This is a genomic window from Gelidibacter salicanalis (assembly GCF_016469035.1).
Classification (GTDB): Bacteria; Bacteroidota; Bacteroidia; order Flavobacteriales; family Flavobacteriaceae; genus Gelidibacter; species Gelidibacter salicanalis_A.
This window is the reverse complement of record NZ_JAEHJZ010000032.1, coordinates 115,344-212,787: the sequence shown is the minus strand read 5'-3', so window position 1 is coordinate 212,787 and position 97,444 is coordinate 115,344. Positions and strand designations below refer to the sequence as shown.

Annotated in this window: 77 protein-coding genes (1 of these 77 running past the window's edge); 34 read left to right on the top strand and 43 right to left on the bottom strand. The window is 36.8% G+C overall.

What is annotated here, in order from left to right; translation table 11 throughout:
• Positions 1 to 78 precede the first annotated feature (78 nt).
• The 10 genes from JEM65_RS13425 to JEM65_RS13380 all read right to left on the bottom strand — a co-directional run bounded on the left by JEM65_RS13425 (position 79) and on the right by JEM65_RS13380 (position 10,441).
• Positions 79 to 1,287 carry a DUF3883 domain-containing protein gene (locus JEM65_RS13425; RefSeq protein WP_199600382.1) on the bottom strand — a complete coding sequence of 403 codons (1,209 nt, stop codon included), beginning with the start codon at positions 1,285 to 1,287 and terminating at the stop codon, positions 79 to 81.
• A gap of 324 nt (positions 1,288 to 1,611) precedes the next feature.
• The gene (locus JEM65_RS13420) at positions 1,612 to 2,280 is read right to left on the bottom strand and encodes a hypothetical protein (RefSeq protein WP_199600380.1); all 669 of its coding nucleotides are present in this window, start codon (positions 2,278 to 2,280) and stop codon (positions 1,612 to 1,614) included.
• Positions 2,281 to 2,520: 240 nt separating this feature from the next.
• On the bottom strand, positions 2,521 to 2,661 hold the full coding sequence (locus JEM65_RS13415) for a hypothetical protein (protein WP_199600378.1): 141 nt from the start codon (positions 2,659 to 2,661) through the stop codon (positions 2,521 to 2,523).
• A gap of 309 nt (positions 2,662 to 2,970) precedes the next feature.
• Positions 2,971 to 3,732: an HNH endonuclease gene (locus tag JEM65_RS13410; RefSeq protein ID WP_199600376.1), complete on the bottom strand. Its 762-nt coding sequence runs from the start codon at positions 3,730 to 3,732 to the stop codon at positions 2,971 to 2,973.
• 290 nt (positions 3,733 to 4,022) lie between these two features.
• Complete coding sequence (locus JEM65_RS13405; RefSeq protein ID WP_199600374.1) at positions 4,023 to 4,586, bottom strand: SLATT domain-containing protein; 564 nt, start codon at positions 4,584 to 4,586, stop codon at positions 4,023 to 4,025.
• The gene (locus tag JEM65_RS13400) at positions 4,564 to 5,442 is read right to left on the bottom strand and encodes an SMODS domain-containing nucleotidyltransferase (RefSeq protein ID WP_199600371.1); all 879 of its coding nucleotides are present in this window, start codon (positions 5,440 to 5,442) and stop codon (positions 4,564 to 4,566) included. Before JEM65_RS13400 ends, JEM65_RS13405 begins: the two co-directional genes overlap by 23 nt.
• Positions 5,443 to 5,768: 326 nt before the next feature.
• Positions 5,769 to 6,506 carry a hypothetical protein gene (locus JEM65_RS13395; protein WP_199600369.1) on the bottom strand — a complete coding sequence of 246 codons (738 nt, stop codon included), beginning with the start codon at positions 6,504 to 6,506 and terminating at the stop codon, positions 5,769 to 5,771.
• A gap of 424 nt (positions 6,507 to 6,930) precedes the next feature.
• On the bottom strand, positions 6,931 to 7,581 hold the full coding sequence (locus JEM65_RS13390) for a DUF4145 domain-containing protein (protein WP_199600367.1): 651 nt from the start codon (positions 7,579 to 7,581) through the stop codon (positions 6,931 to 6,933).
• 309 nt (positions 7,582 to 7,890) lie between these two features.
• Complete coding sequence (locus tag JEM65_RS13385; RefSeq protein ID WP_199600365.1) at positions 7,891 to 9,786, bottom strand: hypothetical protein; 1,896 nt, start codon at positions 9,784 to 9,786, stop codon at positions 7,891 to 7,893.
• Between the two features lie 127 nt (positions 9,787 to 9,913).
• Positions 9,914 to 10,441 (bottom strand): hypothetical protein, encoded by a 528-nt coding sequence (locus JEM65_RS13380; protein ID WP_199600358.1) that lies wholly within the window; start codon positions 10,439 to 10,441, stop codon positions 9,914 to 9,916.
• A gap of 932 nt (positions 10,442 to 11,373) precedes the next feature.
• Between JEM65_RS13380 and JEM65_RS13375 the strand changes: the two genes are divergently transcribed.
• The 3 genes from JEM65_RS13375 to JEM65_RS13365 are packed head-to-tail and all read left to right on the top strand — an operon-like array spanning position 11,374 to position 18,372.
• Positions 11,374 to 14,367: a SusC/RagA family TonB-linked outer membrane protein gene (locus tag JEM65_RS13375; RefSeq protein WP_199600356.1), complete on the top strand. Its 2,994-nt coding sequence runs from the start codon at positions 11,374 to 11,376 to the stop codon at positions 14,365 to 14,367.
• Between the two features lie 4 nt (positions 14,368 to 14,371).
• Complete coding sequence (locus JEM65_RS13370; RefSeq protein ID WP_233530656.1) at positions 14,372 to 15,757, top strand: RagB/SusD family nutrient uptake outer membrane protein; 1,386 nt, start codon at positions 14,372 to 14,374, stop codon at positions 15,755 to 15,757.
• The gene (locus JEM65_RS13365; protein ID WP_199600353.1) at positions 15,670 to 18,372 is read left to right on the top strand and encodes a S9 family peptidase; all 2,703 of its coding nucleotides are present in this window, start codon (positions 15,670 to 15,672) and stop codon (positions 18,370 to 18,372) included. The genes JEM65_RS13370 and JEM65_RS13365 overlap by 88 nt, the downstream gene beginning before the upstream one ends.
• 58 nt (positions 18,373 to 18,430) lie before the next feature.
• On the opposite strand, the gene JEM65_RS13360 is transcribed toward JEM65_RS13365, so the two are convergent.
• The 4 genes from JEM65_RS13360 to JEM65_RS13345 form a co-directional block, all read right to left on the bottom strand.
• A complete protein-coding gene (locus JEM65_RS13360) occupies positions 18,431 to 18,697 on the bottom strand; it encodes a hypothetical protein (protein WP_199600351.1) in 267 nt (88 codons plus the stop codon).
• Positions 18,698 to 18,779: 82 nt separating this feature from the next.
• A complete protein-coding gene (locus tag JEM65_RS13355) occupies positions 18,780 to 20,255 on the bottom strand; it encodes a MauE/DoxX family redox-associated membrane protein (protein ID WP_199600349.1) in 1,476 nt (491 codons plus the stop codon).
• 112 nt (positions 20,256 to 20,367) lie between these two features.
• A complete protein-coding gene (locus JEM65_RS13350) occupies positions 20,368 to 21,339 on the bottom strand; it encodes a helix-turn-helix domain-containing protein (RefSeq protein WP_199600347.1) in 972 nt (323 codons plus the stop codon).
• Between the two features lie 26 nt (positions 21,340 to 21,365).
• The gene (locus tag JEM65_RS13345; RefSeq protein ID WP_199600345.1) at positions 21,366 to 21,767 is read right to left on the bottom strand and encodes a DUF7793 family protein; all 402 of its coding nucleotides are present in this window, start codon (positions 21,765 to 21,767) and stop codon (positions 21,366 to 21,368) included.
• A 175-nt stretch (positions 21,768 to 21,942) separates the two neighbouring features.
• On the opposite strand from JEM65_RS13345, the gene JEM65_RS13340 reads away from it, so the two are divergent.
• From JEM65_RS13340 to JEM65_RS13310, 7 genes are all read left to right on the top strand, one after another.
• Positions 21,943 to 24,348, top strand: a complete 2,406-nt coding sequence (locus JEM65_RS13340) for an aminotransferase class I/II-fold pyridoxal phosphate-dependent enzyme (protein ID WP_199600343.1) — start codon at positions 21,943 to 21,945, stop codon at positions 24,346 to 24,348.
• Between the two features lie 27 nt (positions 24,349 to 24,375).
• Complete coding sequence (locus tag JEM65_RS13335; protein ID WP_199600338.1) at positions 24,376 to 25,215, top strand: RteC domain-containing protein; 840 nt, start codon at positions 24,376 to 24,378, stop codon at positions 25,213 to 25,215.
• Between the two features lie 272 nt (positions 25,216 to 25,487).
• Positions 25,488 to 25,772 carry a helix-turn-helix domain-containing protein gene (locus JEM65_RS13330; RefSeq protein ID WP_199598351.1) on the top strand — a complete coding sequence of 95 codons (285 nt, stop codon included), beginning with the start codon at positions 25,488 to 25,490 and terminating at the stop codon, positions 25,770 to 25,772.
• 3 nt (positions 25,773 to 25,775) lie between these two features.
• Entirely contained in the window at positions 25,776 to 26,597 is an 822-nt protein-coding gene (locus tag JEM65_RS13325) for a hypothetical protein (RefSeq protein WP_199600336.1), read from the top strand.
• A complete protein-coding gene (locus JEM65_RS13320; protein ID WP_199600334.1) occupies positions 26,581 to 27,243 on the top strand; it encodes an ATPase in 663 nt (220 codons plus the stop codon). The genes JEM65_RS13325 and JEM65_RS13320 overlap by 17 nt, the downstream gene beginning before the upstream one ends.
• Positions 27,244 to 27,297: 54 nt before the next feature.
• Entirely contained in the window at positions 27,298 to 28,026 is a 729-nt protein-coding gene (locus JEM65_RS13315) for a DUF6577 family protein (RefSeq protein WP_199600332.1), read from the top strand.
• Positions 28,027 to 28,049: 23 nt separating this feature from the next.
• On the top strand, positions 28,050 to 29,105 hold the full coding sequence (locus tag JEM65_RS13310) for a nucleotidyl transferase AbiEii/AbiGii toxin family protein (RefSeq protein ID WP_199600329.1): 1,056 nt from the start codon (positions 28,050 to 28,052) through the stop codon (positions 29,103 to 29,105).
• Between the two features lie 104 nt (positions 29,106 to 29,209).
• Here JEM65_RS13310 and JEM65_RS13305 read toward each other — a convergent pair whose 3' ends face one another.
• Entirely contained in the window at positions 29,210 to 29,842 is a 633-nt protein-coding gene (locus JEM65_RS13305; protein WP_199600328.1) for an N-acetylmuramoyl-L-alanine amidase family protein, read from the bottom strand.
• Between the two features lie 189 nt (positions 29,843 to 30,031).
• On the opposite strand from JEM65_RS13305, the gene JEM65_RS13300 reads away from it, so the two are divergent.
• The 9 genes from JEM65_RS13300 to JEM65_RS13260 are packed head-to-tail and all read left to right on the top strand — an operon-like array spanning position 30,032 to position 37,272.
• Positions 30,032 to 30,319 (top strand): hypothetical protein, encoded by a 288-nt coding sequence (locus JEM65_RS13300; protein ID WP_070237397.1) that lies wholly within the window; start codon positions 30,032 to 30,034, stop codon positions 30,317 to 30,319.
• The gene (locus JEM65_RS13295; protein ID WP_199600327.1) at positions 30,319 to 30,603 is read left to right on the top strand and encodes a hypothetical protein; all 285 of its coding nucleotides are present in this window, start codon (positions 30,319 to 30,321) and stop codon (positions 30,601 to 30,603) included. Before JEM65_RS13300 ends, JEM65_RS13295 begins: the two co-directional genes overlap by 1 nt.
• Entirely contained in the window at positions 30,590 to 32,992 is a 2,403-nt protein-coding gene (locus JEM65_RS13290; RefSeq protein ID WP_199600326.1) for a TraG family conjugative transposon ATPase, read from the top strand. Before JEM65_RS13295 ends, JEM65_RS13290 begins: the two co-directional genes overlap by 14 nt.
• Before the next feature lie 46 nt (positions 32,993 to 33,038).
• Complete coding sequence (locus JEM65_RS13285; protein WP_199600398.1) at positions 33,039 to 33,629, top strand: conjugal transfer protein; 591 nt, start codon at positions 33,039 to 33,041, stop codon at positions 33,627 to 33,629.
• Positions 33,630 to 33,631: 2 nt separating this feature from the next.
• Positions 33,632 to 34,474, top strand: a complete 843-nt coding sequence (locus tag JEM65_RS13280; protein ID WP_199600325.1) for a hypothetical protein — start codon at positions 33,632 to 33,634, stop codon at positions 34,472 to 34,474.
• A gap of 10 nt (positions 34,475 to 34,484) precedes the next feature.
• Positions 34,485 to 35,108, top strand: a complete 624-nt coding sequence (locus JEM65_RS13275) for a conjugal transfer protein TraK (RefSeq protein ID WP_199600323.1) — start codon at positions 34,485 to 34,487, stop codon at positions 35,106 to 35,108.
• Complete coding sequence (traM, locus tag JEM65_RS13270; RefSeq protein WP_199600321.1) at positions 35,089 to 36,018, top strand: conjugative transposon protein TraM; 930 nt, start codon at positions 35,089 to 35,091, stop codon at positions 36,016 to 36,018. Before JEM65_RS13275 ends, traM begins: the two co-directional genes overlap by 20 nt.
• A 29-nt stretch (positions 36,019 to 36,047) precedes the next feature.
• Positions 36,048 to 36,902: a DUF4138 domain-containing protein gene (locus tag JEM65_RS13265; RefSeq protein WP_199600317.1), complete on the top strand. Its 855-nt coding sequence runs from the start codon at positions 36,048 to 36,050 to the stop codon at positions 36,900 to 36,902.
• Positions 36,903 to 36,909: 7 nt separating this feature from the next.
• Positions 36,910 to 37,272, top strand: a complete 363-nt coding sequence (locus tag JEM65_RS13260) for a hypothetical protein (protein ID WP_199600315.1) — start codon at positions 36,910 to 36,912, stop codon at positions 37,270 to 37,272.
• A gap of 29 nt (positions 37,273 to 37,301) precedes the next feature.
• On the opposite strand, the gene JEM65_RS13255 is transcribed toward JEM65_RS13260, so the two are convergent.
• Positions 37,302 to 37,481, bottom strand: a complete 180-nt coding sequence (locus JEM65_RS13255) for a hypothetical protein (RefSeq protein WP_199600314.1) — start codon at positions 37,479 to 37,481, stop codon at positions 37,302 to 37,304.
• 214 nt (positions 37,482 to 37,695) lie between these two features.
• Here JEM65_RS13255 and JEM65_RS13250 point away from each other — a divergent pair, with 214 nt between their 5' ends.
• The 10 genes from JEM65_RS13250 to JEM65_RS13205 all read left to right on the top strand — a co-directional run bounded on the left by JEM65_RS13250 (position 37,696) and on the right by JEM65_RS13205 (position 55,276).
• The gene (locus JEM65_RS13250; protein ID WP_199600313.1) at positions 37,696 to 37,875 is read left to right on the top strand and encodes a helix-turn-helix transcriptional regulator; all 180 of its coding nucleotides are present in this window, start codon (positions 37,696 to 37,698) and stop codon (positions 37,873 to 37,875) included.
• On the top strand, positions 37,872 to 38,474 hold the full coding sequence (locus JEM65_RS13245) for a DUF1819 family protein (protein ID WP_199600311.1): 603 nt from the start codon (positions 37,872 to 37,874) through the stop codon (positions 38,472 to 38,474). Before JEM65_RS13250 ends, JEM65_RS13245 begins: the two co-directional genes overlap by 4 nt.
• A gap of 2 nt (positions 38,475 to 38,476) precedes the next feature.
• Positions 38,477 to 39,061, top strand: coding sequence for a DUF1788 domain-containing protein (locus tag JEM65_RS13240; RefSeq protein ID WP_199600309.1), 585 nt, complete (start codon positions 38,477 to 38,479; stop codon positions 39,059 to 39,061).
• Positions 39,058 to 42,540 (top strand): BREX system P-loop protein BrxC, encoded by a 3,483-nt coding sequence (brxC, locus tag JEM65_RS13235; protein WP_199600307.1) that lies wholly within the window; start codon positions 39,058 to 39,060, stop codon positions 42,538 to 42,540. Before JEM65_RS13240 ends, brxC begins: the two co-directional genes overlap by 4 nt.
• Positions 42,541 to 44,157 carry an RNA-binding domain-containing protein gene (locus JEM65_RS13230; protein WP_199600305.1) on the top strand — a complete coding sequence of 539 codons (1,617 nt, stop codon included), beginning with the start codon at positions 42,541 to 42,543 and terminating at the stop codon, positions 44,155 to 44,157. It abuts the gene before it with no gap.
• A gap of 78 nt (positions 44,158 to 44,235) precedes the next feature.
• Entirely contained in the window at positions 44,236 to 44,418 is a 183-nt protein-coding gene (locus tag JEM65_RS13225; protein WP_199600303.1) for a hypothetical protein, read from the top strand.
• 184 nt (positions 44,419 to 44,602) lie between these two features.
• On the top strand, positions 44,603 to 48,112 hold the full coding sequence (pglX, locus tag JEM65_RS13220) for a BREX-1 system adenine-specific DNA-methyltransferase PglX (protein ID WP_199600301.1): 3,510 nt from the start codon (positions 44,603 to 44,605) through the stop codon (positions 48,110 to 48,112).
• 3 nt (positions 48,113 to 48,115) lie between these two features.
• Positions 48,116 to 50,614, top strand: coding sequence for a BREX-1 system phosphatase PglZ type A (gene pglZ / locus JEM65_RS13215; protein WP_199600299.1), 2,499 nt, complete (start codon positions 48,116 to 48,118; stop codon positions 50,612 to 50,614).
• Between the two features lie 5 nt (positions 50,615 to 50,619).
• Positions 50,620 to 52,629 (top strand): BREX system Lon protease-like protein BrxL, encoded by a 2,010-nt coding sequence (gene brxL / locus JEM65_RS13210; protein WP_199600295.1) that lies wholly within the window; start codon positions 50,620 to 50,622, stop codon positions 52,627 to 52,629.
• Between the two features lie 217 nt (positions 52,630 to 52,846).
• A complete protein-coding gene (locus JEM65_RS13205) occupies positions 52,847 to 55,276 on the top strand; it encodes a S8 family serine peptidase (RefSeq protein ID WP_199600285.1) in 2,430 nt (809 codons plus the stop codon).
• On the opposite strand, the gene JEM65_RS13200 is transcribed toward JEM65_RS13205, so the two are convergent.
• From JEM65_RS13200 to JEM65_RS13115, 19 genes are all read right to left on the bottom strand, one after another.
• The gene (locus JEM65_RS13200; protein WP_199600283.1) at positions 55,273 to 56,304 is read right to left on the bottom strand and encodes an AAA family ATPase; all 1,032 of its coding nucleotides are present in this window, start codon (positions 56,302 to 56,304) and stop codon (positions 55,273 to 55,275) included. The genes JEM65_RS13205 and JEM65_RS13200 overlap by 4 nt on opposite strands.
• Before the next feature lie 176 nt (positions 56,305 to 56,480).
• A complete protein-coding gene (locus JEM65_RS13195) occupies positions 56,481 to 58,061 on the bottom strand; it encodes a type IV secretory system conjugative DNA transfer family protein (protein ID WP_199600281.1) in 1,581 nt (526 codons plus the stop codon).
• Between the two features lie 9 nt (positions 58,062 to 58,070).
• A complete protein-coding gene (gene mobB, locus JEM65_RS13190; RefSeq protein ID WP_199600279.1) occupies positions 58,071 to 59,102 on the bottom strand; it encodes a MobB family relaxase in 1,032 nt (343 codons plus the stop codon).
• 11 nt (positions 59,103 to 59,113) lie between these two features.
• Positions 59,114 to 59,494 (bottom strand): BfmA/BtgA family mobilization protein, encoded by a 381-nt coding sequence (locus tag JEM65_RS13185; protein ID WP_199600277.1) that lies wholly within the window; start codon positions 59,492 to 59,494, stop codon positions 59,114 to 59,116.
• A 450-nt stretch (positions 59,495 to 59,944) separates the two neighbouring features.
• The gene (locus JEM65_RS13180) at positions 59,945 to 60,142 is read right to left on the bottom strand and encodes a hypothetical protein (RefSeq protein WP_199600269.1); all 198 of its coding nucleotides are present in this window, start codon (positions 60,140 to 60,142) and stop codon (positions 59,945 to 59,947) included.
• A gap of 11 nt (positions 60,143 to 60,153) precedes the next feature.
• Entirely contained in the window at positions 60,154 to 60,534 is a 381-nt protein-coding gene (locus tag JEM65_RS13175; RefSeq protein WP_199600267.1) for a DUF6876 family protein, read from the bottom strand.
• 74 nt (positions 60,535 to 60,608) lie between these two features.
• Positions 60,609 to 60,953, bottom strand: coding sequence for a single-stranded DNA-binding protein (locus JEM65_RS13170; protein WP_199600265.1), 345 nt, complete (start codon positions 60,951 to 60,953; stop codon positions 60,609 to 60,611).
• Complete coding sequence (locus JEM65_RS13165; protein WP_233530654.1) at positions 60,950 to 61,147, bottom strand: hypothetical protein; 198 nt, start codon at positions 61,145 to 61,147, stop codon at positions 60,950 to 60,952. The genes JEM65_RS13170 and JEM65_RS13165 overlap by 4 nt, the downstream gene beginning before the upstream one ends.
• A gap of 1,272 nt (positions 61,148 to 62,419) precedes the next feature.
• The gene (locus tag JEM65_RS13160; protein WP_233530653.1) at positions 62,420 to 63,406 is read right to left on the bottom strand and encodes a formylglycine-generating enzyme family protein; all 987 of its coding nucleotides are present in this window, start codon (positions 63,404 to 63,406) and stop codon (positions 62,420 to 62,422) included.
• 500 nt (positions 63,407 to 63,906) lie between these two features.
• Positions 63,907 to 65,475, bottom strand: coding sequence for a sulfatase family protein (locus JEM65_RS13155; protein WP_439953511.1), 1,569 nt, complete (start codon positions 65,473 to 65,475; stop codon positions 63,907 to 63,909).
• 151 nt (positions 65,476 to 65,626) lie between these two features.
• Positions 65,627 to 67,291 carry a SwmB domain-containing protein gene (locus JEM65_RS13150; protein ID WP_199600259.1) on the bottom strand — a complete coding sequence of 555 codons (1,665 nt, stop codon included), beginning with the start codon at positions 67,289 to 67,291 and terminating at the stop codon, positions 65,627 to 65,629.
• Positions 67,292 to 67,306: 15 nt separating this feature from the next.
• Positions 67,307 to 69,085, bottom strand: a complete 1,779-nt coding sequence (locus JEM65_RS13145; protein WP_199600257.1) for a RagB/SusD family nutrient uptake outer membrane protein — start codon at positions 69,083 to 69,085, stop codon at positions 67,307 to 67,309.
• A gap of 19 nt (positions 69,086 to 69,104) precedes the next feature.
• A complete protein-coding gene (locus JEM65_RS13140; protein ID WP_199600253.1) occupies positions 69,105 to 72,176 on the bottom strand; it encodes a SusC/RagA family TonB-linked outer membrane protein in 3,072 nt (1,023 codons plus the stop codon).
• A 27-nt stretch (positions 72,177 to 72,203) separates the two neighbouring features.
• Positions 72,204 to 74,108 (bottom strand): alpha-1,3-galactosidase-related protein, encoded by a 1,905-nt coding sequence (locus tag JEM65_RS13135; RefSeq protein WP_199600251.1) that lies wholly within the window; start codon positions 74,106 to 74,108, stop codon positions 72,204 to 72,206.
• A gap of 272 nt (positions 74,109 to 74,380) precedes the next feature.
• Positions 74,381 to 75,130, bottom strand: a complete 750-nt coding sequence (locus JEM65_RS22425; RefSeq protein WP_233530652.1) for a RagB/SusD family nutrient uptake outer membrane protein — start codon at positions 75,128 to 75,130, stop codon at positions 74,381 to 74,383.
• A 66-nt stretch (positions 75,131 to 75,196) separates the two neighbouring features.
• A complete protein-coding gene (locus tag JEM65_RS22420; protein WP_233530651.1) occupies positions 75,197 to 75,637 on the bottom strand; it encodes a RagB/SusD family nutrient uptake outer membrane protein in 441 nt (146 codons plus the stop codon).
• 143 nt (positions 75,638 to 75,780) lie between these two features.
• Positions 75,781 to 75,942, bottom strand: a complete 162-nt coding sequence (locus JEM65_RS13125) for a hypothetical protein (protein WP_199600249.1) — start codon at positions 75,940 to 75,942, stop codon at positions 75,781 to 75,783.
• Positions 75,943 to 76,056: 114 nt separating this feature from the next.
• On the bottom strand, positions 76,057 to 76,221 hold the full coding sequence (locus JEM65_RS23145; RefSeq protein ID WP_368856067.1) for a sulfatase-like hydrolase/transferase: 165 nt from the start codon (positions 76,219 to 76,221) through the stop codon (positions 76,057 to 76,059).
• Positions 76,222 to 76,512: 291 nt separating this feature from the next.
• The gene (locus JEM65_RS13115) at positions 76,513 to 76,779 is read right to left on the bottom strand and encodes a sulfatase-like hydrolase/transferase (protein WP_199600247.1); all 267 of its coding nucleotides are present in this window, start codon (positions 76,777 to 76,779) and stop codon (positions 76,513 to 76,515) included.
• 597 nt (positions 76,780 to 77,376) lie between these two features.
• Between JEM65_RS13115 and JEM65_RS13110 the strand changes: the two genes are divergently transcribed.
• The 5 genes from JEM65_RS13110 (at position 77,377) to JEM65_RS23130 (ending at position 83,674) form a co-directional block, all read left to right on the top strand.
• Positions 77,377 to 80,502 carry a SusC/RagA family TonB-linked outer membrane protein gene (locus JEM65_RS13110; RefSeq protein WP_199600245.1) on the top strand — a complete coding sequence of 1,042 codons (3,126 nt, stop codon included), beginning with the start codon at positions 77,377 to 77,379 and terminating at the stop codon, positions 80,500 to 80,502.
• Between the two features lie 19 nt (positions 80,503 to 80,521).
• A complete protein-coding gene (locus JEM65_RS13105; protein WP_199600243.1) occupies positions 80,522 to 82,057 on the top strand; it encodes a RagB/SusD family nutrient uptake outer membrane protein in 1,536 nt (511 codons plus the stop codon).
• Between the two features lie 721 nt (positions 82,058 to 82,778).
• Entirely contained in the window at positions 82,779 to 83,012 is a 234-nt protein-coding gene (locus JEM65_RS23140; RefSeq protein WP_199600241.1) for a transposase, read from the top strand.
• Positions 82,933 to 83,220 (top strand): transposase, encoded by a 288-nt coding sequence (locus JEM65_RS23135; protein ID WP_368856065.1) that lies wholly within the window; start codon positions 82,933 to 82,935, stop codon positions 83,218 to 83,220. Before JEM65_RS23140 ends, JEM65_RS23135 begins: the two co-directional genes overlap by 80 nt.
• A 49-nt stretch (positions 83,221 to 83,269) precedes the next feature.
• Positions 83,270 to 83,674, top strand: coding sequence for a transposase (locus JEM65_RS23130; protein ID WP_199600239.1), 405 nt, complete (start codon positions 83,270 to 83,272; stop codon positions 83,672 to 83,674).
• Between the two features lie 2,121 nt (positions 83,675 to 85,795).
• On the opposite strand, the gene JEM65_RS23125 is transcribed toward JEM65_RS23130, so the two are convergent.
• The 8 genes from JEM65_RS23125 to JEM65_RS13050 all read right to left on the bottom strand — a co-directional run.
• A complete protein-coding gene (locus JEM65_RS23125) occupies positions 85,796 to 85,873 on the bottom strand; it encodes a hypothetical protein (RefSeq protein WP_368856064.1) in 78 nt (25 codons plus the stop codon).
• Between the two features lie 1,538 nt (positions 85,874 to 87,411).
• Positions 87,412 to 87,588, bottom strand: coding sequence for a hypothetical protein (locus JEM65_RS13080; protein ID WP_199600237.1), 177 nt, complete (start codon positions 87,586 to 87,588; stop codon positions 87,412 to 87,414).
• A gap of 6 nt (positions 87,589 to 87,594) precedes the next feature.
• Positions 87,595 to 89,127 (bottom strand): sulfatase family protein, encoded by a 1,533-nt coding sequence (locus JEM65_RS13075; RefSeq protein WP_199600235.1) that lies wholly within the window; start codon positions 89,125 to 89,127, stop codon positions 87,595 to 87,597.
• Between the two features lie 15 nt (positions 89,128 to 89,142).
• Entirely contained in the window at positions 89,143 to 90,561 is a 1,419-nt protein-coding gene (locus tag JEM65_RS13070) for an arylsulfatase (protein ID WP_199600233.1), read from the bottom strand.
• Positions 90,562 to 90,571: 10 nt separating this feature from the next.
• Positions 90,572 to 91,960 (bottom strand): sulfatase, encoded by a 1,389-nt coding sequence (locus JEM65_RS13065; protein ID WP_199600231.1) that lies wholly within the window; start codon positions 91,958 to 91,960, stop codon positions 90,572 to 90,574.
• A gap of 295 nt (positions 91,961 to 92,255) precedes the next feature.
• Entirely contained in the window at positions 92,256 to 94,748 is a 2,493-nt protein-coding gene (gene galB / locus JEM65_RS13060) for a beta-galactosidase GalB (protein ID WP_199600229.1), read from the bottom strand.
• Positions 94,749 to 94,802: 54 nt separating this feature from the next.
• On the bottom strand, positions 94,803 to 96,608 hold the full coding sequence (locus tag JEM65_RS13055; protein ID WP_199600227.1) for an alpha-1,3-galactosidase-related protein: 1,806 nt from the start codon (positions 96,606 to 96,608) through the stop codon (positions 94,803 to 94,805).
• Positions 96,609 to 96,639: 31 nt separating this feature from the next.
• Positions 96,640 to 97,444, bottom strand: partial view of an outer membrane protein assembly factor BamB family protein gene (locus JEM65_RS13050; RefSeq protein ID WP_199600225.1) — the 3' end only. Its footprint extends 2,045 nt past the window's final position; only the last 805 of its 2,850 coding nucleotides appear in the window; the start codon falls outside the window, past its right edge — the gene reads right to left on this strand; the stop codon is at positions 96,640 to 96,642.

Genomic DNA, 97,444 nt, shown 5'->3' with positions numbered 1-97,444 from the left:
CCGGATGCGTCAACACAGTATGCAGCTCTGGCCAACTTACTCATGACCGAAGGGAGTAATCGGCGAGCTGAATTCTTCTTAGTTATTACAAGCTGGCTTTTTCATCGTTACCTTGTAGTTTATTGGTGTTTGACAGAGGTTAGTTAATTCTCCATTTAGAATTAATAACTTTCCGGTGTTATTGTCATCGTCAAATTCATAAAGTCTATAAACGTAATAGTTTTCCTTTTCTACTAAACTTCTTTCCAATTCGTTTCGTGTAATGTAAAATGTTGAATTTAAACCACCTTTTGTTGTTTTAACTTCGATGAACATTTTATCTCCATTCTCATTAAATGACATTACATCAAAACCTGCTCCATCTCCAAAATTCTTTGCCGTATGTTCGACTTTATTTGCCAATTTTGGTTTACCTAATTTTCTTAATTTCTCTCTTTCATAATTCACTACCCAAATCTCGCCTAAATCTCCAATTCTTTTGTTTGCAATATTATTTTGGATATGATTAATTGTTCGTGGTGTAAAATCAATTCCAGTTTCAGCAAGTTGAACAGAAGTAGTTAGTCCTTGACTTAATTCAAATATGTTTTCAGGTTCAGTTTCTTTTAGCAGAGGTTCAACATCTAAATGTCGAACAACTGCATAAACAAAATCTTGGGTAAGAATTTTTAAGTTTTTGTCATAATAACAATCATCATCAATCCTCTCTTTGTGAAGTTTTATGAGCTCTTGGTCATTTTCAAGTTCGTATTTTAAAAGTTCACATAGATTTTGGAATTGAATGATATTCTCGTAACGACCTTTTATTGGTTTATAATGATAATTTACTATGTCAGAAAACTTGTCGAACATACCGAATTTATAGAAGAAATATCTTTCTGGATATTTCAATGTCAAGTAAACAACAACTGTTCTTTGTCCTTGATAGTTGTTTTTACCAGAAAAATTTGATTCGTTTAATGTTTTAAATTCCGCTCTGAAAGTTTTAACTCGTTCTGTTAAGTCCAAATTTTCGTCATACAAACCTTTAAATAGTAAACGGATTTTTTCAGGCGATTGCTTGGCATTTTCACAAACCATTCGAAAAGGAAATGTGTTGTGACTATCTAAAAGATTTGCTGTTTTACTCAATGAAGTTTCGAGCATTGAAGCAAAATCCGAAGCGTCAATATTCCAATGAGTTTGGAATTGTTTAACTGCTTTCCATTTGTAAAGTTCGTGTTTGTTTATTCGGTCAAATGAATTTTTGTATTCCTGAATAAATGATTTTACTGTTTGTTGGTTCAATTCTCTATGTTGGTTTTAGCTGGTGTGAAACTCGTTATATGTGGACCTAATATAAACATTTACACCTTATATTACCCGGATAAATGGAACTTCTGTTCCACTTATTCATTTTTCCCTGTAGTAAAACAACTGCATATAAAGGATAAGTAATTTCAAAAAGATCCTTTCGCGCTACATTGCATATTGACCACATCAATCACAGCGTAACCTCCAACAATCCTTCCCTCAACCCAACGTTTTACCCATAGACGGCAAACCTACCGGATGGGTCAACAAAATATGCAGCTCTGGCCTATCGGCGAGCCTAATTCTTTGTTATTGGCATTAGTTTTTTCCTGTTTTATTCCACCAAAATATTAAATAAATAAAAGGTGAGTGAATTAAGAAATTAAGTATGTAATTCAAATATGGTTTATTCCATAACAAAGGAATCTTATAAGCAATAGAAGTGATTAAATATATAATTCCGATTATTATAATTATTGCGGCAATAGCACCTAAAACATTTTTTAATTCTCTGTGTACAGAGCCAGTAAAAGGCATAATTATTAAGCCAATAATTAAAATAATAAAGAAATAATTAGATGACAAAACCATCCAAAATAATGAACGAATGGGTTTATTTGTAATAGTATTATCGTTTTTAATAATTGGTCTTTTGATTTCAGTTGTGTCCGATTTCTTGAAAATATTGATTTGGTTTAAATCCAAAATGCGTAATCGGTCAGAATAGTGCGTTCTTTTGTAAATCCGATTTTCTAATTCAGTCAGTTCAGATAGTTTTATAGAATCAGTTTTATATATTTCCTTTAGATTATTAATTGATTCTAATTTTTCAATTTTGTTATCTAGATGAATATCATAAGTGAAATTTAAATAGTAATCGCAAGTCGTTAAAACAAAAATAGAAATTATAAATAGAGAAGTCCTTAAACCAAAATGAATAGATTTATTTTCAAAAAATTTAAGTATTCTTTCTATTAGTTTATCCATTTCTCAAATTAATGCCAACATGGTTATATATAACACAGAGTAACGTATATATCACTTATGCACCCCATGCCATTTCTGTGTGTCGTTCTCAAAATGTACCCGATTCCTGTAAAGCATACAAGGTCCATTTCTTAAAGTTCATATCTCAAATGTATAAATTTGAAATCTAAAATAGCACTCCCAATTAATTGGGGGCCAAATAATGATGTAATATTGAAGTTCTTAAATCTGTTATCATTCTTATATAATTATGTCCAACATGTCTATATCCAACATAGAGTGCCATATATACCCCCTATCCACCCCATGCCATTTCTGTTTGTCGTTCTCAAATATACCCGATTCCTGTAAAGCATCCAAGGTCCATTTCTTATAGTTCATATCTCAAATGTATAAATTTGAAATCTAAAATAGCACTCCCAACTAATTGGGGGCTACATTAGCCCCAACTTTAAAACTAAACGGCAAAAACCAGGCATCCTAAATTCAAACCACAAGCAAAGCACTTAACAAGTTATAGAACAAGAGGTTCTATACTACTTGGCCTCCCAAAACAGCACAACCTCCAACCATCCTTCCCTCAACCCAACGTTTTACCCATAGACGCCAAACCAACCCGATGCGTCAACACAATAGTCAGCTCTGGCCTATCGGCGAGCCAAATTCTTAGTTATTCTACGCAGTTTTTATTCAGCTGTTCATTATTCTCAAGCTTAAATCTACATCAGTTAGTTTGTCAATTTCTTTTGCATTTTTGAAAAATCTCTTTTTTTCTTCTAATGACTTTTTTATATAACTGTTAAAATCCGACTGCGTGTATACTGTTATCGGAAAGCCAAATACGTGTCCAAGAAATTCAATTTCTACAAATTGCTCATTAGAATATAAATATTTCATTCTATCGAAATATAAAATTGGTGTTTCTGCTTCACTTCGAAACATTAACATTATTCCTATCACTCGGTTAAAATACAGGACAGTTGCAGTTCCCTTTCCATATCTTGCAAAATTTCTGATATTATCATATTTTGGCTCGAATCCTTTTCCAGTTTGCCTGTTTAATTCTTCCAAATACATTTTGTAAAGTCCGCGTTTGAAATAATAACATAATTCTCTTTGGAATGTTGAATTTAGTCGGAAAGATGGTTTTATGACAAGTCTTGGCTTTCCATTTCGCTCTTTAATATCAAAAAATCTTGATTTAAATTTTCCGACTTGACGTTTCTGTTTAGTGTCCATCAATAGCCTTCTTCGTGTTATGTTGAAAGTTTCCTTTAAAGCCTCTTCAATAGAATAATTCACTTCTTGTTTATTTCCAAAAAATGAATTGCAATCATCACAAACATTCTTATTGTAATTCTGTCCTCCCAAAGATTTGGGTATCGTGTGAGCTTTTTTGTTAAAAGTAACTTGTGGTTGTTCATTAAGACACCAAAGACATTTCAATTTCATTCAGTCATTAAATTCGGGTTAGTTTGGTCAAATTGCGTAGAACATGTGTATATATAACATATGACATTAGGAGTGACGTATATATCACCTATGTACACCATGTTATTTTGGTTTCTCTTTCTCAAATGTACCTGATTCATACAAAGAATCCAAGGTCCATTTCTTATCCATCATTATACCCATAAACGGCAAACCAACCGGATTCGTCAACACAAAATTCAGCTCTGGCCTACCCCGCTAAGGCGGGACAGGTGCGGCGAGCCGAATTCTTAGTTATTGCCAGTAGTACTTTATTCACGTCTTAATTCTTTAGGTAAAAGATTATTTATTTCTTCGGTTGAAAATGTCAACTCCTCTTTAATATTTAAACTTTCTGTTGCTTTTTTGTAAGCCTTACTTAAAGTTCTTGGCGCTCCTTTATAAATATTAAATAGTTCAGATTGTAGTTCATCACGTTTATTACCGATTTCTACGATATTCAAAACTCCAGAATTTAAGTCTGTAAGTAATGAAAGATATTTTTCTCTAACATTCCAAATATCCGATGCGGATTCAGAATGTTTTTGTGCAATTTCTCCTAAATCATATTTTTGGAAATATGCATTTAACGTGAATAAAATTGCAGATAGAATAGCAGATATTATGCCTACAGTGTAATTTTCTCCAAATACAGTTACTAAAATTCCAGTTGTTGTCAGGGCAGATAACGTTATTTGAAAAATCTTCATATTATGATTTCGTGCACGAAGTATATCGGCACACTTTTCCTGTGTCTTGTGCGTCCATACTGTTCGACCATACAATTCCCTTAATTGGGATTCCATAGTTAATTTAGCTTGGGTATCTGATTCCATATATTTCTCTCCATTTTTGTTTTGTTGACCAATGTTTCCCATCAGTTTCAAGCTTTATCGCATCGATAGACTTATTATAAGCAATTGTTGCTTTATATCTAAAATTATCGGGATTATAGATAGATTGCATACTACCAACTGCATACCAAATAGTTTGAGTGGAAGTTTGATTTTTTAAAAATGCAAAAAAATCCCGACACATCCAGTCGTAATAAAGATAGGATTTATCGCGATGTTCCCAACTCAATAAAAAACGATATGCTAATGTGTCTATGAGTAAACCTTTAATTGGCACGTCACAATGAAATTTCCAAGCACGTGTCATTTTACAAAGTCTTTTTAAATTGTTATTTGTTAAATTATCTCCTGAATTAATAGCGTTAATTTCGGGAATCGGGTTTGTTTTTTTCCAACTACCTCCGGAATTTGAATCGCCATAGGTATATGTATTATCCGTATGCTTAAATGCTGGCAAAACTTCAAATTTGTTAGAATCCCAAAATGTAACTTGAACGATTTGTCCGTCGCCTTTTAGATACGTTGACGGATAAGTTTTAGCAATTGAATTTTTGACATCTTGAAGAAGCGCAGATTGTCCATTGCTAATATATTTATCATATTTTGCGTGGACTGACCAAGGCATTTCAAACAGCATATCGACATCGCTGACTCTGTCGTTTGCCGTATGACGACCATAGGAACCTAAATATCTTCCACCAGTTGTTGAATCCAAATTCCAAAAATCGTTATTAAGCCGTTTAACTATAGCATTAAATCTTATTGAAATGGTCGTACGTTTGGTTGTTGAGATAGTTAAATCGTCACAAAAGGTTTTAAAATTTTCTGATACGCCCATTAATTTCTCGATTTTTGTTGTATTACTGGCAACACATGTATACACGCAACCAGTTGCGTCTATATGTATTATATGTTCCTATCAAACATATTACTTTTAAGAATAGGATACAATTTAAACAAAGCACTTTTTATTTTATGATGCGTACAAAATGAGAAAAGATACTTTCCCATAAGTAACCACTACGTATGTACACACTTGGCCAAATCAATCACTGAGCAACTTCCAAATATCCTTCCCTCAACTCAACGTTTTACCCATAGACGGCAAATCAACCGGATGCATCAACACACAATTAAGCTCTGGCCAATTGGCGAGCCTAACTCTTAGTTATTGGCAACAGTTATTTTTAATGCTTTTCCTTCATATTCAATTATTAAATCAGCCAAAAGGTTGCTTAATAAATCTTGAAACTCTAAAAAGTCAGACATAATTTTATTAATGAATTTAATATAAATTGCACATTGAATTTCAATCGTATTCTCTCTTGTGTTAGATTCTTTTATTAGTTTCATAAATTTTTCTTGCTCGTCTTTCGAAAGTATTTCATAAAACTCCTTTCCAAATTCAATGTCATAATCTTTGAAACTCAAACCTTCGTGTATAAACATATTCCTTATTTCATACATTTTCTTAAATGCAATAAAATAAAATTCCGTAACGGATTTTTTTCCTTTGTTATTTAGAACTTTTTCTTTTGTCAAAATCTTAATAAATATTTTTGAAGTTTCTCTAATTCTGAAAAATTCTCCAAAAAAGACTTGAAAGAGAAATTCGCTTCTTGAAACAGGATTTCCTTTTAGAGATTTTTTGTTATTCTCTAAATCAGATAGGTCAGACAGAATGATATTAATTCCACTTATAATCTTATTTAAATCTCCAATCCATAACAGGAAATTTGCTCTGATTTTCCCAGGAAAACTGTTGTTGAATATATCACAAATTTCTTCTTCAGAGAATTTAGTGTTTAAATCAATGGATTTTTGATTTACCTCTTTCGCAAATTTCAAAAAGCCTTCAGCTAATTGGTTTGGTGGTTGTAAATTTCTAATTGATTTGTCCAAAAGTACGCTTGGTTTTAATTGTTGCCAACATTTATATATACAACACAGAGTGCCATATACCCCCTATGCACCCCATGCCATTCCTGTTTGTTATTCTCAAATGTATACATTTGAAATCTAAAATAGCACTCCCAACTAATTGGGGGCCAAATAAGCCCCAACTTTAAAACTAAACGATAAAAACCAAGCATCCTAAATTCAAACCACAAGCAAAGCACTTAACAAGTTATAGAACAAGACGGTTCTATACTACTTGGCCGCCCAAAACAGCACAACCTCCAACCATCCTTCCCTTAGCCCAACGTTTTACCCACAAATGGCAAACCAACCGGATGCGTCAACACAGTATGCAGCTCTGGCCAACTTACTCATGACCGAAGGGAGTAATCGGCGAGCCGAATTCTTAGTTATTGGTAACAGTAATTTATTCCGGCATCGATGTTTCTAATTCCGCTGTTAAAATTTCCGATTCAATCCAATTTATAGTTAATCGAATTAGCTTTTTTAAGTCGGCTAAATCTTTATCGTCCCATTTTTTTATATAATGTGTATGGTCATTGCCCAGCCAAACTGCTCTTTTGGCTGTAGTTTTTATTTTAGGGTCGTCTACTAATTCGGCTATACATTTACCAAGAAACATTTTCTTAATAAGTTCCGATTTATCTGGTTTCATTTTAATTAAAAAATCTTTTATTAAAAACTCAAGTGCTTTTCGATATCCAACACCTGAAATTTCTAATAATTGCATCTGTTCAGCAGTAAAGGATTCATTATATATTTTTAAAAACATTGGTGATATTGTCGATATTTCCTCGGAGAAAAACGTTTTTTTAGGTTTACCAATTATAACTTTAGTAAAAAAATAAGTTTTCCCATCTAATTTATATTCTCCAATATAACTTTTTTCACAATTTGGATTTGGACAATATAAATTGGCATATAATAAACGGGAATTATTGGCAATTCTATGATTCGTATAATTCGGAGTTGTCTTCTGATGACATTCAGGACATTCCAAAGGGTAATCTGCTAAATAGTAATATGTGTTATTTTGTATAAAATCCTTGTATGCCATAATTTTCTCTTATTGTTGCCAACTCATATATAGACGCAACCAGTTGCGTCTATATTTATTATATGTTCCTATCAAACATATTACTTTTAAGGATGGGATACAATTTAATCAAAGCACTTTTTATTTTATGATGCGAGTAAAATGAGTAACCACTACGTATGTACACACCTCACCAAATCAATCACAGCACAACCTCCAACCATCCCTCCCTCAACTCATCGTTTTACCCATAGATGGCAAATCAACCGGATTCGTCAACACAAAATTCAGCTCTGGCCTATCGGCGAGCCGAATTCTTAGTTATTAGCATTAGTTTTTTTTCTCAAATAAATTTATATTTCCCTTTTCAAAATCCAACAAGAATTTTTCTTTTTCGATGAAAATCTCAAAAATTATATCACTTAACTTTGAATCCTCTTTGTCGCTATTTATAAATTTCCTTAAAATTCCACCACAATAAGATTTTGTCTTCCAAACAAAATATGGTAAAAGAGTGTTGTCAAAATGAGCATTATGCACAATTAGATTTCTAAATCGATAAATCATCAAAACGTCATTTTTAACTTGTCCAATGTGATTTAATATTTCCGATTTTGTAAACGATGAATCAGAATAGAATTTTATTACGGCATCTATTTTATCTAAAATGAATAAATTCTTTTCATAGACTCTTAATTCAGGCAGAATTTTTATAAAATTTTCTAAATAAATACTTGTTCCTACTTCTGGATTTAGTTGTCCAAGCTCTACAAGATTTTCTGGTATATCTGTTTTTTCAAAACGATTTCTTTCTTTATGACTGAAATAATGATACAGTTCCCAGCCATATTCATATACGAATTTGAATATCTGTTCAGAAGCTATAATCTCTTGGATTAAGTCAAATTTACTTTTATGAATATCTGAAAAAATATCTTTTTTAATGTCCTCTTTTGAATTGAATAAATTTTCTATTGCAATCCAATAATTTAGCATTTTATCAGCTTCTTTACTTGATTGTTCTCCTTTTCTATACCAATGAAGAGCGTTTTTGATTTTTGAAACTGTCTCTGAATTTTTCTTTGAATTCCATAAAAACGAAAATTCTTTAAGACTATCAATATGGTTTTCTAGTTCGTTAAAATTTAAGGCATCGTGATAGTTCATAAATATATCATCCTTTCCTCTGCCAGAAGTTGAGAATATCAATCTATTATCTTTGTTTACAATAATATAATTTGATTCATTTAATGCCACATCTGTTTTAAATCTAATATAACAAGCGAGGATATCTAATGCATTTTCAATTTTTGATTTTGCAAATTTTAATGATGATTTAGGTAGTAAATAATCAATTTCTACAGCTGCTTGTAGGTATTTATCTTTTTCAAGATGCTTTTGTAAATCTTCTGAATCGTAGGTTCTATCCTCTTCAGTAAATCTTTTTTGATTTATGTTATAAAAATTTACACCAAAGATTGTTTTGTCAATTTCTCCTTTTATTCCTTTAATAAAGAAGATGTATTTTACCTTCTCAGTTTTTTTACTGTAATAATATGATAGTTTCTTTATTCTGTCTTTAAAAGAGAGATTATCCATTATGTTTTTTACAACTTCCTCAGCTTTTTTAAAGTCGATTTTTTCATTTTCATCTTTATATTCTGAATAATCTATATTATGTGGGAAATCTGTTATTAATGAATCTCCGTGATAATGATACACATCAAAAATATTCTTAAGGAATTTTTTCACATCCTCTAATGCATATGATTTTCTGATGAGCTCAACAATTAAGCTTTGAGAATAATAGTTTATTTTATTAACAAATTTGATATCTAATTCTGTGTCTTCTAGTAGTATTTTTTCTGTTAGAACTAATGTTTTTTGGAAATAAATTCCTTTTTTGAAAGATTCATTAATTTTTTTGCATAAAGCAAGAGTGTAATTAGTCTTGTCAGAATTAAAGTCTTTTCTTAATAGTGTAAACTCGGATTTAAAATGATTTTGGATTACTTCATCATTTTTTAAAAAGTCAGATAAGTTAGAATAAAAGTATTTTCTGTTTTCTTTGTTTCTAAATTGGTTTTCTTCAATTTCAACTATAATATCTTCAATTAAAATATGTGGTGAATATAAGGTGAGTCCATAAGACCTTTTCAAGAAATTATTAATTAAATCTTCCCAAAGTTCAATCCAAAATTTTATTTTAATTTCACTATTCTTCAAATGATTTCTCTAATGTTCGTTTAAATTAATGCTAACGGTTTTGGGAGTTTCACCCTAAGCCTCTCACAGAACCCTGCGCTAGTATTCTCAGTCATATAGTTTCACCTCCAACTTAAATAAAAAAAAATCACTTAGAGTAATGAAAGTTTCTTGACCCAATTTTGTTTTTATTAAGTAGACCATCCTCTACAAAGTCTAATAATGCTTGACTAACTGCAGAACTTTCCAGTTTAATAGAATAATCTTTTGTAATACGATTGCGAACTTCTCCTGTTTTTTTAGGTATATCAAAAAACGAAGTCTCTTCTATTAACCTTCTTATCGCTTCCACGATTGTAAAACGTTTTTCGTTGAATTTTTCATATTCAGAAAAGTTATAAGTTTTGGCATTATACCAAAAATTTTTGATCAGTGTAGTTTTATCAATTCTATTTGAAGAGAGATTAAGTAAAACATTTAAAGGCATTCCCGTATAAAAAGAAATATTCAATATAGTATTACTATTAAAGCCTTTACCAGATTCAATATTAATGATAGTATTAACAGTAAGTTTAGTCAATGCAGCAAATTGCGCTGGTTCTAAATCGAGAATAGCTAAAATCTTTTGAATTCTAGCTCCTATTTCTTTCTTTTGCTCTCGGATATATTCTTCCATAAAACAAATTGAATGATTATAATAATCTATTTCAATTGAAAATATTTGATTATTAATAGATTATTATATATATTTGTTTCATATAGAGTTTGATACATGTAGATTAAACTTTAAATTTGCGATTCTTCAAATAAAACATTGAAGCATTCGCTTTGAATCTCGTACTAGAAAACTGGTAATTTTAATGCAACGAGACGATAAGCAAGATGCTCACGGCCCGGGACGTGGGCTCTCTTATTGTTGCAGGGTATACCAGTACCTCTAGTTCAATAAGTTGAGTTCTGCGTCCTTTTTTATTCACAAAGGTTTTACTCACTTCATTCTTAGCACTGCTTTTCTATTTTTAAAGGTTTCGCACTAAAATAGTTAGAATTAGTCTTTGGGATAGCTGCCGCTATGCACAAAACATATGCGGCACATTCCTGATTTAACTTTAAATAATGGAGCCTATGCATATATAAACATCACAAAAAACCTCCCAACCACTGTTGGCACAATCGTTCAGGACGTCCAATAAAAAGAGGCCGAGGTTAAAACCAATGAGCAATAGCCTTTAAATTAAGGATTAATACAATTTTAAAAATAATAACTGATACCATACAACACCAATGGAGCTTGCTATTAATACCTCGCTGTGCCAACTGCAATCCTCCATCCCTAAGAAATGGCAGCACTATAAAAAAATAGTGCAACATAGCGAGCAATTGGATTTAGTCTTTTGGGAATGGGCTGCCGGTTGATGGAGATCTGGTTAAGGCCGGCGGCCCCGCTTCCCTTATCACTTAATATAGATGCCTATGAGATAAAATTTACAAAAAAATAAATTGGTCAACCTATAAACTGACCAAAAAAAAGACCCGCTCCCAGTTTTCGACGACGTTGGAGCAGGCCAAAAGTTAAAATAAATGTATCATCTTAACCATTACAAAACTATGACAAAAAATCATACCTTGTGTAGGCGGCGGCGTATTTATGCCGGCTGTCTCTTCTTCCTAAGCCTTTCTCTGACCCTTTCTGCCCAAGACCTGTTGGTCTCCGGCCAGGTTACCGATGGGCAATTGCCCATCTCTGGCGCCAATGTTCTTATTAAAAACTCCAATACGGGTGTGGTATCTGATTTTGATGGGCGCTACACCATTACTGCCAGACCAACGGACAGCCTTCAAATTTCCTATTTGGGCTATACCACCCTTACCATCCCCATCCAAAACCGCAGCACCATTAACATCACCCTACAAGAAGATGCCACCGCCCTGGGCGAGGTACAGATCAATGCCGGCTACTACACCACTACTGACCGTGAGAAAACGGGAAGTATTGCACGTGTTACCGCTAAGGATATGGAGACACAGCCCATAACCAATCCACTGGCTGCCCTACAGGGACGTATGGCAGGGGTCAACATCACCCAAAACTCTGGCATTCCCGGGGGCGGCTTCAATATCCAGATAAGGGGCATCAACAGTTTGCGCAGCAATGGCAATGCGCCGCTGTATATTGTCAATGGGGTTCCCTACAGCTCACAGTCCCTGGGCAGTTCACTTACCTCCAGCGGACTGTTGGCCAGTGCGACCAGCCCACTCAACAGCATCAACCCGTCCGATATAGAAAGCATTGAGGTCCTAAAAGATGCCGATGCCACCGCCATCTATGGCTCCCGAGGTGCCAACGGGGTGGTACTTATTACCACCAAGAGCGGCACCTCAGAAAAGACGGCCTTTAGCCTACAGGCCTTTACTAGTCTGGGAAAGGTAAGCTCAAAAATGGAAATGATGGATACAGGACAGTATCTTGCAATGCGCCGTGAGGCCTATGCCAATGATGGCATCACGTCCTACCCTGTCAATGCCTATGACATCAACGGTGTTTGGAGCCAAACCAAAAATACGGACTGGGCAAAAGAACTTATTGGCGGTACGGCGTACATTAAAAATTTACGGGCGGGGATGTCCGGGGGAAACCAGCAGACCAGGTTTCTGTTGAGCGGCACCTACAGAACGGAGTCGACCGTCTTTCCCGGTGATGACACCTACGCCCAGGCAGCCGTCCAAAGTTCGGTCTCCCACCGCTCCATAAATGACAGATTCAAGGTGGACCTTACCCTCAACTACGCCAGCAACAAGAGCAATATCCAGGCCAATGACCTGACCACACAGGCCTATCGCCTGGCGCCCAATGCGCCTGCCCTCTATAATGAAGATGGTAGCCTAAACTGGGAAAATGGAACCTTTGAAAACCCTTTGGCCAATGGCCTGGGCAAATACACCAACCGGTCCAAGAACCTCATTGCCAATGCGGTTCTCAGCTATAGCTTGGCGCCCAATCTGGAGTTCAGGACAAGTCTGGGCTACAACGATATGGACTTGAAGGAAGCCCGTACCTGGCCGTCCACCGTCTACAATCCCGTTTATGGAGTAACCAGCAGCAGTTCCATCCTAACCTTGAACGGTGGCACAAGAAACTCATGGATCGTGGAGCCACAGCTCCATTGGAAACATACATGGCAGGACCATGAACTGGAGGTACTGCTTGGCACTACCTTCCAATCGGAAAGCACCGAGATGCGTACCCAAAGGGGCACAGGTTTTTCCAGCAACGGCCTGATCAACAGTATCGGCGCCGCGGCCACCGTTCAAATACTGGCAGAACAGCTCTCAGAGTACAGGTACCAAGCGGTGTTCGGGAGGGTCAACTACAAGTTCAAAGATAGGTACATTGCCAACCTCACGGGAAGGCGGGACGGTTCCAGCAGGTTCGGCCCAAAGAACAGGTTTGCCAATTTTGGGGCCATAGGGGCGGCATGGATCTTTTCAAGGGAGAAATTTCTCGAGAAATCCTCCTTTTTGAGCTTTGGAAAACTTCGTGGCAGCTACGGCACCACGGGCAGTGACCAGATCGGGGACTACCAGTTTTTGGACACCTATTCCGTAAGCAACAACCTCTACAATGGGGTGGCCGGCCTACAGCCCACCAGGCTCTTCAGTCCAAACTTTGGATGGGAAACCAATACCAAGGTAGAGCTCGCTGCCGAACTGGGTTTTTTGAAGGACAGGATCACCTTAAGTTCGGCATGGTACCAAAACCGCTCTTCCAACCAACTGGTGGGCATCCCCCTTCCCGCAACTACGGGCTTTAACAATATACAGGCCAATCTGGATGCCGTGATCCTCAACAGGGGCCTTGAAATGGAACTGCGCACGCTCAACATTGACAAGAAGGCCCTTTCATGGAGCACCACGGCCAACCTGACCATCCCCAATAACAGACTGCTGCGCTTTGATGGTCTGGAAGGCTCCACCTATGCCAACACCTATGTCATCGGGGAGCCGGTGGATATCATTAAGGGCTATCACTTTACCGGCATTGACGCTGACTCGGGCATCTATCAGTTTGAGGACTACAATGGTGACGGCCTGATCACCTCGGCAGACCGGCAATTTATCAGTGACGTGTCCCCACAATGGTTCGGTGGCCTCAACAACCGTATCGCCTATAAAAACTGGGAGCTCGAGGTTTTGTTCCAGTTTGTCAGGCAGGATGGCCGCAACTATATTTACTCATCCAATCTGCCGGGGACCATGACCAACATGCCCATTGAGGTATTGGACCATTGGCCCGCCAACGGAGAGAACGCCGAGATCCAGCGCTACACTACGGGACTGAACTCTAAGGCCTTTAGTGCCTATTTCAGGTACAGGACCAGTAATGCCGCCATTTCCGATGCCTCTTATATAAGGCTGAAGAGCCTAAGTCTGACCTATAAGATTCCAAAGAACCTGCTCGGTCCGGTTTCGGGAAGTATCTATCTACAGGGCCAAAACCTATGGACCCTCACCAACTATAAGGGAGCCGATCCAGAGAACCAATCCCTTACATTTTTACCCCCGTTACGACAGTTGACCATGGGTACAATCTTTAATTTTTAATCTTATGAAGACAAAAAGCACTATAATTTTTATGGTTACGGTCATCCTTGGACTATCGCTGCTTGGATGCACTAAGTTCATTGAGGTAGACCTCCCAGTGTCACAGCTCACGGGCCCAGCGGTATATCAGGACCAGACCACTGCCACGGCAGCACTCTCCGATATCTATGCACGGTTAAGGAACAACGGGGTGTTAACGGGAAACCCGGACGGGACCAGTATGGTCCTCGGTCTTTATACCGATGAGCTCGCGTACTACGGCACGGGCACCTCGCCCCTGGAAAGTTTTTTCACCCATGGCCTGTTACCCTCAAACACCTATGCGTCCTCCCTGTGGAGCAACAGCTACGGGCAGGTCTATGCAGCAAATGCCCTGCTCGAGGGACTTGAAAATTCCCCTGAAATCCCCAAAAGCGCTACCCACCAATTACAGGGTGAGGCCCTTTTCATTCGGGCGGTCCTGCACTTTTATCTTGTCAACCTTTATGGCGACATCCCCTTTATCACCACGACAGATTACCAGGGCAACGCCCAGGTGCAAAGGCTACCGGCAAGTGAGGTCATGGCGCATATCATCGGTGATCTTGAGGCCGCCGATCAAAAATTGACCTATGGATACCCTGCCCAAAACAGGGTGCGGGCAAACAAGGGTGCGGTCCGTGCACTCTTGGCAAGGGCACACCTGTATCTGGAACAATGGTCACTGGCGGACATGTATGCCTCAGACATTATTGGACAAACGGCACTATATGCCGTTGAGGATGATCTGGATGCGGCCTTTCTAAAAGGCAGCATCTCCACCATCTGGCAACTGCACCCTGGAGTTTCAGGGGCCAACACCTTGCAGGGAAAGATCTTCAGTTTTTCAAGTGGCCCACCAGCGATTGCGGCACTCACACAGGATCTTGTCTCAAGCTTTGGAGAAAACGATCTGCGCGGCCAACATTGGGTCAAAAGTGTGACGCAAGGTGTACAGGTCTGGTACCATCCCTACAAATACAAACTGACGGAGAATACGGGCGTATCCCAGGAATACTCCATTGTCCTGCGCCTGGAGGAACAGATCCTGATAAGGGCGGAGGCCCGTGCCAATCTTGGCGACAGCGATGGCGCAAAACAGGACCTGAATACCATCAGGAACAGGGCGGGCCTTGAGAACACCACAGCGACCACCACGATGCAATTGCTCGCGGCCATACAGCAAGAAAGAAAGTTGGAGCTTTTTACAGAATTTGGCCACCGCTGGTTTGACCTTAAAAGAAACGGGATGGCAGAGGCGGTACTATCCCCCATCAAACCGGCATGGGAACCAAAAAACCTGTTGTTTCCCCTTCCAGAATCGGAACTCCTGCTCAACCCAAACTTGGAACCCCAAAATACGGGCTATTGAAATTTATGATTATGGTACTAAAAAAAGCATTTCTCTTTCTCTGGCTCCTCAGCGCTTCCATGGCACATTGCCAAAAACAGGATAAATTGGACCTCACCATGAAAGACTACGACCAATGGAACACCCTTGTTGCGGGAGATCTATCCCCCCAAGGGACATGGCTGTCCTATAGATTGGCCTATAATGGCGGTGTGGACACCCTGTTTGTCAAGGGTACCAAAACCGAAAAGGTCTATCCCTTTCCCCAAGGGCGCAAGGTCCTCTTTGGCAGTGATGAAAAGTGGGCACTGGTCTTTGCGGAGGGTGCCTTGATACTCCTGGACCTACCACAGGGAAAACAAAAGGTATGGGATAAGGTCATCTCGGGGCAGTTTATGGGCAACTCCAAATTTGTGCTTTTCGAGAAGTTGATGGAGGAAGGCAAAGAACTCATGATCATGGAACTGGCATCGGGCAGGACGACCAACATAGACATGATAAAGGAATACACAGTCAGTCCCAATGGCAACAAAGTGGCCTATATCCTTAACGATAATGCAGTGGCCATTTTAAATCCAGCCCGTGGCCTTGGGGCCAAAGTGCTGTTTCGGGAAAACCCATTGCCCCGTAAGCATCTGGTCTGGAACCCGGACAGTGATGCGCTGGCCTTTCTGGAAGAGTTCATTGAAAATGGGGACAAGGCACCCAATCACAGGATCCATTTCATAGAGGATCTTGCACATGCCAAAGAATATTTTATACTTGATCCGTCCAGTCCCTCCAGCCCGGTCTATGGCAAGACCATCCTGTACAACCCTTCCTTTACCCCGTTGGCCATTGCCCCGGACAATGGGAACCTCATCTTTTACCTCAAGGGTGACACAGAATCGGACAATAATGAAGATGAGGTACAGGTGTGGCGCAGCGGCGACAGGTTGGAATACCCAAGGAACCTTTTGGAGGGAGACCCAAAGGGCAGACCAAAGCTAGCGTGCTGGTTTCCCAAAACAGACCGTCTCCTTGAAATCATGGACAACGAGCGCTATGGTGCCTACCTGACCGAGGACAAAAAAAAGGCCATCGTATTTGATCCACACCGCTATGAGCCACAGCCAGAATCCTATGGCCCAACCGATCTTTGGCTCATGGATCTGGCAACGGGAAAGCGTGAGTTCATTGTGGGACACCAGTCCTACAAGACTGGGTTCCTAGGGGCATCCCCAAACAATCGGTATATCAACTATTACAAAAACAGACAGTGGTGGAGTTTTGATTTCACGACGGGTCACCATGTCCTGCTCTCCCACAACATCAATGATCTGGAACAGAAGAGCTATCCCGGCGGCCAACAACCTTCCCATGGGGTGGCGGGATGGACTGCGGACAGTAAGTTTCTCATCATCCATTCCGAATATGATGTATGGCTGCTATCCCCGAACGGCAAAGAACAGATACGGCTCACAGATGGCAAGTCCCAAAACATACGCTACAGGGTGGTCACGGACCTGAATAGGAAAAAAACGCACTTCAGTCTCTATGACCCCATTGGCCGCACCTTTGACCTTAGGGACGGTCTTGTCCTTGAAAGTTTTGACCTGAACGACAAATCGATGGGTTATTTCAGATGGACCACAAAAGGGAAGCCCACTAAAATGATCACAAAAAAGGCAAAACTGGCACACCTCAAAAAGGCGGCAGACAGCGAGAACTTCATCTATACCCTACAACGGGCAGACCACTCTCCACAGCTCCTCTACATGGACGCCAATTTTAAAAGTAAAAGTATGGTAAGGACCAATGTGCAGCAGGAAAACTATGGCTGGGGCAAAACGGAGCTCATCGCCTACACCAACAGCGCTGGGGATCAGCTCCACGGCGTGCTCCATTACCCAGCGGGGTACATAGAAGGACGGCAATACCCCATGGTGGTCAATATCTATGAAACGCAATCCCAATACTTCCATAACTATTTTAATCCTACGGTCTACAACACCAATGGCTTTTGCCCGACCATCTATACCACAGACGACTATTTGGTACTCTACCCCGATATTGCCCATCAAGATGGAGAGCCCGGTCCTTCGGCAGTGGATTGTGTGGAGGCAGCCGTTAAAAAAGTTGTGGACATGGGAGTGGCGGACAGAGAGCATATTGGGCTCATCGGCTATTCCTTTGGCGGTTACCAGACGGCCTTTATCGTATCCCAGTCCAATACATTTGCCGCTGCCGTTTCCGGCTGTGGCTATGTCGATCTGGTCGGGAATTCCCTGTCCCTTGATAAGGGAACACGGTCAAACATGTGGCGCTACCAGACGCACCAAAAACGTATGGGAGCATCACTTTACGAGGATTTTCAAGGCTTTGTCGACAATTCGCCCATCACATTTGCCGAACATATTGAGACCCCTTTAATGAGCGTTACGGGAACAAGGGATACACAGGTAGATCCACAGGAAAGCATGAAACTTCACCTGGCATTGAGAAGCCTTAAAAAAGAACACACCTTGGTCTTATATCCAGGTGAGGGACATGTTATCACCACACCAAAGTTTCAGAAGGATCTGACCCTAAAAACAAAGGCCTGGTTCGATTATTACCTAAAAAAAATCCCGATTCCAAAAGAAATGGGACTGTAAGAAATGGACAATGCCGGAAACACAAGATTCCCGGCATTGAACTTTTGATCACCCTTCCTTAATCCATTTTCTGGTAAAGGACATCCGGACAGGAAGTCCCATTAAAGTCATAAAGGGTGTTGGCGCCGTCCGTACAAAGGAACGGTACCTCAATTGTGGAACATTCCGTAGATGTAGGGATACACAAGTCCCCTACCTTTTGGAACCCCTGCCTATCGGCAAGGGACGCGTCATCCTTCGCACCGTTGCCGGTCGCAAAGGCGCCTATGGCTGCAACCAGTGCAAAGGCCATTGGCATCATCAATTTTCTAATTTGTGTTTTCATAATATTAAAAATTTAAAAATTACGCCTACTCTATTGACAGGTTTTCGGCTTTTCCTGAACTACGTAGTATGTTTATAGGAGCTTATCTGTCCATCTCCAAATCCAGTTTATAGGCCCTGATATGGTTTCCTATCAAGCCCACCAACCGGTTGCCCTGAACATAAAATTCAGATAGGCTTTCACCGGACACATTGGGGACATAAAAACTGAACACATAGGAACCGTTTGTAAGGTCATAGATATCGATCACCGAATTGCGCTTCCAAGACGATTCGGGCTCATAGAGCCCCATGACCTTTGACTGCACAAAAAGATGGTTGCCATAGGTGGCCGTATTCCTGTTCACCACCATGGGAGGGGCAGCTATTTTGCGCACCTTCCCCGAGCCAGTATTGCTTACTTCCAACACCGCCCTACTGATGGTATCTATGGTCTTGCCCCTATAGTCCAGTTTTAGGCCACGATCCGCCACAATAAATTGGTTCCTGTAGAAATAGGTATAGATGATCCAATCGAGCTGCCGGTTGTACAGGAGCATGCCGTCCGTGTCAAAGACACCGTCCACCTGCTTGACCAGTAGTTCCCTGGACAGTGCCAGGTCAGGCGTATCACCTGTCTTCATCAGGCCCAGTACATTTTCATTGGTTCCGCTCTCGCGGGCCACCATTACAAATTCGTTGTGGACCGTAGGGACAATTTTTGAAAAATAGCCCTGTACCCTTTCCTGCGCCTTTACCTTCCAGTCCGTGATCCCGCCCTTTAAGATGATCGGGATGTTGCCGTCCATAAAATAGAAATACGGGGCCACGACCCTGACCTTGGGCGACCTGAACAGCATGTCCCCATCCAACAGGGCAATGGTGGTTTCCCGTTGGATATCCAGTGCATGGTCCAGCACCTTGATGTGCAAGGGACCCGTAGTATTGGTAAGGTAGATATGGGTGCTGTCAATCCCCGCAACCTTATAGGAATTCAGGCCAAGGTCACGCGAATTTTCCAAGGTGGCCCTGTGCTGCGGAAAGCGTCTTATAAAATTGTTCCGTTCATGGGCCATGGTCTCAGAAGCCCTGAATAGAAGCGCCATCGTCAGTGAGCAGACCAAAATTATACAGAGCATCCATACGGTTGTTCTTTTATACCGTTTGGTGGACATATAAAGCGCTATCATTGCAAGCACCACAAAAAGAATGTTGAACAGCAAATGCTCGCTCCAGCTCATACGCTCCAGAACGCCTCCGCAGGAGCAGGGCACGAAAGGGCTATAGTTCAGTATGATAAAGATATAAAGACTGAACAGGACCATCAAGGCCATGGCAAGATAGAGGCCCAACCGTCTTGTGGCTGCAATGGAGAGCAAAAATACCGTAAGGGTTTCCAAAAGCAGAACACTATAGGAAACAAACCCAGTGAAGGCACTCAATAAAGGAGATTGTCCGATCTGCATCTGAAAATTTTGAAAATCCAAAAATTTACTGACTGCCGCATACACGAACAACAGGACGAACAGCAAACTGACCACCGGCGGTATATTTTTCAGGAAAGATCTTGGCACTTTCATATCATTTGATTTGATATGGTAAAGGTCGTTACTTCTATTTGATCTTAAAGGAGCATTATTTGCCTAATCGGGATTAATTTACTTGTAGTCAATACTATATGTCTTTGAAAAATCAATTTTTACGGAGCTCACTTGGAGAAAACCCATATTTGTTTTTGAAGGATCTCGAAAAGTGCGACATCGTTTTAAAACCTGACATCTGGGCTATAGTGTTAAATGAACGATCACTGTACTGGATCATCATCTGAGCTTTCCGAAGTCGTTCCTGCATCAGGAAATGGTGTACTGTAGTACCATATAATTCTTTAAAGCCATACTTGAGCTTAAATTCATTGGTCCCTAGTTGCAGGGCAAACTTCTTGAGTGGAGGAAAATAATGTTCTGGATTATTCATGATCAAGTCATGCGCCTTCCTAATCTTTCGGATATCTTCAAAGCTCAATCTCATTTTCGGTTTTCGTAAAACCAATGGATACACTTCGGAATACGTCTCTCTTTTATGTTTCGCCTGTTTGACCTTTGTAATTAAATCTGAGTGAAGCTTGCTCTGATAATTGGAATGATGTATAACGGTAATGAGGGTTTTGATGTCTTTTGTTGTGCTTTCTGAAAATTTTGTGAGATAGACAATCTTAGGAATTACAAGATCCGCCTTTGTCCTAAAAGACAAACCGATAGATGTATCAAAGATAGTTTTATATTCAGATTGCTTCCATATTTTTTTCCATTTGGTAACCGACTCCGCCACCAAGAACGATTCAAATAGTTTACCAACCACATCTTCCATAAGCATGGATAAAATAGTGCATGCCTCTGAATTTGCCATCTGCACCGTCCCCCTCTGATCCAATATAAAGCTCATTTGAACAATGTCGAGTATAGCCGTATCCCTATTAGCATAGCCCTGATGCAAGATGGTATCCTGCATTTCCTCAGCCAACATATTCAATGTCACGACCAGTGCTTCAATATTATCGTTTTTTTTGGATCGTTCAATACGATAAAAGAAATTCCCCGAAGCCATTTCCAACAGCATTTTATTGATGACATGCATTCTTTGTTCTATGTCCTCCAACGTGCGCATCTTTTAAAATTTAGTCCCAAAATAAATCACCTATATGCATTTAAATACACCAGAGCGTCATGGATATTATCGAATGCCTCGGTGGGAATGGTAGGTTTGCTTGTACGTAAGTAAAATTGGGACAACATTTCAGAAACCGGTGATTCCACAATAAAGGCTACCGCTTTAATGAAGGCAGAACCTTCTATTGACAGATAAATACGCGCTGCCTTATTTATTTCCTTTATATCGCGTATATCGCAAAGGACCGGCATAAATTGTCCCTCCTGCAAATCTAGCCGATCCTTGACAATATAGACGGCTTCAGGCAGATCTACAGCAATATTTTTGTATTTGACGTGCAGAATGCCCTCAATTATTTGATAAGTAGCATACTCATTTTCGTAGGTCATCATGGTATGGAGAATTAAAAAACTGGTTATTCCCATAAATTTACAAAATTATCAAGTGATTTATTTGACCTATTCGTTCGATGAATTGACAAATAGGGATTAATCGTTGCTTATAACGGATTAAAACTTGCCTAATCGGGATTATTGTGAGGTTGAATTCTACAAATCACGCAAAAGTTATTAAATTCTGTTCCACAAAAATCCCCAGATCATGGCTAAAATTAAACACAACAATTTTTTGGACACCGTAAATGATGTATTTACAGATGCCATAGATGAAGGCGTCCTCCACTTATACGCGGAGGGAGAAAGCTTTTCAGGTAGAACCATTGGCGTTAACAATAGAGACCTATTCCATTTTGGGACTACAGGATATTTAGGACTGGAACAGGATTCTAGATTGAAAGAGGCCGCAATAAGTGCTATCCAACGGTACGGCACCCAATTTCCACTGTCTAAATCCTACATCTCCAATCCGCTATATAGACAATTGGAAGAAAAAGTGACCGAGATGTACCAAAATCCCGTAGTCATTACAAAGAACAGCACCTTAGGCCATATGGGTGTCATCCCAAGCGCTGTTGACGATCGTGATGCCATCATATTGGACCATCAAGTGCATTGGAGCGTCCAAAGTGCGGCAAAAATATTAAAGACACGAAGTGTTCCCGTTGCTATGGTCAGGCACAATGATCTGAACATGCTGGAAGACAAAATAAAGTATTATGCCAATAGCAAACAAAGGATCTGGTATATGGCGGATGGCATCTATTCCATGTATGGCGATTTTGCACCTATCAAGGATCTTACCTATCTCGCCCAAAAATACCCACAGCTCTTTCTCTATTTTGATGATGTGCACGGCATGAGCTGGATCGGAAAAAATGGGACGGGCTATGTGATGAGCGAAATCAATGAGCTTACTGAAAATATGTTGCTGTTCGGAACCCTGAGCAAAACCTTTGGAGCTAGCGGATCGGTACTGGTCTGTTCCAACAAAAAAATGTACCACAAGATAAAAACCTTTGGTGGACCGTTAACCTTTTCGGCCCAATTGGAACCTGCTTCCGTGGCAGCTGCCACAGCCTCCGCCGAGATTCATTTAAGCCCTGAAATCTATAGCCTCCAAAACGATCTAAAACAGAGAATTCAATATTTTAACGCGTTGGTGCAACAGACCGATTTACCACTCATAGATAAAAATAATTCGCCGGTTTTCTTTATCGGTACGGGGATGCCAAAAACTGGCTACAACTTTGTCAATCGCTTAATGAAGGAAGGTTTTTACGTGAATTTAGGTCTATTTCCCGCTGTGCCCGTAAAAAATACAGGGGTAAGAATAACCATATCCAGACATAACCAGCATCAGGAAATTAAAGCACTGGTTGACGCCATGGTCTACCATCTGCCAAAAGCGATCGAAGAGACGGATACCAATTTGGGTCGTGTCTATCAGGCATTCAATTTAGAGACTAAGATAAAACCTGAAAGCAGATCCGAGGCTAATCTGACGGTACAATTGGAAGACTCCATTACAAAAATTGACAAAGAGACCTGGAACAGGTTAGTAGGTACATCTGGCATCCAAGATTGGGACGGCCTTTTATTTCTCGAAAACACATTTTCCGACAATCCGCTAAGAGAAAACAACTGGAACTTTTGGTATTTGATCATTACTGACGCGCAAAAAACGCCTGTATTGGCGGCTGCAATATCTTCATCGTTATGGAAGGATGATATGCTCGCCAATATGACCGCCTCAGAGATTATAGAGGCCGAAAGAAAATTAGATCCGTACTATATGACCTCTAATGTACTCAGTTTGGGCTGTCTATTTACAGAGGGAAACCATCTTTATGTGAATGACACACATCCCTTAAGGACTGAAGCCCTCAATAGGTTTATGCTAACCTTAGAACATCTGGAACAGAGTTCGAATTCCAAAATGGTTGTCCTCCGAGATTTTAAAGAGAACGATAAATTGCACAGCTATTTCCAAGGGCAGGGCTTTGTCCGGGTCCAAATGCCAAATTCCTGTAAAATCGATTTAGGGCATAACGCTTCTATTGAGCAGTATACGGCGACACTTTCCTCAAGAAGTAAAAAACACCTCAGAAAGGATATTTTGGCCTATGAGCCTTATTTGGACATCTCGTTCCTAAAAAAACTGGATACGAACCAACTAAAACAGGTAAAAAAATTGTACGATAACGTACGCAAGAATAATTTGGGCTTGAATACATTTTCCTATCCTGTTGAGCTATTTGAAAATATGTCCGAAAATCCGAACTGGGAATTCATAATCATTAGAGAACCTGAAAATCGGACGAAAATTATCGGGGTGATGTTCTGCTATAAAAATAATGGCAGCCAAACCTACGTGCCTTCCTTGGTAGGAATTGACTATGACAGTCTTGAGACCTACCAGACCTATCGCCAATTGCTGTATCAAACCCTAAAAAGAGCGATGCAGTTGAAATTTCAATACATTGATTTGGGCATGACGGCCTCTTTTGAAAAAAGAAAACTTGGAGCAGTTGTGGAAGAAAAATATGCATACATCCAAACTTCTGACAATTATACCCTCGAACTCATGGGATTATTGGAATCCCGATAGTAATAAAAGATATTGCTATACATAGACATGAGGTACCAAAAATTTATATCAGAATTTGAATCGAATCTTGAATCTTTGGAATTTGAGACTGATGATATTTTATATAAAGCAGAGCATCGTATCGCAAAAACAGAAATATGCATCAAGCGCCTTAGAAATGAGGTCATTGAAAAAGGGTTTGACTCAAAAAATGAAGAGATCAGCTTTTTTAAGCATATTAAACCACAAATTTTCAGCAGGCTCATATACTACGTAAGACTCTTCAATATAGAGAGCAAACGTCCACGGAGCAGCTCTAAATTTCAAATAAGGTATCTCAACAACCATATCGATAAATTGCAGGTATTCTTTAATGATAATTTAGAGTTCTACCATTACTATCGCAGAGGTGCTACGACCCTGGATGAAGAATATTTTATCCGAGGTAAGTCGGATTTACGGTTACCTACAGAATCTTACCATTTTTTTATAGACGAACAGTTTTCTACCTGTCAGGACACCACCGTGGCCACCATAATTGCCTACGACATGTTGATTGTATACCTGCAACAGGAAATAGAAAAGCTACAGACCAGCACAGACACTTATAATAAATCAATGAAGCAATCATCTTCTAAACTTTTCTGGACGGGAAGCAAAACGGAACTCACTGAACTGATCTACGCGCTTCACAGCAGCGGGGCCATCAACAGCGGCACCGCCGACATCAAGGAATTGGCGTCCCTATTTGAACAAATGTTCAACATTGGACTGGGAAACTACTACCACACTTTTATCGAGATCAGGGCCAGAAAATCCAATAAGACCAAATTCATGGACAAGCTCAAGGATTCCCTCGAAATGCGGTTTGAAGATTCTGATGAATAATCCATAGATGATCCCAACTTGGGAATTCTTGACCCCTTCCATTTTCCATTTACTTTGAGATCATTTGGAGTCAAAAACCTTGTCTTTCCTTACCTTCCAATACCAAAACGACTCAAATTTTATTTTGAAAAAAACTTCCCACCTTGGGACTGACTATTGATGATTTATCAACAATATCCAACAATTTTGTAGAACGAAAGTCAAATCAAGTCAGGGGCTATCAAAATGATTGACAGCAATGCGATAGTCCCTTTCTACAAAACCATGTTATTATGCCAACAAGTATTATTACCACCGACGATCTTCGGGAATTCAAAATGGAATTGCTCGATGACATTAAAAACCTTTTAACCAAACAGTCTAAAGGGAAATTGAAAAGATACCTCAAATCATCTGAGGTCATGGACTTGCTTCAGGTCAGTCCGGGCACATTACAAAATCTTCGTATCAATGGCACCTTACCTTACACCAAAGTTGGAGGAATCATTTATTATGATGCCGAAGAAATCCAAGAAATTTTGACTGCAAATCGTGTGCAGCACAACCTAAATTACTAAGCCATGAATTACATTAAACTACTCAATGCGGCCTATGAAAAATTTCTTTTGGATGACCGTCTAAATCCTCCACACATCAGTCTCTATATGGCACTGTTCCAAGAATGGAACAGTAGCCGGTTTGCAATTCAATTCTATGTGAATCGAACGGATTTGATGACGGCCTCCAAAATCCGTTCAAAATCAAGCTACCACAGGTGTGTGACCGACCTAAACTCATGGAATTATCTTTCATATTTTCCTTCCAAAAGTCCTTATAAGGGAAGCAAAATAAAGATGTCCATTCTTTGCACAGATGATGGGGCTAATATGGGATGTGACAGTCCCATATTAGAACATGTGGCGGAACTCTACAGTCCCAAAAATAAACCGACTCTGGAACTCTACAGTCCCATATCAGGGGAGTACAGTCCCATATTGGAACAGGTAGCGGAACTGTACAATCCCAAAAATGAACCTGATCTGGGACACTACAGTCCCACCACAGGACTTAAAATGGGATCTACTATAAACAATACCAAACAAGTAAACACTATAAAACAACCAAAGGGCTGGCAGGCCGTTATTAATTTTTTTTTAGAAAAAAGTTTTACTGCTGATGAAGGAAAAAAATTCTTCGAGCACTATGAAAATCGGAATTGGAAAACCAGCGATGGGAAAACCATTAGAGATTGGCGTGCCTTGGCTGCAAATTGGATGGACAGAGCGGAGCTATATTCCGAAGTAAACAAACCAAACAAAAATCAACTGTCCCATCCCGATAGGTACCGGGACAAGGACAACTTGCGGACCACTAAAACCAAAGATTATGGACAACCCCTCTAAAATCATAGAAGATGACGTGGAATATTCACTCGGCGATTTTGATGGTACAAGTGTTCTTTACGACTTTGACAAAATTCTAATTTATTTAAATGCAAAAGGAAAGCTCCTCTTTGGTAATCACTTCAGAATTTATGATGAGGACAAAGAAATCATTCGTAAACTCTGCCATTATTTCATCAAGGACAAAGAAAATTGTGAAAAGAACGGCATTGATATCGACAAAGGTATTTTACTTTCTGGACCTGTAGGATGCGGAAAAACGACCTTGATGAAATTACTGCGCCATATCGTACCAATGCAAAGACCTTATGAGATGATTCCGTGTAGAAACGTTGCTTTCAGTTTTAACCACCTAGGTTTTAAAACCATTGAAGACTATGGCAATACCAGATTTTATTGCTTTGATGATTTAGGTATTGAACCCGCCGGAAGATTCTATGGCAAAGACTTGAACGTAATGGGCGAAGTATTGCTTTCCCGATATGAACTTTATCTTCAGACCAAACATAAAATCAAGACACACGCTACCACAAATCTCAATGCTGAAGAACTGGAAGAACGCTATGGAAACCGTGTTCGTAGCCGAATGCGTGAGCTATTTAATTTGATTGCTTTTGATAAAGGTGCTGGGGACAAAAGAAAATAATTAAACTTTGGCAAATTTATTGTATTTTGCCAAAGTTTAATAAATGTAATTACTTTGGATTATACAATAGAAAAAAAAATACCATCCTATTTTCAAGGGAATCAAACTATTTCTAAAAAAGATTTAGTTGATGGCATTCGCAAAGATTTTCCAAATCTGAAAGAAAGCTCGATTAACGTCTATTTGTCGAAACTAAAAAAAGAAGGGGTATTAAAAAATCCAACTAGAGGTATTTATGCGTTGCAGGGAAATAATGAATTTTGTCCGGTTATCAATAGTAAATTAAAGCGACTGTTCAATAAAATCAAAAAGGACTATCCCTTCATAGATTTTTGTATTTGGAACACTATTTGGCTGAACGATTTAATGCGACACCAGCCATTTAAATATTACACCATTGTTGAATTGGAAAAAGATGTAGCCCAATCCGTATTTTACAAATTAAAGGACAAAGGAAAACAAGTTTTTTTAGAACCCGATATAGAAACCTTTGAGCTTTACATTCACAATAGTGATGATGTAATTATTATAAAACATTTGGTTTCGGAAGCACCTGTAATCGAAACTGAAAATATCATAATACCATCATTAGAGAAACTTTTAGTGGATATGATTATCGATACCAACTTGTATGGTGCACAACAAGGGGAATTAGATTTTATATACGAATCGGCTTTTAGCAAGTTTGAAATCAATCAAGGCAAAATGAAACGTTATGCCCAAAGACGAAATAAGGAAAAAGAAGTAGAACATAGAATGAATTTAACTTTGGCAAAAAATTAATATTTTGCCAAAACTTAATATATATGATTAAAGAAAGTACATATCATCCTGAATGGATTTTTGAGGTCAAGCAAAAACTTGGCAGAAAGTATGATCCAAAACTTATAGAGAAGGTTATTTATGCCTTGATACTATTGGAACAATTAAAGATAAACGGTCTAGAATTTATTTTCAAAGGTGGAACCGCTTTGTTGTTAGCAACAAAAAAGCCAAAGCGATTTTCCATTGACATTGATATCATAACCGAACAAACTCAAAGCGATATAGAACCCATATTAGATATTATGTGTAGTAAAACTGTATTCACACATTGGGAAGATGACAACAATAGAGTACATACACCTGATGCCCCTGTGGGACATTTTAAAACATATTATAAAAGCAACGTGGACGGAAATATTGAGCCTATTTTATTAGATGTTCTATACACCCCAAATCCATATCCTGAACTCACAGAAATCCCAATAGCTCACGATTGGATTCAGACAGAGGGCGAAATTACACAAGTAATGATGCCAACTTTTGACGCTATTTTAGGCGATAAACTAACCGCCTTTGCCCCAAAAACAACAGGAATTCTATATAGCAAAGGAAGACCTGTAGAGATTATCAAACAGTTATTCGATGTCGCTTTTTTAATGGAAAACATTTCTGATTTGACGGTGGTACGAACCAGCTATGCAAAAGTGGTTAAAGAAGAGCTTTCCTTTAGAAAATTAGATATAACCGCAGAGCAAGTACTAAACGATACGCAAGAAGCTTGTTTTGTGCTTTCAACTCGCGACACTAAATCTGAAGATTTTAAACATCTTCAAACAGGTATCAGTAATTTTACAAACTTTACCATTGAGAAATTTAATATTGAAGAAGCCATCATAGCATCTTCAAAAGTGGCATACTTGTCTGAACTAATCAAGTCCCAAATCAATAATAAGATTGAAAGGTTTGACAACCCATTAGAGGTAACAGACTGGTTGATTGAAAACCCTAAATACAATAAGCTCAACAAGCTTAAAAAGAATAATCCAGAAGCTTTCTTTTACTGGTATAAATCAATAATGCTTGATGACAGTAAATAATTCAACCACGAAAAGATTTATATAACAAAATCACTTCTGAAATAAAATGTTCTACAATAGCCTTTATACTTTTAGTTAGTTCTAAAAAAATATCTTTCATATTTTCAATAATTTTGAATAGTTAATAAAATCGATAATGCAGACAATCGAATGTTAGAAAGGTTTGAAAAATAATTGTTTTCATCTGTATTACTCAAAAACCCCAATTCCACAAGTACAGAAGCACAATAATTGGCTGTTTCCCGTAACACCTGAAAATTCGCAAACTTCACACCCCTACTTTCAAATCCCAATTCCTTATTAAATGCAGCTTGCAATTGAAAAGCTAACCAAGTGGCATCCTTTATATATTGTGAAGTGGCGTTTGCCACATACACTTCAATTCCTCTCGCATTTGAATTATCCGAATGATTACAATGCAACGAAATAAATACATCTGCTTCCAAAGCTTTGGACAATTTGCTTCTATCGGTTAACGAAATAAGCGTATCGCTATATCTCGTCAAATAGATATCAAGTGGCATTTCTGACTTTTCGTTTAGCTTCAAAATTTCAAGAGCGATATTTAGTACAATATCTTTTTCTTGGATGCCATTTATTCCAATTGCACCAGAATCTTTTCCACCGTGTCCAACATCAATAATTATTCTTTTTTTAGTGGCAATTTCCTGTCCAAAAATGATACACATTTTTAGAAGCAAAAAGACAAAACTGACGCTTTTGAGCACTTTTTTCATTTTCAAATTTTGGGTTATTAACAATTCAACTTCCAAAAATCATAAAATTTGATGCCAATTAATAGCAACGGAAATCAAACAATATTAAATAATATTTTATTCACAAATATTTGATTATCAGTTATTTGTAAACAAATATATGTAAATTTCCAATAACGAAAACAATACAAATTTTTAAACTTTTCAGTTATGAAAAAATCAAATTATTTCGCAGTATTTCTTTCACTTATCTCTACCTCTCTCTTTGCACAAATTGGTGGCATTGAGGATTCTGTAAATGATGTAGGTGATACTATAAGAACAATCTTTCCAATTTTACTCGGTGTTATTTTTTTAGTTGGTTTCCTTTTTAATGCAGGACACTTCTTTGGCGAGAACGCAGATTTAAAAAAAGGTATTACTAGAGTTTTGGTATTCGTTTTAATAGCGGGTGCTGTTGTTGGAATATTTACCTATCTAATTGGAATCGTAGTATAATGAAGCGGTTCGAGGTCTATAGAAATATTAGGAAAAAGGCAGTCATTTTTGGGCTGCCCATTTCCCTGTTCGCCCTAATGATGATGTCTATCCTTGGTTCTTTAATGATTATCATATTTTCATTCAGTTTCGGGATTATTATAGGTGTCTTTGTTTTTAATGCTGCGCTTTACATTGCATTAACCCGAATCACAAACAATCCACAACTATTTCAGATGGCCAAGGCCTTCCCGAAAATCATCAGTAACAAACAAAATTCAGGCTTCAATTATGGACAAGATTAACCTTTCATCATATCAACCCATTGCAGATATACAGGACAATATCGTGTTTGCCAACAATGGCAATGTAATTTTGTGCTATGAAGGAAATCTGCCAGAAATCTACTCGCTTTCCGAAAAGGACTTTGAGGATATGCACGGTGCTTGGTTCCAGGCCTTGAAATCATTGCCTGTTGGAACTGTGGTCCATAAGCAGGATATTTATCTTAAAAAATCCTATTCTTCGGAACAACTTCCGAATACAACTTTTTTGGAAAAAGCTACACACCAACACTTCAAAGGTCGTGGCTATATTGAACACAAGTGCTATCTGTTCGTTATTCTGACCAAGAACAAAGCACTCAACAACCCCAAATATGTCAATCCTTTTCGAAAAATATCAAAGGGAATTGTACAGGAACTGGATGACAACATCAAGAGCTTCGCCAACTCGGTTAGCGACTCCGTTTCCTTTATAAACAATAGTAGAAAAATGACGTTCCTTCCCCTAAACCCGGAACAGATTTTACAGCTTACAAGTGGCTACTTTAATGGCTTTAATATAGATTTTGACACCGATATTTTACTGGATAAGAAAAGCGTCACAATTGGTAAAAACCATTTTGATGCCCTGGCCATTAATAGCGAACTGTGCTTTGGCGAAAGTGTACAGAGTAGCAAGACCAATGAGAGATTCACTTCTGACGACTTCGTATTTCATCAAGGGTTTATTGATGGTTTAGGGCTTACGCTTAATGAAAATCATATCGTTAATCAGATTATTTATTTAGATGATAAACAAAAATGGCGTAAGCTGCTCGATAAGAAGATCGAGGAACTGAACAAAAGTTCAAATTTTGGCTCACAGAACAAGGTCGTACTTGGAAAAATCCAACACATCTTGGACCAAATCAATGCCGATGATAGCTCACGTATTATTCGTGGCCATCTCAATATTATCTATTGGGCAAAGGAAGCTAAAGAACTGGATAGAATAACTTCAAAGATTAAAACGGAGTTCAAGGAGTTGGATATAATCCCCTACTATCCAAGAGGCGAGGAACGGAAAAATTATATATTGAACAGCTACTGCTGCTTCTCTTCCAATTTCTCGAATAACGATTTATATGTTACCGATTTAAAACACGCACTTTGTTTATTCATCAACAACACCAATTATAAATCGGATGCAACAGGAATCATTTTCAATGACCGTGAATATAATATTCCTGTTCTAAAAGATGTTTGGGACGAGGGAAAAAATCGTATCAAAGCACGAAACTTTGCCATCTTTGCTCCGACAGGCGAGGGCAAATCCTTTCTGGCGAATAATATCCTGCGTCAATATTTTGAAAGTGGCGTTCGATTGGTCATCATTGACCTAGGTGGTTCCTACACCAAATTCGCAAAACTGTATCCTGAACAGTATACCGTACTGCGTTATGAGAGTGGAAAGAACCTCGGTATCAATCCATTTTATATCAGCAATATATCTGACTTAGCTCCTGAACGTCTTGAAGATTTATCAGTATTTCTTTTTGAATTATTTGCTTCAGACCTTAAAGTGACCAAGGCACAATCGGTTTCCGTCAAAAAGATCCTGCGTCATTATTATGACAGCACTTCAAAAAACCATTCCTTGGAAGGTTTCTACAATTTTATGGAAAGGAATCAGGAAGATCTTCTGGACACCCTTAAAATCCATCCCGACTATTTTAATGTCACGAGCTTCTTGCACGTCATGTCTGAATACGTTAGCGATGGCCTCTACAGTTTTCTGTTTGAAGTCAGCGAAGACCAGACCTATAAAATCGAGGATAAGCGCTTGATCGTTTTTGAACTGGATGAAGTCAAGGACAACAAGGAAATCCTGTCCGTAATGTTGAAACTGATCAAATCGGCTATCCAAAGAACGATATGGAAAAACCGAGCTGAAAAGGGCATCATCCTATTCGATGAGTTTGCAAAGCAACTCAAATTTGAAAACGTGTTGGAAAGCGTAGAATTTTATTATCAAGCCATTCGTAAACAAAATGGAGCGATTGGGATTATTCTGCAATCCATCAATCAGCTTCCAAACAATGCCACATCCGCAAGCATTCTGGAAAACACCCAGGTCATTTATAGTCTGAACAATGAAAAAGGCTACGCCGAACTGGTTAAACGGCTCAACCTCTCCAGCCACGATCTCAACCAATTAAAATCCATCAAGAACAATCTTTCCGGTCCACGGAAGTATACCGAGATGTTTATCAAGATTGGAAAGGAAAGCAACATTTTTAGGCTTGAAGTTCCCAAGGAAGTGTATGCTGCCTATCTAACCGATGGACAGGAAAACGAGGCCATAATGGCCATTTATAAAAAGACCAATAATATGGAATTGGCAATTAAAGAATTCACATCTAAAATATAATATTATGAAACCAAAGGTTCACGAATACCAAAACAAATATTCAGCAATGCGTAAAACAAAAATTAAAACAATCCTATTCTCACTATTCTTTACGGTTGCATTTTTATTGCCTGCACGCGCTGCCTGCCAGGGAATGCCCACTTATGACAACACCAATTTTATCAGCTTGGTAAAACAATTGATAGAATCCGGGAAGCAGACTGCAAACATTATCAAGACCGTAGAGTTCTTAAAAACACAAAAGGAAAACATTGAAAAGGTCAATGATGTGGTCAAGCAATTAAACGCAGTACGTGAAATTGGAAGTAATAACCAACGCCTTCTCAAGGTGATGCAAAATGATTTGAGGGACATTTTAGACAGTCCTTTTATAAAACCTGATGAAGTATCAAGGGTGTCACAATCATTCACTGCGATCGTTGAAAACTCGTTGGATACACTGGATTTTATAGATGAGATTTTGTCGAGCGACTATTTAAAAATGAGCGATGCGGAACGTACAGCAATTCTAAAAGAAAAAGAACTGGAATCTAGGGAAATGGTTTCCAATATTAAAACCAAAACAAAACGCTACAGGGATATCATTTCATTTCGGAAAATGCAGGACAAAATCAATAACCGTGAAACAGAATATTAGAGATGACCGCAACTTTCATTTTAGGAATAGGATTGGAATACATCGATACGGTTTTCCAAACGATACAGAACAGTAGTTTCTCCCAATACACCATTGCGGGAATGAAGACCCTTGCTGTACTATTTTTTCTGGTCAATATCCTAAAAAAATACAATGAAGGTATTGCGGATAAGGACGGCTATACTTGGGGATTGACTCCAGGAGAACTCGCAAAGAATTTTGCAATAGTTCTATTGGTCATATTCTCAACTCAAGTATTAGGGTTCTTTGATGGTATCCTGGTCGCAATTGAAGGCCAATATCGTGCCACCGCCCCTGCTTTACTTCCCTTGCAATTGCAGGACCTTCCAATAGAAGAAGACATACATCTTTTTGATGTCGCAAAAAATGCGATGAGTTTACTTTATGAAGCATTGATAACGCCGCTATATGGTTTCAAGATATTGGCTTTTATAATCAGTCTCTTTCTTTGGATTTTGGACTTATTTATTTACCCACTATTTTTAGCCGAGCGCTATTTTCTATTGGGAATTATGCAAGCATTTTTCCCATTGGTCATAAGCTTGGCCGTGTTTGAAAAATTCCGCTCTTTGGCATATAATTTTTTCAAATTATATGCTGCGGTTTACATGCTGGTACCAGCCTTCTTTTTGGTCAACATATTTATCAACGCCATCTATACCGAAATCAATACCAATTTTTGGCCTAACCTGTTTGGAACTGATGCAGGACAAGGCTTTTTTGCTCCTGTGGTACAATTGGGATCTGTTTTTTTTATAGTATTTCTGAAATTCAAGTTATACAGCCGTGCCACGTCCTTTACGCTCAGATTGTTTAATAGCTAAAACAAGTCAAATGAAAACTCCTTATAAAAATATATATGGCATCCTAAAGTTAAACCGGCTCATAGTTTTAACAGCTATCGTGTGTGCTTTGTTATCCAGCACATTTTCACTTTGGATGGCTTTTACCACCAATAAAAATGCGCTCAATAGTGCCTTTGCCATAAATACCGATGGCAGTATTATTCCACTAAAGCTCGTCTCTCAAAAGGAAAATTTCACTGTAGAAGCATTGGCACATTTAGAACAGTTCCACAATTATTTCTATAACATTGATGCCAGCAACTATGAACGGAACTTAAAAAAAGCACTTTGGTTAGGGAATAGTTCTGTGGACAACCTCTATCGTCAGAAAAAAGCGGATGGCGTCTATAATCGATTGTTACAATACTCATTGGTTCAAAAAGTCCTCAATATTGATTCCAATTTGAAGGAAGAGAATGGAACATATAGTTTCACGACCACCACCATTTTTGAAATCAACAGAGGCGTCATAACCGACACCTATGAATTGGTCTCCACCGGAAACCTGATCATGGTGGACCGAAACTTCCCCAACAATCCACACGGATTATTGATTACCGATTACTTCGAAAACACTCTAAAAAAAATTCAAAATGAAAATAGAAAAAAATAAAATAGTCTTTGCAACAGTATTGGCCGTGATTTTCCTTTTCCTCATTTCCTATTCACTCATGATCATGGGAAATGATAAAAGTGACAATGAGAACCTCAAGCAAACCTTGATCCCGGATTTAAAGGAAAATCAAAAACAGTATGATTCAAAATTGGATGCCATCAATGATTTGAAGGAAGTGCGGGAAACCAACGCACCCAGCATCTATGATGAAAAACTGATTGATACTTTGGGCATTTACGATCCCGATTTGCCACAACGAGAAAAAGAACGCATTGTGGATAGTATTTACAGCTCCGGTAAAATCAAATACTCCGAGAAACGCTATCAAAACTTCGGAAAAGAGAAAGTGACTCGAAATGATAAGGAAAAAATTGATTCCTCCGAAATCAGGACAGAACAAAAAATTCAGGCCAAAGAACTTGGTTTGGAACATCAATTGTTTTTTGCCGCTTCGCCAAAGCCAAATGACAGTGCCACACTCGGCCATACCGATGAGAGTATTTATGTAGTTGTAGATGGCGATCAAATTGTAAAGGCAAATGCCCGATTGCGATTGCGGCTCACGAAAGCAGCAATAATCAACAATAGACTGGTGCCAAAGAACACGCTTGTCTTCGGATTTATCAGCTTTCAGCCCAATCGCGCTTTAATTAACATTCAGAATATCGATCATCATGCCACAAATCTCAAAGCTTTTGACCTACAAGATGGCAGTGAAGGGATTTATATCGAAAATAATTTCCGCTCTGAAGCCACCAATGAAGTTCTGGATGATATCATTGGCGATATCAACATCCCATCGGTTCCGCAAGTCGGTGGAATTACCAAGATACTTAAACGGAACAATCGAAGCGTAAAAGTCACTGTATTGAACAATTACAAATTAATTATAAAACCAAGGCCATAGGCCTAATTGAAATTTAAAATCTGATTCTTATGAAAAATTCTATTATTATTTCAGTTCTTCTTATTTGCACGTTTTTACCACAACTTTGCTCAGCCCAAGATTCAATAAGAACACCCCAAGTTTTGGACACTATTTATGCGAACGACACCAAAAACGTTGCGCTATTTTTCCCTGAACCTATTCGACAGGGAATAACTGGGGCAGAGAATTTTGTCTTTACCTACAATCGTGAAAAAGAACAGTATTTTGGATTGCTCCAGGCAAAACAAGGGAAAGAAAGCAATCTTCTGATAGTCAATAAAGATGGCTCCGTTTTTTCGTATATTATAAGGTATAAAGCAAAACTTTCAAAGCTCAATTATTTCATTCCAATCTCCAGTAGTATTGGGAATGAAAAGCCAAAAGTAAAGGATTCGATCCCTGTTGAAACCACTGAGAAAAGTGTTGATTACGGTACGTATTATTATGAAAAGTTCTGTAGGTATCTTCTGGACAGAAAACAGCGCATCGGTCGGATTAAGAATCAAACTGAAGATATTGTCTTAAGTGTAGAGACTATTGTTTTTGATAAAGAAGAACTCTACTTTGTTATCCAGATTGAAAATACTTCCAGTTTGGATTACGATTTAAATTTTTTAAATCTATCGATTGAAACACGGCAAAAGGGAAAGAGGAAATCCTTACAACGGTTGAATCAAGAACCTGTTTTCAAATATAATCAGCCAACGAAAATCAGAGAAAACGAAACCGTACGATTCGTTTATGTGATGTCTAAGTTTTCAGTATCGAATGACCGCAGGGCAATTTTGGAACTGAACGAAAAACATGGCGAAAGAAACATAGAACTGAAAATATCACATCGATATATTAATAATCCAAACTGATACTGTTATGAAAAGAATATTCATTTTTTCAGTCATACTTTTATTTATTTCGTGTTCTCAGAATAAGAACCTTTCACCTGCTGAAACCGCAAAAATAGTTCTAAAAAGCTTCTACGAAAAGGATAACAATACTATGAAAAAGTACACTACTGCCGATGGCTATAGCGGGCTTTTGATGATTCAAGATATGGTGCCTGAAAACAACAAAAAAGTCAACGTGGAAATCTTAGATGAAAGCGTCAATGGTGATACAGCTTGGATTAAGTACAATACCTCCTATGACGAGAAGCCTGGTGTTTTTAAATTGATTAAAGAGAATAGCCAATGGAAGGTTTCTAGTAAAGGACCTAGAGAAAGAGGACCTTTTTAAAATAAAAAAACAGTTTAACATCAAACCCTCTACTGAGATCCTCCAAAAAATAAAAGTGTTTTTAATACCGCATCTGCTTTTTTTGAGGAAATACGCATCAACTTTAACTGTTTGGTAAACCATCTTTTGTATTTACTTGCCTCATAATGCACGATTTCTTGTGCGAGTTCTCTGTCTACAGTACTCATTTTATTATTCCAATTACCCATCCATTATTTTTTAAAACTTAATATTTACGGATCCCATTAGGCTGTGATAGGCAATGATATTACAGAATCCATTTGGGTCATTTAATAAATCTATTTCTGATATTATTTGTTTTTAAAATATTACACCAGCATAATTTGATGAATTTTTATTTTTGTTAAAGCAAATTTTCTATATTTACAATGAAGACAAACTTTAATTTTTATTAAACTGAATATGCTTAAAGAACTTCTCGAATCAAAAGGTGTAAAACAAAAATGGCTAGCCAATAAAATTGGTGTAAGCCAAGTTTCCGTTAGTAATTGGGTAAAAGGCAAGAGTGAGCCTAGCCTAAAAAACTATCAGAAAATTAGTGAATTACTTGAAATACCTCTAAAAGAGCTAACGCAACAATGATTGCAGAAAAGAAATATAATTTTTCATTTACTGCGGCTTCCCTACGCACAAGAGAATTTGTGCTTGTAGCCAAGCATCTATTTGAAAATTCCGTTGAAGATGTTGAAAGCGCCCTAGGTAACGGCAAAAAAGCTACTGGTAGGCGCTATTTTAAAGAGATGTATAAATGGATTGACACATTGACTAAGGGTCAGATAAAAGCGTTATTGGAAGGTAGCTATAAGGTTCAGAATGAAATAACATTTATTGCCGCTTGTAAACATTTCCATTTCATTCGTGATTTTATCATTGAGGTAGTTCGTGAAAAATACCTAGTATATGATTACGAAATCACAGATGGTGATTACATCTCTTTCTTTCGTCGCAAAGCAGAATACCATCCAGAAATGAATAAACTAACAGAAGTTACACAAAAGAAAGTAAAGCAAGTTACCTTCAAAATATTAGAACAAGCAGGACTGATAAACAATGTAAGATCAAAAATGATACAACCACAAATTATAGAATCTGAAACAAGAAAAGCTATACTCGCAGACAACGCGGAATTATTCAAAATTTTCTTATTGAGTGATTTTGATATTGAAAATTTAAAAGCTTAAGTATGGGGAATCTTACACATAAATTTGAACATTTGTTTAATGTCATTTCTTCATCAAATTTTCTGAACAAAGAATCATTAGGTGGAGAAATTCCCTTTTTTATTTCCTCTTACAAAGCTGACGATGAAATTGCTTGTAGAGAAGAAATACGTTTATTGAAAAAGAAGTTAGAAAATAAAGGAGTGCCAATTTTAGAGTTAAACCTATACCATCTTGCTTGCGAGATTTTAGAATCTAAAGGTGGAATGGAACGAATGTTCAAAGTTGAAAAAGCAAAATCTAAAGACAAGTTTTTAAGCGCATTACAATCTTCTCTTAATATGCATCAAGTACTGATGCCACTAATAAAACAAAAAATAGAATCTAATAGTGCAAAGGTGTATTTCTTAACAGGAATAGGTCTCGTATTTCCGTTTATACGTTCTCATAATGTACTTAACAATCTTCAAAATATCGCAAAAGAAGCACCCACAGTTGCTTTCTTTCCTGGAGATTATAACGGCCATACATTAAACCTTTTTGGTTTATTAAAAGATGACAATTACTACCGTGCATTTAATATGGATAAAATAGAAGCTAAACTATGATAAAACAATATTTTGAAAAACCTATAGACCGTCCTATTGAAACAGTTATTAAGGCAGATGACCGTGATAACATTTCTACAGAAGTCACTGAATATGTTATTACTAATGAAATAGGAAAGAAAATTAGAGACTTCTTTCAAGCCTATAATGATTATGCCGGTGCAAATGGTGTTTGGATCTCTGGTTTCTTCGGAAGTGGTAAATCTCACTTATTAAAAATCTTGTCTTACGTATTAGAAAACAAAGAACACGATGGCTGGAAATCTGGAGAGTTGTTTGCGGAAAAAGTAGACAACGACGAGATGCTCAAAGGTGATATTTTAAACGCCACACGTATTCCATCCGAGTCTATATTATTCAATATTGATCAACAAGCACAGATTACCAGTAAAGAAGATCCTAATGCGATTCTATCTGTATTCTACAAAGTGTTCTATGATCATTTAGGATATTACGGCTTTCAACCTCACGTAGCAGAGTTCGAAATGTGGCTGGATGGAAAAGGAAAATATGAAGCTTTTAAAACTGAATATAAGAAGGTAAATGATACATCTTGGGAAGTAGATCGTTTAGAATATTTCGTTTTGGAGGTAAAAGATATTTTAGCAACTGTATTTAATGAGAGCCCTGAAAAATATGAGAATATTCTTGACGAATTAGAAGATAAAAACAAACAGTCCATTGAAGATTTTTGCAACCGCGTAAAAACTTATATTGATTCAAAACCTAAAGGTTTTAGGTTAAATTTCTTTGTAGACGAAGTAGGTCAATACATAAGTGACAATACCAAGTTAATGCTGAACCTGCAAACCATTGCAGAAACATTAGCAACCAAGACAAAAGGTAATTCTTGGCTTTTAGTTACCTCTCAAGAGGATATGGAAACTGTTGTAGGCGATATGAACAAGAGCCAACAAAATGACTTTTCCCGTATTCAGGCACGATTCAAAATAAAAATACCGCTTACTTCTGCCAACGTAGATGAAGTAATTGAAAAGCGCTTGCTTGATAAAAATGATAAGGCACAAGAAGAATTAGCCAATGCGCACAAAAAAAATGGACCTCACTTAGAATCCTTATTGTCATTTTCCGAAGCTGGCGTTCAGTTTAGAGGCTATAAAGACAATAATGATTACGCAAATAAATTTCCATTTGTCCCATATCAGTTCGATTTATTCCAGCAGTGTAGAATTGCGTTATCAAATCATAACGCCTTTCAAGGAAAACACGCATCGGTAGGAGAACGTTCTATGCTGGGTGTATTTCAACAGGTGATTAAAGCCATTCAAGAACGTGATAAAAATGCGCTCGTAAGTTTCGATCTAATGTTCGAGGGCATTCGTAATGAACTACGTGGAGAAATACAGCAATCTATCATTCTTGCCGAAAAACAATTGGACGACCGCTTTGCTGTAAAGGTTCTTAAAGCATTGTTTCTGGTAAAGTATTTTGGAAATTTTAAAACAACAAAACGTAATATTTCGGTATTGCTCATAGACGATATTAACGTTAACCTTAAAGAACACGAAGCCAAGATTGATACTGCATTGACTATTCTAGAAAATCAAAGTTATGTGCAACGCAACGGCGATATTTTTGAGTTTTTAACTGATGATGAAAAGGATGTAGAAGAAGAAATAAAAAACACGGATATTGATGAGCAAGCAATTACTCAGTTGCTCAAAGAGATTCTTTTTGATGAAATAATAAGAGATAACAAAATAAAATATCTTGAGAACAAACAGGATTATGATTTTACAAGTAAAATAGACGGTAGTTTCTTCGGTCGTGAGAAGGAACTGGAAGTAGAGATTATTACTGATAATTATCAAGATTATGATAATGAAGCTTTCATACAATCCCAAACTATGGGAAGCACAGGTATGAAGCTAGTCCTTGCCTCCAACGCGACTTTTATGCACGACGTAAGAATGTTTATCAAAACAGCAAAATATGAAATGCAAAATAGAGGTTCTGGAACAAGACCTCAAGTAGCTCGTATCCTTCAAGAAAAGTCAATGCAAAATGTAATCCGCAAGAAGAATTTGATTCTTATGGCCAACAAAGCATTAGCAGAGTCACAAGTATTCCTAAATGGAAGTAAATTGGAGATGACAAATTCCAATGACGGAAAAACCCGCGTTATCAATGCGTTTCAAAAACTGGTTGCCATAGTGTACCCTAATTTGCGTATGCTGAAATCTGTTTCCTTTTCTGAAGATACTATTAAGAATACCATTCGCACATCGCCAGATGCGCTGTTTACAAATGATGATACCACTATTTCTGAGGCGGAAGGTGAGATTTTAAGTGAGATTTTAAAGCGAAAAAATCGGAGCGATCGTACAACGCTCAATGATATTAAAAATGTATTTATTAAAAAACCTTATGGCTGGTATCCAAATGCTATTTGGACTGTTACGGCAAAGCTCTATAAAAGAGGAAAAATTGAGGCAAAACAGGATTCTAATCTTTTAGAGAACGAACCATTTTTAAACGCACTTTTAAATAGTTCCCATCATGGTAACACCATTCTAGATCCGCAAGCTACTTTTGATGCAACCGCTGTTAAGAAATTGAAAGATGCATACAAAGATGCCTTCGATGAAAGTTGCTCCTTGCGTGAGGCAAAAGATGTTGCTTCAGCATTTAAGGAAAGACTTATACAAATGCGTATCGATGTAGATCAACTACTGGCTCGCAAACAGTCGTATCCATTTCTTAAAAGTCTGGAGCCGTTTTCAGGAAAATTAGACCGCTGGTCAAAGAAAGAGTACAGCTATTTCATCACAAAGCTCTCTGAGTTTGAAGATGAATTATTAGACACTAAAGAAGACCTACTCTCCCCTATTCAACGTTTTATGAATGGAGAGCAACGCAATATTTATGACGATGTTAAAGCGCTATTAGAAGGCAATACCGCAAACTTCGACTACATTCAAAGTGATGAGTTGGACACACTCAAAACGCTAATAGAAAGTGATACTCCTTACAAAGGAAGCGGTGTACAGCTGGCAAAAGCGGCAAAAGATGAATTGTCTAAAAAAGTATTGGAGCTTATTAAGGAAGAAAAGACTGGTTTTATAGCTGCAGCAGAAGAATATATAGATGATATAAATAATCGATCTGCTTTTAAAACATTGGATACAGATCAGCGATTGAATGTCGTCAAAGTTTTAAGCGATAAGAAAAACGCCATATTAAATGAGCGCTTTATAGCAAACATCAGGCAATCTAAACAGCAATTATCTCAAATCCATACAGATGCCTTAAACCTTATGGCCAATATGGCTGCACCAAAAAAAGAAGAAGGTAAAGCTGCAGAACCCATAGCAAAATATATAAGACGCTCGCAAATTCACGTCGATTATAAAAAGAATGAATTAGTGTCTGAAGATGATGTAAACGAATATGTAGAAGCACTTCGAGAAGCATTTTTAAAGCGTATAAACGAAAATATTAAAATCAACTTAAAGTAGATGACCAAAAAGGAACTCATAGCAAAATTAAATGATCTGGAATGGGAAGATTTTGAGGTTAAGGAAGCGAAGGCTGCCGTACCCAAGTCTTGTTGGGAAACTGTGAGTGCTTTTTCAAATACTTCGGGAGGCTGGCTAGTTTTTGGGATTAAAGAAATTGGTAATAACTATGAAATTCAAGGCGTTACAAATGCCGAAAAAATAGAACAGGACTTTTTAAATACCCTTCGAGGTGAGAAGTTTAATGTTTTTGTAGATACAAAACAGCAGCGTTATGTTATTGATGGCAAAACAGTTCTAGCATTTTACATTCCCGTTTCGGCCCAAAAACCTGTGTATTACAATACACAAGCTAATACGTTTATTCGCAGATCGAGCAGCGATCAAAAAGCACGTAAAAATGAAATAGATGCCTTTTATAGAGACCAAAGCTTTGGCACAAAAACATCTGAACTGGCACCCAATACGTCTAAAGATGATATTCACGCTACATCACTCAAGCAATATCGAGATTATATGGCGCGCTTTAATCCAGATGTGAGCTACAACCGTTTTGATGAAGATGTTTTCCTTTCAAAACTGCGTATTCTGGATAATGGGCAACTCACCTACTCGGGGCTTTTGTTTCTAGGAAAACGAGATACTATAGAAAAGCATTTTCCAGATTTTAGAATTGATTTATTAGAAATAGAAGGTAAATCCATTTCCGAAGCAAGTTCAAACTATAGTTTTCGCTTAGGTGAATTTGAAAACCTTTGGGATTATTATTTTGAATGTTTTAAACGCTTAAAGCCAGAGGTTGATGTTGAATTTCAGTTAACAGATCAAGGTTTTGGCCAAGAACTCTCCCCCGGTTTAAAAGCCATACGTGAAGCACTTGTAAATATGCTAATGCACGCCGATTACTTTGCCCCTGCGCACTCACGCATACGCATATTTACAAACCATATTGAGTTTTATAACCCTGGCGGATTGCCTAAACCAATTGAAGAGTTAAAAGCAAAAGATTTATCCCTGCCACGAAATCCACTCATCACAAAATTATTCAGAATGGTACGTCTTGCAGAAAATGCAGGCTATGGTTTTGACCGCATAGAAGCAAACTGGAAGACTTATAATAATACAGCGCCTGAATATGACATTAGTTTTGATGCGACCATCCTTAAATTATACACACACGCGGAAGAAGAAAGCACTAAAACTTCAGAGACCCTTGGAAGAGACTTCAGAGAGACTTTAGAGAGACTTCAAATCGAACTTAATAAAGAACCTACTGACATAGCGTATGTTATGGAGTTTCTGAGGGATAATTATGACAGTTTTATTCAATATACTTCGGAACATTTCGGAAACACTTCGGAAACACTTCGGGAACACTTCGGAAACACTTCGGGAACACTTCGGGAACACTTCGGAGACAACACAGTGGTTTTATTATTACTTATCATTTTTGATAAAAATACAACCGCAAAAGAAGCAGCAAAAACGATAGGTGTTAGTGATAGAACTGTGGAAACCTACTTAACAAAACTCAAAGAAGCTAACGTGATAGAACGGGTTGGAAGCCCAACATTCGGAGGCTATTGGACTTTAAAAACAGATAAGAGTAAGGAATGACCTATTATGAACCATTAAAAAAACTTCGGAGTAACTTCGGAGAGATTTCGGAGAGACTTCGGAGACAATGTTGTGGTTTTGCTACTTCTCATCATTTTTAATAAAGATATTACCGCTAAAGAAGCAGCTAAAATCATAGGGGTGAGCGACAGATCAGTAGAAAATTATTTCACAAAACTAAGAACTGAAAATATTATAGAACGTATAGGTGCAGATTTCGGCGGCTATTGGACTTTAAAAACAGATAATAATATGGAGTGACCTATTATGAACCATTAAATGAACCATTAAAAAAACTTCGGAGAAGCTTCGGAGAAAAGCAAGAAAACTTCGGAGTAACTTAGGAAACAGTAAACTGAAATAAAAAAATTGAGTCAATCCCACAACCGACAACTGATAACTGATAACCGATACCCCACAACCTGTAATAACCAGTAATAAAACAATGAACACCAACCAACTAAAACGCTTTGCGCAAGACGCCCGCGTAAAACTCATAGACCAGATTGGTGCAAAACTTGAAAAGGTTTTGACCACGGATAGTGTAGAATTACGCGAAAAAGCGGGCCATTTAAAAAAGTTACAAGAAGCCATTAATAAAACGTCCAAACCTGAAGTGATAGACACCGTTGCCTACACTTGGTTTAACCGCTTTGTAGCCTTACGTTTTATGGATGTGAATGGCTATGAACCTATAGGAGTCTCTGTGGTAAGTCCTATGGAAGGTGGAACACTACCCGCAATATTACAAGAAGCCAAACAAGGTAATATTCCTGAAGAATTACCAGTACAACACCAACGTATTTATGATTTGCTCGATGGTAAAATACCAAGTACCGATGCTCAAAATGAAGCCTACGCAGCGCTATTGGTTGGGGCGTGCAATCATTTAAGCAAAACCCTTCCTTTTCTGTTTGAAAAGATTGATGATTATGCAGAGTTGTTGTTGCCGGACGATCTTATTTCTAGTTTTTCTATCATAGAAGATATTAGGATTGGGATGAAGCCAGAAGATTGCGCAGAAGTGGAAATCATAGGTTGGCTTTATCAATTTTACATTTCAGAAAAAAAGGATCAGGTATTTGCCAGTAAAAGCAAAGTAAAAAAAGAGGACATACCCGCAGCAACGCAGTTATTTACACCGCGATGGATTGTAGAATATATGGTTCAAAACACCGTGGGTAAATTGTGGATGCAAAATAACCCACAATCTAAACTGCGCGACTATATGCCCTATTTTATAGAATCGCCTAGTGTTACGGCAGACGATTACCTCAAAATTGATAGCGTAGAAGATATTACACTCCTGGACCAAGCTTGTGGTAGTGGCCACATACTCGTTTATGGCTTTGAATTACTTTCTATAATTTATGAAGAAGAAGGTTATAACAAAAGTGATATCCCAACACACATTATAGAAAAAAACCTCTTTGGTTTTGAAATAGATACGCGTGCCGCACAACTTGCTGGGTTAGCATTAATGTTGAAGGCAAGACACTATTATCGTCGTGTGTTTAAAAAGGACATTACACCTAATATTTCTTGTTATCAAGATTTACAGATTACTGAAGAAGACATAAAAGCAACTTTTAGTGCAGTAGATGAAGAATTGAGTGATGCATTATTGCACGACCTTAAAACAATGCAACAAGCAACCAATTTAGGGTCGCTTATTATACCACAAGCAACTGCAAATGATTTAGAAAAAACAAGAGCTTCTTTAGCTAAAAAAGCTAATAATAGCGACCTTTTTCACGGGCATAACCTAAGGGGCATTTTACAGGCCATTGTACAATTAAGTGCGCTTTCACGAAAATATCATTGTGTGGTAGATAATCCACCATATATGGGTGGTGGCAATATGAATAAAGCACTCGCAGATTTTGTAAAAGTAAATTACCCAAGAAGCAAAGCAGATCTAATGGCTTGTTTTATGGAAGCTGGAATCGCTGCCTTAAAGCCAAAAGGGTTTTTAGGAATGATTAATCAACATAGTTGGATGTTTTTAAGTAGCTATGAGAAATTGCGAGAGTACCTGATTGAAACCATTCATTTTGATTCAATGCTGCATTTAGGATCAAGAACATTTCCTGAAATTGGCGGAGAGGTGGTTCAGAATACATCATTTGTATTTAACAAAATTAAATCGTCGCAAACGGGAATTTTTATTCGGTTGACCGAAATAAAAAATTCAGAACAGAAGCGAACTCGGCTTATGAAGGAATTGATTAAACCTTCAAATATCTATTTTAAATCAAATCAAATAAATTTCAATAAAATTACTCAAAGTCCTATTGGTTATTGGTTAAAAAAAGATTTTATCGATTACTTAAGTCAACTTAAGACTATTAATACAGAATCAGATATAGTGGCAGGAATTTGTACTGGTCGTAATGCAGAGTATATTTATGAATGGACAGAGGTCGCAAATTCTAAGATTTGGAACGGATATGACGGTTTTCCAAATGAATTCAAATTTAAAATGCATAATAAAGGAGGGGAAGCAAGAAAATGGTTTGGAAACCACAGTAACATTATAAATTATAATGAAACTAGTTTATGCGAAATGAATAAGCTGAAAGGTTTTCGTCACGACGGACAAAGATTTTATTACAAGCCTTCATTGTCGTGGTCTAAAATTACTTCTTCAACTAATACTTTTAGATACTATCCCAAAGGTTTTGTTTTTGATTCCGCAGGCTTATCAATTTATTCAAAAGAAAATATCATAGACTACGAACTTCTCGGATTTCTAAATACGAAAGTTGCTGCTAAATTATTAAATTTATTTAATCCGACATTAAACGCTTCTCCAGGGGTAATTAGAAAACTGCCTTTAAATAAATCAGTGAACTCAGGTGTAGTTGAAAAAGTGAAAAACTCCATTAATATTTCAAAATTGGAATTAAATACAAAAGAGGTTTCTCCTGACTTCCAACAAAACGGACTCATCCGCATAAAAGGTCAAGACTTACAAGAAGCCTACGATAGCTATTGCCAATACTGGCAAAATAAATTCTTTGCGCTGCATAAAAATGAAGAAGAACTCAATCGCCACTTTATAGAAATCTATGGCTTACAAGATGAGTTAACACCAGAAGTTCCACTAAAAGATATTACAATCCTTAAAGAAGAGACCACAATTAAGAAAGGTGCTTTAGTCTTCCGCGAAAGTGAAATTATGGCGCAGTTTATAAGTTATGCTGTAGGTTGTATGTTTGGACGTTACAGCTTGGATAAACCAGGTTTAGTTCTTGCCAATCAAGGAGAAACACTCGAGGATTACCTCAACAATGTCACACTGAGCGCAGTCGAAGTGTCTTTCTTACCAGATGATGATAATGTTATCCCAATACTAGACAATGAGTGGTTTGAAGATGATATCGTAGGTCGTTTTTATGCCTTTTTGAAAGCTACCTTTGGCATTCCCCATTTTGATAAAAACCTAGCTTTTGTAGAAGACTGCGTGGGCGATATACGCAAGTACTTTTTAAAGACTTTTTATACAGATCATATCAAGCGTTATAAAAAACGGCCTATCTACTGGATGTTCTCATCGCCTTCTGGTGCATTTAACGCGTTAATCTATATGCACCGCTACACACCAAACACGCTTAACACCGTACTTAACGGGTATCTCAAAGAATATCTAGAGAAATTAAAAGCTCAAGACAAACAATTGGATCACGTTAAAAATGTGGGTACAGATAGAGAAAAAGTCAGCGCAGAAAAAGAACAAGCCCGTATCAACAAAGTAGTCATTGAGCTACAAGAATACGACCGTGAGTTATTTAAACTAGCTACAGAGCGTATCGCCATAGATTTAGACGATGGCGTGCTTGTTAACTATAATAAGTTTGGAACTATCATCAAACCAGTTTCAGGCTTAAATGATAAAAAGGCAAAGGATAAAGTGAGGAAATTTGATTGGATAGATGCCAGCACGATACAGTAAGTTATGAGCATAAAAATACAAGAAGCGTTAGAAAAAAAATTCCAAGATCACGATGTGATTTTTTGGTATGATGAACGCAATGAATTAAAAGAAAACTTTGACGCACTAGCGTTAAATAGTGTTGAGAAGTGCCATATACAGGGTAATGAATTTGAAATAAAATATAAGATTACATCTAATAGGTCTAAAATTAAATTTCTAGTCTATAGCAATACTCCTAAACCTAAACCCAATGAGAATTGGTTACTGGATTTAGAATTGGCGCATCATATTTTCCATACCGATCAAGAAGCTATTATTCTTCAAGATTTAGGTTTAGAGTTCAGTTTTAAGGAATTAGTAGCAGAACACATTTTATTTTTTAAATCAAAAGAGCGAATTGATAAATTAAAAGAATTACTAGGGAAAGGAGATTCCCATAGAGACATTCGTTACAAAATGGTTGCAGTAACGCTGGATACAGACTACGTTAATCTCAATACATTTATTCACTCCCACGGGACAGCTTTTGCCAATGGCAATGAAAAGTTGCAACGGGATTTAGAGCGTTATGAGCTATCCGGTTTTTACTGGACCCAAATTCTAAATAAGTATAAATACACAAGTAAAACGCCATCTATCTATGATTTTCTTCTAGAGGCTTTTTCAGATAACTTTAATATAACCGTTGCACCTAAGCTTTCTAAGGAGACAAGACTTCTACTTTCCCTATGGAAAGATACAATCACATACCGAGATGGTTTTGATAAAATCTCTTCGCAAATAGCAAATGATCTTCAAATAGAAAGTGTTCTCAATACGTTGCCATTAGAAAAAGTGGTAAATGATGAATTATTTAAACTCACAGATAAGAAAATAATTCACGATCTCGTTCAGCGCTTAATTACAAATGAAATTTCAAATGAGACCTTACAGAACATTGTAAAACAAAGAGAACATACGTTTTGGTATAACCCGCATTTTGTGGCATTCTACGAAAGTGTATCTTTTGCTTCACAACTGCAATATCAGATTCAAAAACTTAAAGTTGATTTTACCTCTATTGAAAATGGTTTAGAGCAATACACGACGTCGCTTTATGAAATTGATTATCTATATAGAAAGTTTATTCTAAACTATAGAAGATCCAATCAAGACAACATATTAGGTGGATTGGCTCAAAAAGCAGAAAAATTATATACCAATGATTGGTTACTTCATTATACTGATAAATGGCAATCTGTAATTAATAATATAGACACTTGGCCTGTAAATGAACCCTTTAGTCAAAGACAGTTTTTTAAGAAACATATTAAACCGTTTGTAGATAAAAAACAGCGTGTCTTTGTTATTATATCTGATGCATTACGCTATGAGTGCGGCGTGGAACTAAATAAACGATTAGCACAAGAAAACAGATATGACAGCGAACTTGAAGGCTCTATAGCCTCACTACCTTCTTATACGCAGTTAGGTATGGCATCCTTACTTCCCCACAAAGAATTGTCAGTAAAAAAAGGCTCAGATTTAATTCTCGTGGATGAAATGAGTTCTATGGGTATTTCTGCGCGATCAAAAATTTTGGCTAAAAATTCCGGGGCTCGTGCAACTGCAATATTAGCAGAGGATTTTATGAAATTTAGCGCAAATACCACAGGTAGAGACTTTGTAAAACAATATGATGTTATATATATCTATCATAATGATATAGATGATACTGGTGATGACACTACAACACAAGACAAAGTATTTGAAGCCGTTGAAAGAGAGTTTGATTATCTGATTGATCTATTAAAGAAGATTTCTAATATGAATGGTAATAATATGATTATTACTTCAGATCACGGTTTCTTATATCAATATCAAACTCTAGAGGAAAGCGATTTTACTGAAGCTGAAATAGAAGGCGAAGTAGATAAATTGAATAGAAGGTTCATTCTTGGAACTGACATAAAAGGCAATGAAGCAGTAAAGTCCTTTACCCACAACCAACTTGGTTTAACCAGCAACGGAAATGGACTCATTCCAAAATCTATTAATAGATTACGCGTAAGTGGATCTGGTTCTAAATTTGTTCACGGAGGTGCCTCTTTACAAGAAATTGTATTACCGGTATTAAAAGTCAATAAAAAGCGCCAGGACACCACAGCTCAGGTGGAAATCGATATTATTAAATCTACCGATAAGATTACTACTAACCTACTCGCTGTTTCCTTTATTCAAACGGAGCAAGTAGATGACACTATGTTGGAAAGGAAAATTAAAGCATCCATTCAAGCAGAAGATGGCACTTTGTTAAGTGATCAGTTTATTTACACCTTCGATATTCAAGAAGAAAACCAACGACAGCGAGAAGTTAAAAACAGATTCCAATTAACTGCTCAAGCCAGTGGTAAATATAAAAATCAACGTGTAAAACTGGTATTGGAAGAACCAATGGATCGCGCAAACAAATGGAGAGTTTACAAAGAGTATTATTACACCCTTAATATCTCTTTCACTAACGATTTTGATGAATTTTGAAACCTATGAACGCACTCAATGTAAAAATAAACGAGCACTTTGCAGGTAAGGTAGTTCGAAAGGATTTAACGAAATTAGTAAAAGGTAACGCCATAGTTCCTACGTATGTTCTCGAATACTTATTGGGACAATACTGCGCTACAGATGATGAAGCGACTATTGAGCACGGCGTAGAAACGGTCAAGAATATCATCGCTAAACATTTTGTGCATAGAGATGAGTCTCAAATAATCAAATCGACTATCCGAGAAAAAGGATCTCATCGAATTATAGATAAAGTGGCTGTTCAACTTAATGACAGACAGGATAGATATGAAGCATCATTTGCGAATTTAGGTTTAAATCGTGTTCCTATTTCTGATGCACTTATCAAAGAACACCAGAAATTACTGTCTAGCGGGGTTTGGTGTATTTTAACTTTGGGATATTTTCCTTCAGAAGAAAGAGATCACACGCCTTGGATGGTAGAGAGTTTAAAACCCATTCAAGTTTCCAATGTAGATATTGAAGAATATAAAGGCGCTCGGAAACATTTTGACAAGGAAGAATGGATGGATGTTTTATTGCAATCTATTGGTCTTAATCCGGAAGAATTTACATTTCGTTCAAAACTGCTGCAATTAACCAGACTTGTTCCATTTGTAGAGAATAATTATAACCTCATTGAACTCGGTCCAAAGGGAACAGGTAAATCCCATATTTATTCTGAAATGTCGCCACACGGAATTTTAATATCTGGTGGAGAGGTTTCAAAGGCTAAATTATTTGTGAATAATAGTACAGGAGACATAGGGCTGGTTGGATATTGGGACGTTGTTGCCTATGATGAATTTGCCGGAAAAACAAAACGAGTAGATCGTGGCTTAGTGGATATAATGAAAAATTATATGGCTAATAAATCCTTTTCCAGAGGGACTCAAGTATATGGTGCATCAGCTTCAATGGTGTTTGTTGGAAACACAGACCATTCAGTAAAATATATGATGAAACATAGCGATCTTTTTGAGGCCTTACCTAAAGATTATTATGATACCGCTTTCCTTGACCGTATGCACGGATATCTTCCAGGATGGGAAGTTCAGAAATTACGAAATGAAATGTTTACGTCGCAATACGGTTTTATCGTAGATTACCTTGCTGAAGTATTAAAGAACCTAAGGAAAGAAGATAGAACACACGATTATACTAAATACTTTGAATTATCGAGTACCATTACTACCCGAGATAAAACATCAATTGCCAAAACTTTCGCTGGTCTACTAAAAATAATCTACCCTGATAATGATTTCACTGAAGCTGATGCGAAAGAAATTTTAGATTTCGCTATTGAAAATAGAAAGCGGGTTAAGGATCAACTTCGCAAAATGGACGAAACCTTTGAAGAAGTCGATTTTAGTTACGTTAGTAAATCAACAGGAGAACATTTTTCTATCTTGACACTAGAAGAGATTGAAAATGAAATAAAACCTTCGATACCCCAAAGTGACGTGGCTGAGAACAGTCAACCAAAGAAATCTGAAAACGTTATTTTATCACTAGAACCTGGGCAAAAAATAATTAGAGATAATCAGTCTGGTATTTCATACGATAATTTGTTTGGAGCTTACCTATTAAATGCCACTGATTTTCATATTACAGACCCATACATTAGGCTACCCTATCAGTTGCGCAACTTTATGGAACTAGCAAAACTGATTAGCGAAAAGAAAGATCCAGACACAGAAGTTAAACTTCACTTAGTAACAAGTAATAATGAAGAGTTTATAGAAAATGCGAAAGATGCTTTTGAGCAAATGCGTTATTCTTTGGAATCAATGGGCATCCTATTTTCCTATGAGTTTGACGATTTTATTCACGACAGATCTATTGAAATGAATAACGGATGGAAAGTGATTTTAGGGAGAGGACTAGATATTTGGCAAAAAACTGGTGGTTGGTATGATATCAATGAATACATCCAAGAACGACGGGTATGTAAGGCTTGTGAGGTTACGTTTGTGAAGGTCGGTTCTTAGGCTTCTTTGAATATAAAGAAACTGCGTATTGGCTAATATGAAGAAGGAAACTTTATAAGTCTTAAAAAGCTATTAAAAAACAATGTACAAAGGAATAATTACGATGTATAAAATATACTAAGAGCCTAAGATAGACCACTGTTTTATAGGTTGTATGATCTGAGTGATGAAGAATTTAGAATTGTGAAGAATAATCAAAAAATTATATTAACGAATTATGCCAAATAAGAATCACTTAAGAATCATTGCAGATAGACAGCTAGAGGAATCTGGACAGGTAAAGTTCAATTACGGTTTCGGAAACAACGACGATGAAGCAAATCCAGAGCCAAATTATATATTTATGGCAAGAGCTTTTCGGGATGATTTACAATCGTATCTAAGTGACCTAGAAGTGAAAGCAAGAGCAAAAGATGAGACTATTAATGTCCCTTATGACGTAGACTATGTAGAGGTAGACTTTATGGGTCAATTTCATTTGGAAAAATACTATAGCATTTGGTACAATACATTTGGTCTTGAAGGAGTAAGCTTCACAAACTTCAATAGAACGGCACTATTTTCTATTGCAGATCACGACAAATTTCAGGTATTTATAACAAGTGTAGAAGGATTAATTAATAGAGGTTTAGAGAATAATGCAGAGGCAGCTTACAATAAAAACATACTTTTTGTAAAAAACTTTAAGTTACTCACATTGAGCGACGTACTGCGAGTAGATGCTGAGACTCTCGGGAACGTAGTTGTGATAAAAACAATCGAACTTCCTGCAAATGCAGAAATTGAGAATAGCATCATTGAAGCATTAAGGTTGTACTTAAATGAACATCTAATCGAATATGTTATTGATAGAGAGACAAACAGATTAGAGCTTTTCGACGTTACATTAAATGAGCTTATTGTGATTGCTCAAAATTTTGATGTTATAGAGAGCATAACCTCCTCCCTTTCTGGAGTGGTACGGCCTGGAATATATAATATACCGAGCAGAGCTTATGGTTTTGAAATTGTAAATGCAGATGAAGAGCTTCCTTTAATTGGAATCTTAGATACCGGAATAAGTATGCAAACACCTCTATCCAGTATTACCTTACAAGATGACACTTTTACGCTAGATGGCAATCCATTAATTGATAACTGTGGAAACGATGGACACGGCACAATGGTAGGCGCCCTTGCTGCACTAGGAAGACACAACCATAGCACTAATTTTGAAGGCGAGATTTATGCAGATGCAAAATTACTTTCTATAAAATTAATAGGAAGTGGTGATGGCTACCTTTCTGAAAAAAAAGTAATTGAACTACTATATAAAGCAAAAAATGAATATCCACATTTAAGTATTTTCGTGTTAACAATTTGCTATAAAACCCACAAGAAAACGAACGAAGCATTTTCTAACTACACCTTCGAACTAGATAAGTTTGCACACGAAACTGATAGTTTAATTTTTATAAGCATAGGAAATAATGATCTAGCAATGAACGAAAATAATGATTATGACCTAAACTACTTTAATAATGAGCACACCAACTTAAATACGCCGGCAGACTCAATGAATAATATGACAGTGGGTGCAGCTGCAGATGGTCTATATAATGGTGCTTTTAATGGTATCGCATCAGGTAAAGAATTCCCTGCAATTTATACTCGTACAGACCATATTAATCTGGCTGCAATATATTCTGTTAAGAAGCGTAATAAAAATCTTTTCAAGCCAGACGTTATTGAAAGTGGCGGTGATTATGGATTTTACAACCCTAACACAATAGATCGTATGGATAACGCTGCGATGTCCGTATTATCGTCTAATCCAGCTTTAGGTTACACCAAAGAAATAGGAACAAGTTTAGCTGCTCCACTAACTGCTAACCTTGCTGCAAAACTTAAAATTCTTTACCCAGATTTAAAGTCGCAAACATTAAAAGCATTGATAATTAATGGGGCATCTTTGAAAAACACAGTCTATCCAGATGCCAACAAACCTTTACTAAACAGAACCTCAGGCTATGGGGTCATTGATGTCGATAATACCATTTTTTCAGATGAGAATAATGTTACAATGATTCTTGAAGACAGTATCCAAAGCGGTGAACAGAAAATTTACCCTGTTAACTTTCCAGATTATTTAATTTCATCGAATCTTGGTAAAACAAATGGTATCCTTAAAGTAACAGCTACATTATGTTTCAGCTTTTTGCCATTACAGCATAATCAGTTAACCTATTGCCCAATACATATGGCCTTTAGTGTTTTTAAAAATCATTCATCTGATGACATTAACAGAGTACAACGAGAATTAAATTCAAAATTACGCACAACACTAAGTTGGTCACAATCCGCTAGAGATAAATCAACGCCTGCTCCTTACAGTAATGTTCAGAAAATTGAATTCAATGTTGACGTTTCTCAATTACGTAGTGAAGGCAAAACCTTTAAACTGGCGGTACAAGCTTTATTATCGAATCAGATTATGGCATCTCAGATTGAGAATTATCCTACAGAATTTAATTTCTCGCTTGTTCTTAAAATTGAAGAAAAATTAAGAGCTAATACTGGTAGACTTTACGACGAGTTAAGAGCAATTAATAATGTTGAAGTAATAAATATAGCCGAAGCCGAAGCTGATTTGGAGGGGGAAATTTAAGCGTTTATGTCAAGTGATTTCTTTTCTGCAATAACAAGAGATTTCCAAATATGGCTATCAATTTTAGTAATTGACTTTATATCTCTATCACTATGCTTAAACAGACTTCTCTTTAATGCAGTGAGCAGAGTTTTCTGAATACTGTAATAAGACAAACCTTCACACAGCTTCATAATATTAGTCGCCTCCCTCTTATTACTGAATAAAAACCCACTCTTACTTAATGTCAGTTCAACAAGGTTTTTGATTTGTTCCGTATTAGGTAAAGAAAATCCTATTATACTATCAAATCTTCTCGTCAATGCTGAATCTAACATTTCCTTTTGATTCGTGGCAGCAATAACAATACTGCTTTGAGGCAAATAATCAAATAACTGAAGAATAGTATTAACCACACGCTTCATTTCGCCGTGGTCTTGACTATAATCACGTACTTTTCCTAGACTATCAAATTCATCAATAAAGATTATGCAATCTTCAAGAGCTGCTTTCTTAAATATTTTGGAAAGGTTTTTACTTGTTTCGCCTAATTTAGATGAGACGATTGCTCCCAAATTAACAACTACCATCATTTTATCGAGTTCGCCAGCAATCACGTAAGAGGCAAGCGTTTTACCACAACCAGATGGTCCGTGCAAGAGTAATTTATTGGAAACGGGAAGATTGAATCTTTGAAGTAATTCAATTTTATCGTGCTCTTCAATAAAATGTTTTAGTTCCCCCATTACTACCTCATCTGCAACAATGTTCTCTAAAGAATAGTCTGAAGTAATTTTTTCAAGAATTAAATCTTGAATATCACGATCATCAAGACGCTGATAATAAGAATCAGAACCAACTTTGGTCAAATTATTAGTGCTTTGTTGTCGCATAGACTCTTTAAGGATAGATTGCAATTGAATTGCGAAATTAACCTTTTTAGTCTTTTTAGAATGTTCAACAAGTTCGTTAATTACAGTCAATAAGCGTTCCTGGTCATTTTCTAAACCATACTTTGCTATTTCTTTTATATAATCAAATTGGCTCAAATCTCTATCTCGAATTTTATACAAATATAGCAAACTATGCCGAGACTTTAGTATTACATCACTCTTTAAACATTCATCATCTTATTGTATTCCAGCTAAATAAAAGTGTATTTAGTATTTAACACAGTCATATTCAATAAAATGCAATAGCAATAAATTAATTATGATATTATCCACTACCCAAAGATCGATTTAGACTCTTCATAAATCCGTTCAAAATTAGCTGCTAGATCCTCTTGTGAAAACTGATTAGATTCTTTTGGAAGCTCTCTTTGAATTGGTTGTAATTTAAACTGCACCTTCTTATCCTTTCCATCAGCATAGGTAACAAACTCTCCCTGTCTCAATCGAAAGAAAACATCAGCTCTTATTTTCGGGATTTCCTTTTCTCCTGTAGTTATTCTAGTATCAAAATCAAGATTGTGACCTCGGCTAATACTTTTTGTCGGATCTTTAACAATCTCAAAAAACCGCTCATAATACTTTGCGGTGTCAGGATCATTTACCTTACCGAAAAATTGATAGGAAAGGTTGCTCAAAATAGCCTTGCTCGCCTTATCGCCATACATCATATCGTTTTGAATCTTGTCCTGCATCACGTAAATGGTGGCAATGTCATAACTACGCAACGTTGCGGGAATACGGTGCATATTCAATAAACGAATGGTCGGTGCTTCTTCCATTAAGAGAAAAGAAGGCTCGCTATTACGAACACTCATTTGTTTGGTTATGGTGTGAATAATGGTAGCGATCACTGGGGAATAGGAGGTTTCGAATTTGGGGTTGTTCACGATCGAAATCACAGTTGGATTTTCTGGACTATTGATATTGAGTGGCACTTCATCCGCAGACAATGCCATAAAAATACGTTGCGTACTGATGCGCTTCAGCGCGTTTGCCAAAGTGCTCTTTACACCAGCGGTCTGCCTTTCGGAATCCTTGCCACTGATAAAAGCATCTGCCATGGCCCTTGAGGTTGTATTGGTTTCCAAAAACCGGATTAGGCTGTCCGTGTCTAGATATTGGTAAACAGCAATCAGATGGGGCAATGTACAGTATTCTGGATATGTAGTTTTCAGTTTCCAAATCAACCCACCTATCAATCCTTCCGCTGCATCATTAAAAAATTTGGTCGTTCCAGTAGTTCCAGACTCCCGTTGCTCCAAAAGATTCTCAATCAGCACCCTTGAAACCTCGTTTACGCTTTCCTCGTTCTCTAAATAGCGTGGCGCAATAGGATTTACCCTGTGGATGATTTTATCGAAGGAAATAACCTTAAATGCGATATCCCCATTCTTGAAAAGTGGATAAGCCATTTCAGTTAGTTCAAAATTTTTATAGTCGTGAATGATGCCGCAAAAACCTTCCTTCCGAAAGTGTTTCAGGAATCCATAAACCACGCTTTCAGTCTTTCCGCTTCCAGCAGAACCAATGACGGATGCACCGCGTTTTATATTGTCCAATTTGAAGTTTCCTTTGGTGGTGGCAAAGTTTACCTGATATTTGGCATTTCCATTTTTAGGCTTGTCCGTTTTGTGCAGAAAAACATACATTCCCAAATTATTTAATGTGAGAGGGCAAACCAAATAGAGTGCGATTAAAACCAATCGGAATTCTTCGTTCAAATAAAACACAAGAGCACCGAGCAAAAGAAAATTAAAAATGAATGCATATCTACTTATCCGATACATCCCATAGAAAACACCGCTGGCCAAACCAATAATAAAAAGTACTGTTACGAGATTGTCCATTTGCATAATTTTAAATTAGATTCCGATAGAACTCGATTTGATGGCCACTTCAGCACCACGTCGCAGCCTATTAAAAATTTTCATTGCCAGTTGTGCTTGTGTGACAGGAATAGTCGGCATCATCGGGATGCCACTTTTGCCCATTATTTTGAACGCCAATGCTTTTTCGTTGGTGGGCAGTTTCATTAGTGAAGCAAAATAGATTTTCGGATTCTTAATGAAATCCTTTCTTGCCTTATAAGTTTCAGCGAAGTTCCTTTGATAATCAAATGTCTTGTCAAAAGTCTTTTCTGCTTTTGTAAAAAATCCATCTCTATCAAATCCTCGTTTTACCGTTTTACCATTTAATTCAACATCGGAAGCTTTGTATTTACTTCCAGGCGACAAACTGAATTTATTAGACGCATCTTTCCGGCTCACAATAATATGGATATGACTTTGGTTCCCTGCTTTTGGCATTTCCTGTACGATTCGTTTTCCGTTCTGTTGATGCGGCGCTTCTCTTTCTAGTTTCCCAATTTCTTTTTCCAATTTTTTCACATTTCCTACTGCTCGCCCATCTTTCACATTTCGGACTTCTGTTTTTAGTTGAAGTATTTTTGTGGCATACGGTTGGTTTTCTTTTATCTGAAAGTCCGTTCCCTTGAATGTTCGTTGATGTTCAATTTTTGCATAATATTTTATGTCGTCTATGGTTATTGGTCGCCCATTGATTTCACGATTAAATGAAGCCACATAATCCTTCATAATCTCACGGGTGTATTTTTGCAAATCCTCACTATGGTTCTGCAACCGTTTCAGTTCGTATTTTGAAGGACTTACGGTAATAGAATAAAACCGTGGTTCGTGCTTTTCAAGTTTTGCCGTATTACTATCTATTTCCCTGACCACTTCCTCTGCTGAAATCTCGTCGCCATTTTGGTTAAAAAAATGTTCCATATCCTGTTGCTCCAATCCTTGGTTTTCCTTCTCCAGATAACCAACAAAATCCGCTGAACTCTTGGAATAATTGCCTCCCATTTTTTGGGGTGTAATTGTGATGTACATAGCTCGAAAATTTAAAGTTCGTTGTTTGGATTTTCCTTTTCTTTAAAGCGCACTTTCTTCTGTTTATCGATAAATTTCTTTTCTAAAATCAACGGTTTCTTTGTTGGTGTTTCGGTCTGAAAAAGAGATTCCATCATTGCAACTGTGGGCTTGGTTTGGGTCTTTTCAACATCCCTCATTATAGCAATTACTGCATTGATTCTTTTGAGTAAGTTGGCTTCTATGGTTCGCCCTGTCGGACCAAAATTTTCCTTTGGAGAGATCTCATTGTAAAAGAAAAAATCGAGCATAGTTGCCATGGCATCGGTATGCGATTTGAAATGAGTTTTTGAAAATTCCTGAAAACATTTGGCAGTTTTCCTTTTGAACCTGATGGTGATGAATGAATCCATTTATTTCGCTTTTTTGTGCATTTGACGCAAATCCATCCCAGTTTACAGGTGGTTTCGGGGCATTTGACGCAAATTGATGAAATCTAAAAAATCAATTAATTTTCAAGTAATTGAAAATCAATGATTTATAAACGAAAAGGAATATGTAACGTGGCTCTGCCCGTTACCCTCTTGCTATTCCTTTTCGTCCCGCCCAGCGGGACAAAATTTCATACAATCTGGCTAATCCCGAGCTATCGGGAGCCAATTGCCTCTTCCGGAATTATTCAAATTCCGATATGTAATTTAAGATGGATACAGTTATCAGCGAAAGTCAAAATGGGATAACCATATAAAATTATAGATGCTGAATTTCAGCAAAATAAAAATACTTTTTTTGTTGAGTTACAATTTACTAAACACAAAAACACCCCATAAAATTCAGAGGTGCGTGTTCATTAATTTTAAAAATCAGATACTGAATTTGAAGGTATAGGAATACAAATTCCGCAATGCTTCTTCCTCAATCATCGTTTCAAAACAGGTATAATTTTCCCTTACGTATTTGCGAATACTATCACCAAATTTTCGTTCCACATCTTTTTTGGAAAGTTCTAAAAGTCGGTTTTGAGCTTCCTTGCTTAAGTCATTAAAATTGAGATGTACCATGGTCCAAAATTTTAGTATTCGCTTGGTAACATCAGCGTATCATTTACAAAAAACAAACGCAGTTCATCCAGTGGAAAATCGGTGGCACGATACCCTTGTGTTTCTAAAATATGATCATTGCCATCGGTGTAGGTAATTTCAGCTTCATAACCCATAATATCCTGTTTTTCCTTGGACAATCTTTTAAAATCTATGCTTATAAATTCACTACGAGGAATCAGGCTTTTTACTATTACCGAAGTATCCGTAATCAGCCAAAAGCAATCCGCTACATTGGCTAGATATTTCAGTCCGTCTGTAAAACGTGTTCTTATTAATGGGATTTGATAGAACGTTTCCGTTCCGTGAAAATGTTGCAATCCTTCTTTGATTTCATTAACTTGTGCTTTCATGATTTTCTATTTTTTGTGAATAATGATTAAGAGGGCGCATCTTTCGTGTAGTACGCCCTCTTAAATTTTAAGTATTATTGCTCGTTTTTAGTTCCTAGCAAAAGAATTTCCCTAGCTTCGACTTCCGTTACATAGCGCTGACTGCCATCATCGGTGGTATAGGTTCTGGTTCTCAGTTTCCCGGTAACCCCTATTTCTTTGCCCTTATCCACATATTGTTCGATAATTTCGGCGGTCTTTCCCCAAGCTACCACGGTGTGCCAATCTGTAGTCTGCGTCTTCTCGCCTTTGGCATCCTTGTAATACTCGTTCGTCGCCAATGAAAAACGGGCTACTTTCTTACCGCTTTCAAGGTTCGTGATCTGTGGCTCCTGGCCAACGTTTCCGATTAACTGTACGTGATTTTTTAAAGTGCTCATAATAAAAGATTTAAAAGATTAATTAGAATTGCCATCTGAACCCCGCCAAAATGAATTGTCGGGCTGGCATTCAGACAGTTTGTGTTTATATTTTTTTGAAGTGATTTACTTATTATATCTTGAGTGTTTTCCTTTTTTGTTTTTTTTGGTGCCGCTTCCTTTTTGATGTTTTTGTAAGATTTTATAAGATTCATTTTAGATTTACTTCCCATAGCGCCCTCGCTGTTACCTTTTTTTGTTGCTGATACATTTTCAATATTTGGAATTGATAAGGACTTATAAAAAGTGAAGCGCAGCGAGAACGGTTTATGCAGTCCGGTCAAGTTCCAAATGTTGGTATTTTGCTGTCAAAAAAAGGTTGGGCAGCGAGGGTGCGGATGTAGGTCTAAAGGCTTATGTGAAGTATACAAACATGGGAAGCGGAACCAAATCATTAAATGGAATTCCGATTTGGCGGACGCTGTTCCCAATTATAGATAGGGAATGCCTGTGCTGAGCCACGTCGAAGTGAAGTGTTCCTTCCCAGCGTAGCGGGAAGGGTTAACGGAATGGAAAGCTGGAATTGGGGACTGTGTCCAAGACTTTTTTAGGGAAGCGCTTTTCCCGGAATGAAGCTTTTCGCGGAATGTAGGGGAATGTGCTTTCCGTGTTATGATAACGAATTGCTCTCGTTTAGCCGAGGTGAAGCCGACGTAACTTCAAATTTGGAGGTTGCAATGGAGTTTGACTGTTTCCCGACCTTTTTCGGGAATGAGCGGGCAAGTGGAATGGAAATCGGAGACTTTGGAGTTGGGTCCAAGACTTTTTGATGAAGCGCTTTGCCCGTAAAGGAGCTTTCGCGGAATGGAGTGGCAATGGGCTGAGTGGGTTATAAATAATAACTTTTTATTAAGATTAGGAGTTTACAAATTAATTACAAGGAGGAGTTCGTTTAGGTAGGCTATGAATATGTTTCCTATTTGAATTGAAAGTATCCTTTACAAATTGTGAAATCTCCAGCAGTAACAATTTTATACTAAATGAAACGCTTTCCATATCGCTAATTATTTACCATCCAAAATTTGAATTAGGGAATATCAATATAATAAAATTTTAACTATGAAGGCAATAAGCACGAGCTAATCTTTATACTCAATAAAACTAAATTACCAAAGAAGAGAATCATATGTTTATTGATCTTTAATAATTTCACTAGGATAACAATGTCTACTCTATTTATTGGATATCCCAATAAATGTCAGCTTACTTGCTCCAAAAGTGTAATTTAGGATTTCTTTGACTATACTTAACCAAAATATTTTAAAGTGAGACTGAACAATCAGATACAAATAAGAACTAAAATTTTGTTCTAACTTTTAATTCAATTATAATGGTTATGCTCTTCATACTTCTTAAAGCGACCATTGTACAGATTAAATCATCTGCTCTGATTAAAACCCTATGTTTAATAATAAAATTTAAAATGTCTAGTTTTCAATCATATCTACCGTTGCAACAGTTCTAAAACCAGTATGGTCAGAACCAGAATCAGGGCTCATGCCCATTTTACCCGAAATTCTAAAACTTGCACAATATGATGCATGACATAAAAATGAACCACCTTTTATAATATGCTCCTGTTGATATGGATTGTTCGGGCTTTTGCCTTGGTCTGCTCCTATAGGGTTTACATGTTCTTTTGTAACATCTAACTCCTTATAATAGTCCACATTGAATAAGTCACTTGTTATTTCCCAAACATTGCCTAACATATCATAAATCCCTATTGAGTTTGGTGGATATGACTTCACCGGTGCAATAAGCTCAAAACCATCCTTGGATTCATTTTTCACAGGAAAAACCCCTTGCCAAGTATTCGCTTTTTCATCTAAAACTTCCGGGTTATTGCCCCAAGTATAAATTGCATCGACTGCAGTACCTTGCGCTGCAGATTCCCATTCCGCCTCTGTAGGTAATCTTCGGTTCGCCCATTTACAATATGCCAAAGCATCTTCAAAAGCAATGTGTACCACTGGGTAATTATCTTTTTCTTTAATAGAACTCTCGGGTCCTTCTGGATGTTTCCAATTAGCTCCAATTTGCCAACGCCACCATTGCGCGTAATTATTCATATTTGCTACTTTGTTAACAGCTTTATTAAAAATCAAACTGCCTGGCTGCAAAATAGAATCGTGAGGTTTTGGGGTACCTTCAGGAACATCTTTCTTCATCTCTTCCCAATTTACAGGTCGTTCTGCAATTGTTATATAATCTGTTGCATCCACAAACGTTTTAAATTGTTTGTTGGTAACCTCTATAATATCGATAAAAAAACCATCAACGGTCACTTGATGTGCTGGCTTTTCGCGATCCATAGCGTATTTATCCTCCTTTTTAGCTCCTTGAATAAAGGTCTTTCCAATTACCCAGACCATACCCTCAGGAGTCTTGACCACATTTGGTTGATCTATCAAAAAAGCTTTATTTATTGAACTACTCTCTGCGCTAACAATAGATTTTTCATTAGTATTATTTTTGCAATTCGTAAAATTGGATACAACAAACAGCAGTATCATAAGATGGAAAAATGTGTTTGTTGAGATTAAAATAATATTCTTTTTGTAGATAGTAGTTCTTTTCTTCATTCTTCGTAATTAGAATTGTGTATATCCTTAATGATTAATAACCCTTCAATAATAGAGATAATAAGCCTTTCGAAGATTCACTCTCCAAGAAATCTTCTATTAAGCTCGAACTCTTTCAGGTATAATTGCAGGGATCTCCTCTTGATTTCATAATGATTGACTGCAAAATTCTGATTGGCCTCTTCGCTATTAAATTTCGGAGCTAAGCTAAAAATATTCATTACTTTATCTTTAACTAAAGAAAATAATAATTATTAATTGGTTAGTGTTTACGGATATAGAATTATAAGTGTTATAAATTTAAGATTCTTACATAACTCTTCATGATATTATCTTAATTGTAACTGTTCAATATTACTATAATTCTTGCCTCTTAGAGTCTCAAAAACTTGAATCAATTCATTTAATTTCTCAGGGTTATCTTTTGCGACGTTAGTTTTCTGCCCCATATCGCTTTTAAGGTTATAAAGCTGGAAATCAGGTGAATTACCTAATTGAATTCCTACTTTTTCTTCAAATGCTTTTCCTTTATAGGGAGGGATCAATAACCAATCACCACTTCTCAGTGCAGTTCTACTAGTGGCTTCAATAATTAAATTATCTCTACCTTTATTAGTTTTCCCTTTAAAAGTCTCCATTAATTCTTGACTATCCGTACTAGATTCTTCTGTTCCTATCAATTTTGCTAATGATGCCATCAAGTCCATATGACACACAATAGCATCAGAAATTCCTGGTTTAATAGTATTCTTCCAGTATGTTATAAATGGTACTCTTGTGCCAGCTTCAAACAAGCTGTATTTACCACCGCGTAAACCTCCTTGGGGATCGTGATTACCTAACTTCTCAACAGCATCATCATAATAACCATCATTAAGGACCGGTCCATTATCGCTTGAAAAAACAATTAATGTATTTTCTAAAATACCCTCTTCTTTTAGTGTTTTCATAAATTCACCAATACACCAATCCGCCTCAAGAATTACATCGCCTCTTGGTCCTAAGCCCGATTTACCGACAAATCTAGGATGTGGCGTTCTTGGAACATGCGGTTGTTGCATAGCATAATATAAAAAAAATGGTTTGTCTTTGTGAGTCTTCACATAATCTTGTGCTCTTTCAAGAAAATTATCTGCCATATCTACATCACTCCATTTAGCAGATTCTCCTCCTTTCATAAACCCAATACGAGGCACACCGTTAACAATAGAATTATTGTGACCATGATGCCATTTCATAGTCAACATTTCAGGGTTGGAAATTGCAGTGGGCTCTCCCTCAAAATTATTTTGATAATCTACTTGGATAGGGTCGTTTTTATCTAAATTAACAACCTGACCATTTTCTATGTATACTGTTGGTACACGGTCTTGGGTCGCAGCCATAATATAGGCTTCATCAAAACCAACTTCATTGGGACCTGGTGTGATAATGTCGTTCCAGTTAACATTACCAGTACCTAATCCTAAATGCCATTTACCTACTATAGCGGTCTGATAGCCTTCACGTCTAAGCATTTTAGGCAATGTTTGTTGTTCTGTACTTATTAAAAGTGGCGCTGTACCGGGCAATATTTTTGCATCTTTATTTCTCCAAGGATACATTCCGGTAAGTAAGGCGTACCTACTTGGAGTACAAGTAGCAGAAGTAGCATAGCCATTTGTAAATTTAACACCTCCTGAAGCTAGTGCATCTATATTAGGGGTTTGTAATTCTGTGGCACCATAACAACTAAGATCACCGTAACCTAAATCATCTAAATAGATAATGACGATATTAGGTTTTTTAATGGGTTCAATTGTTGTCAAAGGCTCTGTATGCTGCTTGTTTTTATCCGATTTACAGCCACTCAATACTACCAATGAAACCAATATGATGGTTTTAATAATATATTTCATAAGAATCATTTTATTTATTAACAATTAACTTTTAACGAAAAACACAGAACTAGTGTTAAGTGTTTTATGCTTTTATGATGATCCTGTTCTAATCCTGTCAATTTCATTATACAGCTTAAACCAGTTCCTCATTTTTATTGTATTTATTAATCTATTTGCGTAACTCTATAATTAACAAGTCGAAATTATCCAACCATAATTTTTGAACTTTTTCGTCATCTTGACCAGTTTTTCCAATTTCAATATCTAATCTTCCCGAATCAATATCACCCAGTGTAATTTCTGGCAATTTGAGTTGCACCCATTTTTCCTTAGGTGCAGAAGATATATCAAAGGATAATCGTGGACCATCGGTGAAGTTGTAGTCTATTGTATTCAATGTAGTGGCAGCATCAATGTAAATCCAAACAGAAGGCACGTATGTGCCTGAATTTACAGGACTTAAAGTGCTAAATTGTGAACCTTGAAGTCTTGCCAAATTAGGGATTCCTGAAGTTGGTGTTTCAAATTTCATAGAGCTATTTCCCTCATAAGGCATGGATGTATCTCTATAGTAGTATAATGGGCCAGCTTCGCTATTTCCATTATGTTGTGCAAAGTATCCTTCTGTATTGGCCTTTTTAAATTGGTTACCCGAACCTTCCCATTCTACTTCATATCCCGTAAATCCTGCTATGTTCATAGATCCTTCAAAAAACATTTGCACTGTTTCTGGCCCAAAACTTTGTAAAACCCTTGAGTCAATGGATTTAATATTCCCTTCGGTGTAAGTCACAGTGATTACATCACTATTAAAGATAGGTGCAGAGAGCGTTAAATCGATTTGCGTCGCATTGCTACCATTGATGGCAACCGTTTGCACAGGAATATTTTGGTTAAATTCAGTAACCGCATTCATTACATTTACTACAAAATTTCCTTCCTCTCCAGCTACAGATGCCAATTCTCCCGTCACATCAAATGAAATTATTTCTGATGCACTTTCTGTTAAGCTTCCGTTTATAATAAATGGCTGTGTTGATGGTATCACTTCTATTTTCAATGGAATTACTTTTATGGCTTCACCATCCGGTTTATCGGCATTTGCCCTTCTCGAATTAATGCTTCCAGCCAAAAAATTACCCAATCCATTGTAAAATACGTTTGCAGTTGCTGCATTGCTTGTTTGAATATTACCTCCGTTAAAAGTCCAAGTTCTTGTATCTGGCATTCCTACCGTTGTCAGGTCTATATATGTGAGCTGTTCTCCGGCTTCGATAGTTACCGTTGGCCACGAAGCAGAATTAGCAGCATTTGGAAAGTCTGTTTCGCTCACACTCAAAATTTCTTCAATGCCACGCATCACCTTGAATGAAGGCTTGACATCATCGAACACATTGACTGTAAATCTTTCTTCAACTACCCATTTTCCATTTAACTCTACAGAGTTCTCTACTTGATTTCTATACACATTTCTTAAAACGACTTCTTTTACGCCAGATTCAACAAATAATAAATTCAATAATTTTTGATCGGATGCCCCAGGTCCATTACCGACAATAAAACTTGCGTAAATGGAATCGTTTTCAGTAAAATCATTGCTTAATATTCTAGTACCTGATGGAATACTCCAAGAATGTTCAATCGCGTTTCGTGAGACATCTCTAAAACCTATATAATCATTTAATGCTAAAACATAATCAGTTTCCTCAAACCCACTTGTTGTGATCCATTCGTGACTTGAAAAATCTCCAAATGGTGCCTCATACTCATCACTATCACAACTAAATGTTAATATCAATACTAAAGTTAAAACAGTATATATTATTTTTTTCATCGTTTCCATATTTATTTAGTTTGAACTTGATACAGATGTATTGTTTAAAGTTTCGCTAGTAGGAAGCACTAAATAACCATCAGTATAAAATTGTGCTGCACCAGTATATTCCTGAACTATTTGAGGATCGCCAGAAGGGTCAGGACTTATACCTTCTCTAACAAAACTGTTATTTCTTGATTCCAAAGCATCATTTTCATCATTATAATATTCGTAATCTGTCAAATAATAAGAACGGGTTGCCAAATCACTGAACCTCGAACTTCCCACTCCCCATCTTCTTAAATCAATTGTTCGTATAGAAACACCTTCAACAGATAATTCTAATGGACGTTCAACAAACATCAAATGATCCATAAGCGATTGTACCGAATAAGCTGTACCATCAATTAAATCAGAATTTGCATCCAATAATTGTAATGCCCATCGTTGACGTATTGGATTGATTAAATCTATGGCACCTTGAACGTTGCCATCTCCCATTAACAAACATTCGGCATACATTAAATACACATCTGCCAATCGGTTAATTATGACGTTTTTTCCAGATTTCCAACTTATATCACCAGTATTATTTTCATTTGCAACTATTGTATGGTTCGTGTATTTTTTGAAGTAACCGTATTTTCTTTGATTACTCCCAAAATCTACTGCATTTGGTGCTGAAGGCGCTAGGTAATATTCTGTATCTTCATCGTTAACCATGGCTATCATTGCTGATGATCGAAGAGAAACTTTTCTTGGTCTTATTGTATTAGTACCTCTATCGAAAACACTATTTCTAGCATCAGATAGATTTAATGGCTCTGTTGCATAGGCATATATTAACCATGATGCAGCAGTGAATTGTTGGTTCGCATTAGAACCTCCAGATTCTCTTGGAGCAGAATATCTAGCGTTTCTTGTAAAGAAACTTTCTTCGTCAAAATTATCATCCTCTAATTGTTGAGCAACCGTATAATTAATCTCAAATATGGATTCTGAATTAAAATCACCTGCATCAGTAAACATGATGCTGGCATCCTGAACCAAACTATATCCATAAGCTCCATTATTTATAACATCAGCAAAATAAGTCTTTGCTGTTTGATAATCAGCTGGGTTATCCGACGCCGAATATAGGTAACTAGTCCCTAATATAGTTGCAGCAGTTCCTGCTGTCGCTCTGGTTTTTTCTGCAAAGGAAGCTGGCAAATTCTCATATGCATAAACTAAATCGGCCCTGAAAAATGCCATAACTTCGTCTGAAGTACTTAACGGTTTAGAAAATTCTTCTGAAGTTGAAGGTGCAGCATCTCTAATGACTATTCGACCTTGATTATATAATGAATGTAAATAAAAGTGCGCTAACCCTCTAAAAAATCGAGCCTGCCCCATTTGTTCTGTCCATCTTTGGTCACTTTGTAAACTAGAATCCATTCCATTTAATCCTTCAATAAGTTGGTTTGCTCTCCAAATAACTTGATATAGAGCATTCCACCTATCATTGATAAACTCGTTATCCTCTAAAATAACGTGCTGATAAAAGTTTAGTGCTCTGTTATCAATGTTCCCGTCCCTTATGCCGGGATACGCCATATCCGACCGCCACGCTTCCTCTCTAGCGCTAACTATCCAGCTATTTAGCATTGAACCGTAGACACCAGTTAATATAGCATTTGATTCATCTAAATTTTGAAAAAATGTATCTGCCGAAATCTCGTTAGGATTTACCTCCTCCAAGTAATCATCACAAGAGTATATGGTTGCTATACATGATATGCTTAAGAGTAATCTTATTATAAATATTTTCATATGACTTTGTTTTTTAATGTTAAAATGCAATTCTCAATCCTAAACTATAGGTAGTCGAAATCGGGTATCGGGAAGCATCAATGCCTCTTCGTGCTACACTATTCCCTCCGATTTCAGGATCATAACCCTCATACTTTGTAAATGTCAAAGGGTTTTGTGATGATAAATACAATCTGAACTTGCTGATTCCTATTCTTTCCAAAACATCTTCAGGTAATGAATATCCAATAGTAATTTGTTTGAGCCTTAAATAATCACCATTTTCTAACCAAATGTCTGTTGTTCCTGCATAATTAGGGTGTTCTTTAGAGTCGCCTCTAAAAGATGGGATATTAGACGTTGGATTTTCGGGAGACCATTGATTTACTAAATCTTGATGGCGCTGAAAACTATAAGTTGCTGCTTTATTACCATTGAAAATTTCAGCTCCTACAGTACCAAACCAGTTCATTGAGAGGTCAAAACCATTCCAATCCCAACTAAAATTAAAACCATATTCAAAATCTGCCAAACCACTGCCTTGATACGTTCTGTCCTCACTGGTAATATTACCATCACCGTTCGTGTCAATGTATTTTAAATCTCCCAGTGCGGCATTTGCGCGTGCAGGGAACAATTTATAAGCGTCCAATTCTTCTTGGGTTTTAATCGTGCCATCAGTTTCAAATAAGAAGAAAGCTCCTGCTTCATAACCTTCTGCAATTACACTTATCGCTGAAGTATTATCTCCATTGATGGAATTAGAATTACTATTATAAATGATTCCGCTACTGATAACCTTAGTAATCTCATTGTCATTGCTAGTGAACGTTCCTCCCATTCTAAATGTACTTTCACCGATTGCAGCTCTATAATTTGCAGCAATTTCTAATCCTTGGTTGGTCATATTACCAACGTTAAGTGTTAATTCAGGATCATAAAATGCACCTGCAGATCCTGGAAGGGTTACAGGAAATAACATATCCATTTTTTCCGTTCTGTAGTAATCTACCGTTAAGCTGATTTTGTTTTTTAAGATACCAAAATCAACGCCAATATTATCAGACACAGACGTTTCCCATTTTACATCTCTATTAGCGTAAGACCTAATTGCAGACCCGAAATCTACAGAACCATCATTCGTACTGAATACATAATCTGCAAATGGTGCAATTGTACTTGCAAATTCGTAATCATCAAAACTATCATTACCTACTTCACCATGACTAACTCTTATTTTAAATGTGTTTACAACACTTTTCAATGGTTTCCAAAACGATTCACTTGACACATTCCACGCACCTGAAACTGAAGGGAAGAGCCCCCATCTAACATCGCTGCCAAATCTTGAAGATCCATCATAACGTAACAAGGCCTGTAAAATATATTTTTCTTTAAAATTATATTGTAACCTTCCTAATGTACCAACACGTTTGGTTGTAAAGTCAAACCCACTACCTACATTTTTATTAATAGTACCACCATTGAGCACGCTAATTGCATTGTTAGAAATTCCTTCAATAGAGGCAAAAAACGCTTTATTATTATCCTCCTCCAATGTTCCAACGCCTTGCAAGGTTACACTATGATCTCCAAACTGCTTTTTATAAGTCAGTCCTGCATCCCAACTAAATTTTGTTGTTCTTGATGCTGATGTTGTTACGCCACTTCGCGTAGGATCAGATTCTGTTTCTCCATCATCAATATTGAATAAGTCAAACCTCGGACGGAAAATATTTCTAAAATCATTTGTAATAGAGCTCCCTAAATTGGTCACAAAATCTAAATTTCCAGAAAGCTTCCTTCTAATACCTAAATTAATATTAGTTCGATCTCTATTACTATCATCTTTTCTTTTAAGTGCCTGACCTAAAGCAATTGCTGGAGTAGTGGTGCCACCAGAACTATTCACAATGGCGACATCTGCATCAGGATCAATTTCAGGAAAATAAGGTCTATATCGACTCGCAGTAACTATCAGCCCTTCGCTTGCCCTTCTTCTATTTTCGTTTGTGATTGCAACACTACCATCAATTTGCCAATTATCCGTTTTATATGTTGAAGTTATACGACCATTATAACGTTTGAAATTAGAATTAATCAATGACCCGTCTTGATCGAATAATTGACCACTTGCGTTATAAGAGAAATTTTCAGTTCCACCTGAAACATTCAATTGATAAGTATCCACTTTAGCATTGTTAACAAGAACATACTCATCAAACTTATTGTCATTATTAAGCCATTCTGGATTATTAACAATTATTGGAGTAAACCCTCCAAAATTATCAAAGGTTGTAATTTCATGAAATAGTTGATCTTCAGTATTCATCAATGGTGTACCGTCCCTTAACATCTGAATTCCATTGGTAACTTCAAAATCAACCTTCATAGCTCCTGCCGAACCCTTTTTGGTTGTTATCAAAATGACTCCTGCGGCACCACGAGAACCATATACCGCTGTTGAAGCTGCATCTTTAAGTACATCAATTGTTTCAATTTCGTTTGGACTCAATCCTGGGTCGCCTATTTGCGGTATGCCATTAACAACAAATAATGGTGTGTTAGAACCTGTTAATGAGGTAATACCTCTAATTTGAATATTTGCAGCTTCACCTGGTTCTCCAGAACTTGATGACACACTTACTCCTGCTATTTGCCCTTGTAATCTTGAGGCAATATCCGATGTCACAAATTGATCTATATCTTCAGCATCTATTCTATTGACCGCTCCCGTGACCTCAACTTTCTTAACTGTACCGTAGCCTACAACTACAACTGCCTCAAGTTCAGAAACATCATCGGTCATTGTTACGTTATGAACAGATTTACTAACTGTTAACTCAACATTCTTCTTTCCTAAATAAATAAAAACAAGTACATCTCCAATTTTTGCATTGATGCTATAATTTCCATCAAAATCAGTAGCTGCTCCTATGTCTGTTCCTTTTATAATTACTGAAGCTCCAGGAACTGGTAACCCATCTTCGGCACCTGTTACCACTCCAGTAACATTTGTTACCTGAGCAAACCCACTTGAAGAAATTAACATGACCAAAAGAATTAAGGAGTTCAAAAAACCCTTTCTTATAATTAATAATCTATTTTTCATATGTCTAATTTTTGGTTGTTTTTGTAGTTATTGAAAAGATAAAGATGGTTGTGATGCATCGGTTTCAAGAATTTGTTTTGCCATACCTTGATATGTATTTTCTAACAGTTCAATATTTTTAGATGCTTCAATTCTGATTGCTGGATTTTCATTATGCAATTGATTGAAAGTTTTAGAGTTCGTTATGATATTTCCTTTAAATAATAGCCCATCAATATTTGTGATTTCGAGAATGAGATTATCAAATTGATTGAAAGTATTATCTAATATCTTTATATTTTTAAAAGCGATATTTTTATTATCATCGTCTGTATCAAAACGAATGACGCCTCTGTTTTTCCCTCCATGTTGACAGTCTTGAAATGTATTGCCCTTAATAACAACATTTGCCGCATTGCCGGACTCATACCAATAGCCACTTTCTACAGGAAATAGAATTGCTTCCATCTCTGTACTGAAAAAGTTATTTTCTATAACTGTACTTGCAGGATTAGAGATCAACAAACCACGTGCTCTATTATTTATAATCTTACAATTTTGAACTAAAAAATCTGGATAACCATCAAGGTTTTCAACTAAATCTCCAAGTTGAATATCTGATGGTAATTTTTTGTTTAAGGTTATGATTTGATATCTATTATTGATGTATTCAATACTTTTTATGGTTGATTTTTCATAAGGAAAAAACGCGTTTTCTAACCTCACAAATCCTAGGGTTTCGTCAGGCTGGCCAATTACAAACCCTTTTTGTTGGTGGTGCATCATTCGAACACCTATTTTATTACTTCCTAAAATATCTACTATCTTTTGGTAGGTTCCGTGTACATTGGAAGCATCATCCAATTGATTACTGAAGGTGCAATTTTTCAAAACCACTTTACCACTGCAGCCAACAAAGTGCGTTGCATCTGCAGTTGTTGATACCATACGTCCCTTTGAGGGGGTAATATTAAAATTATCTAGAATTAAATCTGAAGAGTTTTCGGCTATAATACCCATGCCACCTGCATGATGAATATTTACATTAGTACCATTAAACCCTTTAGTGTGCGAAACTCTGAATGCTGGAGACACTCTATTGAATCCTTGCTCGCCTTTCATGATAAGCACTAATCCTACAGGCGGCATATTCTTTTTATGATTATAAACTCGCACTAAACCAGGTTTTAATTCTTCAACACGAAGCTTATCTTCAACGCCTATATTCTTATATTCTGGTGCACGTCCATCATGCTCATACTTGTATTTTATTTCGTTAACATTATTTTGAATGTTAATCTTCCCTTTTGTAGAAATTCCTGTATATGATTCTGTGTTATAAGCAATAGCATTTCTCTCTGGATCAAATAAAATAGACTGACCTAAACTGTGCTCATAATATGACTTTATAAAATATATTTGCTCGTTACGAATTTCATATGGATACTCATCCGATATTTGCATATCAAACGTTTTTTTAACGCTATCATTAGCAACAATCACCCCTTCACTGTGAAACGATTCCGCCCAATCTATAGACACATTTTTTACAGTAATATTCTCGCTTTCCTCTATCAAAAAAGGAATCATAACACCATGGAAAATAAAAGTAGAACCCTGTCCGTCGATAACTAAATTTCTAAAATGTTCTATAGGAAAAGGTGTATTTGTCATTAAATCGCCATGGTTAGATAAATACACAAATTTTTCAAAGCCTTTATCTGGATAAAAGTGATAGGTACCTTTTTCAAACTTAATTTCTGAAATGGGATTATCACTGGCCATTAAAATACGTTTTACTACCTCTGGCGTGGCATCTTCCGCAATACTTAAATCAAATAAAACGAGTTCCCCTGAAATAGGTGTTGAGAAACAACTTGCTACAAAAGCAATTATGCCAATTGCAAAAATTGAAAATAATTTAAATGTCCAGTGATATTTATTGATTTTCATATATACTGTTAATTCGTTCTAACACAAATCTTGCTTTTCGGTTTTTAGAAATTGTATATATGAGTAAATTAAATGTCTCTTATAGTAAAAAACCTTGGTTTTCATATCTTTCATGAAACCAAGGTCTTGTATTTAACAACAAACTCAAATTTCTATTTTAAGTATGTTGTACTTCCTAACACGTTTATGTATGTATCTCTTTTCTAGTTCTCCTTAAATTCCATTTTCTAATAATTTTAACATTTATAAAACCTGAAAAATTTATACTTTAATTAATAATTTGGGTTTTGAAGCAAAACCCCTTCAGACAAAGTTATTTGTTCAACTGGTATAGGAACTACCTCATGCTTTCCTTCGACAAACCCATATTGCGTTAATAAAGCTGCGGCCCTACCTGTTCTTACCAAATCATGGAACCTATGTCCTTCACCGGCCAACTCTACACGCCTTTCATGATAGATGGCATCTAACAGAGGTCCTCCGCTTAATGTTGGAGGCAAATCTGGTACTACGCTAGGCAATTCATTGCCTCTTGCTCTTGTTCTAACTTTATTTACATACTCAATAGCTTTTCCAGGATCTGAGTTATAAATAGCTTCGGCATACATCAAATAAGCATCCGCAAGCCTTATAATTCTCACATTATTTGCACTATTATTATTTCCTCCAATTGTAGGCTTATCATATCTGGTGTATGGTGCCCAAGAATACTTTCTTACATACCAATCTGTACCATAAGGAGCATCTTTAAAAAACAAGGTCGCATTTAATCTAGGATCATTTAACTCATATTCGTTTCTTAACCCATCTCTTGCCTGAATAAATCCACCGCCCCCATTGCTATTAGGGTTTACACGTGTTGGAATTCCTGTACCCAATATACTTGCATCGGTAGCAAAGTTAATTTCAAAAAGTGAACCTGAATTCCACTCGCCTTCTGGCTGAAAAATGGTGCTGTAATCTGGAGTTAATTCAAAACCTAAAGCAAACAATTGATCTCCATAAGTTTCTACCTGACCCATTTTATTTTGAAACAAAGAGACACGCATCATCATTCCCAATGCGGCACCTTTATCAGCACGACCTATTTAACTAGCATCTTTATCCAATCTTGAAGGCAAATCTGCAATTGCTACCTTTAAGTCTTCTTCTATAAATTTGTAAGTGGCTTCTTTGGTAGCTCTTGGCACATTATACTCATTTATTTTTAAAGGTCTGTCAATAATTGGTACGCCTCCAAAAGAATTTACCAAATCAGAGTAATAATATGCACGTAAAAAACGAGCTTCAGCCAATATCTCCTTTTTTCTTACTTCATCATCAAATGTGATGTTTGGTACATTTTCTAAAACCAAGTTGGCAAACAAAATACCTTTATAGCTTATACTCCAAAGTGGGCCAAGAATATTATTTGAAGTAGAAATAGCCCATTTTTCTCTTTCCAATAAAGGCGCATTATTTTTTGCATTTCTTCCACCTTTAATAAGATCATCAGTTCCTATTTCTCCAAAAATTATATCTGTTCCCATGGTACCCCAAAAATCACTTCCATATGTCGATCCATTATCATTAAAAATAGGAGATACTGGATCTGCAATTTCATGCTCTTTACCAATATCTTTACTGAAATGATAAATCTGAATAGTATTATGTGCTCCATATCTAAGGCCTTTTAAATTTCCATAGAGAAGAGATTGAGAAACCCTTTTTCGCCCCCAAAAAACGACTCTATATTAATTTGGTCGTGTTCTGGTTGTTCTTTCCCCGTAAGTGCTGGATGTAATGAAATAACTTTGAATTGCTTCGGCGTTTTCATAGCAATAATATCGGACATTGTGGGCATTAAATCTTGTGCTCCACCAATATAATCTGAAACTTATCCAGACGTTATTTATCCTTTCCAATAAGCAAAAAATGGTCGCGAATTCCGCTTTCATAGACATCTAATTTATAACCGTTTAAACACCCTTGCTTTTAAAGAATTCATGATGGTATCCATCCCTTCACTATTAGGGTCATTGTCGCTCGTAAAAAAGATAATGGCGTTATCAAGATCACCTGTAGCCTCCAATTTATTGAGTAATATATCTACATAACTGTCTAGAAATGTAATTGGGGAAGCAAGGATTCAATCTGGCTCAATCCAACCACTTTGAGAATAAATTGTCCTATTTCCTATTACTTTTTCCGCTTCGTGTGGTGCTCTATGAGAAATAAACAGGAAAAATGGTTTTTCTCTTTCTCTAATGTTTAAATACTTTAACGCTAAATCCGTTCTAAGCTTATCGTGACTTTGCTATTTGGTCCAATCGTAATTAATAGAATCCTTCATTCCGTTAATATATCCCATAGGGCCATCAAAAATTTTCCGCCATTACGATCCCAATTCTCTTGTACTGAATTATTAAATCCTCTTACCTGTGCCCATCAATAAATGATTAGTCTCACCAAGGTGCCATTTTCCAATAAATGCGATTTCGTATCCTGCATCAGTCATCATTTCTCCAAGGGTCACTTCGTCTTTTCTTAATAAAACTCTGTCCCAACTGCCATCTGTCATCAATCCGTTATTACCAGGAATTGTATCGATAGACGAACTTTTACCTGCAATAAAAACCGCACGAGATGGTGAACACACAGAATTTCCTGCATAAAAGATTGTAAACTTCATACTTTGCCCAATTAGCTATCTAAAAATGGCGTTATAATAGTTTTCTGACCGTAGGAACCTAATTCGCCATAACCTAAATTGTCTGCTAATAAAAACAGGATGTTGGGTCGTTCTTCTTCACTTGCCTCAGTTATTTAAGCTTTTGCTTGGGGCTTATTTTACAAGTAACAAACATTATAGCTACTAGGATAATAAAGAAATGTGTATGTTTCATTTTTATATATTGAAATAACTACAAGGAATTTCAAAAATGGATGTTGGCACATCATTTGACAGATGTTCTGCTTCTATAATTAATCCTTTTGTTTTTATGCATTTTCCAACTTAAATGCATTTATAGCGTAATATTCAAATTCATAACAGCATGGCCGAGTTTCTTATATTTACTCATAGTGCAAGTTTAAGGCACAGTCATCAGAACATTCCCACCTGCAAAGAGATGGATTTTATAGTGAATTAAATTTATCAAGAGATACATTAATCTTACCAAGAGATACATATGGAATTCAAGATTTAAAGTATTTTTATCACCTACATATATAACAATGTAAACTTTGAGATTATTTTATTTTACTAATTAATTTAACCAAGATAATTATGAAAAAAATTAAATTTAATTTTTTTAAAAAGTGGGTAATTCCACTTTTTGTACTGATGTTATGTTCAGGTTTGACGTCTTATGGTCAAAATATTGTTTCGGGTATAGTTACCGATGGTGCAGGTTTTCCCTTGGCAGGAACAAATGTTATTGAAAAAGGAACTACCAATGGTACACAATCGGATTTTAATGGTTACTATTCTATTAGTGTAACTAATACTTCCATCTTGTCATTTAGTTATCTTGGTTTCGTTACAAAAGAGGTTCTTGTGGGCGACAAATTAACCATTGATATCAGTTTATCTGAAGATTCCAGCCAATTGGACGAAGTGGTCATAGTGGGATATGGACAACAAAAAGTAGCCAACCTTACAGGTGCAGTTTCAATGGTTTCAAGTGAAACAATTGAAAATCGTCCTGTTCAGAACACTGCTCAGGCTTTACAAGGGCAAATTCCAGGCCTAACCATTTCTCAAACAAACGGAAGCCCTGGGGATGAAGGATTAAATATAAGCATTCGAGGTATTAACTCTTTTGGAAGTAACAATTCCCCATTGGTTTTGATTGATGGTGTTGAAGGAAATCTCGAAGATCTTGATCCCACTTGGATCGAGTCGGTAAGTGTATTAAAAGATGCATCATCCGCCGCTATTTATGGTCTAAAAGCTGCCAACGGGGTCATTCTTGTTCAAACCAAGACAGGCGGTAAAGAAGCAATGACCATCTCGTATGATGGCAGTTATGCTTTTAATTCACCTAGCATGTTACCTAATATGATCACTAATTCGGCCGACTTTATGGATCTTTATAACCGGTCTTTAATAACTTCAAAAGGGTCAGCAACAGGAGGGTATCCGCAAAATGTTATTGATGCTTACCGCAACGCGAAAAATGATCCATTATACCCAAATACTGATTGGACAGATCTTCTTACTCAAACCGGAACGGTGATAAAAAATACCATTGGGATTAATGGAACTTCAGGGAAAACGACCTACAACCTGTCTTTAAATAGCTGGAATCAGGAGGGTTTGATGGTAAAATCAAATTATAATAAGAAAAATGTCTTCTTAAATTTTAGGACAGCTATCCGTGAAAACATATCGGTAGGAGGAGCAATTATAGGTTTGGCTTCTGATCGAAAAGGGCCAGAACCCGATTCAAATACTGCCTTTACAAAAGCATGGGAAACTCGTCCCAATTGGGGGCCTTATACCTTGGATGGTACCGGACATTATGCCGCAAAAGCTTTTTCAGGCTCAGATTTAGATCCAGATGGATTAATCTTTGATGAAGGATTTACTCGTGTAAACCCAATGATTCAGACCTATGGTCAAAATGGCTACAGTGATAAAAAACATAACTTTAATGGAAACCTTTTCGCAAATGCTAAAATTTTAAATAACCTTGTCCTTGATGTAAAAGGAGCCTATAAGTATGATTATACACGTTCAACCAATCAAAAATTGCAACATGACGAATATAATTACCGGACTGGGGAATATTTACGAACAACGCGTGAGCCTTCAGAAATTAGCGTAGGGAATCTATTTTCAAAATTAACGACCTTCTATTCAACACTAACTTATAATAAAATGATAGAAAATCACGATTTCAAAGTTATGACCGGATATAGTCAGGAAGCCAGAAGACATGAATGGACAAATTCGACTCGCTTTGGTGTTCCTAGCCAATCTATTACCGAATTAGATGGAGTTGGAACTGCTAACCAGTTAGCATCTGGCTCTTCCACCGAAAGTAGCGTAAGAAGTGCTTTTTCTCGCATAAACTACTCTTATGATGATAAATATTTACTAGAATTTAACTTCCGTACAGATGAAAGCAGTCGTTTTGAAGAAAGTAATCGCAGAGGCTATTTTCCATCTTTATCAGTAGGATGGCGCTTGGAACGTGAACCATTTATTCAGAAAATTGATTTCATCAGCCAACTTAAACTTAGGGCTTCTTGGGGAAAGCTGGGTAACGATGGCAGTAATGATTATCCGTATCAATCACGCTACGAATTCGGCGATCCAAATGTTAATGATTACGTGAATACACATTCTACCGGTTCTCATAGCTACCCTTTTGGCACGGGCATAAGTACAGGTGTGGCATTAGAGAAATTTACAAATTCCGATATTAGTTGGGAAACCACCACGATATCCGATATTGGTTTAGATTTTACCTCAAAAAATCGTTTGATCTTCGTGAATGTGGATTACTATCATAAGGTAACTTCTAATATCCTGCGCCAACTACAGGTGTCTGTGGAAGCAGGAGCTGCTGGACCACAAGTAAATCAAGGAGAAATGAAAAATACCGGTTGGGATATCGTAATTGGGCATAACAATAATATTGGAGATTTTAGCTTTAAAGTAAGTTCTAATTTCTCTTGGTATAAGAACAAATTGGTAAAATATGGAGCTACGGAAATTGGGGGACAAACCGTCAATGAGGAAGGATATCCATTTAGAGATTATTACATGTATGAAAGCGATGGGTATTTTAACACGGCTGAAGATATCGCCAATGCTCCAACACAACCTTTACCTCCTTATCTTGGAGGTATTCGCTTAAAAGATCAAAATGGTGATAACATAATTGATCAAAACGACCGTATCCATATTGGTGGGCAACATCCCTCCTTACTTTATGGTGCTAATATCTCAGCAAAATATAAAAATATTGAGATAAGCACATTTTGGCAAGGAGTTACGGGCATGAAAACATATCGTAACTGGGCTGGAGTTGAGCCTTTCCTCCAGGACGGAAATGCACCATCTGTATGGATCACTGATTCCTGGACGCCTGAAAACCAAAATACGAAGTTACCGGCTGTTTATAATGAACCATTAAGTAGCTATGGGGCTACCCAATATATAAATTCATTCTGGCTGATGAATAGTTCTTATTTAAGAATGAAAAATATAATGATTAGCTATTCGGTTCCTAATCAATTCATTGAATATTTGAAATTAAAGAGTGCTCAGCTCTATTTTTCCGGGGACAATTTGTTCACTTTAACCAAAGACAATATTTTCAACCTTGACCCTGAAATTACAGCCTCATCTACGTATCCGATTTCAAAATCGTACACCTTTGGAATTAAACTGACTTTCTAATTATATTAAAACATAAATTATGAGAATTATATTTTTAAATAAAATCATGTTGGTAGTAATTATTCTTACTTTAATGAGCTGCAGTGATAATTTTTTAGACAAACAACCGGGTGATGCCCTCTCAAGTGGTACATTCTGGAAAACTGAGGCAGATGCACAAATGGCTTTAACAGGTATTTACGGTCAATTACAAACTAATTTTCTATCAGAAATTACTTTTGATAAAAATGGTGGCCCCAAATTATTCCAAGCATGGGATGAAATGACAGATAATGCCTATGGAGCTCGCGACAATGGATTTCGTGATTTGGCAATTGGAAGTCCTAATCCCGATGGCCAATCTAAAAATGCAATAAAAGGGCTTTATGCGGTCTGTTATGTAGGTATTAATAGTTGTAATGAGTTTTTGGAAAATATTGATAAGGTTGTGGTCAGTGATAATGTAAAAAACGTTTGGATAGGCGAGGTGCTTTTCATACGATCTTATTTCTATTATTATTTGGCAGCAACCTATGGCGATGTGCCGATACGACTTGTAGCCAGTACGGTCGAAAATCAGTATACTGCGAAAAGCAGCCAAGCCGAAGTATTTGCCCAAATCCTGACAGATTTGAACACAGCAATCCAATATCTTCCATCCGCCACATACGATGGACATGTAAAGAAAGAGGCGGCTTTGGCATTGAAAGCTAAAATACTGCTTTATACTAAAAAATATAAAGAAGCGGCCATGGCTGCAAAAGAAGTTATGGATGGAGGTCAATATCAACTATCAGCAAAATATGAAAACTTGTTTTTAGAAGCGGGTCAAGATGCGAATCCCGAAATTATTTTTTCTATCAAAATGACCAATGTTCCAGGAGAATCACCAGGTCATTCTGTTCAAACAGTAATAGGCTTTTGGGGCAATCTTCATCCAACGCGAAATTTGGTTGATTCCTATGAATGTTCAGATGGTCTTTCGATAGAAGAATCCCCGTTGTATGATAATACCAAACCGACATTGAATAGGGATCCTAGACTATTAGCAACAGTTTTTGAAGGGAATTGGAATCCATTGGTTGAAATTAAATCAAAGAGTGGGTTTGTGTTTTCCAAAGGAATCACAGCCAATGTAATGAATACATTAGTTCAACCTATAAACGACGGAACCGATTTTATCCATATCCGTTATGCCGACGTTCTATTAATGTATGCTGAAGCCAAAATTGAAGATAATGATATTGATCAAACAGTTTTAGATGCAATTAATAAAGTGCGTGCCAGAGCTTATGGTGTTGACTATACTGATGTTGCAAACTATCCAGCAGTTATATCTAAGGATCCGGTAACCTTGCGAGCAAAAATACGGAATGAGCGTCGTGTTGAATTTCCACTGGAAAATTCGCGATATTTTGATCTAAAACGTTGGGGAATTGCAGAACAAGTTTTGAATGGATTTAACGGTGACCCAGTGTCAAAAAGGGTCTTCCTGCCAAAACATTACAAATGGCCGTTGCCTCAAGACGCTTTAGATAAAAATCCACTATTAGAACAAAATCCAGATTATAAATAATTGTGAGTTTGATTTGTTTGTCATGTCTAAGACAACCGATACATATTATTTAAGATTTAAAAATATTTATTAAAGCTTAGCAATGACGTCATTGCTAAGCTTTTTATTGTGCCGTGTATGGTAATTAACTATTTGATGAAAGTTCACTATGTTAGCATGCCTGAATAAGATTGACTTGTTTCTGGTTTATCTTATATTTCGATTTATGCTGATCGGTTAAGCTAACAAAATAAGTTTCGAATTCTTTTGGTTTCATTTTATTTAATGAAACATGGGTCTTTCATTATTATATAGTTAGATCCGTTTGGATAGCATTTTAGAGAGTGTAAACTGAATTTTGTATGATTAAAAATTTTGTTTAATTTTAATCAGATATTATAACAACATCAAGAACAACAAGAGTTGGAAACAAAGGCACTAGAACAATTCATTTCGGTCAGAGCCTTTTTGGCAAGGATGGTGCAATCACTCCGATGCTTAAAAATTTTATAGAGAAAGCCCTTGAATTAGAGATGAAAGGCCATCTGGACGAGCAAGAACGGTCCAGGGGAACAAGCGCAATAGCTATAGCAAAAAAACCATCAAGAGCGGTTTTGGTACCTTTGATATATATACTCTCCAAAATCGCCGGAGTAGTTTTGAACCCGGGCTGGTCAAAAAGCGCCAGAGTATCCTTGCCGACAACCTATAGGATAAGATCATAGGTCTTTACGGACTAGGTATGAGCTATCGTAATATCTCCTTGCACATAAAAGAGATGTACGACACCGAGATCTCCCACATGGTCCTGAACCAGATCACCGATCGCATCATCCCGAATATGAAGGCATCGCAGAACTGTCCCTTAGAAACCCTTTACTGCATTGTATGGTTGGATGCCATGCATTACAAGACAAAGGTCGATGGAAAGGTCTTGCATAAGGCACTCTACAATATTTTGGGTAGAAACACATAGTACAGAAAAAATTCTCGGAACCTATCTGCCTGAGAGCGAAGGAGACGATTTTTGGCTACAGGTGCTCACCGATCTCAACAACAGGGAATTGAAGAACATCCTGATTGCATATAATGACAATCTCAAGGGCTTTACTTGTGCGAAACTATGTATCTTTCAACGGCCTAGGTCCAGTTGTGCATCGTCCATCAGATACGCAACTCGCTAAAGAATGTGGCATAAAAAAATTGAAAAGAATATATCGGGGACCTTAAAAAATGAACCGGGCCCCCTGCAAGGAATTGGCCGAGGGCGCCCTATTAAAACTTGAGTTCAAATGGGGATACAAATATCCCGTGGTGATCCAAAGAGGGCAAAACAACTGGGAGCACATCTCACAGTATTTTAAGTACACCGAGCCTACACGAAAGATTATCTATACGACAAATGCAGTGGAGGGTTACCATCGCCAGGTACGAAAAGTCACCAAGACAAAGGGTGCCTTTACCAATTATATGACGCTGTTAAAGTTCGTGTATCTATTAACGATGAACATCCAGAAGAAATGGACAAGTCCTCTCCATAATTGGAATTTGAAGATCAAACAGCTTTATATTAGATTTGAGGACAAGATTCGATCTGGATATAAATATGAACCAGTCTGTTCGTTTCGCTGCTGCTAGGCCACATTCCAAAATCGATCAAATACAAGATTTGAACAATTTTGAAACGAAGAAAAAATGAACCTGACAGAGTTTAATTTTCACAGTCGTATTTTATTAGCCGTTGTAAAGGCTATATCTATATCCTCAAAGTTAAGATATTCATTCTTTATATCCTATTTAAGGATTCAGCATGTGCATTTTCCCATGCTTTACCATACTTGGATTCACCTCCGTACGCTTATAGTGCGACTTCATTATGTCACTTCCATACTTTGAACCTTTGTCAGAGTGGAATACAAGTTTTTTGAGCCCTCCATCGTTCACCCCTTCGATTGATATCAGAAAAGAGAGTGCTACAGTATCTCCGATCCTCATGGTTATTTAGAGCGACCATCCTTTTATACTCCTCGTATAGACATCTAACACTGACATAATGAGTAATGCTTCCTGTATCCAATGGGGATATAAATAATATCGCTAACAAACAGTCTATTCTTGCTCGTTATTACACTTTTATTGATCAAGTTGTTGTAAAACTGCTCTCCAGCATAGGACGTTCTTTGATAGTTGTATTTGCGCGGTATCCTAAACCGTTGTTCAACAGAACCCTTTTTCGTACGGTCACAGCCAAGTCCATAGGGTTTGATCTCATCAAATATCTTACGATAGCCCATCTTATTGTGATTCACTTTAATCTCCCTGCCCAATTCAATGATCGTACATTCCTTTTCCAATAGCTACTTGGCTCGCGATAAATGACCATAAAAACCTTGTTTTGTTATTCCTGCCATTGCATAGATATCGTTCATCTTATGACCATGTGACGACATGTTCATCTGGAAAATTTCTATTACAGCCGATTAGACTTATTTTCGATAACCGCTCCGAGCTCATCGGAAGCCACCTCAACTACCTTTTCCAAGTAACCAATACGAAGCTGTTTTTTTGGATCTAAGATCTCTTCAAAAGCTCAATCCTGCCCTGGAGATCTGCATTTTTCTTAGATAAACTTTTGTGTTCCACTATCACACGTGTCTATATTTTATACATTTCTAAATAATTGTGAAGCCACTTAAAAATGGCATTTGGACTCAATCCATAAATTTTGCTTACCTCCATTACCCGGATCTCTCCGCGTTCAATCTGCTTGACCAGATTGACCAGATCAAGCTTAAAGGATAAATCGAAAGTACATTTTAAAATCTCTTTTTTAATGTTTGATTGAACGATGAAAAAAGGCAACCTATATAAGGCTTAAACAATGTTGACGTACCTGTAAATAAATATCATAAACTTAAAATTGATGCAAAACTCTCAATAAATTAAATCACTTTATTTTTTCGATAGATTTCTGTTTAAATTTTATAAAAAACTATTGTTTTTACCTTATTTTCTTGTCGTTAGTTTGCCATTTCTGGCTCTTTTATACTGTTTTACACAATTGGAGGCAGTTTTCCCTGGACTTCTATACAAATTATACACATGGCTTCCATCAGATTTGGAATATGCATTTTTTCCATTCCTCCGTATGTTGCTAACCCTCCGTTAAACCATTGTTTTATTGCGGCCAAATGTTCGCCCTACTTTGAAACTCGTTTTACCGGATTAATGCATTGAACTTTCTCTCCCAGTAGGTCAATGGTTTGTTTTTTGTGCTTTTTTCAAAATATGATATTTCAAGTCTCTTGTTTTCTATATCTCTACATTGTTCTTTAATTGATAGCCCAAGTAGGCTTTTAATGGAATATTTTTGGGCAAAACCATATTCACAGTTTTTAGTAATTTTTCTAAAAGTGCTATCTCAGCTTTACTAGGTGGTCAAAACTCCTAAAACAAGCCCCTCCTGTTCTGTAACGTGATGTTTTTTAAAACCAAAATGATATTTTCCTCTCTTTTTTAGCCAAGTACCATCTTTATCTACACTTCCGGCAAACTACTTTTTTACTACTATTGCCTCTTCTTCTGGGCGATCTTCAGTTACTTTATATGTGCTTTTACCTCTTGGCCGTAATGGCGTATCGACAACATAGACATCCACGATGACCCCTTTTTTTACAATAATATTGTGAGCTTCTAGTTGAGGATTGATACTACTGAAAAGCTTCTCAAAGTTTTGGTTTTCGTTAGTGCGTTTCTAAACTACTTAAGGTTATGGTCTGGTGAAATTTCATCTATGTGCATGCCACAGAAATAACTGAACGAGATACTTTCGTTCATTCGGTGTTCAACTTCATAATCAGTCAATCCGCACCTGCTTTGCAAAGGTACATTTTGAATTATAGTGCCCTCTATAAGAAGGTTTACACTGCGCTTTTTCCTTTGGTATGATCAGCATTTAATAGTCTCTCAATTTCGCCCTAATCGATTAGTTCATTTATATGGCCGAAAAATGTTGTTTTTATCTTTCTTTTAAACAAATCACAAATTGAGTCTGGCAAGGTTGGTTGTGTCTGTAATTCCATACATTAAAATAACACTTAATTAACTAAATAACAAGTACTTATGAGGTTCTTTTTATCCTTATAACATAGTTTTTGCTTTGCAACAATCTTAACTTCATCCATCCAACTATAAGAATACTCATGCTCACAAGGGTACTCAGCATGTACAATCCTATGTAATTCTTCCATAAATGGAATAAACATTTTGGTTTCATTAAACGAGACCTCCCACGCCAAAATACTTGGTCTGTTGCGGTCTCGTTTTATTAACTCTGTTTTCGAACGGTAGATTTGATTTCTGAAAGAATCTGTATCATTAAAATATTGCCCACCTAAAATAGCATCATTATCACTAGCCTAATTCGTCCTAAGCATTCTTAAATGCTGGTGATTGCGGAGAATGTGATAGCCTGATATAATTAAAACCGCCCACTTTAATCTTTTAAGCATCGCGATATAGCGCATTATCTGATAGCGCATAACCAATAAAGGGATATTCCTGATGTCAGTTTACTCCGCGTAAAAAAGCTTTATTTCCATTTATATATAACTGATTGTCCTGAAAAGTAAATTCGCGAATACCAAACCGTGTTATTGTCTTGTAAATAACTTTTCCATCAATAAATAATTTGGTCTATAAATAATATAAATTCGGGTTAGCCGGAGACAATAGATTCGCATTTATCAAAGAAAAATGTCCACTAGTTTCTAATTCACTTTCCGCCTTTAACTTTATTTGGTCACTTTTATGTTTTATAGGCATTTCGTTCTTATAAAAAACATTCTGAACTAGTCCTACCTTTCTTGAATCTTTATCATTAACAATATGGGGTTTGATGTTTACTACAGATTCTTCTTCGGAGACTTTGGTGTATGTAATAAAAATTCCTCCGACCGCTATTTATTGGCCAAAATGGGAGGTGATATATATATTTTTTCTTTTACCGTTATCTACACATTTCTATAAAGTCCACCAAACATATTTAAGTCCAATATTTTTAATGGTTTTGGCCCAGTAATCGGATTGTCTGTATTATTAGGTCTTACCGCAAAAATAATTTCGCCCTCTTTTTTAAGGTGTTTTGTAACATCTATTTTGACAGGAAGAAACCTGCCATTATGTACCGAGACCTATTCGCGATTTATCCAATCGATGTAATGGATCACGGTCGCTTCCTGCTCAATGGTAGCGTTCTTGTTATCGTTAAAGTCTGGGACTTCAAATGATTTAGGATTCCAATAAACACCCTACCATTGATTATTGATATGTGGCAAACTTTAACATTCCCAATCTGAATCATTAAAATGCATGGATTAAAAACCTTCTTTAGCAGCATCTTTATCGTCTAAGAGTTTAAACTTCCAATCTGAATTAATACTTATCCTTGTTTGATCGGTTGGACTATCTATCGCGTTAGACAATACCAAACTCACCATCAACAATAGTGCTGTTGCATATTTTGTAAACTGCCTAAAAAAACCATTTATCACTTTATGCTATTTTTGATTGTCTTTTTTCTTTTTATATAAATCGGTAATCCTCTTATATCCTATTTCTTCACCCGCTAGCATTCTTGCATAATCTTCTGGACGTTCTTTTTTCAGCCATTCCATTATCTCCGGCCCCTTTGTAATAATAGGCTCATATATAGTGCTTACCGGCGACATTTGCATATCAAAACGTTTGGTTTGCTCTCGGAGTTTTTCTAGAACCTCTATATATTCTGGTTGACTCGCCAAATTATTTAATTGATGTGGGTCTTCTTTTAAATGATACAATTCCTCAATTGGTTTTGTAGGTTCAAAAAAGGGTTTTTGATTTTCGTTTAGCTTACCTTCTTTATTTAGTGCTCTCATAATATGAACGGCTGGACGGTAGAATTCTAAATAAGCTTGACCTGCATCATAAGGTACTTCAGGCATATCATTTCTTATGTAAGCCCAATCTTCTGATATCACCGCACGGGATTTCTCTTCTATTTCATCCCATAAATCTCTTGCTCCATAGACATATTCTCGTTTAAAATCTTTTGAAAATATGGGTTTTCCTGTCATGTAGTCTGGCACATCAACACCAGCAAAATCTATGATAGATGCCGTAATATCCGTAGCGCTTACCACATCTTTTCTAATTTCGCCACCTTTAAACTGACTCGGGTAATATACAATCAATGGAATGCGCAATCCAGGATCTTGCAAATAGCCTTTACCACGGATGTTACAACGTCCATTATCGCCAATAAAAATAACAATGGTATTATCTGCCATGTTTTTGTCTTCCAATTCTTTAAAGATCATGCCCACCTCATTGTCCATATACTCAATCTGATCCAGATATTTTGCCCAGTCCAATCGAACTGCGGGATGATCTGCCATATACGGAGGCATTTTTACAGTTTCTGGGTTTACAGGGTGTTCTGACTGGTTCCTAACCTCATCCCACCAATCGCCTCTATGGGTAACGAGCAATTGTATCTGTGCAAAAAATGGTTCGTCTGCTTTTTCAAACGTATCGTACTTATCAAATAATCCAAATTTTGATTTTCCATCCCATTCGCCAATAGGTTCGTTTTTAAAATTTACATCAATTTTTCGACCTTTATTCATTACAGCATGGTTTCCTAAAATGGTGGTGTATCCTGCATCTCGTAATAAAGCTGTGAAAGGTTTAAATTGTGAATCTAACGGAATATTCCTATTACTTCTATGGTGATGTGTATTGGTCTTCACTTGGTGTGTCCCCACCATCATTGCAGAACGGCTAGGCGAGCAAATAGAATTAGTCACAAAAGCATTGTCAAACCGAACCCCCTCTTGCGCCATTTTATTCAAATGGGGTGTTTTCACATCTGGCATACCATAGCACTCTAAATCGGTGCTTATATCTTCTGCCATAAGCCAAATGATATTGGGTCTCGAGGCTTTAGATTCAGTTTTTACTTCAGTAATAATAGAATTCGTATTGGTTTTACAAGCAACAATGGTAGCGCATAAAGCCCCAAAAAAAACAATTATTTTTAATGTTTTCATAAAATTACAATTTATTTATTTTTTAAAAATACCCCCTGAAAAAGGAAAGTGTTCGTTTTTCACACTCTCTCTTTTTAAAATGACATCTGCTTTTTTAACTAGCTCTGGATTGGATTTAGAAACATCATGCTGTTCATACAAATCATTGGATAAATCATACAGCTCCGTATGATAATTATTTCCGTATCGCACCGCTTTCCAGTTACCGAAACGTGTAGCTTGCCTAAACCCACTTACCGAACGTCCTTCTTGAATTTCCCAGTACAAAAATTCGTGCTTATCTTGAGGTTTTCCCAATAATTCTGGCAAGAATGAAATCCCATCTGTTTTATTGGGTACTTCTGCGTCTGCTACTTCTGCAAGTGTTGGCATCACATCATAAAATGCGCTTGGATGGTCACTTGAGGTGCCTGGACTTATTTTACCTTTCCAATAAGCTATCATCGGTACCCTCACACCGCCTTCATAAAGATCCCTTTTGTACCCTTTTAAACCGCCGGAACTATTAAAAAACTTATAATCATGATGATTTTCTCCCGTTGGTCCATTATCGCTTGAAAATATAATGAGCGTATTTTCCAATTCCCCATTTTCCTCTAACTTCTGAAACAATCTTCTAACTTCCTGATCCCACATTGTAATACGTGCAGCATGTCGTCTTTCTATTTCAGGCCATTTTTGGATTTGATCATAATACAAGTTGGTTTCGCTTAAAAACAGTTCATGTGCATGAGGCACTCTATACGACATATATAAAAAATAAGGCTTGTCGTGTGCTTTATTATCTAAATATTCCAATGCAAAATTGGTTCTAAATTCATCCAGACATTTATACTTATTGTAATCGTAAAAAATAGAATCTTCATTATTGTTTACCCAATGTACCCGCTCGTCTATTTCATTACCCTTAGCATCTTCACCCCATTGCTCTTGTACAGCATAATCAAAGCCCCTGCCTTTGGCCCAGGTAGAAACATCTTCTGGAACACCCAAATGCCATTTCCCAATCATGGCTGTTTGATAACCAACAGCTTGTAGCATTTCGCCAATAGTTTTCTCAGACTTTCTCAATGGTACTCTACCCCATTTTTTATTTACAACTCCCTTATTGCCACGAATACTTAAATGGCCTGTATGTAAACCAGTCATTAAAGAAGCCCTTGAGGGCGAACATACAGAAGTGCCAGAATAAAAATCCGTAAAACGCATGCCTTCTCTAGCTAAGGAATCTAAAAATGGTGTTTTTATAACCTCTTGCCCATAAGAACCCAATTCACCATAGCCCATGTCATCAGTGAGTAAAAAAATAATATTGGGCTTATTTCCCGAATAATTTTGTTTGACCTCAACAATTTCACTTTCTTTTTCTATAGTCTTACAAGAATTTAAAGCCAGCAATACCGCAAGGACAAGTATAAGTTTTATGGATTCCATTTTTATCGATTTAGTATATAGGAACGGCTTCTTTTTCCCAGTTCAACAAGTCGCTCTTTAGTGTTTTTTCAATTTTTAATCCTGTACCGATAAGATCATTTTGCTCACTTATATCTTTCGTAACATTAAATAGTTGGAATTTCCCACTATGGTATTTAACAAGCTTCCAGTCACCAGAGATGACTGCTGCATATTGATCTTCATAACTTCTAAAGAAATATAAATTACGAGGCTCCAAATCTTTCCCTTTCAAGATTGGCATTAAGCTTACACCCTGAATTTGGTTGCCTTCATATGTTTTCCCTGAAGCTATTTCAATTAAAGTTGGGTATAAATCGATGGATTGTACTGGAATACTCGTTTCTGTATTTGGCTTGGTAATGCCAGGATATTTAACCATAAAAGGCACCCTCGCTCCGCCTTCACCCAAAGCATTTCCTCCTTTTTTTCCACCGTTCAAGGGTGCATTAGTATAGGCACCTCCCTGATCGGACAACAAAATAATTACCGTGTTTTCTGAAATCCCTTTTTCTTCCAAAGCTTTTCTAACCCGACCTACAGATTCGTCCATGGCCTCCACCATAGCGGCGTGGTGAACATATTTGCCTTCCAATCCTGCATCTTGATATTTTTTTAATAGATCTTTTCTTCCAATTGAAGGTCCATGTACTGAGTAGTACCAAAACGATAACATAAAAGGAGCTTTTTTATCATAATCTTTGATAAAATCGACTGCTCCGTCTGTTAAAACATCTGTAAGATAATCGCCTTCTTTATAATTTTTCATAAAATTATTTGGGTCCCCTCCTTTGAAAAAAGGATAATAATAATTGCTTGGATTACCATGATCTGTTGTGCCAAATTCAGCGTCAAACCCCTGATTGATAGGGTATTTACCCTCATGTCCTAAATGCCATTTACCAATAAACATATTATAGTAACCAAACTCCTTTAGCCGCTCTGCATAGGTTATCTCCTCCAAAGGCAAGTAGTTTATGGAAGGCATCTGAACGGGGTCTTTAGGCCAAAGACCAAATTTTGCGTCTGGATTTTCAGGATCGATATCTATATGCCTAACCATTTGGACTCTAACCGCTTCCTTACCTGTTAAAAGTGACAATCTACTAGGGCTGCAAGTGGGTGTTGGAATATAGGCTCTTTGAAAATCCAAACTTTCCTTTTTAAGCTGATTGATATTTGGCGTACTGAAGATATCATTTCGATATCCCACATCTGCCCATCCATAATCATCAACAAATAACAATACGATATTAGGTTTGTCATCCTCTTTTTGGATATTTACACTGTTTATACTATCTACAATTTTTTTGTTTTTACACGAAAAAAAAATTATACAGATAAAACACACAAATAATAAACTACTAATCTTTACGTTCATTTTTTTGATTATTATGATAAAAAAATTAAATTATTTTATTTTAATTATACGCTCCGTTCCTATCAAACCTTGTCGTTAAATAAGCGTAGTACAAGTATAAATATGCTTAACTGAATTTTTATTTGAACTATAAATTTACAATTAAACAAAAATGTCAAAATCAAAATTTAATTATTGATTATCTTTTGTAAAACTAAATTGTCATGGGATTTGAGATGAACAAAATAAATATCTTTTGATAGATGAGAAACATCCATATTAATCTTATTTATTGTATTTTGAAATGTCATTAAAACTATTCAGAAATACTTTTAATGCTGATTCTAGATGCTTTTAAACCCTCCGACTCCGCCTTTAAAACAATTTCTCCAGGTTCTCCGTTTTTGGTTCTTATAATCACCAAAGCCAAACCATTAAATACCTTTCTTTGATTAGCCTGAAACGATTCATGATTGGTAGGGTCGCCATTACCTATACCTATTATTACTCCTGGTCCTTCTATGCTATAACTCACATTATTATGCGTTCTTGGCACCGTCAAACCATTATTATCTGAAATTTTCACAGTAACAAAAGACAGGTCTTGTCCATCGGCAATTACTATATTTCTATCTGCTTCCATTTCTAGCTTGTTTGCTTTCTTAGTAGTTTTCACTTCATCTATAGCCCAAACCTTCCCGTCTTTATAAGCCACTACTTTAAGCGTTCCTGGCTTATACACCACGTCATCCCAACGTAATCGGTACTGGTATGGTGCTTTTTTTCTTTTTCCTAATGACTTTCCGTTTAAAAAAAGTTCTGCTTCATCTCCAGAAGTATACACAAAAACAGGTGTAACCTCACCTACACGTTCAGGCCAGTTCCAATGTGGTAGAATATGTGCCATAGGTAAATCTGGGCGCCATTTAGATTGATACAAATAATAACGGTCTTTTGGAAAACCACATAAATCTACAATGCCAAAATAGGAGCTTCTTGGAGGAATATTTCCACCTAGTTTTTCAAGTTCCACTTTCATTTTTTCTTTTTCCTCCGGATTTGTAAAATTGAGAAGATTGGTCTTATCCTTGTTGTAAGGTGTAGGTTCTCCAATATAATCAAACCCTGTCCAGACAAATTCTCCCATTACAAATGGATTTCTGTCTTGAGCTTCAAATTCAATATCAACACGATATGCCCAATTAGGCGCTGAAAAATCATAACTACTTACCTGAAAATAACCGCCAGAACCTTCATTTTTATTTTCTGAAACTGGGAAAAAATATTCTCCTCTAGAGCTTACTGTGGAAGCGGTCTCACTTCCGTACAATGGTATATTTGGATTTGCTTGATGGAATTCTTCATACAAATGTGGTTTATAATTTATCCCATGGACGTCTGCTGTTTCTTGAAATCCATTAATCAAACCCTCTGGTCTACTATTTCCAAAAGTGGTTGGTCGGGTCGCATCTTCAGATTTAATAATATCAGCAAGCATCATGGCTATAGGAGCATCTTGACCTTCTCTTAATTCTATCATTTCATTACCTGTACTCCACATAATTACAGAGGGATGGTTACGGTCTCGCTTAACCATAGCTCTCAAATCGCGCTCATGCCAAGCCCCAAAAAGTGAAGCATAATCGTTATCTAATTTCTTTTTATTCCAAACATCAAAAGCTTCTACTTGAACCAAAATCCCCATTTTATCACATAAATCTAAAAACTCTGGCGCAGGCGGGTTGTGCGCAGTTCGAATGGCATTGGTTCCAAATGCTTTCAATATTTCAATTTGGCGCTCCATGGCTCTGATATTGATGGCTGTTCCTAACGGTCCTAAATCATGATGTTGGCAGACACCGTTTATCTGAACACGCGCACCATTTAACAAAAACCCATTATTTGCAGTAAACTCTATGGTTCTTATCCCAAACGATGTAACGTAATTATCGATAGGCTTTCCATCTTGAATTAAAGTGGTTCTCACCTCATAAAGATTTGGGGTTTCTAAATCCCAGAGCTTAGGATTTGCTATCTCAATAGTAACCTCTGCAATGAATTTTGTTTTCTGTTCCGCTACTTTTAAGGGATTATCACCTTTAGTGAATATTTCATGCAAGACTTCAAGATTTTTAGATGCATTTTCAATATCAGTTTTTATATGAACGGTTGCCTTTTCCTTCGAAACCTCAGGAGTTGTTACAAAGACACCCCAGTGTGCAATATGGACTGGGTTTGTTTTAACCAAACGCACGTGTCGATATATCCCGCCCCCTGGATACCACCTAGAGGATTCTTCTTTATTATCTAATCGAACTGCAACCGTGTTTTCTTCTCCTACTTTTATATGATTTGTAATATCAAACCTAAAGGATGAGTACCCATAAGGCCATTCACCTGCAAAACCTCCATTTACCCAAACTGTGGTTCCAGACATGGCTCCATCAAACTCTATAAAAACACGCTTACCTGCATCGGATTTTGGGGATGTGAAATTTTTGCGATACCAACCAATACCTGCCCATGGTAATTTGCCAGTTTGATTTGGTAAATCGGCACGAAAAGGACCTTCAATACCCCAATCATGCGGCACACTTAATACCCGCCAATCGCTATCATCATAATGTGCTTCGTCTAAATTTTCTGGTTCCTGTAAGATTGAACCATCAGGCATCGCTCCAAAACGGGCAAATTTCCACTCCTTATTAAAGTTCTCGATAATGCGCTCTTGACTATTAGCGGCACTCGTAGCAATTAGTATAAAAACGAGTAGATGAAATAATTGTTTGTAGTTTAATGACTTGCTCATAAAATATTTTTAAAATGATACACAAATAGTATTGGTAGCTTACAAATAAGAAGATCATTTTTTAATTCCCTTATTCCTTTTTACTTTCAAACTTTCATTGGATATTTTATCTGCTTTGATATGCGAATTAACATCTCCTTTATACGTGTTTTTTATAATTTTGGTATCCTTAGAATTTGTAAATTCAAAAAGTGGGGCATCCGGATATAATGCTTCTCTATTGTTTGTTTGAATAATGGTATTTCCTTTAAAAACCAATCCTTCTAAACGGTCTGCCCATACAATTCTATTATTAAAACCTTCGATGGTATTGTTTTCAAATACAATATTACGGTCATAAATTTCTTCTTGATTAAAGCCATCACCTAATAGAGGCGATACCCAAAGTACAGCATGATCAGCTCCTCCATGCGCACAATCTACAAAGTGATTATTACGGATCACAACATCTTCCACAGCTCCTGATTCGTACCATTTAAAAATTTCTCCACGCAACCCTATAGATGACATATCTGAAGAGAAATAATTATCTTCAATCACAATTTTTAGAGGTGTTTTAATCATGACATTCCGGGCCCTATGTTTGGTTACACGGCATCCACGCATTGTAAATACAGGGTTCCAAGTTTTATTTTCCAAAATATCTTCTTTAGATAAATTATTTGGCAGCTTATTCTTAAACGTCAATTCTGTATATTTTTCGTTTATAAATTTAGTTTTAACCACTTCATTTACTGCTCCGCGTTTTGGACTCGGCTTTTGAATAAACCAAACATCGTCTCCAACGTCTGCAAACCGAAACCCGAGTTGCTCAAAATGCTGTAATGCAATTCTTACGGTGTATTCATCTATAATTTCATCTACCGTCACATAAGTACCGTGCACATTGGTACCATCATCTAACATGCCTTCAATACGGCAGTTTTCTATTAAAATATCGCCTTTACAATTTGCAAAGTGTGTAGCATCAGCTGTACTAGAAATATATCTACCCGAACCATCTCTGGTGTATACCCCAGAGTTAACAATTTTAATATTCTCTGAACGCTCAAATAAATAAGCCATCCCCAAAGCGTGATGCACTACAACTTTATCATAAGTTATATTTTTGCTATTCATCACCTGAAAGGCCGGAGCATATCGATTTTCATTCTTACCTCCTTTTGAAGCCATGATTGCTCCAACAGAAGGATACTTTTTTAATTTCTCATGAAATCTATATACGCCATTACCAAGATCTTCTACTTTTTCTGGGTTTGGATGCAAATTCCAAGATCCATAAAATGTCGATTTTGTATTGGGATCAAAGAAATGGGTATGACCAAACTCCTGAAAGCTGAAACCGTCAATATTTGGAAACGTTATATTATTGTTTTGAAAAGACCATGAGTACCCATCTTTTAGAGGTTTAACATCATACCAGTTGTCTTCCTTATTTACTTTAAGAACTTCGGCTTCAAACACAAATGGGATATCCCAGTCTACAATAAGATTTTTAACCTCTATTTTTTTACAATTTTCAAACTGAAAAGGTGCTATTTTGCCATGAAAGATAAATTCAGAACCATTACCTTCAACTTCCACAGATTCAAAATCTTCAAATCGAAAAGCGACATATTTATACCCATTACCGTGATTAGTAATAAATGAGAATCTGCTAAGCGCATATTCTGGTAAAAATTTATAGACCCCTTTTTCAAAAACTAGTTTTATATCCTTCCCTTTAGCATTGGCTATAGCCTCCCTTACAGTTGAAGTTATGTCGTCTTTTGAATGTTTTATCTGAATAACCTCTGTTGCATTACTATCAAACGCTGATAAGAAAACGAGTATTAATAAGTATATGGATAATTTGTGCATGTGGATGTTAAGATTTTAATTTCTACTTATATTATAATTTTTCTTCCAACTCTATATCAATAAAACGAAATCCACCTAATGGAATATCTATATTAAATGAAGCGTCCGTATTTGTTTTAAAGACTTCTCCATTAAGAATATCTGTAATGATTTTTACTTTTATAGCATTAATTTTTACGGTAGCAACTGCTTTGTTAGGATTAATATATCCGTTTTCCACAATTGTTAATCGTAAATTTTTCGGTCCCGTTTGTGCCACTACCCAACCTACATTACCGGATACATTTACAGGAATTAGCGAAGCACTTTTCTTAATATCCTCCTCAATCACTTTATAATACTCACTTGGTTTATATAGTATTTTACCATCTGCCGACATATAGTTTTTTCCATCGGTATGGTATTCTTTTAAAATATTCTTATACCAAGGATGCATATTATCTGCCAAAGGTTTTCTAACAGCCTCTTTATCAACAAAAACGCCATTTTGGGGTGGGGTAATCAAAACCATTCCGTTGTTATATTTTGGAATAAAGTTTAAGCGTCTTTCCTTTTCACCTGCTGCATATCTTGAGAAATCCCATTCGGTTAGTGGCGCTCCTGGCCATGTTCCATTTAATCTACTAAAAGCAAACGAATCGTCATTATCTGCTCCTTTTTCATAAAAAGTCAACCATTTTACATTACTGGTGTTCTTAATATACGCTTCGTTAGGGTTGTTAACACTCAAATGTACAGGCGAAAAACTTAAGATATCAGAACGTTTAGGTACATATAGCGCTCCTTCTGCTACGAGTTCCCAAAGCAAGCTCATATACTCTTGATCTACCTCGAAG

Bases quoted from the DNA above. Each gene is read 5' to 3' on its own strand.
- JEM65_RS13150 (WP_199600259.1), bottom strand. From the start codon at position 67,291: ATGAAAAAAATAATATATACTGTTTTAACTTTAGTATTGATATTAACA.
- mobB (WP_199600279.1), bottom strand. From the start codon at position 59,102: ATGTACATCACAATTACACCCCAAAAAATGGGAGGCAATTATTCCAAG.
- JEM65_RS13075 (WP_199600235.1), bottom strand. From the start codon at position 89,127: ATGAAAACATTAAAAATAATTGTTTTTTTTGGGGCTTTATGCGCTACC.
- JEM65_RS13335 (WP_199600338.1), top strand. From the start codon at position 24,376: ATGAGGTACCAAAAATTTATATCAGAATTTGAATCGAATCTTGAATCT.
- pglZ (WP_199600299.1), top strand. From the start codon at position 48,116: ATGAGCATAAAAATACAAGAAGCGTTAGAAAAAAAATTCCAAGATCAC.
- JEM65_RS13055 (WP_199600227.1), bottom strand. From the start codon at position 96,608: ATGCACAAATTATCCATATACTTATTAATACTCGTTTTCTTATCAGCG.
- JEM65_RS13195 (WP_199600281.1), bottom strand. From the start codon at position 58,061: ATGCAAATGGACAATCTCGTAACAGTACTTTTTATTATTGGTTTGGCC.
- JEM65_RS23140 (WP_199600241.1), top strand. From the start codon at position 82,779: ATGAGCTATCGTAATATCTCCTTGCACATAAAAGAGATGTACGACACC.
- JEM65_RS13340 (WP_199600343.1), top strand. From the start codon at position 21,943: ATGGCTAAAATTAAACACAACAATTTTTTGGACACCGTAAATGATGTA.
- JEM65_RS13330 (WP_199598351.1), top strand. From the start codon at position 25,488: ATGCCAACAAGTATTATTACCACCGACGATCTTCGGGAATTCAAAATG.
- JEM65_RS13375 (WP_199600356.1), top strand. From the start codon at position 11,374: ATGACAAAAAATCATACCTTGTGTAGGCGGCGGCGTATTTATGCCGGC.
- JEM65_RS22425 (WP_233530652.1), bottom strand. From the start codon at position 75,130: ATGGGTCAGGTAGAAACTTATGGAGATCAATTGTTTGCTTTAGGTTTT.
- JEM65_RS13245 (WP_199600311.1), top strand. From the start codon at position 37,872: ATGATTGCAGAAAAGAAATATAATTTTTCATTTACTGCGGCTTCCCTA.
- JEM65_RS13290 (WP_199600326.1), top strand. From the start codon at position 30,590: ATGGACAAGATTAACCTTTCATCATATCAACCCATTGCAGATATACAG.
- JEM65_RS13295 (WP_199600327.1), top strand. From the start codon at position 30,319: ATGAAGCGGTTCGAGGTCTATAGAAATATTAGGAAAAAGGCAGTCATT.
- JEM65_RS13380 (WP_199600358.1), bottom strand. From the start codon at position 10,441: ATGGAAGAATATATCCGAGAGCAAAAGAAAGAAATAGGAGCTAGAATT.
- JEM65_RS22420 (WP_233530651.1), bottom strand. From the start codon at position 75,637: ATGGGAACAGATATAATTTTTGGAGAAATAGGAACTGATGATCTTATT.
- JEM65_RS13370 (WP_233530656.1), top strand. From the start codon at position 14,372: ATGAAGACAAAAAGCACTATAATTTTTATGGTTACGGTCATCCTTGGA.
- JEM65_RS13350 (WP_199600347.1), bottom strand. From the start codon at position 21,339: ATGCGCACGTTGGAGGACATAGAACAAAGAATGCATGTCATCAATAAA.
- JEM65_RS13165 (WP_233530654.1), bottom strand. From the start codon at position 61,147: ATGAATCTTATAAAATCTTACAAAAACATCAAAAAGGAAGCGGCACCA.
- JEM65_RS23135 (WP_368856065.1), top strand. From the start codon at position 82,933: ATGCCATGCATTACAAGACAAAGGTCGATGGAAAGGTCTTGCATAAGG.
- JEM65_RS13405 (WP_199600374.1), bottom strand. From the start codon at position 4,586: ATGGAATCAGATACCCAAGCTAAATTAACTATGGAATCCCAATTAAGG.
- JEM65_RS13365 (WP_199600353.1), top strand. From the start codon at position 15,670: ATGGGAACCAAAAAACCTGTTGTTTCCCCTTCCAGAATCGGAACTCCT.
- JEM65_RS13155 (WP_439953511.1), bottom strand. From the start codon at position 65,475: ATGAAATATATTATTAAAACCATCATATTGGTTTCATTGGTAGTATTG.
- JEM65_RS13310 (WP_199600329.1), top strand. From the start codon at position 28,050: ATGATTAAAGAAAGTACATATCATCCTGAATGGATTTTTGAGGTCAAG.
- JEM65_RS13355 (WP_199600349.1), bottom strand. From the start codon at position 20,255: ATGAAAGTGCCAAGATCTTTCCTGAAAAATATACCGCCGGTGGTCAGT.
- JEM65_RS13285 (WP_199600398.1), top strand. From the start codon at position 33,039: ATGCGTAAAACAAAAATTAAAACAATCCTATTCTCACTATTCTTTACG.
- brxC (WP_199600307.1), top strand. From the start codon at position 39,058: ATGATAAAACAATATTTTGAAAAACCTATAGACCGTCCTATTGAAACA.
- JEM65_RS23130 (WP_199600239.1), top strand. From the start codon at position 83,270: ATGAACCGGGCCCCCTGCAAGGAATTGGCCGAGGGCGCCCTATTAAAA.
- JEM65_RS13065 (WP_199600231.1), bottom strand. From the start codon at position 91,960: ATGAACGTAAAGATTAGTAGTTTATTATTTGTGTGTTTTATCTGTATA.
- JEM65_RS13135 (WP_199600251.1), bottom strand. From the start codon at position 74,108: ATGAAAATCAATAAATATCACTGGACATTTAAATTATTTTCAATTTTT.
- brxL (WP_199600295.1), top strand. From the start codon at position 50,620: ATGAACGCACTCAATGTAAAAATAAACGAGCACTTTGCAGGTAAGGTA.
- JEM65_RS13175 (WP_199600267.1), bottom strand. From the start codon at position 60,534: ATGAAAGCACAAGTTAATGAAATCAAAGAAGGATTGCAACATTTTCAC.
- galB (WP_199600229.1), bottom strand. From the start codon at position 94,748: ATGAGCAAGTCATTAAACTACAAACAATTATTTCATCTACTCGTTTTT.
- JEM65_RS13280 (WP_199600325.1), top strand. From the start codon at position 33,632: ATGACCGCAACTTTCATTTTAGGAATAGGATTGGAATACATCGATACG.
- JEM65_RS13345 (WP_199600345.1), bottom strand. From the start codon at position 21,767: ATGGGAATAACCAGTTTTTTAATTCTCCATACCATGATGACCTACGAA.
- JEM65_RS13105 (WP_199600243.1), top strand. From the start codon at position 80,522: ATGAGAATTATATTTTTAAATAAAATCATGTTGGTAGTAATTATTCTT.
- JEM65_RS13305 (WP_199600328.1), bottom strand. From the start codon at position 29,842: ATGAAAAAAGTGCTCAAAAGCGTCAGTTTTGTCTTTTTGCTTCTAAAA.
- JEM65_RS13240 (WP_199600309.1), top strand. From the start codon at position 38,477: ATGGGGAATCTTACACATAAATTTGAACATTTGTTTAATGTCATTTCT.
- JEM65_RS13115 (WP_199600247.1), bottom strand. From the start codon at position 76,779: ATGAAGTTTACAATCTTTTATGCAGGAAATTCTGTGTGTTCACCATCT.
- JEM65_RS13205 (WP_199600285.1), top strand. From the start codon at position 52,847: ATGCCAAATAAGAATCACTTAAGAATCATTGCAGATAGACAGCTAGAG.
- JEM65_RS13410 (WP_199600376.1), bottom strand. From the start codon at position 3,732: ATGAAATTGAAATGTCTTTGGTGTCTTAATGAACAACCACAAGTTACT.
- JEM65_RS13110 (WP_199600245.1), top strand. From the start codon at position 77,377: ATGAAAAAAATTAAATTTAATTTTTTTAAAAAGTGGGTAATTCCACTT.
- JEM65_RS13265 (WP_199600317.1), top strand. From the start codon at position 36,048: ATGAAAAATTCTATTATTATTTCAGTTCTTCTTATTTGCACGTTTTTA.
- JEM65_RS13400 (WP_199600371.1), bottom strand. From the start codon at position 5,442: ATGGGCGTATCAGAAAATTTTAAAACCTTTTGTGACGATTTAACTATC.
- JEM65_RS13145 (WP_199600257.1), bottom strand. From the start codon at position 69,085: ATGAAAATATTTATAATAAGATTACTCTTAAGCATATCATGTATAGCA.
- JEM65_RS13320 (WP_199600334.1), top strand. From the start codon at position 26,581: ATGGACAACCCCTCTAAAATCATAGAAGATGACGTGGAATATTCACTC.
- JEM65_RS13125 (WP_199600249.1), bottom strand. From the start codon at position 75,942: ATGTCCGATATTATTGCTATGAAAACGCCGAAGCAATTCAAAGTTATT.
- JEM65_RS13390 (WP_199600367.1), bottom strand. From the start codon at position 7,581: ATGGCATACAAGGATTTTATACAAAATAACACATATTACTATTTAGCA.
- pglX (WP_199600301.1), top strand. From the start codon at position 44,603: ATGAACACCAACCAACTAAAACGCTTTGCGCAAGACGCCCGCGTAAAA.
- JEM65_RS13325 (WP_199600336.1), top strand. From the start codon at position 25,776: ATGAATTACATTAAACTACTCAATGCGGCCTATGAAAAATTTCTTTTG.
- JEM65_RS13230 (WP_199600305.1), top strand. From the start codon at position 42,541: ATGACCAAAAAGGAACTCATAGCAAAATTAAATGATCTGGAATGGGAA.
- JEM65_RS23125 (WP_368856064.1), bottom strand. From the start codon at position 85,873: ATGAACGAAAGTATCTCGTTCAGTTATTTCTGTGGCATGCACATAGAT.
- JEM65_RS13300 (WP_070237397.1), top strand. From the start codon at position 30,032: ATGAAAAAATCAAATTATTTCGCAGTATTTCTTTCACTTATCTCTACC.
- JEM65_RS13140 (WP_199600253.1), bottom strand. From the start codon at position 72,176: ATGAAAAATAGATTATTAATTATAAGAAAGGGTTTTTTGAACTCCTTA.
- JEM65_RS13255 (WP_199600314.1), bottom strand. From the start codon at position 37,481: ATGGGTAATTGGAATAATAAAATGAGTACTGTAGACAGAGAACTCGCA.
- traM (WP_199600321.1), top strand. From the start codon at position 35,089: ATGAAAATAGAAAAAAATAAAATAGTCTTTGCAACAGTATTGGCCGTG.
- JEM65_RS13415 (WP_199600378.1), bottom strand. From the start codon at position 2,661: ATGAACTATAAGAAATGGACCTTGGATGCTTTACAGGAATCGGGTATA.
- JEM65_RS13185 (WP_199600277.1), bottom strand. From the start codon at position 59,494: ATGGATTCATTCATCACCATCAGGTTCAAAAGGAAAACTGCCAAATGT.
- JEM65_RS13170 (WP_199600265.1), bottom strand. From the start codon at position 60,953: ATGAGCACTTTAAAAAATCACGTACAGTTAATCGGAAACGTTGGCCAG.
- JEM65_RS13250 (WP_199600313.1), top strand. From the start codon at position 37,696: ATGCTTAAAGAACTTCTCGAATCAAAAGGTGTAAAACAAAAATGGCTA.
- JEM65_RS13070 (WP_199600233.1), bottom strand. From the start codon at position 90,561: ATGGAATCCATAAAACTTATACTTGTCCTTGCGGTATTGCTGGCTTTA.
- JEM65_RS13420 (WP_199600380.1), bottom strand. From the start codon at position 2,280: ATGGATAAACTAATAGAAAGAATACTTAAATTTTTTGAAAATAAATCT.
- JEM65_RS13360 (WP_199600351.1), bottom strand. From the start codon at position 18,697: ATGAAAACACAAATTAGAAAATTGATGATGCCAATGGCCTTTGCACTG.
- JEM65_RS13275 (WP_199600323.1), top strand. From the start codon at position 34,485: ATGAAAACTCCTTATAAAAATATATATGGCATCCTAAAGTTAAACCGG.
- JEM65_RS13260 (WP_199600315.1), top strand. From the start codon at position 36,910: ATGAAAAGAATATTCATTTTTTCAGTCATACTTTTATTTATTTCGTGT.
- JEM65_RS13180 (WP_199600269.1), bottom strand. From the start codon at position 60,142: ATGGTACATCTCAATTTTAATGACTTAAGCAAGGAAGCTCAAAACCGA.